This window comes from Streptomyces sp. NPDC046335, assembly GCF_055587985.1.
This window is the reverse complement of the sequence record NZ_JBVJFF010000008.1, coordinates 113,014-228,356: the sequence shown is the minus strand read 5'-3', so window position 1 is coordinate 228,356 and position 115,343 is coordinate 113,014. Positions and strand designations below refer to the sequence as shown.

The window sequence follows — 115,343 nt, the reverse complement described above, 5'->3', positions numbered from 1 at the left end:
TCGGCGAGCGGCGCGACCGCCGCGGACTGCACCGCGTACAGCGCGGGCGCCTTCGCGATGAGACCGGCCGCGTGCAGCTCGCGCACGGCGAGCGCGGCGCCGAGCAGCAGCGTCCCGTTGCCGACGGGCACGACGAGGACGTCGGGCAGCCGCCCGCCCAGGTCTTCCCAGAGCTCGTGGACGTAGGTCTTGGTGCCCTGGAGGAAGTAGGGGTTGTGGACGTGCGAGGCGTAGAAGACGCCGGGCTCGTCGGCGGCGGCGCGTGCCGCCTTCGCCGTCGACTCCCGGTCCCCGTCGACGACTTCGAGCCGCGCGCCGTGCGCGGTGATCTGCTCCAGCTTCTTCGGCGAGGTACCGGCGGGCACGTACACCGTGCAGGGCAGCCCGGCCCGCGCGCTGTACGCGGCGACCGACGTCCCCGCGTTGCCGCTGCTGTCGGCGATGACCCGCTCGGGGCCGAGCCGCTGCGCGAGGGCGGCGAGCATGACCGCGCCCCGGTCCTTGAAGGAGAGCGTCGGCATCAGGAAGTCCAGCTTGGCCGAGACGGAACCCGCGAGCTCCACGAGGGGTGTGCGCCCCTCGCCGAGGGAGATCGCGGGAGCGGACAGCGGGAGGCACTCCGCGTACCGCCACAGCGAGTTGACGCGTCCGACCAGCGAGGCCAGGCGCGCGGGCGTGGGGGAGAAGTCGAGGTCGAGCGGGCCCCGGCAGACCGGGCAGGACCAGGCGAGCGTGCCCGCGGGGACGCGGGTTCCGTCGATGGGGCAGAAGGAGTCGGGCAGGGCGGTCGTGTCAGTCATGCGCGCAGGCTATTGCGGCGCCCGCCGGTGGAGCGGGAGGGCGGCCGTGAGGGGCCTGGGGTGGTTGGTGCCGGTGAGGCGTGAAGAGTGCGTGGCGGGCGCGTTACGTCCGTCCCTAACCCTTGTGGGATTCCTATGGATCAGCCAATCTTTCGTCCCGGTGGAGTCAGGAATCCCTGGGCAAGACATGTCGGATCGCACCGTCGAATTGACATGGTCATGGCCGAGGGGTGGCTTCCCATGTGTGGGCACCACAGCACGGCATCCCCCACCAGCGCAGCACCTATTGAGGAGGACCCCTCAGATGGCAGTGATGCGTCATTCCCGCCGAAGACTGGCAGGGATCAGCGCGACAGCGGTCGCGGCCCTCGCCCTCGGCGTCGTCTCCGCCCTCCCGGCGAACGCGCAGCCGGACCGGGCGGAAGGCATGATCGAGAACGCCGGCGCCCCTGGCGTGATCAAGAACAGCTACATCGTGAGCCTCGACAAGAACGCCCCGAAGGCCCGCTCCGCCGAGGGCAAGGCCCTCGCCAAGGAGTACGGCGCCAAGATCGAGCGGACCTACGACAAGGCCCTCAACGGGTACGCGGTCGAGCTCACGGAGTCCGAGGCCAAGAAGTTCGCCGCCGACCCGGCGGTCGACGTGGTCGTGCAGAACCGGACGTTCACCGCCTCCGCGACCCAGAACAACCCGCCCTCCTGGGGCCTGGACCGCATCGACCAGAAGTCGCTGCCGCTGGACCAGAAGTACACCTACCCGGACTCCGCGGGCGAGGGCGTGACGGCGTACGTCATCGACACCGGCGTCCGCATCACCCACAGCGACTTCGGCGGACGCGCCTCCTACGGCTACGACGCCATCGACAACGACAATACCGCGCAGGACGGCCACGGCCACGGCACCCACGTCGCGGGCACCGTCGGCGGAACCCTGCACGGCGTCGCCAAGAAGGCGAAGATCGTCGGCGTCCGCGTCCTGAACAACCAGGGCTCGGGCACCACCGCGCAGGTCGTCGCGGGCATCGACTGGGTGACCAAGAACGCGGTCAAGCCGGCCGTCGCCAACATGTCGCTCGGCGGCGGCGCCGACACCGCCCTGGACACCGCCGTGCGCAACTCCATAGCCGCAGGCATCACCTACGCCGTCGCGGCGGGCAACGAGTCGACCAACGCGTCGACCAAGTCACCCGCCCGCGTGGCGGAGGCCATCACCGTCGGCGCCACGACCAGCACCGACGCGAGGGCCAGCTACTCCAACTACGGCAGCGTCCTGGACATCTTCGCCCCGGGCTCGTCGATCACCTCGTCGTGGAACACCGGCGACTCGGCGACCAACACCATCTCCGGTACGTCGATGGCGTCCCCGCACGTCGCGGGCGCGGCGGCGATCTACCTGGGCGCCAACCCGTCCTCCACCCCGGCGCAGGTCTCCGCCGCCCTGGTCGACGCGTCCTCGCCGGGCGTCGTCACCAACCCCGGCTCGGGCTCGCCGAACCGCCTGCTCAACGTGGTCGGCGGCACGACGGAACCGCCGGGCAAGAAGTTCACCAACGACACCGACTACGCGATCCAGGACAACGCCACGGCCGAGTCCCCGGTGACCGTGACCGGCGTCGGGGGCAACGCGCCCGCCGCGCTGAGCGTGCCGGTGACCATCCAGCACACCTACATCGGTGACCTCCGCGTCCAGTTGGTCGCCCCGGACGGCACGGCCTACACCCTCAAGAACTACGGGACCGGCGGCAGTGCCGACAACATCAACACCACGTACACGGTGAACGCCTCGTCCGAGACGGCCGACGGCACGTGGAAGCTGCGGGTCAGTGACAACGCTGCGCAGGACACCGGGAAGATCGACTCCTGGAGCCTGCAGTTCTGACGGTCAGGGGGCCGGGCCGTCCGCTGTGACGCCGTCGGCTCCCTGACGTGCTCGTCCTCGTCCTCGCGGGACGGCTCCGGGTCGCTGATCCGGGCCGCCGCGAGGACGAGCCGTGTGGGTCGGCAACGACCCCGGGGAAGTGGTGCGTGGCTCCCCATATCCGGGGAACAGCCCTGCGTAAAGGCCTGCACGGGCAGAAGCATCACTTCGAGTGATTCCTTGGCCTTGGGTTGCAGTCAACAACCCACGGTTGCCAGGCTGTAGCTGTCTGTCAACCTGTTGGGAGTGGCCAGTGACTTTCGGTGAGCAGCCTGCGTATCTGCGCGTCGCGGGTGATCTCCGCAAGAAGATCACCGACGGATCACTGCCACCGCACACCCGTCTCCCGTCGCAGGCCAGAATCCGCGAGGAGTACGGCGTCTCGGACACGGTCGCGCTGGAGGCGCGCAAGGTCCTGATGGCCGAAGGCCTGGTCGAGGGCCGCTCCGGATCGGGGACCTATGTCCGGGAGCGCCCCGTCCCCCGCAAGATCGCCCGCACCGGCTATCGCGCGGCGGACGGCGGCTCCACCCCCTTCCGCCAGGAGCAGGCCGCCGACGGAGCGCGCGGCACCTGGGAGTCCCGCAGCGAGCAGGTGGAGGTGGGCGCCGCGATCGCGGAGCGGCTCGACATCCGGGCGGGCGAGCGCGTGATGTGCACCAAGTACGTCTTCAGGGACGCGGGCGAGGTCATGATGCTCTCCACCTCCTGGGAACCCCTGGCCGTGACGGGTCGCACCCCGGTGATGCTCCCCGAGGAGGGCCCCCTCGGCGGCTGCGGAGTGGTCGAGCGCATGGCGGCCATCGACGTCGTCGTGGACAACGTCGCGGAGGAGGTCGGCGCCCGCCCCGGCCTCGCCGAGGAACTGACGGCACTCGGCGGCGTCCCCGGCCACGTGGTCATCGTCGTCCAGCGGACGTACTACGCCTCGGGCCGCCCGGTGGAGACGGCGGACGTCGTGGTCCCCGCCGACCGCTACCGCGTGGCGTACCACCTGCCGGTGAAGTAGCCGCGGCCCCTCCAAAGCGACTGCCCGCGACCGGAGCCGGGCGCCGCCGCCCCCCTCCATGGCCGATTGCGCACCTTGCGCGTATCTCCTTGTGCCATTCCGTATCCGCTGAGTAAAGGTCGGGCGTAGGCTCGGGCATATGCGGACTGCGGTTTCCTTAGAGATCGAGGCGCTCCGCGCGCCGGAGGCGCCGAGCGGAGGGGCGCGATGAACGACGGGACGGTTGTGCTGCCCTGGCTCGTGATACGGCAGGACGGCAACGGCAATCGCTATCGCGTGGGCAGGTTCGCGACGAAGGCCGAGGCCCAGAAGATCGCGGACAGCCTCGACGAGCGCGGCCACGAGCAGCTCTACTGGATCGAGAAGCTCAACACGAACGGCACCGGGCACTGAGAAGCCCGCGCGGAGGCAGGGCTCCGGCCCGCTGACCGGGAGCGGACCCTAAGCTCTGGCGCATGAACGAACGCATCGTGGTGGGCGCCGCTCTGTACGACGACGGCGGACGCCTGCTCGCCGCGCGGCGCAGCGCGCCCCCGGAGCTGGCGGGCGGCTGGGAGCTGCCCGGCGGCAAGGTGGAGCCGGGTGAGCGGTGCGAGGACGCGCTCGTGCGCGAGCTCCGCGAGGAGCTGGGCGTCGAGGCGGCGGCGGTGGAGCGGGTGCCCGGCGAGTGGCCGCTCGCCAAGGGGTACGTCCTGCGGGTCTGGACGGCCCGCCTCGTCTCCGGTGAACCGGAGCCCCTGGAGGACCATGACGCGCTGCGCTGGCTCGCCCCCGGCGAGGTCTGGTCGGTGGACTGGCTGGCGGCGGACGTCCCCGCCGTCAAGGCACTGAGGGCCATGCAGGACCACTCGTAGCGCCCTACCGGACCCCCCGAAGTGTGGCCACCTATACCCCAAATGCCCCAATTCGTGGTACTTCATCCCGTGGTGCGGGTATGGGCCCCTTGACTCCAAGAAACGGACAGGTCCTGCTTCTGGTCTGGAAGTGATCGGCGTGATCGACACCAAAGGCGACTGCGCCGAATGGGACTTCCCCGCGGATCCCGGCGCCGTCGGCACCGCCCGCGCCGTCGTCCGCGAACAGCTCGGCGACTGGAACCTCACGCCCCTCGGCGACATCACCGTACTGCTCGTCAGCGAGCTGGTGACCAACGCCCTGTGCCACGCCTCGGGGCCGATCGGCGTACGCCTCGTACGCCCCACTGGCCCCATGGGCACCCTGCTCGTCGAGGTCTCCGACCCGCTCCCCGACCCGCCCCTCGCACGCAGCGCGGACCCCGAGGACGAGAGCGGCCGGGGCCTTCAGCTGGTGGCCCGCTCGGCGCGGAGCTGGGGTACGCGGCCGGGCCGGACGGGCAGAGCGGGAAAGACGGTGTGGTTCGAGCTGGCCTTGCCGGGTTAGAAGACTGGCAGTGTGCGACGGGCGTCGGGCACAAGAGCGGCACGGGCCAAAAAGCGTCGAGTCCGTGCTGTGATCGTGAACGCCGTGTGGTGCTGTGCCGTAGTGCTGGATACTGCGGTCAGCCGTAGGCGGTGACCGGTGCCGGACGCGGTGAGCTGGAGGGGACGGTTCGCGTGAGCGAGATACCAGCGAAGGCGACGGAGCCCGATGGGCCGTCGGGCGACGCGAGGGCCGAAGGATCGTCGGGCGGTACGACGGCCGGCGGACCGCCCGGGGCAGCCGCGGGCGACGGGGCCGCCTACGCGCCGGCGCACGAGACCTGGCAGAGCAGCCCGCCCGGCTCGATCTACGACTACATCAAGGTCGCCTCGTTCTCCATCGGCCCCGACGGACTCGTCGACCAGTGGAGCGAGCGCGCCGAGCGGCTGTTCGGCGTGGCCGCGCGGGACGCCGTCGGCAAGGACCCCATCGAGGCCTTCGTGGCGCCCGAGCTGCGCTCCAACGGCCACCGCAAGATGGCGGAGATCCTCGACGGCCGGGAGTGGACGGGCATCGTCCCCTTCCGCATGCCCGACGAGCGGCGGCCCGACGGAACGGGCATGGAGGGCGTCGCCGAGGTCTACGTCATGCCGACCGGGACGGAGGACGGCGAGAGAGCCGCCGTCTGCATCGTCGTCGACGTCCGGGCGCTCCGGCAGATCGAGACGGACCTCGCCGCCTCGCAGGCCATTTTCGGACAATCTCCGTTCGGGTTCCTGTTGTTCGGCACCGACCTGAAGGTGCAGCGCGCCAACCGCCGCTTCGCCGACGTCTTCGGCGGCGGCACCGAGGACCACCGCGGTCTCACCGTCCACGACTACCTGCCGCGCCACGAGGCCGACCGCATGGCCGCCGCCCTGAAGCGGGTCCTCGCCACCGGCGAGTCCGTCACCGACATGCAGGTCGTCGGCCCCACGCCCAACAGCGACGAGCGCAGGCACTGGTCCGTCAACCTCTACCGCGTGCACAGCGGCTCCGGCCGCCCCGTCGGCGTCGCGGGACTGGGCACCGACGTCACCCTGCGGCACGCCGCCGCCCGCGAGGCCGCCCACGCCCGCCGCAACCTGGCCCTCCTGAACGAGGCGGGCGCCCGCATTGGCAACTCCCTCGACCTGGAGACCACCGCGCGGGAACTCCTCGACGTCACGGTCCCCGGCTTCTGCGACCTTGCCTCCGTCGACCTGTACCAAGGCCTGCTCGACGGCGACGAGGCACCGCCCGGCCTCGTCGACGGCAGCGCGGAGCTGCGCCGCGTGGCGTTCGCGAGCGCCGTCGCCGACGCCCCGTTCCCGGACGGCACCGCGCCGCTCGACGTCGGCGTCATGCACCGCTTCGCCTTCACCTCCCCCTGCGCCGACGCCCTGCGCGCGGCCCGGCCCCGGCTCATCACCGCCAAGGACGACGAGTCGGCGAGCCGCCTCACCGGCGGGCTCGTCCAGTCCACGCTCGCCGTGCCGATGGTCGCCCACGACACCGTGGTCGGCCTCGCCCAGTTCTCCCGCACGAAGGGCAGCGAGCCGTTCGGCGAGCGCGACCGCGCGCTCGCCGTCGAACTGGCCGCGCGCGCCGCCGTCTGCATCGACAACGCCCGCCTCTACCGCCGCGAGCACGAGCGCGCGCTGATCCTCCAGCGCTCCCTGCTGCCGCCCGGCGACCCCGAGGCGTCCGGCCTGGACATCGCCTGCCGCTATCTGCCGGGCAACGCCGCGACGGAGGTCGGCGGCGACTGGTTCGACGTCATCGAACTGCCGGGCCACCGCACCGCCCTCGTCATCGGCGACGTCATGGGGCGCGGCCTGCGGGCCGCCGTCGCCATGGGGGAGCTGCGCACCGCCGTGCGCACCCTCGCGCTCCTCGACACCGAGCCCGCCGAGGTCCTCTCGGCCCTGGACGAGATCGCCCGCGGCCTCGGCAACCCCGCGGGGCCCCAGCGGTCCACCCGCGCGGCGCGCAAGGCGGCGGACGCGGACCTCGGCGAGGTGTACCTCGCCACCTGCGTCTACGCGGTCTACGACGCCGTCACCCGGCGCTGCACCTTCGCCAACGCCGGGCACCTGCCGCCGGTCCTCGTCGAACCCGGCGAACCGGGCGACCCCGGCCAGCACGTGCTCATGCTCGACGTCCCCCCGGGCATGCCGCTCGGCGTCGGCGGCGAACCCTTCGAGGACGTCGAGGTGGAACTCCCCGAGGGCGCGCTGCTCGCCCTCTACACCGACGGCCTCGTCGAGTCCCGCGACCACCCGCTCGACGAGGGCCTCAACGCCCTCGTACGTTCCCTCAGCGACGCCCCGCCCGCCCTTGAGGACGTCTGCGACCACGTCCTCAACACCCTCGACACCCACCACGGCGAGGACGACATCGCGCTCCTCATGGCGCGCGTCGAGGGCCTGCCCGCCGAGCACGTCGGCGACTGGACCCTGCCACGCGTCCCCAAGTCGGTCGGCCGCGCGCGCGAACTCGCCTGCGAACAACTGCGGGCCTGGGGCCTCGAACGGCTCTGCGACACGGCGGAACTCCTCGTCAGCGAACTCGTCACCAACGCCCTGCGCTACGGCGAGGGCGAGATCCGGCTCCGCCTCCTCCTCGACCGCACGCTGGTCTGCGAGGTGTGGGACGGCGGCTTCGTCCAGCCGCGCCGCCGCAGGGCCCGCGACACGGACGAGGGCGGGCGCGGGCTGCAACTGGTGGGCCTGCTCAGCGCGGGCTGGGGCTCACGCAGGACGCCCCACGGCAAGACGGTCTGGTTCGAACTGGCCCTGCCCGACGGCGAGACCGAGCCGATGGACGCGGCAGAGGCCCTCCTGAGCCTCTTCTAGCCCTTCTCCCCTCCAGCCATCTCCGGGTGGGGCAGCCCCGGGTCCAACCCTCTTCGGGTGGTCAGCCCCGGGTCAGCAAGTTCGGCAGTTCTCCCGTTCTGTCGTTGTCCGCTGGGCGCAGGCCCGATTTCGGGCGGTTCTGCCAGACCATGGTGACCAGGTCGCCCTCGGTCACCCTCACCTTCGAGCCGGCATAGCGGGCGCCCGGCTCCGTCTTCGCTCGCAGGGCCTCGGCGATCGTGTCCGCGGCCTTGGCCGAAGCGGCGCGTACGCACAGCTTCTCCGAGGACGTCCTGCCGTCCTTCGCGAGCCGGCCGCCGATCGCGAAGAGCTCCGCGTCCGCGTCGTCCCGCTTGGCGTAGTACGTCGCTTCGTACACGTCGCCCAGGCAGTCGGCCACCGCCGTATACGCCTCGTCGTCCCGCAGGGACGTCCCCGGCGCGGAGATCCCGACCCTGCCGTGCGAACGGTTGACGACGCGGACGGAGCCGGAGACCTCGTAGGTGACGTCCTCGCCGCGCTTCGTGAAGCGGGCGCCCCCGTCGATCCCGGCCGCCGCATAGCCCTGCTTCTTCATCGCCCGCCCCACCGCGGAAGCGTCGAAGTCGCCGGTGAGCAGCGAGCTGTCGCCGACCTGTACGGACGCAGTCACGTCCTTCTCGTCGAACCCCCAGCCCGCGCTGACGTCCTCGCCCGTGTAGCCGCTCTGGACGACCTCCAGGATTCCGAAGCCGTCCAGGCCGCGGTAGAGCGCGGGGTCCTTGGCGACGAGCCGCCGCACCTTCCGCACGTCCCGGTACGTGACCGCCTGGTCGGCCGCCGAGCCCGGCACCGCGTCGAGCGCGCGCTCCAGACCCGTACCGTCCTCTTCGTCGTCGCCCCCGGGCAGCGAGCACCCGGCCGCGCCCGCGCTCAGCGCCCCGGTGAGCAGTACGGCCAGCAGAGGCCGGGATATTCGCATGCGCGGCAGTGTGGCACAGCGCGGCACGGCGTCCCTTGCCGAAAGGCGTTCGAGCGAGCCGGTTGTCACCCCGCGAGCTCCACCTCCGGATAGCGCCCCGACGGCGCGTCCAGGAGACCGTCGTCCGTGCCCTTCAGCCAGCGGTCGAAAAAGGAACTGACGCAGGCCCGCTGGGCGGCGACCGCACGCGCCGGGTCGACCTTGCCTATCTGGTTCTCCACCGTCCGCCCGTCCACGCCTGCCTGTGGCAGCAGCGCGGCCAGGTCGGTGTACGTCTGGTGCAGCGAGTCCCGCAGCGTGAGGTTCCGCTTCCAGCCGGTGCTGTGGGCCCAGAACGACCGCCAGGACGGCTCGGTCCCGCGGTCGCTCCCGTCCCTGCCCATCAGGAGGAACGGCCGGTCGAGGCCGTGCCGCGCGACCGGCATCAGATGCGTCCCGTCCGGCTCTGGGTTGTACTCCAGCGTGCCGTCCAGGTCGACGCCCGCCCGCACTCTTCGGTCCTCGTACATCGTCTGCGCGGCGGCTGTCCCGCCCGCCGACTGGCCGAACATGCCCACGCGCCGCTGGTCCACCAGCCGGGACAGACCGTGCGGCAGCGAGCCGAGGCTGTCCAGGACGAACCGGGAGTCGGCGACCCGGACGCCGAGGGTCTTCTTGAGGAGGTCGGACATCGTGCCGTCCTTCGCGGCCTCGGCCACCGCCGCCATCAGCGGTTCGTTGCCCCTCACCGTGCCGTCGGGGAACTCGACCCCCGGGCTTTCGTAGGTGTGGTCCACCGTCACCACGACATAGCCGCGGCTCGCCATCTCCTCGACCAGCGCCGTGCCCCACGTCCGCGGATCGCCCGCGCCCGCGGCGTACACCAGCACGGGCAGGCGGCCGCCCCGGAAGTCGGCAGGGGCTCCCTGCCGGGCGTGCGTCCGCACCGCGGTGAAGTCGAGCGCGCCCCGCGGGATGCCGTGCGGCGCGGTGGCGTCCCAGAGCGCGGCGGCGCCCGGAGCCATGTACCGCGCCCGGGGGTGGCCGCCGCCGGGCGCGGCCGGATACCAGACGCTGATCATCAGCTCCCGGTACCGCAGTGAGGGCACCCAGGGATCGTGCCGTGACCGGTCGACGAGCCGTGCGGTCACCGTCCCGATCGCGTGCGGACCGGTGGGCGCGGGCAGCCGGGCGTGCGGCTTCCCGGCGGCGGGCCGGCCGCCGTCCCGGCCCCGCGCCGCCGCGCGGGCGGTACCCGGCAGCATCCCCACCGCGACCCCGGCCGCGGCGAGCCCCATCACCGCACGCCGCGTCACGACACCGCGCGAGGCCCCCGAAGGACCGGCTGGACCCGCTGAAGCCGCTGAACCCGTGAAACCCGCAAAGCCCGGAGAAGAAGTCATGCCCCCATGCTGATCGCCACGACCACCTCAACACCATCGGGGAAGCCACGGATTTCCCTCTGGGGGAGAACCCCCAGAGCCTCCCAGGGGCGCGAAGCCACAAGCCCCGCGCCTCGGCCGCAAAGCCGAAAGCCCCGCGCCCGCGCCCGCCCCTGCCCCCCGGAGCCCCTACTTGCCCCGCCGCCGAATCCGGTTCCCCAGCCAGACCACCGGATCGTACTTCCGGTCGACCGCCCGCTCCTTCAGCGGTATCAGCGCGTTGTCCGTGATCTTGATGCCCTCGGGGCAGACCTCCGTACAGCACTTGGTGATGTTGCAGTAGCCGAGCCCGTGTTCGTCCTGTGCCGCACGCTTGCGGTCGAGGCCGGAGTCGGCCGCCGCGTCCAGCGGGTGCATGTCCAGCTCGGCGACGCGCATCAGGAACCGCGGCCCCGCGAACACGCTCTTGTTCTCCTCGTGGTCCCGCACCACATGGCACGTGTCCTGGCACAGGAAGCACTCGATGCACTTGCGGAACTCCTGGGAGCGGTCCACGTCCGCCTGCTGCATGCGGTACTCGCCCGCCCCGAGACCCTCGGGCGGCACGAACGCCGGGATCTCGCGCGCCTTGGTGTAGTTGAAGCCGACGTCCGTCACCAGGTCCCGCACCACGGGGAAGGCCCGCAGTGGGGTGACCGTGATGACGTCCTCGGGCGCGAAGACCGACATGCGGGTCATGCACATCAGCCGGGGCCGCCCGTTGATCTCCGCGGAGCACGAACCGCACTTGCCCGCCTTGCAGTTCCAGCGGACCGCCAGGTCGGGTGCCTGGGTGGCCTGGAGGCGATGGATGATGTCGAGGACGACCTCGCCCTCGTTGACCTCGACCTCGAAGTCCTCGAGGCCGCCGCCGGCGGAATCCCCGCGCCAGACCTTGAATCGCGCGTCGTACGAACTCACTCGTACAGCTCCTCTTCAGCCAGGTACTTGACCAGCTCCTCCTTCTCGAAGAGAGCGAGCAGGTCCGGGCGGATGGGCTCGGTCGTCTCATGGACGAGGTCGATCTGGCCGTGCACCGGATCGGTGGCCGCGAGGCCGCCGGTCGGATCGGTGAGGCGGCAGAGCAGATTGGCGCGGCGCCACTCGCGGCTCATCGCCGGATGGTCCTCACGGGTGTGCCCGCCGCGGCTCTCCGTGCGCTCCAGGGCTGCGCGCGCCACGCACTCGCTGACCAGGAGCATGTTCCGCAGGTCGAGTGCGAGGTGCCACCCCGGGTTGAACTGCCGGTGCCCCTCGACGCCGGCCCGCCGCGCCCGTACTCGCAGCTCGGCGAGTTTCTCCAGGGCCTGCGCCATCTCGGCCTCACGGCGGATGATGCCGACCAGGTCGTTCATGGTCTGCTGGAGCTCCTGGTGGAGCGTGTACGGGTTCTCCGGCGTCGCCCCGTCCTCCGGGCCCTCGGCGCTGAACGGTCGCAGCGCCTCGGCCGCCGCGGTGTCCACCTGTACCTCGTCCACCTGAGGGCGGTCGTCGGCGGCAGGACCCGCCGCGTACCGGGCCGCGTGCAGGCCCGCGCGCCGCCCGAAGACCAGCAGGTCGGAGAGGGAGTTGCCGCCGAGCCGGTTGGAGCCGTGCATGCCGCCCGCGACCTCACCCGCGGCGTAGAGCCCGGTCACCTCACGCGCGGCGGCGGTGTCGGAGTCCACCGCGATGCCGCCCATCACGTAGTGGCAGGTCGGCCCGACCTCCATCGCCTCCGCGGTGATGTCGACGTCCGCGAGTTCCTTGAACTGGTGGTACATCGACGGCAGCCGCCGCTTGATGACCTCGGCGGGCATCCGCGTCGACACGTCGAGGAAGACGCCGCCGTGAGGCGAGCCGCGGCCCGCCTTGACCTCGGAGTTGATGGCGCGCGCGACCTCGTCGCGGGGGAGCAGCTCGGGGGGCCTGCGGTTGTGGTCCGGGTCGTCGTACCAGCGGTCGCCCTCGTCCTCCGACTGCGCGTACTTCTCCTTGAAGACGTCGGGGACGTAGTCGAACATGAAGCGCTTGCCCTCGGAGTTGCGCAGGACCCCGCCGTCGCCGCGCACGGACTCCGTGACGAGGATGCCCTTGACCGACGGGGGCCAGACCATGCCCGTGGGGTGGAACTGCACGAACTCCATGTTCAGCAGCGGTGCTCCGGCGAGCAGCGCGAGCGCGTGGCCGTCGCCGGTGTACTCCCAGGAGTTCGACGTGACCTTGAAGGACTTGCCGATGCCGCCGGTCGCGAGGACCACGGCGGGCGCCTCGAGGACGAAGAAGCGGCCCGACTCGCGGTCGTAGCAGAAGGTCCCGCTGACCCGGTCGCCGTCCTTCAGGACGCGCGTGACCGTGCACTCCTGGAAGACCTTCAGGCGCGCCTCGTAGTCACCGTACTCGCGGAAGTCCTCCTGCTGGAGCGAGACGATCTTCTGCTGGAGCGTGCGGATCAGTTCGAGTCCCGTGCGGTCGCCGACGTGGGCGAGGCGGGGGTACTCGTGCCCGCCGAAGTTGCGCTGGGATATTCGTCCGTCAGGCGTACGGTCGAACAGGGCACCCCAGGTCTCCAGCTCCCAGACCCTGTCGGGCGCCTCGCGCGCGTGCAGCTCGGCCATCCGCCACTGGTTGAGGAACTTGCCGCCGCGCAGGGTGTCGCGGAAGTGCACCTGCCAGTTGTCGCCGGAGTTCACGTTGCCCATGGAGGCGGCGATGCCGCCCTCGGCCATCACGGTGTGGGCCTTGCCGAACAGCGACTTGCAGATCACGGCCGTACGGGCGCCCTGTTCACGCGCCTCGATCGCGGCCCGCAGACCCGCGCCCCCTGCGCCCACCACGACGACGTCCCACTGCTGTCGCTCCACCTGTGGCATCAGAACAACCTCGGATCGTCGAAGGCACCGGACGCGATCAGGTACACGTAGAAGTCGGCGAGCGCGACGCTCACCAGCGACGCCCACGCGAGCAGCATGTGGCGGTCGTTCAGCCGCCCCACCCACTGCCACATGCGGTACCGCACCGGATGCTTGGAGAAGTGCTTGAGCTTGCCGCCGACGATGTGCCGGCAGGAGTGGCAGGAGAGGGTGTACGCCCAGATCAGGCCGATGTTGACGAGGAAGACGAGAGTGCCGAGGCCCATGTGGCCCCACTCGTAGTGCTCGTCACGGAAGGCGAGCACGGTGTCATACGTGAGGATGCCCGCGACCGGCACCGCCGCGTAGAAGAAGTACCGGTGGATGTTCTGGAGGATCAGCGGGAAGCGGGTCTCGCCGGAGTACTTCTTGTGCGGCTCGGCGACCGCGCAGGCCGGTGGTGAGGCCCAGAAGCCGCGGTAGTAAGCCTTGCGGTAGTAGTAGCAGGTCAGCCGGAAGCCGAGGGGGAAGATCAGGATCAGCAGGGCGGGGGAGAGGCCCCACCAGCCGCCGAATATCTCCCAGTTCGGGCCCGACCGCATGGGTTCGCAGTTGTCGGCCAGGCACGGCGAGTAGAACGGCGACACGTAGGGCGCCTGGTAGTAGTCCGCGTTCGCGAACGCCCGCCAGGTCGAGTAGACGACGAAGGCGAGCAGCCCGGCGGCGGTCGCCGCGGGCGCCAGCCACCATCGGTCGGTCCGCAGATGGGCAGCGGCGATCGCGGCCCGCGGGGCGTCGCGCACTCCGCCGCCGGGGGCCGTTCCGCTCTTCGGTTGGGGTTCCGTGCCGGTGGCCAACGAGGCTCCACTCCTTCGTCCTGGCGTACCTCTGGTTGAGGCGGAGAAGCTTCAGCGGGGCGGTGGGACGGCGGCTCAGGGCGCGTGGCGGTCGCGCGCGCCCAGGCCCTCGTCGTCGACGTCCCCGGCGTTCGTCCACAGCGCCCTGTCGTACGGCGTGTCGGAGATGGTCAGGAGGTCGGGCCTGCGCGTCGGCACGGGCGGGACGGGCGGGACGGCCGAGGAGCGCAGCAGGGCGACGCTCTCGCGCAGCCGGTCGGTGTCGGTGCGTACGCGGCGTACGTCGACGCCCGCCAGTTGGTCGCCGGCCTGCTGCTCCAGCCGGGCGACGGTGCGGAGCAAGTCGTCGACGCAGTGCTGGACGGCGGACAGTTCATCGTGCAGAGCCATGACTTGCCCTCACTTCAGGTGTGCGGTGGCAACGCTCATGCGGCTGCGAGTGTCGCGCGTCACATCCCGGCTTGTGAAGAGATCTGCACCGATTGCCGGACCGAGGGCGGTGAATGCGCCGGATCACGCTCCGATCGCGTCGAAGATGACCATTCGCGACCGCCGCCGGGCCCCTGGTGCCCAGAGGTTCCGGCGTCCAGAGGCTCCGGCGTCCAAGGCCCCGGCCTCCAGAGGCCCCGGCGGCCATTGGGCCGCACGGGTGACATCCGCGCCCCGCACGCCGTGCCTCCGCCGCGCCGCCCCTCCGGTCCCCTTCAGTGTGGCGATAGATGTGATCAGCTCCATATAGCGCCAAACGTGATCAAATCCGGCCCGGTCCTGGTAGCGGCCGGACGAGCCTGGACCCCGGAGGTACCAGCCATGTCCCACGCCCGCGTCAGAGTCAGATCTGTCGTGTTCCTCGCGACGGGGGTGCTGGCCCTGCCCGCCCTCGCCGGATGCAGCTCGGCCGACCACGGGAGCCGGCCGGCCGCGGGCCAGGACATCGCACCCGCGGCCAGGGACAAGGTCGCCGACGGGGGCACCATGAACTGGGCGATGGAGGAGCTGCCGGAGACCCTCAACAGCTTCCAGTCCGACGCCGACGCGGGCACCTCGCGCATCGCGGGAGCCGTCCTGCCGAACCTGTTCCGCCTCGACGCACAGGGCAGGGCGCAGCGCGACGCCGACTTCCTGGAGTCGGCGGACGTCATCGAGCGCGAGCCCAAGCAGGTTGTCCTGTACAAGCTGAACCAGCAGGCGGTCTGGAGCGACGGCCGGGAGATCGGCGCCGACGACTTCGCCGCGCAGTGGCGGGCCCTGTCCGGCAAGGACTCCGCGTACTGGACGGCACGGAACGCCGGCTACGACCGCATCGAGAAGATCGAGCGCGGCGCGAACAACCTGGAGGTGCGCGTCACGTTCGCCAAGCCGTACGCGGACTGGCGCTCGCTCTTCTCCCCGCTGTACCCCAAGCAGGTCATGGGCAGCCCCGACTCCTTCAACGACGGAGCCCGCCGCAAGCTCAAGGCGACCGCGGGGCCCTTCACCCTCGCGGGCATCGACCGCAAGGCGGGCACGGCGACCCTGGAGCGCAATCCGCGCTGGTGGGGGCGGCCGGCCAAGCTCAGCAAGCTCGTGCTGCGCGAGGTGCCGCGCGACGAGCGGGCCGAGGCGCTCGTCAAGGGCACGGTCGACCTCGCCGAGATCGACCCGTCGGAGGCGGAGAGGATCTCGCTCGCCGCCCGCGACAAGGGCGCCCAGGGCCCGCCGGCCCACGGCCCCGGCTCGGAGCTCACCCCGGCCGGGGCGCTGCGCTCCTGGGCGATCGCCAACGGCTCCGACGAGGACGCCGCTGAGGCCGAGATCCAGGCGCGCCTGAAGACCGGCAAGGCGGTCAAGAAGTACGCGCAGGAGCAGGCGGGCCTGCGTGGCTACGAGGTCCGCAAGTCCCTCGAACCCGCCTACACCCAGCTCGCCCTCAACGGCTCCGAGGGCCCGCTCGCCGACGACAGGGTGCGCCGCGCGGTGGCCCGCGCCCTGGACCGCGAGGAGCTCGCCAGGACGGTCCTGAAGCCGCTCGGCCTGCCCGCGGAGCCGGTCGGCAGCCATCTCGCCCTCGCCGGGCAGCAGGCGTACGCGGACAACAGCGGAGCCCTCGGCGAGCAGGACACCGCGGAGGCGCGGGCCCTCCTCGCCGACGCGGGCTGGACGCCGGGCGCCGCCCTGAAGGACACGGTCAAGGAGAAGGGGGAGGAGAAAGAGAAGGCGAAGGAGGAGAAGACCAAGACGTCGGACGGCGAGGCCGGCGCGGAGAAGGCGGAGTCCGGCGCGGGGGATGCGGAGTCAGGGTCGGGCCCGGAGGCGGACGACGGTACGTACATCGTCGGCGAGGACGACGGGAAGCCCGGCGCCCACGGTGTCTCCGTGCTGACCCCGGCGCCCGCGGCGGCCTACCAGAAGGCCGCCCTGACCCGCCAGGCCGACGTCCTCGCCCGGCCGGGCGAGACCGACAAGGAGAAGAAGAAGGAACCGGGCGAGCACACCGAACGCCAGGCGAAAGCGAAGGACCAGGCCAAGGACAAGGCGAAGGACCAGGCCAAGGACCACGCCAAGGACAAGGCGGGGAAGAAGGCCGAGGCCGCGCCGCGTGACCACGCCAAGGGCGGCGTCCCGGGCGCGTACGCCCCCAAGGGCACCGCCGCCCCCGCCGCGGGCGGACCCCTCGCCAAGGACGGCAAGCCCCTGACGCTGCGCTTCGTGCTGCCCTCCGGCAACGGCTCGGAGCAGCTGCGCGCGGTGGCCGACCGGATCTCCCGGATGCTGGAGAAGATCGGCGTGCGCACCGAGATGTCGAAGGTCGCCGACGAAAGCTACTTCAAGGACCACGTCGCGGCCGGCCAGTACGACCTCGCCCTCTACTCGTGGCCCGCCTCCGCCTTCCCCGCCACCGACGCCCGCCCGATCTTCGCCAAGCCGGTCCCGGCCGCGGACGGCTCCCTGAACGTCGAACAGAACTACACGCGCGTGGGCACCGACCACATCGACCAGCTCTTCGACCAGGCGATGGGCGAGCTCGACGAGGACGTGTCCCGTTCCCTGGTCAGGAAGGCGGACGCCCGCATCTGGGCCGAGGCCGGATCGATCCCCCTCTACCAGCGCCCCCAGCTCATGGCGGCCCGGCCGAACCTGGCCAACGCCGGTGCCTTCGGCTTCCAGGCCCCCGACTACGAGGACATCGGCTTCCTGAAGCCGGGCGTGCGGCGGCCGGCCATGCCGTCGACGAAGTCATGACCAGGTGACGAGCGGGGCGGCCCACGCGCCGTCCAAGTGACGTACACCATCTCTTCACCGAACTGGTGCTCAGATTCAGCTCAACTCCCTTGCCCGTCGGCCACCCCGGCGGGCAAGGTCGTAACCACCCATTGACCTGGTATTTCACCCCTGAAGGCCGCGCGCCGGGCGCCCGCATGGAGCTGCCCGGAAACCCCCCGCGGAGGCCGCCTCCGTCCGGGCCCCGTAGAATGGGGTGAGGCCGTGGCGTGTTGTCTGCCCGGCAGGGCACGCGTACCGGACCGTACGCGCCGCCAATCCACTCTTCCTGGGAGAAGCGCAGCTCGTATGCCCACGCGCCATGACATTCGTAACGTCGCCATCGTCGCCCACGTCGACCACGGCAAGACGACCATCGTCGATGCCATGCTCAAGCAGGCCGGTGCCTTCGCCGCCCACGCAGCAGAGTCCCTCGACGACCGCATGATGGACTCGAACGACCTGGAGCGTGAGAAGGGCATCACGATCCTGGCCAAGAACACGGCCGTCAAGTACCACCCGAAGGATGGTGGTGACCCGATCACGATCAACATCATCGACACCCCGGGCCACGCCGACTTCGGTGGCGAGGTCGAGCGCGGTCTGTCGATGGTGGACGCGGTCGTCCTCCTCGTCGACGCCTCCGAGGGTCCGCTTCCGCAGACCCGCTTCGTGCTCCGCAAGGCCCTCCAGGCCCGGATGCCGGTCATCCTGTGCATCAACAAGACCGACCGTCCGGACTCCCGGATCGACGAGGTCGTCAACGAGACGTACGACCTCTTCCTCGACCTGGACGCCGACGAGGACCAGATCGAGTTCCCGATCGTCTACGCCTGCGGCCGTGACGGCATCGCCTCGCTGACCAAGCCGGAGGACGGCACCGTCCCCGCGGACAGCGACAGCCTGGAGCCGTTCTTCACCACGATCCTGGAGCACGTCCCCGCCCCGGAGTACGACGAGGCGGCCCCCCTTCAGGCCCACGTCACCAACCTGGACGCCGACAACTTCCTCGGCCGCATCGCGCTCTGCCGCGTCGAGCAGGGCGAGCTGCGCAAGGGCCAGACGGTCACGTGGATCAAGCGTGACGGCACCCAGCAGAGCGTCCGCATCACCGAGCTGATGATGACCGAGGCGCTCACCCGCAAGCCGGCCGAGAAGGCGGGCCCCGGTGACATCTGCGCCATCGCCGGTATCGCGGACATCATGATCGGCGAGACCCTGGCCGACCCCGAGAACCCGATCGCGCTGCCGCTGATCACGGTCGACGAGCCGGCGATCTCCATGACCATCGGTACGAACACCTCGCCGCTGGTCGGCAAGGGCGGCAAGGGCCACAAGGTCACCGCCCGCCAGGTGAAGGACCGCCTGGACAAGGAGCTCGTCGGCAACGTCTCGCTCCGCGTCCTGGACACCGAGCGCCCCGACGCCTGGGAGGTGCAGGGCCGCGGTGAGCTGGCGCTGGCCATCCTCGTCGAGACCATGCGCCGGGAAGGCTTCGAGCTGACCGTCGGCAAGCCCGAGGTGGTCACCAAGGAGGTCAACGGCAAGGTCCACGAGCCGATCGAGCGCATGACGATCGACTCGCCCGAGGAGCACCTCGGCGCCATCACGCAGCTGATGGCGACCCGCAAGGGCCGCATGGAGACCATGACGAACCACGGTTCGGGCTGGATCCGCATGGAGTGGATCGTGCCGTCCCGCGGCCTCATCGGCTTCCGTACGGAGTTCCTGACCCAGACCCGCGGCACGGGCATCGCGCACTCCATCTTCGAGGGCCACGAGCCGTGGTTCGGCGAGCTGAAGACGCGTAACAACGGCTCGCTGGTCGCCGACCGCTCCGGCACGGTCACGCCGTTCGCGATGATCAACCTCCAGGAGCGCGGTGTCATCTTCACCGAGGCCGGCACCGAGGTGTACGAGGGCATGATCATCGGTGAGAACTCGCGCGCCGACGACATGGACGTGAACATCACCAAGGAGAAGAAGCTCACCAACATGCGCGCGGCCTCCGCGGACTCCACGGAGAACGTGGTCCCGCCGCGCAAGCTGTCGCTCGAGCAGTCCCTGGAGTTCTGCCGCGACGACGAGTGCATCGAGGTGACCCCGGAGACCGTGCGCATTCGCAAGGTCGTCCTGGACCAGAAGCAGCGCGGCCGCACCGCGTCGCGCGCCAAGCACAGCTGACGCCCGCGAGCGCCCTTGCCGGGGCGCTCGCACCCTCGGATGCCCCGGCAAACCTTCCGGGGTGTCCCAGAGGCGTATGAGGCCGGTTTCCGCCGCTCCTGCCCGGAGCATGGCGGAAGCCGGCCTTTCGCGTTTCCCCTGGAGATACGGTGTGACCACTGTCGCGTGAAGCTGCCCGCGGCAACTCCTTTTTGACACCGGAACGTCCGTTATCCGGACGTCACTGACCGTTAGATGTGTAACACGTCCGTTTCGCAACCATCTATCTCGGATCGGTTTGTCCGGATTTTGGAAGTTGTACGTGCCAGGTGTGATTGAACCGAGACCAAAAGGGTGTGGTCGACCGGTACCGCATGGCTAATAGTTGACCGCGTATAGCTCGGGTCAATGGGTCACGCGCTGTGGGGAGCGCCGACTCACGAGCACACTGGGGTACTCGATCTTCGCCGTCAGGGGTGTCGGCGCGATCACTCGTACCCCCTCTTGTAGTGACCAAGTGGACTCATGAGGAGGAACCCCATGCGCGGTGCCAAGAGCGCCAAGTGGGTCGCGATAGCCGGTGTTGTGGCCCTGGGTGCCACCGCCTGTGGTGGCGGCGGCAACGACAACGGCAACAGCGGGAAGGTCGACCCCAAGGGGATCGTCAGCTACGCCAACGGTGAGCCGCAGAACGCCCTGCAGCCGTCCAACACCATGGAGGCGTACGGCAGCGTCGTCATCGACGCTCTCTTCACCGGGCTTGTCCACTACGACAAGCAGGGCAACATCACCTACGAGAACGCCGAGTCGGTCACCCCCGACAAGAACTCGAAGGTGTGGACCGTCAAGCTCAAGCAGGGCTGGAAGTTCCACAACGGCGAGGCCGTCACCGCCAAGTCGTACGTCGACGCCTGGAACTGGGCGGCCGACCCGGCCAACGGCCAGCAGAACAGCTCCTGGTACCGCGACATCGTCGGCTACGACGACGTGCACCCGGCCAAGGGCAAGGCCAAGAAGAAGGCCATGTCCGGCCTGAAGGTCGTCGACGACAACACCTTCACCATCACGCTGAAGAACGGCATTCCGTACTACGCGTACAAGCTGGTCTACAAGCCCTTCTTCCCGCTGCCCTCGGCCGCGCTGAAGGACCCGAAGAAGTACGGCGAGTCGCCGGTCGGCAACGGTCCCTACAAGTTCAAGAGCTGGGACCACAAGAAGTCGATCCAGGTCACCGCCTGGTCCGGCTACAAGGGCGAGGACAAGCCCAAGAACGGCGGCATCAACTTCAAGGCCTACTCCAAGGACACGGCCGCCTACGCCGACCTGAAGTCGGACAACGTCGACACCATGCCGCTGGTGCCGAACAGCGAGATCGCCAACTTCAAGCAGGACTTCGGCGACCGCGCCATCGAGCAGGACTTCTCGGCGATCAACACGATCAACCCCGCCTTCTACACCAAGCAGTGGAAGGACATCGACGTCAAGGTCCTCCAGGGCCTGTCGATGGCGATCGACCGCGAGACCATCGCCAAGACCGTGTTCCACGGCACGCGTGAGTCCGCCACCGGCTGGGTCGCCAAGGGCGTCAAGGGCTGGACGAAGGACGCCTGCGGCGAGTACTGCAAGTTCGACCCGAAGAAGGCCAAGCAGGCCATCAAGGACGGCGGCGGCGTCCCGGGCAACAAGATCTCCATCCAGTACAACGCCGACCAGCCGCACAAGGACTGGGTCGTCGCGGTCTGCAACAGCATCACCAAGTCGACCGGCGTCCAGTGCGTCGGCGACCCGGTGACCGACTTCGCGGCCGACACGGAGATCCGTGACCAGAAGAAGGTCAAGTCGATCTACCGCTCCGGCTGGGTGCTCGACTACCCGTTCAACGGCAACTTCCTGGCCGACCTGTACGGCACGGGCGTCGACGGCAACAAGGGCGGCTTCTCGGACAAGAAGTTCGACGCGCTGACCAAGAAGGCCGACGAGGCGAAGACGATCGACGAGTCCGCGAAGCTGTACCAGGAGGCCGAGAAGGAGCTGCAGAACAGCTTCCCGGGCATCCCGCTCTGGTACAACAAGACGCTCTCCGCGCACTCGAACAACGTCAAGAACGTCGTGTTCGACCAGGCCGGTGACCCGATCCTCTCCGAGGTCCAGGTCTTCGAGAAGTAGTAGTCGTCGGAGTTCCGTCCGATGTGAAGCGACGCCCGGCGACCCCGGGCGTCGCTTCACGGACGGCTCCGCAATGGACGGAGGCACCACATGGGGCGCTACGTCGCGAGGCGACTGCTCCAGATGATCCCGGTGTTCATCGGGACCACCCTGTTGATCTTTTTGATGGTCAACGTGCTCCCCGGCGACCCCGTAAGGGCGCTGTGGGGCGACAAGCCGCCGGACCCGGCGCAGGTCGCGCAGATCAGGCACGACCGAGGTCTCGACCTTCCGCTCTGGGAGCAGTATCTGCACTACATGGGCGGACTGCTGCAGGGCGACTTCGGCAAGACCATCGCAGGCAACAGGCCCATTCTTGACGAGATCAAGCAGGCCTTCCCGGTCTCGATGCGCCTCGCCGTCATGGCGTGGTCGTTCGAGCTCGTGGTCGGCATCGCGCTCGGCGTCCTCGCGGGCGTGAAGCGCAGCCGTCTCGTCGACAACACCGTGACGCTCTTCACGCTCCTCGTGATCTCCGTCCCGATCTTCGTGTTCGGCCTGTTCCTCCAGCTGATCTTCGGAAACGAACTCGGCTGGGTGACACCGACGGTGCAGGACTCGGAGAACTTCCAGCAGCTCCTGCTGCCGGCGCTCGTCCTCGGCCTCGTCGGCCTCGCGTACGTGGCACGGCTGAGCCGGACCGCGATCGCGGAGAACCGGCAGGCCGACTACATGCGCACCGCCGTCGCCAAGGGGCTGCCGCGCCACCGGATCATCACCCGGCACCTGCTGCGCAACTCCCTGATCCCCGTGGTCACGTACCTGGGCACCGACATCGGCACCCTCATGGGTGGCGCGGTGATCACCGAGGGCATCTTCAACGTGACCGGTGTCGGCAACCTGCTGTTCGACGCGCTGGGCAACCGTGAGGGCGCCGTCATCGTCGGCATCGTGACGGTCCTGGTGCTCGTGTACCTCCTCGCGAGCCTCGTCGTCGACCTGCTCTACGCCGTTCTTGACCCGAGGATCCGTTATGCCTGACCTCACCAAGACCCCGGCCACGGACGAGGCACACGCCGTGGCGATCGCCGACGCCGACGCCAAGGCCGTGGACGCCGTCGAGGCGGCGGGCAAGCCGCGCAGCCTGTGGGGCGACGCCTGGCGCGACCTGCGCCGCCGGCCGCTCTTCGTCGTCTCCGCGCTGCTGATCCTCGTGGTCCTGCTGGTCGCTGCCTTCCCCGGCATGTTCACCAGCGCCGACCCCCGGACCGGCGACCTGACCAACCACTTCCTTCAGAAGCCGAACTTCAGCCACGTCTTCCAGGCGGACTGGTTCGGCTACGACCGCCAGGGCCGCAGCATCTACGCCCGCGTCGTCTACGGCGCCCGCAACTCGATCGTGGTCGGCTTCGGCGTGACCATCCTGGTCACCGTCTTCGGCGGCCTGGTCGGCATGCTGGCCGGATACTTCGGCGGCTTCATCGACAGCCTGCTCTCCCGCCTGACCGACGTGTTCTTCGGCATCCCCTTCCTGCTCGGCGCGATGGTCGTCCTGAACGCCTTCACCGAGCGGAACGTCTGGGTCATCACCGGCGCCCTCGCCTTCCTGGGCTGGACGCAGATCGCCCGCGTGATGCGCGGCGCGGTGATCACCACTCGGCACGCGGACTACGTCATGGCGGCGAAGGCACTCGGCGCGGGGACCAAGCGGATCCTGTTCCGGCACATCCTGCCGAACGCGATCGCACCGGTCATCGTCATCGCCACCATCGCCCTGGGCACGTACATCGTCGCGGAGTCGACGCTGTCCTTCCTGGGCCTCGGCTTCGGCGGCGACGCGCTCTCCTGGGGCGGCGACATCTCCGACGCCCTGAGCGACATCCGCAACAACCCGCACACGCTGTTCTTCCCGGCAGGAATGCTGAGCATCACGGTGTTGGCGTTCATCATGATGGGTGACGCCGTACGCGAAGCCCTCGACCCGAAGCTGCGCTGAGGGAGGCGTAAACGTGACCAGCATCGACATCAAGGAAGACTCGATCCCCGCCCCCCGCTCGGGCGAGGAGAAGAGTGGCCGCCTCCTGGACGTGAAGGACCTGCACGTCGAGTTCCACACCCGGGACGGTGTGGTCAAGGCCGTCAACGGCGTCAACTACAGCGTGGACGCGGGCGAGACGCTCGCCGTCCTCGGCGAGTCGGGCTCCGGCAAGTCCGTGACCGCCCAGGCCATCATGGGCATCCTCGACATGCCGCCCGGAAAGATCCCGCAGGGCGAGATCCTCTTCCGCGGCCAGGACATGCTGAAGATGTCCGGCGAGGAGCGCAGGAAGATCCGCGGTCGCAAGATCGCCATGATCTTCCAGGACGCCCTGTCCTCGTTGAACCCCGTCCTCTCGGTGGGCTACCAGCTCGGCGAGATGTTCCGGGTGCACGAGGGCCTGAGCCGCAAGGAAGCCAAGGCCAAGGCCATCGGGCTGATGGACAAGGTCAAGATCCCGGCCGCCAAGGATCGGGTGAACGACTACCCGCACCAGTTCTCCGGCGGTATGCGCCAGCGCATCATGATCGCGATGGCGCTCGCCCTGGAGCCCGACCTGATCATCGCGGACGAGCCCACCACGGCGCTCGACGTGACGGTCCAGGCCCAGGTCATGGACCTGCTCGCGGAGCTCCAGCGCGAGTACAACATGGGCCTGATCCTCATCACCCACGACCTCGGCGTCGTCGCCGACGTCGCGGACAAGATCGCGGTCATGTATGCGGGCCGCATCGTCGAGACGGCACCCGTCCACGAGCTGTACAAGCGCCCCGCGCACCCGTACACCCGTGGCCTCCTCGACTCGATCCCGCGCCTGGACCAGAAGGGCCAGGAGCTCTACGCGATCAAGGGCCTGCCGCCCAACCTGCTCAAGATCCCCAGCGGTTGTGCGTTCAACCCGCGCTGCCCCAAGGCGCAGGACGTCTGCCGCACGGAGATCCCGGCCCTGGTGTCGGTCACCGAGCAGGACGGCACGGAGCTGCCGGGCCGCGGCAGCGCGTGCCACTTCTGGAAGGAGACGATCCATGGCTGAGCCGAAGAAGTCCTCGAAGCTCTCGAAGACGGACGAGCCCGCCGAAGCCACCCCGAACGTCTCCGAGGTCGAGACGGTGGACGCCGCCACGGCGGACGACGCCGTCGCGGCCATCGAGGCCCCGGTCGAGCGCGGCGAGCCGATCCTCCAGGTCCGCAACCTGGTGAAGCACTTCCCGCTCACGCAGGGAATCCTTCTCAAGAAGCAGATCGGCGCGGTCAAGGCGGTCGACGGCATCTCCTTCGACCTCTTCCAGGGCGAGACGCTGGGCATCGTGGGCGAGTCCGGCTGCGGCAAGTCCACGGTCGCCAAGCTCCTGATGACCCTGGAGCGGGCCACGGCCGGCGAGGTCTTCTACAAGGGCCAGGACATCACCAAGCTGACGGGCCGCGCCCTGAAGGCGGTCCGCCGCAACATCCAGATGGTGTTCCAGGACCCGTACACGTCGCTCAACCCCCGTATGACGGTGGGCGACATCATCGGGGAACCCTTCGAGATCCACCCCGAGGTGGCCCCGAAGGGTTCGCGCCGGCAGAAGGTCCAGGACCTCCTGGACGTCGTCGGCCTGAACCCCGAGTACATCAACCGCTACCCGCACCAGTTCTCGGGCGGCCAGCGCCAGCGCATCGGTATCGCGCGCGGTCTGGCCCTCAACCCCGAGATCATCATCTGCGACGAGCCGGTCTCGGCCCTGGACGTCTCCGTCCAGGCCCAGGTCATCAACCTGATGGAGAAGCTCCAGGACGAGTTCAACCTGTCCTACCTCTTCATCGCGCACGACCTGTCGATCGTCCGGCACATCTCGGACCGCGTGGGCGTGATGTACCTCGGCAAGATGGCGGAGATCGGCTCGGACGAGCAGATCTACGAGCACCCGACGCACCCCTACACGCAGGCGCTGCTCTCCGCGGTCCCCGTCCCGGACCCGGAGGCCCGCGAGGGCCGCGAACGCATCATCCTCACCGGCGACGTCCCGTCCCCGGCGAACCCGCCCTCCGGCTGCCGCTTCCGTACGCGCTGCTGGAAGGCGGAGGACAAGTGCGCCAAGGAGGTCCCGCTGCTGGCGGTGCCCGAGCGCTTCAAGGGCCAGGACACGCCTGCGGCGCATGAGTCGGCGTGCCACTTCGCGGAGGAGAAGAACGTGGTGACGGCGGCGTAGTCCGTATTCCGCTTGCCACGGGCCTTTGGCCGTACGTGAATGGGGGCGCCCCCGGCTGTTTTCTCGGCCGGGGGCGCCTTCACGCATGCCGCCGTCCATCCCCCCGGAGGTTTCCCGTGCCAGAGCTGAGGCTCCGTCCCTGGCGGCCCCAGGACGCCGCCGCGGTCCTCGCGGCCTTCGCGGCCCCCGGGATGGACCGCCAGGCGGACCGCCCCGTGGACTCCCTAGCGGCGGCGGCCGGTTGGATCGAACGCCGGGCGACGGACCGCGAGGCCGGCTCCGCGTACGCCTTCGCGGTGGTGGACGAGGCGGACGCGCCCCTGGGCAACGTGGCGGTGGGTGCGGTGAACCTGCTCCACGGCACGGGCTGGGTCTCGTACTGGACGTCCCCGGAAGCCCGGGGCCGGGGCGCCGCCACGTCCGGCCTCCGTGCCCTCACGGCCTGGGCCTTCGCCGACTTGGGCCTCCACCGCCTGGAACTGGGCCACCGGACCAACAACCCGGCGTCCTGCGCGGTGGCCCGGGCGGCGGGGTACGCGGTGGAGGGCGTACAGCGGGAGAAGCTGGCGTACGGGGGCGCGCGGTTCGATGTGGAGCTGCATGCGCGGTTGGTGGGGGACGGGGGGTGAGCGTGGGCCGGTGGCGTTGCTTGCTTGCCGGGGCCGCCCGGTTCTCCGGAAGTGTGGCGGTTCCGCCCCGCCAGTAAAGGGCGCTCCTGCGTCGCGTCGGCTCCGCCGATTCCGCTCCGCTCCACCCTTGACTGCCGGGCCTCCACCGCAGGGGATTTGCTGACCGGGCGGCCACGGGGTGGGGCGACGGGGACGGTTGGGTGGGCGGTGCGGGTTGGCTGCCGGGTGCGGACTAGTTCTTCTGACGTGAACGCCAAGGGGCAAGGCGGGCGGGGGCGGGCCGGCTTCTCCGCTCGGGTCATCGGGTTTGGCGGCCGGGTGCGGGCCGGTCCATACGGGGAGTGGGTCAGCTCGTACGGACTCGGCCCGGCGGGACCGGCTGCACTCCGGTGGCGGTGTCGGGCGTCGCCGCCGGGCGTGGACCGGTCCATCGGGCGCGGGCGTCAGGGGGCGGGCTCGGCTTGGCGGCTCGGCTTCTCCGGTCGGGGCATCGGGTGGGGCCGCCCGCCGGATGTGGACTGGTTCTTCTGCCGCAGGCGCCGAGGGACGAGGGCAGGTGCCAGGGTGGGCGTCGGCCAAGCTGAGTTCGGCTTCCCGGCTCCGCCGTCGCAAGTACGCGGTACACGGGCGCGCAGTCGGTTCGCGGTTCGCCGGTCGCCGTTCGGGAGGGGGCCAGCCAGCGGGGCGCAGGAAAGTCCCGCTGCCCGGCCTAGACGCCTGCTTCTGACCTGCCGTTCCTCTGGCACGGGTGGAGACTTCTCTGCAATCCCTGCGTGTCGCATCCCAGGCGGCCGGGATGCGCTCGTGAAGCCGCAGGGCAGGGCGGGGCGGGAGTTCGGGGCGTACACCGTCCGGCTGACGGGCTGACGGGCTGACGGGCTGACGGGCTGACGGGCTGGCGGGGACCAACTTTGCGGACAGCGCACTCGCCGCCGCGTGCGCCCCCCCCGTTGGTCGAAACGCAACCTGCGCAAAGTTGGTGCCCGTCCCCCTCCCGGAGGGGTCGACCGCCAGCTCGTCAGCACAACCTCCCGGACCCGCGCTCCGTATAGGCCCGCCCGCACCCAGCCGCCACGCTGCTCCAACCACCCGGCCGAGCGACGCCCCTGCCCTGCGCCCCGTATGGGCCGGTCGCACCCGGCCGCGATGCCCGATGCCGCCGCCGGAGCGCAGCCGGTCCCGCCCGGTCGAGTCCGTACGAGCTGACCCACTCCCCGCGTGGACCGGTCCGCACCCGGCCACGACACCCGAATCCCGACACCCCCACCGGACCAGAGCCGCCCGCCCGGCCGAGGCGGTACAAGCTGCCCGCGCCCCGTATGGGCCGGTCCGCACCCGGCAGCGATACCCGACACCCTCACCGGAGCGGAACCGCCCCGCCCGGCCGAGCATCCCTGGCCTCGGCGAGGCTGCGACGAACTAGTCCGCACCCGGCAGTGAAACCCGATGACCCGAGCGGAGAAGCCGGCCCCCGCCCGCCTTGCCCCTTGGCGTTCGCGTCAGAAGGACTAGTCCGCACCCGGCAGGCAACTCGCACCGCCCACCCAACCGTCCCCGTCGCCCCACCTCGTGGCCGCCCGGTCAGCAAATCCCCTGCGGTGGAGGCTCGGCAGTCAAGGGTGGAGCGGAGCGGAATCGGCGGAGCCGACGCGACCGTAGGGAGCGCCCTTTACTGGTGGGGCGGAACCGCCACACTTCCGGAGAACCGGGCGGCCCCGGTAAGCAAGCAACGCCCCCGGCCCACCGAAGCCCCGTCGGGAGCGCCTCGCGAGGAAAGGGCCGAACCTCGAACCCCGCCCCCGGAACCGGTCCCGCCCCGCTCGGGTCAAGGGGGAGGGCAGGGCGGTTCCAGGTGGCGGGCGCGGGGGCGGCCCCGGAGGGCGGTCAGAGGGTTTTGCGGGCCGCCGGGACCGTCAGACGGGCCGAGTCCTCCGGGTAGTGGCATGCCGTCAGATGCCCCTCCCCGTTGCCGTCGGCACGGACCAGCGGCGGCTCCTCCGAGGCACACTTCTCCGTGGCCTTCCAGCAGCGCGTGCGGAAGCGGCAGCCGGAGGGCGGGTTCACCGGGGACGGGACGTCGCCCGTCAGGAGGATGCGCTCGCGGCGCGGGACGTCGTCCGCCGTGGCCTCGGGGACCGCCGAAAGGAGGGCCTTGGTGTACGGGTGGCGCGGGTTGCCGTAGAGGTCCTCGCGGTCCGCGATCTCCACGATCCGGCCCAGGTACATGACGGCGACCCGCTGCGAGAAGTGCCGGACCACCGCCAGGTCGTGGGCGATGAAGAGGAACGCGATGTCCAGGTCCTTCTGGAGCTTCTGGAGCAGGTTCACCACCTGCGCCTGGATCGAGACGTCGAGGGCCGACACCGGCTCGTCCGCGACGATCAGCTTCGGCTCGAGCGCCAGCGCCCGCGCCACGCCGATGCGCTGACGCTGACCGCCCGAGAACTCGTGCGGGAAGCGGTTGTAGTGCTCCGGGTTGAGGCCGACCGTCTCCAGGAGCTCCCGGACGCGAGCCTCGCGGCCACCCGCGGGGTTGATGCCGTTGACCTCCATCGGGCCGGAGATGATCTTTCCGACCGTCTGCCGCGGGTTCAGCGACGCGTACGGGTCCTGGAAGATCATCTGGATCTCCGAGCGGACCGGCGCGAGCTGCTTGCGCGAGGCGTGCGTGATGTCCTGGCCGCGGTAGGAGATCTTGCCGCCGGTCGGCTCCAGAAGGCGCGTGATCAGGCGGCCCGTCGTCGACTTGCCGCAGCCGGACTCACCGACCAGGCCCAGGCTCTCGCCCTCGGCCACGGTGAAGTCCAGGCCGTCGACCGCCTGCACGGCACCGATCCTCCGCTTGAACGGGAAGCCGCCCATGACGGGGAAGTGCTTGGTCAGCCCGCTGACGTCCAGGAGAGGAGGGGGTGTGGTGCTGCTCATCGTCGTGAATCCCGTCACTTGTACGTCAGTCGTCAGTCGTCAGTCGGTCCGCGAGGCCGCGAAGTCCGTGAAGAATTCCGCCCGCTGCTCATGGGTGAGGTGGCAGGCGGCGCCACGGCCCCCGCTGATCTCCAGGAGCGGCAGCTCGCCCGAGCAGCGCTCGCCCCCGACCTGCTCCGTGAACGAGCACCGCGGGTGGAAGCGGCACCCGGTGGGCGGGTTCAGGAGGCTCGGCGGGGTGCCGGGGATGGGGGACAGGGGGACGTCCACCGGGCCTTCGAGGCTCGGCATCGAGCCCAGGAGACCCCAGGTGTACGGGTGCTGCGGCGCCCGCAGCACCTCCTTCTTGGTGCCGCGCTCCACGCACCGGCCGCCGTACATCACCAGGACGTCGTCCGCGATGTCGGCGATCACGCCGAGGTCGTGGGTGATGAAGATGATCGCCGTGCCGAACTCCTGCTGGAGGTCCTTGAGGAGGTCCATGATCTGGGCCTGGACCGTCACGTCGAGGGCGGTCGTCGGCTCGTCGGCGACCAGCAGCGCCGGGTTGCAGACCAGCGACATCGCGATCATCGCGCGCTGGCGCATACCGCCGGAGAACTGGTGCGGGTAGTCGTCCACGCGCAGGTCGGGCTGCGGGATGCCGACCTTCGTCAGCATCTCGATCGACCGCGCCCGCGCCTCCTTCTTGGAGGCGCCGGTGTGCTTGCGGTACGTCTCACCGATCTGCCGGCCGATGGTGTGGTACGGCGAGAGCGAGGCCAGGGCGTCCTGGAAGATCATCGCCATCTTGTTGCCGCGCAGCCGCTCAAGCTCCCGCTCGGTGGCGGTGAGGAGCTCCTGCCCGTCGAGCAGGATCTCGCCGTCGATCGCGGTGCTGTCCTTGTGGTGCAGGCCCAGGATGGCGAGGTTGGTCACCGACTTGCCGGAACCGGACTCGCCCACGATGCCGAGGGTCTTGCCCTTCTCCAGCTCGAAGTCGAGGCCGTCCACGGCCTTGACCATGCCGTCCTCGGTGGAGAAGTGGACGCGCAGATCGCGTACGGAGAGGAAGGGGGTGCTCATGGGTCCGGCTCCTAGGCGAGGCGCACGCGCGGGTCGATGAGGGCGTACACCGCGTCGACGATGATGTTGAACAGGACGATCGCCGTGGCCGCCACCAGGACGACGCCCAGCAGCATCGGCAGGTCGCTGGTGTTGACCGCGCGGACCGACAGGTCGCCGATGCCGTGCAGGGCGAAGGTCTTCTCGGTGATGATCGCGCCGCCCAGGAGCACGCCCAGGTCGAGGCCGAAGATGGTGACGATCGGCCCCATCGCGCCACGCCAGGCGAAGCGGAAGAAGACGGCGCGGCCGGAGAGACCCTTGGCGCGCGCTGTGCGCACGTAGTCCTCGCTGAGCGTCTCGACCATCTGGGAGCGCGTCATACGGGTGTAGTTCGCGGTGAAGATGAGGGAGAGGACCAGCCAGGGGATCATCAGACCGGAGAACCAGGCGCCCGCGTCCTCACTGATCGAGGTGTACTGGGGCCGGTCCAGCCACTTGAGCTGGTACGTGAAGAGGTACACGGCGAAGACGCCGACGACGTAGATCTGAAGCGACGACGCGACCAGCGAGGCGGACGACGCGATCTTGTCGAGGGTCTTGCCCTGCTTGCGGGCGGCCAGCATGCCGGTGCCCACACCGAAGATGACGAAGACGACGGCCGCGCCCAGCGAGAGCGACACGGTGGTCGGGAAGCGGTCCAGGATGGTGCTGAGGACCGGCTCGCGGTTGCGGAACGAGTAGCCGAGGCAGGGCGCGGGGCAGTTGCCGAAGCTGGCGTAGTCACGGCCCACGAACAGGCCCTCGAACCAGTGCCAGTACTGCACCGGCAGCGAATCGGCGATCCCCAGGTTGTGCCGCACCAGGTCCAGGGTCTCCGGGGAGCAGACCTTGCCGCAGGCCAGCCGGGCGGGGTCGCGCGGGGCGGCGTAGAAGAGGACGAAGACGAGAACGCTGATGATCAGCAGGATCACCGCGCCACCGACGATGCGGCGAAGGAGAAAGCGGAGCATGGCAGTTGGTTTTCCTGACGGATGCCGTGGGAGAGGAGGGGGCGAGACGGCCCTCGGCGTGGAGGGCCGTCTCGCCACTGGGGCCGGTCGTCAGGCCTTGACGTAGGTCTTGTAGATCAGCGTCGCGGCGAACTGCGGGTCGTGCTGCGCGCCACCGACCTTCGAGCCGTGCAGGTAGAAGCGGCGCTGGTAGGTCTCCGGGATGATCGGCACGACCTCGGTCATGATCTTCTTGTCGAGCTCGGCCCAGGCCTTGCCGGCTTCCTTCTGGTCCGAGATGACCGCGTTCTTCTTGATCGCCTCGTTGATCCAGTCGACGTCCGTCTGGGAGATGTTGTTCTGGCCGTCACCGATGGCGTCGCCGTCGAAGAGCGGCTGGATCAGCGTGTAGGCCGTCGGCCAGTCCGGGGACCAGCCGAACCACATCACGTCGAACTTGTTGTCGATGCGCTGGGCCTGGTCGTAGTAGTCCGTCGAGTTGAGCGGCTTGATGACCGGGTCGAAGCCGGCGGCTTTCAGCGCGTTCTCGATGACGACCTTGGTCTTGTCGTACGTGGGGCGCTGCGGGAAGGCGTAGACGATCTTCTGTCCGAGCTTGCCGGCCTTCTTCAGGATGGCCTTGGCGCGCTCCGGGTCGCCCTGCGGCTTCTTCAGCTTGCCGAAGACGTCGAACTTCTCGCGGCCGATGATGTCGGGGCTCAGGATGGTCGTCGCCAGGTCACCCGCGGACTCGCCGCCGTAGATACGGCGGATCTGCTCAAGCGGCCAGGCGATGTTGAGCGCCTTGCGCACCTCGACGTCGGTGATGCGCTTGGTGTTGATCGCGTAGTAGTACGTGCCGGAGGACAGGCCGTTGAAGGACCGCTTCTTGACGTCCGGGTCGGTGAGCACCTTCTGCATGCGCTCGGCCGGGATCGGCTCGTAGATGGCGATCATCTGCTGGTCCTTGCCCTGGTCCGCGATGAAGCGGTCGCAGGAGTTGAGGCCAGTCGGTCCGAACTCGAACTCGAAGCTGTCCGGGTAGGCGGTGCGGATCGGGTCCGTCTTCGCGTCCCAGTGCTTGTTGCGCGTCAGCGTCAGCGACTTGTCGATGGAGCGGTTCTTGACGATGTACGGGCCGCAGGAGAAGGGCGCCTTGTCGTACTTCTCCTTGGTGTCGTGCTTCACGGGCACCGCGGAGTACGAGGTCATCGCCAGCGTGAAGTTGAAGTCCGGGCGGGCTTCCTTCAGCTTGAAGGTGATCGTCTTCTTCGCCTTGTCGATGACGATCGAGTCCAGGTGGTCACCGCCGTACGGGCCCTTGTAGCCCTCGCGCCACTTGGCGCCCTTGCCGGTCAGCGCCATCTGGACGTACGAGGCGCCCTCGGTGATGAAGGAGGCCCAGGAGCGCTCGAAGCCGTGGCGGACGTCCTCGACGGTGAGCTCGCTGCCGTCCTGCCACTTCAGGCCGTCCTTCAGCGTGAAGGTCCAGGTCTTGTTGTCGTCGGACGCCTTGCCCGTGTCGGTGGCGAGGTCGCCGACGAGGGTCAGGCCGCCCTTGGGGTCGACGTAGTAGCCGGTGAGGGCGCGGGCGAACAGCATGGCGACCGAGGAGTTGTACGCGAAGTAGATGCGCTGCGGGTCCATGTGCGACACGTCGTCCTCGGCGACGCCGTAGATCGTGCCGCCCTTCTGCGCGCCCGCGACCGCGGGGGCCGGGCCCTTAGAGTCCTCCGCGGTGCCGATCTTGACGTCGGAGCCCGTGTACTCCGTGGCTCCGCCGTGCTTGCCGCCGTTGCCACCGCCGCCCGAGCCACCGCTGCTGCACGCGGAAAGGACCATCGATCCGCCCGCCGCGACCGAGGTCGCGACGACGAAGTTTCTGCGGGAGAGAGACATGTGGCTACCAACCCTGATTGTCGAAGAAGGAGAGCGGAGGTGCGGCCCGGCACTGCCCCGTCGCGGCGCCGGAGGTGGGGAATGTCAGCGTTTGGTCTTCGGGTCGAGCGCGTCGCGCACCGAGTCGCCGAGGAGGTTGAAGGCGACCACGAAGATCACCATCGCGATGCCGGGGAAGGCCATGTACGTGATGTCCTGCTCGTACACCTCGGAGGCGCGCTGGATCATCACGCCCCAGTCAGGAGTGGGCTCCTGGAGGCCCACGCCCAGGAAGGCGAGACCGGCCTCGGCGGTGACGAACATCGGCAGGGCGAGGGTGGCCTGGATGAGGATCGGCGTCCACAGGTTGGGGAGCAGTTCCTTGAAGATGATCCGGGCCGGTGAGGCGCCGGTGACCTTCGCGGCCTCGACGAACTCACGTTCGCGCAGGGCGAGCACCTCGCCGCGCAGGAGCCGGGCGATGGAGGCCCAGCCGAAGGCCGTCATGACCGCGATGAGGCTGGTCACCGTCAGCCAGGTCGGTGTCTTGTCCTCGGGAGCGACGACCACCGAGATCATCACGGGCCAGAAGGCGATGAAGAAGAGCGTCGAGGGGAAGGCCAGGAGGATGTCGATGACGCGGCCGACGAAGTAGTCGGTCTTGCCGCCGACGTATCCGGCGGTGATGCCGACGGCGATGCCGATCAGCGTCACCAGGATGGTCGTCGCCGCCGCGATCAGCAGCGAGTTGCGCATCCCGTACAGCAGGAAGGTCAGGACGTCCCGGCCGAGCTGGGGCTCGATGCCGAACCAGAACTCGCCGTCGATGCCGCCGTTGGGCTTGATCGGGTAGCTGAATTCGTTGAACAGGCTCGGGTCGTTCACCCCGTACGTCGTGTAGGGGTCCTTGCCGTAGAGCTTCGAAATCAGCGGCGCACACAGCGAGATGACGAAGAAGAAGAGCACGACACAGGCGGCGGTCATGCCTGACTTGTCCCGCTTGAACCGGGTCCAGGCGAGCCGCCCAGGCGAACGCCCCTTGCTCCCCCGGTCGTTGGGCGTAGCAGGGGTGCCGGTCTTGTCCACCACTTCAAGAGCGGCGGATGCGGCGGGAGTTGGCGAGGTCATGGCGCTCCAGGCCCGGAGGGGTCATCAGGATTCCGCAGGACGAGCAGGCACCCACGGGCTAGGCGCGACTTTCGCAAGGCGTTTACTGCGCGGTCAATGAATCGTGAGCCGCCTTGGAGTGCTCTTGGGATCCTTGACCAGAGCTTTACCGGATAAAGCCCTTACCTTTGCCTTGGCGTAATCAAGCGTGATGGACGAGTCATGACCAATACGAGTGATCCGGGCAATGAGTCCGATATACGGGCGTGCGTGTCTCGGAATTCGTACATCCGGAGGAGCTCCGACTCGTACGGGCGGGGTAAATATGCGGTTCATCCGGGCTGCGGCGATATTTGGCGATACGTAACGCCAAGGCTGAGTCAGGACAGGAGGACTCCATGCGTGGAGCCACGCACGCCAAGTGGGCCGCATGCGCGGTGACCGTCGCCCTCGCCGCGACGGCCTGCGGTGGCGGGGGGAGCGGCGGCGGTGGCGGTGACGGCTCCGGGATCGTCAGCTCCTCCTGGGGCGATCCGCAGAACCCGCTGGAGCCCGCGAACACCAACGAGGTCCAGGGCGGCAAGATCCTCGACATGATCTTCCGGGGTCTCAAGCGGTACGACCCGAAGACCGGCAAGGCCGAGAACATGATCGCCGAGTCGATCGAGACCAAGGACGCACAGAACTTCACGGTCAGGCTCAAGGACGGCTGGACGTTCAGCAACGGCGAGAAGATCACGGCCAAGTCCTTCGTGGACGCCTGGAACTACGGGGCGAACATCGAGAACAACCAGAAGAACGCGTACTTCTTCGGCTACATCGAGGGATACGACAAGGTCCACCCGGACGAGGGCGACCCGAGCGCCAAGACCCTGTCGGGGCTGAAGGCCGTCGATGACAGGACGTTCACCGTCAAGCTCACCCAGAAGTTCTCCACCTGGCCCGACACGCTCGGCTACCCGGCCTTCGCGCCGCTGCCCAAGGCGTTCTACGACGACCACGACGCCTGGCTCGCCAAGCCCGTGGGCAACGGCCCGTACACCGTGGACTCGTACACCAAGGGCTCGCAGATGTCCCTGCGCAAGTGGGACGCGTACCCGGGGGACGACAAGGCGCGCAACGGCGGTGTGGACATGAAGGTCTACACCGACAACAACACCGCCTACACGGACCTGATGGCCGGCAACCTCGACCTCGTCGACGACGTCCCCGCCTCGCAGCTCAAGAACGCCGAGAACGACCTCGGCGACCGCTACATCAACACCCCCGCCGGCATCATCCAGACCCTCGCGTTCCCCTTCTACGACAGCGAGTGGACGAAGCCGGGCATGGAGAAGGTCCGCCGGGGGCTTTCCATGGCGATCAACCGGGAGCAGATCACCGAGACCATCTTCCAGAAGACGCGGACGCCGGCCTCGGACTGGACCTCGCCGGTCCTCGGTGACGACGGCGGCTTCAAGAAGGGGCTCTGCGGCGACGCGTGCGACTACGACGCCGCGAGGGCCAAGAAGCTCGTCGAGGAGGGCGGCGGCATCCCCGGCGGGCAGCTCAAGGTCACGTACAACGCGGACACCGGCTCGCACAAGGAGTGGGTCGACGCCCTCTGCAACTCCGTCAACAAGGCGCTCGGCAAGGACAAGGCCTGCGTCGGCAACCCCGTCGGCACCTTCGCCGACTTCCGCAGCAAGGCCTCCAAGCAGGAGCTGGACGGTGCCTGGCGGGCGGGCTGGCAGATGGACTACCCGCTGATCCAGAACTTCCTGGAGCCGAACTACTACACCGACGCCTCGTCCAACGACGGCAAGTACAGCGACGAGGAGTTCGACAGGCTCGTCAACGAGGCCAACGGCGAGACGGACACCGCCAAGGCCGTCGGCGCGTTCCAGGACGCCGAGAAGATCCTCGCCAAGGACATGCCGGCCATCCCGCTCTGGTACCAGAACGGCAGCGCGGGCCACTCGGACCGGGTCTCCGACGTCTCGCTGAACCAGTTCAGCGTGCCGGTGTACGACCAGATCACGGTCAACTGAGACGCGGGGACGGCCCATGGGACGTTATGTGATCCGGCGTCTGCTCCAGATGATCCCGGTCTTCATCGGCGCCACGCTGCTGATCTTCCTGATGGTGAACGTGATGGGCGACCCCGTCGCGGGACTGTGCGGGGACCGCAAGTGCGACCCCGCGACGGCCGTGCGGCTCAAGAAGGAGTTCGGCCTCGATAAGCCGGTGTGGCAGCAGTACCTGACGTACATGGGCAACGTCTTCACCGGCGACTTCGGCACCGCCTTCAACGGCCAGAAGGTCACCGAGCTGATGGCGGCCGCCTTCCCGGTCACCATCCGCCTCACCATCGTCGCCATCGTCTTCGAGATCGTCATCGGGATCACGCTCGGCGTGCTCACCGGACTGCGGCGCGGGCGGCCCATCGACACCGTGGTGCTGCTGCTCACGCTCGTCGTCATCTCCGTCCCCACCTTCGTCACCGGACTCGTCCTGCAACTGCTGCTCGGCGTCCAGTGGGGCGCCATCAAACCCTCCGTGTCGAGCGAAGCGCCGTACGACGAACTGATCGTCCCCGGCCTGGTGCTCGCCTCGGTCTCCCTCGCGTACGTGACCCGGCTGACCCGCACCTCCATCGCGGAGAACCGGCGCGCCGACTACGTCCGCACCGCCATCGCCAAGGGCCTGCCCCGGCACCGCGTCATCACCCGGCACCTGCTGCGGAACTCCCTGATCCCCGTCGTCACCTTCATCGGTACGGACGTGGGCGCGCTGATGGGCGGCGCGATCGTCACCGAGCGGATCTTCAACATCCACGGCGTCGGCTTCCAGCTCTACCAGGGGATCCTGCGCCAGAGCACCCAGACCGTCGTCGGCTTCGTGACCGTACTCGTCCTGGTCTTCCTGGTGGCCAACCTGATCGTCGACCTCCTGTACGCCGTGCTCGACCCGAGGATCCGCTATGCCTGAACCCCAGGAGCCAGAGGGAGCCATGGCCGCCACCGGCATGGGCGGCGCGATGGACCTGGCCGCGAGCGAGGCGACCTCCCTGGAGAAGACACCGGGCGGACCCGACGGCATCGGACCCGACGGCACCGGGCGCGACGGCACAGGGCCCTACGCCCCGGCACGCAGCCTGTGGTCCGACGCCTGGCGTGACCTGCGGCGCAACCCGGTCTTCATCATCTCCGGTCTGATCATCGTCTTCCTCGTCGTCATCTCCCTGTGGCCCTCGCTCATCGCCACCCGCAACCCGCTGGACTGCGACCTCGGCAACGCGCAGAAGGGCTCTTCGCCGGGGCACCCCTTCGGCTTCAACGAACAGGGCTGCGACGTCTACACGCGCGTCGTGTACGGGACGCGGGTCTCGGTCACCGTCGGCGTCTGCGCCACGCTCGGCGTCGCCGTCCTCGGCAGCGTCCTCGGCGGCCTCGCCGGGTTCTTCGGCGGCGGCTGGGACGCCGTCCTCTCCCGTATCACCGACATCTTCTTCGCCATCCCCGTCGTGCTCGGCGGGCTCGTGCTCCTGTCCGTGGTCACCAGCTCCACGGTCTGGCCCGTCGTCGGCTTCATGGTGCTGCTCGGCTGGCCGCAGATCTCCCGCATCGCGCGCGGCTCCGTCATCACCGCCAAGCAGAACGACTACGTCCAGGCGGCACGCGCGCTCGGCGCCTCCAACTCCCGGATGCTGCTCCGCCACATCACGCCGAACGCCGTGGCGCCGGTCATCGTCGTGGCCACCATCGCCCTCGGTACGTACATCGCCCTGGAGGCCACGCTCTCCTACCTCGGCGTCGGTCTGAAGCCGCCGACCGTGAGCTGGGGCATCGACATCTCGGCCGCCTCCCAGTACATCCGCAACGCCCCGCACATGCTGCTCTGGCCGGCCGGTGCGCTGGCGGTCACGGTGCTGGCGTTCATCATGCTCGGCGACGCGGTCCGCGACGCCCTCGACCCGAAGCTGAGGTAGGCGCCCATGGCAACCGTGGCATCCGAGGCGTCCGCGTCCGCAGCACCGGGGAGCTCCAAGCTGCTCGAAGTGCGCGACCTCCACGTGGAGTTCCGGACCAGGGACGGGGTCGCCCACGCCGTCAACGGCGTCGACTACAGCGTGGCGGCGGGCGAGACCCTGGCCGTCCTCGGCGAGTCGGGCTCGGGCAAGTCCGTGACCGCCCAGGCCGTCATGGGCATCCTCGACACCCCGCCCGGGAGGATCACCTCGGGCGAGATCCTCTTCCGCGGCAGGGACCTCCTGAAGCTCAAGGAGGACGAGCGGCGCAAGGTGCGCGGCGCCGGAATGGCGATGATCTTCCAGGACGCGCTGTCCTCGCTGAACCCCGTGCTCAGCGTGGGCGCGCAGCTCGGCGAGATGTTCATCGTGCACAAGGGCATGTCGCGCAAGGACGCCAGGGCCAGGGCCGTCGAGCTGATGGACCGGGTGCGCATCCCGGCCGCCAGGGAGCGCGTCGGACAGTACCCGCACCAGTTCAGCGGCGGCATGCGCCAGCGCATCATGATCGCCATGGCGATGGCGCTCGAACCGGCGCTCATCATCGCCGACGAGCCGACCACCGCCCTCGACGTCACGGTCCAGGCGCAGGTCATGGAGCTGCTCGCGGAGCTCCAGCGCGAGATGAACATGGGCCTGATCCTCATCACGCACGACCTCGGCGTGGTCGCGGACGTCGCCGACAACATCGCGGTGATGTACGCGGGCCGCATCGTCGAGCGGGCCCCCGTCCACGAGATCTACCGGGCGCCGGCCCACCCGTACACCCTCGGCCTGCTCGAATCGATCCCGCGTCTCGACCAGAAGGGCCAGGACCTCTACGCGATCAAGGGCCTGCCGCCGAACCTCATGAACATCCCGCCCGGCTGCCCCTTCCACCCCCGCTGCCCCATGGCCCAGGACGTGTGCCGCACCGACGATCCGCCGCTCGCCCGGGTGACGTACGAGGGCCTCACCGCCGAGCGCAGAAGCGCCTGCCACTTCTGGAAGGAGACGCTCGATGCAGCACCCGAACGCCGGGCGTGAACCGATCCTCCAGGTCCGCGGCCTGGTCAAGCACTACCCGCTCACCCGGGGCGTCGTGATCCGCAAGCAGGTGGGCGCGGTCAGGGCCGTGGACGGCGTCGACTTCGAGCTCGGGCAGGGCGAGACGCTCGGCATCGTGGGGGAGTCGGGCTGCGGCAAGTCGACGGTCGCCAGGATGCTGGTCAACCTGGAGCGGCCGACCGCGGGCGAGATCCGCTACAAGGGCGAGGACATCACCAGGCTGTCGGGACGCGCCCTCAAGGCCGTGCGCCGCAACATCCAGATGGTGTTCCAGGACCCCTACACCTCGCTGAACCCGCGGATGACCGTCGGCGACATCATCGGGGAGCCGTACGAGATCCATCCCGAGGTCGCGCCGAAGGGCTCGCGGCGGCAGCGGGTGCAGGAGCTCCTCGACGTCGTCGGGCTCAACCCCGAGTACATCAACCGCTATCCGCACCAGTTCTCCGGCGGCCAGCGCCAGCGCATCGGCATCGCGCGCGGGCTCGCCCTCAGGCCCGAGATCATCGTCGCCGACGAACCGGTCTCCGCCCTCGACGTCTCCGTCCAGGCGCAGGTCATCAACCTCCTGGAGAAGCTCCAGGACGAGTTCGACCTGAGTTACGTCTTCATCGCCCACGACCTGTCGATCGTGCGGCACATCTCCGACCGGGTCGGCGTGATGTACCTCGGGCGGATCGTCGAGATCGGCACGGACGAGGAGATCTACGACCACCCCACGCACCCCTACACGCAGGCCCTGCTCTCCGCCGTGCCGGTCCCCGACCCCGAGGCCCGTGAGCACCGGGAGCGGATCATCCTCAGCGGCGACGTGCCCTCGCCCGCCCATCCGCCCTCGGGCTGCCGGTTCCGCACGCGCTGCTGGAAGGCGCGCGAGCGGTGCGCCCTCGAAGTGCCCCCGCTCGCGGTGCCCGCGGAGTTCCGGTACGAGGAGGGGCCCGCGGCGCACGACTCGGCCTGCCACTTCGCCGAGGAGAAGCAGGTCGTGCCGTAGCGCCGCGGACCGTACGGACCCCGGGGGCCGCTACAGGCCCAGGGAGCGCTTCAGGAAGTCCACCTGGAAGTGGAGCAGGTTCTCCGCGACCCGCTCCTGGGACATCATGTGCGTCACGCCCGACAGCGGCAGGACCTCGTGCGGACGGCCCTCGGCGAGCAGGGCGGACGAGAGGCGCAGGGAGTGCGCCACCACCACGTTGTCGTCGGCGAGGCCGTGGATGACGAGCATCGGGCGGTGCGGCTCGGCCGCCTCGATCAGCCCGTCGTCGCCGACCAGGGAGTTGTGGCGGTACGTCTCCGGGGTCTTCGTCGGGTCGCCGAGGTACCGCTCCTCGTAGTGCGTGTCGTACATCCGCAGGTCGGTCACCGGGGCGCCGACCACCGCCGCGTGGAAGACGTCGGGGCGGCGCAGCGCGGCCATCCCCGCGAGGTAGCCGCCGTAGGACCAGCCGCGGATCGCGACCCGGCCGAGGTCCAGGGGGTGGGTCTCGGCGAGGGCGTGCAGGGCGTGGACCTGGTCGTCGAGCGTCAGCGTCAGGTCGTTCTTGATCGACTTCTCCCAGGCGGGGGAGCGGCCGGGCGTGCCGCGGCCGTCCGCCACGATCACCGCGAAGCCCTGGTCGGCGAACCACTGCGAGGTGAGGAAGGCGTTGTGCGCATGCAGCACACGTTGTCCGTGGGGTCCGCCGTACGGATCGAGCAGTACCGGGAGCGGCCCGTCCGCCGCCTTGTATTCCGTGGGTAGCAGGACGGCGCACGGAATCCGGCGCGTGCCCCCCTCGGTGAGCGTCACGCGCGGCGTGAGCCCCGGACGCTCGGCACAGGAGGCCACCGTCGCCACGCGCTTGCCGTCCCGCAGCACCTGCACCCGCGAGCCGGGGCGGTCGAGGGAGGCCGACACGAGCACGGTGAGGCCGCCCGCGCGGACCGCCGAGTGCACGCCGGGCTCCCGCGAGAGGCGCTCCACGCCCAGTTCGTTGACCCGGTAGACGTGCACCTCACCGGTCTCCGGGTCGGCGGCGGCCTGCCCCGCCGACGCCGAGAGCAGAATGTCCTCCTCGGTCACGTCCAGGACCGCGCGGACGTGCAACTGGGCTCCCGTCAGCGGCCTCTCGCCCCACGCGAGGACGCGCGCGCCGCCCTCGTCGACGATCCGCACCAGCTTGCCGCTGGGCGACCAGCAGGGCACACCGGCGAACAGTTCAAGCCAATCTGCGTCCTCCTCCGCGTGCACCATCCGCGTCGAGCCGTTGTCCGGGTTCACCGCGAGATAGAGCTGCCCGCGCTGGTCGCGGGACTGCACGAGCAGCAGCGGAGCGCCGTCCGCCGACCAGTGCACCCGGGCGAGGTAGGGGAAGCGGCCCCGGTCCCACACCACCTCGGTACGCGACCCGTCCAGGCCGAGGACGAACAGGCGTACGTCGGCGTTGGCGGTGCCCGCGGCCGGGTACGCGATCCGCGCAGGCTCCCGCTCCGGCTGCGAGGGATCGGCGATCCACCAGCGCCGCACGGGCGCGTCGTCGACCCGCGCCACGAGCAGCCGGCCGGAGTCGGGGGACCACCAGAACCCGCGGTGCCGCGCCATCGACTCGGCCGCGACATGCTCCGCGAGGCCGTACGTCACCGTCTCCTTCTCGCCGGGCTCCGGCGCGGCGAGCACCCGGTCGCCCCCGCCGTCGGCGCCCGTCACCCGCAGGGCGCCCCCGGACACGTACGCGACGTGCCGCCCGTCGGGCGAGGGCCTCGGGTCGATCACGGGGCCCTCGGCGGGCAGTTCGCGGGTCGTCCCCGCGCGCAGCTCCGCCGCGAAGAGCCGGCCCGACAGGGCGAACGCGGCCAACTCCACGGCGGCGTCCGTGGCGTAGCCCACGATGCCCGTACCGCTCTCCCTGCTGCGCTCGCGCCGTGCGCGCTCGGCCGGGGAGAGCCGCTCCGCCGCGCCGCCGAGCAGCGCCTCGGGGTCGGCGGCGGTCCGCTCGCGGCCGTCCTCCACGTCCAGGACCCAGAGCCGGCCCACCCGGTCGGTGCCGGACGAGGAGCGCAGGAAGACGACGCGGGAGCCGTCGGGCGCCACCGTGAACGCACGGGGCGCGCCGAGGGTGAAGCGCTGCGTACGGGCTTGCTGACGCGGGAAGGAGAGCGGCTGCGCCGGGCTCTCGCCGGGCCTGGGAACTCCGGGGTCTTCGGTGGTCATCCCCCGAGCCTATGGCGCATGCGCCCCCTTGTGCTGCCGTGCTCCGAGTCATGCGTCCGCACGGATAGTTATGATCCGTAGCGCTTGGTGGGTATGTACCTGCTGGCGTCCGCACTGGGTTACGGCAACGACTTGGAGGTGACCGCCGTGGCACTCTCGATTTCGGCGGTGGTGCTGCTGGCGATCATCGTCTTCTTGCTGGTCAAGAAGTCAGGTCTGAAAACCGGGCACGCGGTGGTCTGCACGCTGCTCGGTTTCTACCTGGCGAGCTCGTCCATCGCTCCGACGATCAACGAGCTGACGACCAACGTGGCGGGGATGATCGGCGACATCAAGTTCTGAGGCGCCCTCGTCGTCCTCGTAGGGTGGTCCCATGACGGAACTGCCCGCCCGGCGCCTGCTGCTCGTGCACGCGCACCCGGACGACGAGTCGATCAACAATGGCGCGACCATGGCCAAGTATGTGGCCGAGGGCGCCCATGTCACGTTGGTCACCTGCACGCTGGGCGAGGAGGGCGAGGTCATTCCGGCCGAGCTCGCCCATCTCGCCGCCGACCGCGAGGACCGTCTGGGGCCCCATCGCGTCGGGGAGCTGGCCGCCGCCATGAAGGAGCTGGGGGTCACCGACCACCGCTTCCTCGGCGGCGCGGGACGCTACCGCGACTCCGGGATGATGGACACCGAGCAGAACCGCCGCCCCGGCGCCTTCTGGTCGGCCGGACTCGACGAGGCCGCGGCCCATCTGGTCGAGGTGATCCGCGAGGTCAGGCCGCAGGTCCTCGTCACCTACGACCCCGACGGGGGCTACGGCCACCCCGACCACATCCAGGCGCACCGCGTCGCCATGCGCGCCGCGGAGCTCGCGGCCGACCCCGCCTTCCGCGCCGGCCCCGGGGAGCCGCACACCATCGCCAAGATCTACTGGAACCGTGCCCCGCGCTCCGTGGTCGAGGAGCGCTTCCGGTGGCTCCTCGATGTGCTCCCGCAGTCGTCGTTCAGCACTCCCGGCGTCCCCGGGGACGTGCCGGGCGTCACGGACGACGAGCTGATCACCACGGAGATCGACGGCGCGCTCTTCAGGACGGCCAAGGCGGCGGCCATGGCCGCGCACGCCACCCAGGTCACCGTGGAAGGACCGCTCTTCGTCCTCTCCAACGACCTCGCGCAGCCCCTCTTCGAGGTGGAGTACTACGAACTCGTGCGGGGAGACGTGTCCACGGAGGGCGGGGCCCGGGAGACGGATCTCTTCGCGGGCCTCGAAAGAGTGACGGACGTGACTGAGGTGACGGAGCTGTGAGTACGCGATCCAGGGCCTCGTCAGGGGCCGGTGCGGGCTCCTCCAGGCCCGCGCCGAGCCCCGCTCCCGCGCCCGCGGGCAGCTTCCTCGCGCAGCCGCTGCGGGTGGGCCGCATCGCGGTGTACGCCGGTCTCTTCGTCTTCGGCGCCGTCATCGGCGTGGCGGGAGCGCTCGTCCAAGGCGGCTTCTTCCCCGCCGGGTTGCTGCTCTCGCTCGTCGGTGCCGCGGGGGCCTTCTACGGAGGGGCGCGGGCGGTCGGCACCAAGGCGGGGGCGGTGGCGCCCGCCGCGGGCTGGCTGGTGGCGGTCATGCTGCTCACCGCGACCAGACCCGAGGGGGACTTCCTCTTCGGCGCGGGCCTCGGCAGCTACGCCTACCTGCTCGGCGGGATGGTGGTGGCTGTGATGTGCGCCACGCTCGGCGGACGACCGCAACCGGTCGGGTCCACCGCCCGACTTGGCAAGTGACGTACCACTTCGGACCGTGTTCCGCACGGGTTTGACGCCGGGCACAGAATGAGCGCCGACGGCGGACAGTATGGTGGTGCGGCCGCCGAGCCTCCCCCACCTCCGGCCTGGGGGACCCCGGATGAGGTCGAGACGGGCGGCGGAGTCAACCAGGAGAACCTGCCTTGAGTCGTGAAAATGACAGTTCGTCCGCCGGGCCCCAGGGGCGCGGTGGAGCCGCATACCCCTCGGGGACGCCGCCGTACGGCTCCCCGGCGCAGGGCGCTGCCGACGGCGGCGCGGACAGAGGGCGGCGGCAGGCCGCCGACGAGCGGCCCGAGGAGCCCGAGACCCAGACCACGCTGACCACCCGCATCCGGATCAACATCCCCGGTTCGCGGCCGATCCCGCCGGTCGTCATGCGTACGCCCGTCGCCGACGACGGCTCGCGCGGCGACGCGCCGGACGACGGCGGCCGCCGTGACGGCGCGGCACCCGGCGCGCCCGGCGCGCCCGGTGCGGGACAGGCTTCCTCCACCGGCGCCGGATCGCAGGGCTCCGGTTCCGCTTCGGGTTCCGGCAGCGGCGCCGGGTCCGCCGCGGGCGAGGGCGGCCCCGGCTCCTCCGGTACGGGCCCCGCCGGCTCGGCCGAGGAGAAGACCAGCGACTGGTTCGCGCCCCGCAAGTCCGCGCCCGCCCCCAGCGGCGGCCAGGCCAACACTGGCCCCGCCGCCCCCGCTTCGGGCGCCCCCGGCGGCCCCGGAGCCTCCCGCGGCCCACAGAGCGGCCCCGGCGGCCCCCAGGGCGGCCCCAGTGCCCCACAGGGCGGTCCCAGCGGCCCCTCGGGCCCCGCCAGCCCCGGCAGGAACGGTTCCGGTACGGGCTCCTTCGACGTGTCGGGCGCCGTGGCGTCGGGCCCGCTCGGCGCGGGCGCCCCGCAGGGCGGCGACTCCACCCGCGGCGACCTGCCCTACTTCTCCGGCGGCCCCGCGGGACCGACCGGCGGCCCTGTCACGGGCGACGGCCCGATGGCGCCGCCCCCCGGCGCAGGCCGTCCCGCGCCGCCCGGCGGCCCCGGCAACCCGGCGGGCACCGCGCCGCGTTCGCCCGCCATGGGCGACGACACCGCGATCCTCACCCCGCAGAAGTCCGGTCCCGCCGCACCGCCGCCCGGCGGCAACGTCTCCGGCGAGACGCTGACCAGCGGCATCCCCATCGTGCCGCCGGCGCAGGGCGACTCCCCGTTCCCGCCGGGCCCCGGCGCCGACGGTGCGATGGCGCACACCCCGCCGAAGCTGCCCGAGCCGGTGCGCTCCGACGTACCGGCCGCCCCGGTGTCCGCGGCCAAGAAGAAGAAGGGCCGCAGCAAGCTGGTCCTCCTCGCGGTCGCCGTGGTCGTCGTGGCCTGCGGGGCGTACGGCGCGGGCCTGTTGATGAACCACGCCGACGTGCCGAAGGGCACCACGGTGCTCGGCGTCGACATCGGCGGCGGCACCCGTGACGAGGCCGTCAACAAGCTCGACCAGGCCATCGGCGAGCGCGTGGCCAAGCCCCTGAAGCTGTCGGTGGACGGCACGGAGGTCACGCTCAAGCCGGACCAGGCGGGGCTGACCCTGGACAGCCAGGCCACCGTCAGGGAGGCCGCGGGCAGCGACTACAACCCCGTCTCGGTGGTCGGCTCACTGATCGGCGGCGAGCGCGTCGTCGAGCCCGTCATGCCCGTCGACGAGGAGAAGCTGGCGGCCGCCCTGGAGCGCGCCGCGGGCGGCTCGGGATCGGCGAAGGAGGGCTCGGTCAAGTTCCTGCCCGGCAAGGCCGTCCCCGTCTACGGCAAGGTCGGCAAGGGCATCGACGCCCAGGCGTCCACCAAGGCCGTCGCGGACGCCTACAAGAAGCAGGTCGAGACGGGCAGCGCGGGCACGGTCCAGGTGCCGGTGACCACACGCAAGCCGACGGTCTCCAAGGCCGAGGTCGACAAGTTCATGACCCGGTTCGCCCAGCCCGCGATGTCCGCCAACGTCACCGTCAAGGCGGGCGCCAAGTCGATCCCCTTCGGCCCGGAGAAGTCCCTGCCGAAGATCCTGGAGACCAAGGTCCTCAAGGGCGGCACCCTGGAGGTGCACTACAACCTGGAGGAGCTGGAGAAGCTCTACGGCAACGTCTTCGACGGGGTCCTGATCCAGCGCGGCAACGGCGACAAGACGCCGGTCCAGCCGACCGATGTCGCCCAGGCGATGGGCAAGGCACTCATCGGCAAGACGCCCACCGAGCGGATCGGCGTGATCGAGACGAACGCGAGCTGACCCTCGTACGCACCCGGAGGCCGGGCACCCCACCCACGTGGGGCGCCCGGCCTCCGGCATGACATCTGTCATCCCGTACTCGGCACAGGCGACACTGCCGCCGCCACCCCGCCCCCGGCGACGATGGACCGCATGACGACGACCACAGCACCGCCCGCCACCTGCGCGGTCGGCTTCGAGCGGGTGACCAAGGCCTATGGCGACGTGCGCGCCGTGGACGGGCTCACGCTCGACCTGCGCCCCGGCGAGACGGTGGCGCTCCTCGGCCCCAACGGCGCGGGCAAGTCCACCACCCTCGACCTGCTGCTCGGCCTGCGGCGCCCGGACAGCGGCACGGTACGGATCTTCGGCGGCGAACCGCGCGAGGCGATCACCGCGGGCCGGGTCGGCGCCATGCTGCAGAGCGGCGGCCTGATGGGCGAGGTGACCGTGCGCGAACTGGTCGGCCTGGCCTGCGGGCTGCACCCGAGGCCCCACCGGGTGGGTGACGTGCTCGCCCACGCGGGCATCACGCAGATCGCCGGCCGCAAGGTCGACAAGCTCTCCGGCGGCCAGGAGCAGCGCGTCCGCTTCGCGCTCGCCACGGCGGGCAAGGGCGACCTGCTCGTCCTCGACGAGCCCACCACCGGCATGGACGTCACCTCCCGCCGGGCCTTCTGGGCCACCATGCGGGAGCAGGCGGGCCAGGGCCGCGCGGTCCTGTTCGCCACGCACTACCTGGAGGAGGCCGACGCGATCGCCGACCGTGTCCTGGTCCTGCACCGGGGCCGGCTCATCGCCGACGGCACCGCCGCCGAGATCAAGGCGAGGGCGGGGGCCCGCAAGGTCTCCTTCGACCTGGCGGAGGCCGACGGGGCGCTCACGGAGAAGCTCCGGTCGCTGCCCTTCCTCACCGCGCTGGACGTCTCGGGCCGCACGGTCCGCCTCCGGTCCAGGGACGCCGACGCCACCGTGCACGCGCTGTACGGGCTGGGCGTGTACCCCCGCAACCTCGAAGTGGCCGGGCTCGGCCTCGAACAGGCCTTCGTGGCCATCACCGAGGCCGAGGAGGCCGGAACCGCATGACGAACTCCCTCGCCCCGCGCGGCCTGATCAAGCTGGAGATCACCCGCGCCCTGCGCAACCGCAAGTTCCTCTTCTTCTCGGTGATCTACCCTTCCCTGCTCTTCGTCATCGTCGCGGGCACCCAGGGCGGCGCGGACCAGGTGCCGGACACCGGCCTGTCCGTACCCGCGTATCTGATGGTCTCGATGGCCTCCTTCGGCGCCCTGACCGCCGTCCTGATGGGCAACAGCGAGCGCATCGCCAAGGAGCGGGAGAGCGGCTGGGTGCGGCAGTTGCGCCTGACCGCCCTGCCGGGGCGCGGCTACGTCCTGGCAAAGACGGCGAGCGCCGCCGTGGCAGGCCTGCCGTCCATCGTCGTGGTGTTCGCCGTGGCCGCCGTCTTCAAGGACGTCCGCTTCGAGGCCTGGCAGTGGCTGGCGCTGACCGGCGCGATCTGGGCGGGCAGCCTCTGCTTCGCCGCGCTCGGCGTGGCCATCGGCTACCTCGCGACCGGCGACGCCGTCCGCCCGATCACGATGATCATCTACTTCGGTCTCTCCCTGCTCGGCGGCCTGTGGATGCCGGCGACGACCTTCCCGCAGTGGCTGCGGGACATCTCCTCCTGGCTGCCGACGCACGCGTACGCCGCCCTCGGGCAGGCCATCGAACTGGGCGACGCCCCGCATGCCAAGGACGTCACCCTGCTGGTCGCCTACTTCGTCCTCTTCGCGGGCGGCGCGGCGTGGCTGTACCGGAAGGACACGATGGAGGCGTGAACGAGATGCCCCGCGCCGTGGACGCGCGCGAAGACCGCCTCCCGGACGAAAGCCACCCTGTCTACACCTTCGGCAGGCCCGTCAAGGACCGCCGCCAGTTCCTCACCAAGGCGCTCTGGATCGGCATCTGGCTGGTGTTCCTCGCCGCCCCGGTGAACGACCTGGTGCGCACCGAGCGCGCGACCGCGGCCACCGTCCTCGGTTCGCTGGGGCTCGCGGTCTTCGTGGCCTGCTACCTCACCCTGGTCTTCCGGTACACGGCCAAGGTGCTCGACCGGCGCGCGGTGTACGTGTCGTTCGCGCTCCAGCTCACCCTGGCCGTCGTCCTCGCGCTCAGCTTCGGCGCGCACTGGCTCGGGCTCTTCGTGTACGTCTCCGTGTCCGTGGGGGCCGTGGCGCCACTGAGGCACGCGGCCTGGGCCATCCCCGGCGTCACCGCCGTGATGGTCCTGGCCGGTCTGCGCACGGACAGCCTCCAGGACCTCATCGGCAACCTCGCCGTCCTCAACATCCTGGTCGGCTTCGCCATGACCGGCGTACGCCAGCTGGTGCGTACGACGATCCAGCTCCGCCGGGCCCGCGCCACCGTCGCCCAACTGGCCGCCAACGAGGAGCGGCTGCGCCTCGCCAGGGACCTGCACGACCTGCTCGGCCACTCGCTCTCCCTGATCACGCTCAAGAGCGAGCTCGCAGGGCGGATGCTGCCCGACCACCCCGACACGGCCGCCCAGCAGGTCGCCGACATCGAGCAGGTCAGCCGCCAGGCCCTGGTGGACGTGCGAGAAGCCGTCTCCGGCTACCGCAGGCGCACCCTGGCCGGCGAGCTCGCGGGCGCCCGTACGGCGCTGACCGCGGCCGGCATCGAGGCGGACGTACCGCTGGAGGCGCCGAAGACGCTGCCGGACGAGGAGGGCGAGGCGGCGCTCGCCTGGGCGCTGCGGGAGGCCGTGACCAACGTCGTGCGGCACAGCGGCGCCCGGCGCTGCACGGTGGCGTTCACGGTCCGCCAGACCCTCGCGGGGCCCCGCGTCGAGCTCTCCGTGGAGGACGACGGGGTGGGCGGCGCGGGGGCCGCGGGCAACGGTCTGACGGGCCTGGCCGAGCGGGTGGCGGCGGTCGGCGGTGAGCTGGACACGGGCCCTTCGGGCCGCCGCGGCTTCCGCCTCGCGGCCCGCGTACCGCTGACCGGCACCGCCGTAGGATCCCCCTCATGACCAGCGAGGACGGCCGCGGCGGCGACAAGGTGATCAGGGTTCTGCTCGCGGAGGACCAGGCGATGGTCCGCGAGGCCCTCGCGGCGCTGCTCGGCCTCGAACCGGACATCGAGGTCGTCGCCCAGGTGGCCCGCGGCGACGAGGTGGTGGCGGCGGCGGGCGAGGCGGCCGTGGACGTCGCGCTGCTCGACATCGAGATGCCGGGACGCACCGGCATCGAGGCGGCGGCCGAACTGCGGGCCGCGCTCCCGGCCGTGAAGGTGGTGGTCCTGACCACCTTCGGCCGCCCCGGCCATCTCCGCAGCGCCATGGAGTCCGGCGCCGCCGCGTTCCTGGTCAAGGACGCCCCGGCCGCCCAGCTCGCCGCGGCCGTGCGCAAGGTCCTCGCGGGGGAGCGGGTCATCGACCCCACGCTCGCCGCGGCGGCCCTCGCCGAGGGCGCGAACCCCCTGACGGACCGCGAGCGCGAGGTCCTGCGCGCGGCGGCGGGCGGCGCCACCAACGCCGAGCTGGCCACCGCCCTGCACCTCTCCCGTGGCACCGTCCGCAACTACCTCTCCACAGCCATCCAGAAGCTGGCCGTCCGCAACCGCGCCGAGGCGGTGAGCATCGCCCGCGACAAGGGCTGGCTGTGAGGGCTCAGTTCAGCCGGGCGCGGGCCAGCCGCGCCTGTCGCCGGGCCCGGTCCGCCGTCGGCGTGTCCGTGCCGGCCACCTCGTCGGCGTAGGCGTCGAGCTCGCGCGCGCCGATGGCGAAGTCGCCCTTCTGTACGAGGAGCTGGGCGCGCTCGAAGCGCAGCCGGGGCGGCGGCGACGGCAGGAGCAGGCAGAGGTCGAGCGCCCACAGGGAGACGTCGCAGCGCTCGGGGCGGGGCGCCGCCCAGGCGCGGATGTTGTCCAGGACACGCCGCACGATGTCCAGCGTGTCCGCGGGGACCAGCATGGACGGCGCGAGAGGCGCCCCGGTGGCCGCCGCCACGAGCAGCTCGGCGTCCGTGCCCGTCAGGACCCGGCCGCCCGCGAAGGGGTCGGCGAGCACCTGGCCGTCCGGCGGACCGAAGCCGACCACGAAGTGGCCGGGCAGGGCGACCCCGTGGACCGCGGCGCCCGCGCGCCGCGCCACCTCCAGCCACAGCACCGAGAGCAGGATCGGCAGGCCCCTGCGGCGCCGCAGGACCCGGTGCAGCAGGGAGGACTCCAGGCGCTGGTAGTCACCGGGTCTGCCCCGGAACCCACAGCGCCCGCCGAGGAGTTCACCGACGGCCGCGGCCCACGCCCGCGGGGTGCCGGGGCGGTCGCCGCCGCTGCCGAGCGCGGCCTGCTCGGCCAGCCGGTCGAGCAGCCGCCGCGCCGTGTCGATCCCCTCCTGGTCGAGGGAGGGGTCCGCCTCCGTGCCGATCAGCAGGCACAGCAGCGCGAGATCGGGGTGCGGGGCCCCGGCCTCGGCCGCGAACAGCCGTCGCCAGTCGGTGGTTCCGGGGGTTCGGGAACGCATACTTCCGTGGTGCCCGCCCGGCCCGATCGCTTACCGCCCCGGAGGGCTCAGTTCAGCATGGCCCTGGCCGCCCGTGCCTGCTGGCGCACCCGCTCGGCGGTGGTCGGCTCCACCGCCGTCACCACATCGGCGTACTCGTCCAGCTCGGCCGCGCCGCCCAGGAAGTCGCCCCGCTGCACGAGGAGTTGGGCCCGCTCGTAGCGCAGGCGGGCCGGATGCGCCGGCAGCAGCAGGGACAGGTCGAGCGCCCACAGCGCGACCTCCGAGCGCTCGGGGCGTGCGGCCGTCCAGGCGCGGATGTTGTTCAGGATGCGCTGCACGATGTTCAGCGGGTCGGCGGGTGCCAGCATCGAGGGCTGCACCCCGGTCCCCGTGGTCCCCGCCACGAGCAGCTCCGCGTCCTGCCGGGTCAGGATGCGCCCGCCGTCGAACGGATCGACGAGCACCTGCTCGTCGCGCGGCCCGAAGCCGACCACGAAGTGACCGGGCAGCGCCACTCCGTACACGGGGGCGCCGGCGCGCCGCGCCACCTCCATCCACACCACGGACAGCAGGATCGGCAGCCCCTTGCGGCGCCGCAGGACCCGGTGCAGCAGGGAGGAGTCCAGGCGCTGGTAGTCACCCGGCGTCCCCTGGAAGCCGCACTGCTCACCCAGGAGTTCGGCGAGCGCGGACGCCCAGGCGCGGGGCCCGCCGGGGCGGAAGGGCAGCAGGCCCGCCAGCCGGTCGAGTTCGATCTCGGCGGCGTCGATCCCCTCCTGGCCGAGCGAGGGGTCCGCCTCCGCGCCGATCAGCAGACACAGCAGGGCGAGATCTGGCCGTTCGGACCGTACTTCCTCGGCGAACCGCCGCCGCCATTCGCCGGACTCCGCGTGCATACGTGCCTCGTGTCTCATGCCCTGGTCGGGCGCTGTTGCCGTGTGCCGTGCCGTGCTGCCGGGCCACGCGCCTACCGTTCAGGCCCGTCCGTGCCGGTAGTGGTGGTACGTGTGATGCGCCGCGAAGCCCATCCCGCCGTACAGCGCCCGCGCGCCGTCGTTGCCGTTCTCGACCTGCAACCAGGCCGCCGACGCGCCGTCGGACAGGGCCTGCCGGGCCAGTGCGGCCATCACCGAGGTGGCGAGCCCCTGTCTGCGGCACCCGGGATCCACCTCGACCGCCATGAATCCCGCCCAGCGCCCGTCGACCACGCACCGGCCGATGGCGGCCGGGGCGTCACCGCTCCCGGGCACGGAAGCGAACCACACCGAGGGCCCGCTTGCCAGCACCTTGCGCACATGCGGCCCGGTGACCGCGGCCCTTCCGTACCGCCGCAGCCATCCCTCGTCGCAGGAACGCGAGAGTTCCACGCGCGCCACATCCGCGTCCAGGTCCCCGACCGGGGCGAGCGCGCCGATGTGCAGCTCCGCGCTGACCTCGCGCTCCCAGCCCCGCTCCGCCAGTTCCGCGCAGAGCACTTCCTGGGTGCCCTCGGCGCCGGTCGCGGTCTGGATGTACGCGGGCAGGCCGCGCGCCCCGTACCACTCCCGCACCACGCGCAACGCCTCGTCGAGGGGCCGCCCGGGGTCGCCGAGCGGCAGCGCCGAGTTGGCCCGCCGCGTGAACCCGGCGGCGGCCCGCAGCTCCCAGTCGCCCAGCGGCTCGCTCTCCACCGGCTGCCAGGCGCGCGCGGACACCCGCGCCAGCTCCTCGTACGAGGCGGCGGGGCCGCGCCTGCGGGCCGGCGCCGCCGGCACGACCTTGCCCGCGACCAGCGTGTCCTGCGCGATCCGGACGATCTCACCGGTCCTTCGTGTGATGAGCAGCACACCGTTGTTCCACGATGTGAGAACACCCACCGTGTCGGTGAATCCGCCGCCGCGCTCACCGGCATCGCTCCGACGCCGGACTGATACACGTTTGCCCACGTCAGCGGGGGTTACGCGGACCTCAAGTCGTCCGCCCGCAGTGAATTCCACGGCTTCTCGAGCCCCTCCTGTTCGGATCATGCCCAGGAACGGAGATACTAGGTGCGGGCATCGACGACGCCGCGCTCCCGCGCGCCAGGCGAGCGGAGCCTGAGGACGGCCCGCCAACGCCCGTATCGAGGAGGAACGACAGCGTGACCTACGTCATCGCGCAGCCTTGTGTCGACGTCAAGGACAAGGCGTGCATCGAGGAGTGCCCGGTCGACTGCATTTACGAGGGCTCCCGGTCCTTGTACATCCACCCGGACGAATGCGTCGACTGCGGAGCCTGCGAACCGGTCTGCCCGGTCGAGGCGATCTTCTACGAGGACGACACTCCTGAGGAGTGGAAGGACTACTACAAGGCGAACGTCGAGTTCTTCGACGAGCTGGGTTCTCCCGGCGGCGCGAGCAAGCTCGGCCTGATCGAGCGCGACCACGCCTTCATCGCCGCACTGCCGCCGCAGAACCAGTAACGGCGGGCTTCAAGCGCCGCCCCGGTCCCGTACGGCAGGTCCTGCGTACGGGACCGGGGCGTTTGTCCATCCACGCAAGCCGGGAGTCAGCACGTGTCCGCAGTTTCCGACCGCCTTCCCACCTTCCCCTGGGACAAGCTCGAGCCCTACAAGGCCACGGCGGCCGCCCACCCCGGCGGCATCGTCGACCTGTCGGTGGGCACGCCGGTCGACCCGGTGCCCGAGCTGATCCAGAAAGCGCTGATCGCGGCGGCGGACTCGCCGGGCTATCCCACGGTGTGGGGCACGCCCGAGCTGCGTGACGCGCTCACCGGCTGGTGCGAGCGGCGCCTGGGAGCGGTGGGCTTCACGCACCGCAACGTACTGCCGGTCGTCGGCTCCAAGGAGCTCGTGGCCTGGCTGCCGACCCAGCTCGGCCTCGGCCCGGGCGACATCGTCGCTCACCCGCGGCTCGCCTACCCGACGTACGAGGTCGGCGCGCGCCTGGCCAGGGCCGGTCACGTCTCGTACGACCCGGACGTGTTCGCGTCCGACGCCGCGGTGGCGGACCTCGACCCGGCCGGGATGAAGCTTCTCTGGCTCAACTCGCCCTCGAACCCGACCGGCCGCGTCCTGACCGCGCAGGAGCTGACCCGGGCCGTGGCCTGGGCGCGCGAGCACGGCGTGCTGCTCGTCAGCGACGAGTGCTACCTGGAGCTCGGCTGGGAGGCCGACCCGGTCTCCGTCCTGCACCCGGACGTCTGCGGCGGCTCGTACGAGGGCCTCGTCGCCGTCCACTCGCTCTCCAAGCGCTCGAACCTCGCCGGCTACCGCGCCGCGTTCATCGCCGGTGACGCGGCCGTCCTCGGCGATCTGCTCCAGATCCGCAAGCACGGCGGCATGATGACGTCCGCGCCCACCCAGGCGGCCGTCGTGGCGGCGCTCGGCGACGACCAGCACGTGCGCGAGCAGCGCGAGCGGTACGCGGCCCGGCGCACCGCCCTGCGCGAGGCCCTGGTGAAGCATGGCTTCCGCATCGAGCACAGCGAGGCGAGCCTGTACCTGTGGGCCACGCGCGGAGAGTCCTGCTGGGACACCGTCGGCCATCTCGCGGCCCTGGGCGTCCTGGTGGCGCCCGGCGACTTCTACGGACCCGCGGGCGAGCAGTTCGTACGGGTGGCGCTGACGGCGACGGACGAGCGGGTGGCGGCCGCGGTCGAACGCCTGGCGTAACGCCCGGACCTGCGGCGACGGCATGACGGAAGGGCCCGGAGCCACTGGCTCCGGGCCCTTCCGTCATGAGGTCGAGCGATCAGCCGAGCAGGCCCTGGGTCGGCAGCCCGCTCTTGGTCAGCGAGCTGATGGGCAGCCCGTCCTTGGCGGCCGTGCCGGCGGTGTCGCCGACGACCTCGCCCGCGGCGCCCGCGATGGTCCCGACGGCCTGCTGGGCGGCCGGGGTCGTCGTCTTGGCGCTCTTGCCGACGATCTTCGTGGCGGCGGGCACGGACTTCTTCACGGCCTTGCTGCCGGCCTCACCGGCGAGGTTGCCGGTGTTCTGGGCGGCGCCGTCGACGGTGTTGCCGAGGTTCGCGGTGTCCAGCGCGGTGAGCCCACCCAGGTCGGGCGCGGCGGGGAGGGCGCTTGCGGAGCCGGCCGCACCGACCACGGAAGCTGCTCCCGCAGCGCTGAGCAGCGCCGCGCGGGCGATCCGGCGGGTCAGGGGGAGGGACATGATGCTCCTTCAGACGGGAGAAGACGATGAGGTGTCCGGCCGGATCGGCTCCGGCGTCCCACCGGATGGGTTCCGGCGCTCGGACGCTGTGAATACCGCTCCAGCCCCGGATTGGTTACGGCGGGCCAACGTAAAGAGTTGGCAATGCGTCGCATAATCGGCTCTGGACGAAGGAGGGCAAAGAGACCACCCGTCGCGCCGCCCGCGGAACCCTTCATGCCCTGCGCCCCCAAGGGATACGCGGGGAGAGAGGGCAGGTCGGGGGCGCATTGGCGGCGCTGCCGCGAGGGGACGATCTCCATGCCCCCATCGGGGGACGAGTCGCACTACTGCGCGGTAATAATCCGTACCCGGTCGGCCGCACCGGGGCCCGCGGCCTCGCCCGCCGGCGCCTTGTGCCACGTACCCGAACCGTCGGCGCGCCACTCCCGCCCCGCGTACGACACGCGCTCCACGCGCAGCGCCGACGACTGCGCCACCGCCCAGTGCGCCAGCTCCCAGCCGCGCCGCGGGGCCTCGCCGTCGGCCGCCGCGGCGGGCACGGGGACCGTCACCGTGCGGCCCCCAGCGGCCTCGGGGCGCACGTCACGGCCGAAGTCACGCTCCAGCGCGGCCCGCACCTCCGCGGGGCCGCCGGGGTCCGTGCCGGGGCGGCCCTCGCAGCCGAACGTGCCCGGCGCGCGGCCGGTGAGCGCGGCGGCGAGCAGCACGGCGTCCGGCTCGTGCTTGGCGTAGGCCTGCGGGAAGCCGCTGCGCTGCACGCGCTGCGCGGCGACCGTGAGGGGCAGCCGCGAATAGCCGGGGACCTCGGCCAGATGCTCGTAGAAACGCGCCGCCGAATACGCAGGGTCCATGATCTGGCGCGCGTTGCCCCAGCCCTGCGTGGGGCGCTGCTGGAAGAGGCCGAGCGAATCGCGGTCGCCGTGCCGGATGTTGCGCAGGCCCGACTCCTGGAGGGCGGTCGCGAGGGCGATGGTCACGGCACGCTCGGGCATGCCGCGCGAGGTGCCGACGGCGGCGACCGTCGCGGCGTTCTCCGCCTGCTCCGCCGTGAACTCGTACGACGCGCCGTCGCCGTTGGCCGACACCACCGTGCACCGGGGGGCGGGCTTGCCGCCGTAGACGTACTGCCCCGCGACATAGCCGGCGACGGCGAGCAGCACCGCGACCGCGGTCCCGAGACGGGTGAGGCGGCCGCGCCGGGGGAGGGTGGGTGGCTCAGGCACGCGTCCAAGGTACTGGAGACCACCGACAGGCCGGTGCGCCCTCGGACGTTAGGGTCGTCCGCATGCCTCACACCCCGCTTGACCTCACGCTGGACGCCGCCGAGCTGACCGCCCGCCTTGTCGACTTCCCGTCGCCGAGCGGTTCCGAGACGGCCCTCGCCGACGCCATCGAGACGGCCCTGCGCGGCCTGCCGCACCTCACGGTCGACCGGCACGGCAACAACGTGGTGGCCCGCACGGACCTCGGCCGCGCGGAGCGGGTCGTCCTCGCCGGGCACATCGACACCGTGCCGATCGCGGACAACGTGCCATCGCGACTCGACGAGGACGGCGTCCTGTGGGGCTGCGGCACCTGTGACATGAAGTCGGGCGTCGCCGTGCAGCTGCGCATCGCCCAGACGGTCACCGAGCCCAACCGCGACCTCACCTTCGTCTTCTACGACAACGAAGAGGTGGCCGCCCACCTGAACGGCCTCGGGCACATCGCAGCGGCGCACCCCGACTGGCTGGCGGGCGACTTCGCGGTCCTCCTGGAGCCGACCGACGGCCAGGTCGAGGGCGGCTGCCAGGGCACGCTGCGGGTCTTCCTGAAGACCAAGGGGGTGCGGGCGCACTCAGCGCGCGCGTGGATGGGCTCCAACGCCATCCACGCGGCCACCCCGATCCTCGTGAAGCTCGCCGCGTACGAGCCGCGCAAGCCGGTGGTGGACGGCCTGGAGTACCACGAGGGTCTCAACGCCGTCCGCATCGAGGGCGGCGTCGCCACCAACGTCATCCCCGACGAGTGCACCGTCGTCGTCAATTTCCGCTACGCGCCCGACCGCAGCGAGGAGGACGCCCTCGCCTTCGTGCGCGACTACTTCGCGGACTGCGGCGTCGACGAGTTCATCGTCGACGACCACACGGGCGCGGCCCGCCCCGGCCTTGACCACCCGGCCGCCGCCGCCTTCATGGCGGCCGTCGGCGGCGAGGCCCGCCCCAAGTTCGGCTGGACGGACGTCTCCCGCTTCAGCGCGCTCGGCGTCCCCGCGGTCAACTTCAGCCCGGGGAACCCGCTCCTCGCCCACAAGGTCGACGAGCGCGTGCGGGCCTCGCTGATCCCCGAGGCGGAGGAGCGGCTGCGGAAGTGGCTCACGTCGTAGCCGGACATCCCGAGGTCCCTCGGCGGTAACCCGCGTAGACCTAGGCTGTGGTTCCGTACGCGTTCCGTACGCATGGAGGGAGCAGACGATGACCAACCAGGACGGCCCCGCTGCCGGAAAGCGCCCCGACGAGCAGCGGCTCGGCCCGGTCCTTCGCCGGCGGGACAAGGTGCAGGCCGGCACCACCGATCAGCGTCTCCTCGACTCCGAAGGCCCCTCCGAGTGGGTGCACACCGATCCCTGGCGGGTCCTGCGCATCCAGTCGGAGTTCATCGAGGGCTTCGGCGCACTCGCCGAACTGCCGCCCGCGATCAGTGTCTTCGGCTCGGCGCGCACTCCGGTGGACTCACCGGAGTACGCGGCAGGGGTGGAGATCGGCAGAGCCCTCGTGGAGGCCGGTTTCGCGGTCATCACGGGTGGCGGGCCGGGCGCGATGCAGGCCGCCAACCAAGGGGCCGTCGACGCCAAGGGCACCTCGGTCGGCCTCGGCATCGAGCTGCCCTTCGAGCAGGGGCTCAACCCGTATGTCGACATCGGCGTAAATTTCCGGTACTTCTTCGTCCGCAAGACGATGTTCGTGAAGTACGCGCAGGGCTTCGTGGTCCTGCCCGGCGGCCTCGGCACCATGGACGAGCTCTTCGAGGCACTCACGCTCGTCCAGACCCGCAAGGTCACGCGCTTCCCGATCGTCCTCTTCGGTACGCAGTACTGGGGCGGCCTGATCGACTGGCTGAAGAACACCGTCATCGCCCAGGGCAAGGCCTCCGAGGCCGACCTGCTCCTCTTCCACGTCACGGACGACGTGGAAGAGGCCATCTCCCTGGTGACGAAGGAAGTCGGAAAGTAGGCCTCACGCGCGCGGGCGCCCGTCCGGGTCCCCGCGCGCGTGCCGAGGCCCGCTCAGGCCAGTCCGCGCCGGGTCACGGCGGGGGCGCGGTGGCCGGCGATCGTTGCCACCATGTCCAGTACCTGGCGTGTTTCCGCGACCTCGTGGACGCGGTAGACCTGTGCGCCCAGCCAGGCGGAGACCGCCGTCGTCGCCAAGGTGCCGATGACGCGCTCCTTGACCGGCTTGTCCAGGGTCTCGCCCACGAAGTCCTTGTTGGAGAGCGAGACCAGGACCGGCCAGCCCGTCTCCACCATCTCGCCCAGCCGACGGGTGGCCTCCAGGCTGTGCCGGGTGTTCTTGCCGAAGTCGTGCCCGGGGTCGATGAGGACCGACTCGCGGGGCACCCCGAGGGCGACCGCGCGCTCGGCAAGGCCGACCGTCACGTGCAGGATGTCGGCCACCACGTCCTCGTACGCGACGCGGTGCGGCCTCGTACGCGGCTCGGCACCGCCCGCGTGCGTGCACACCAGACCGGCCCCGTACCGCGCGGCGACCTCCGCGAGCTTGGCGTCGACACCGCCCCACGCGTCGTTGAGCAGATCGGCGCCCGCCTCGCAGACCGCCTCGCCGACGTCGTGCCGCCACGTGTCGACGCTGATCACCACCTCGGGAAAGCGTCTGCGCACCTCGGCGACGAAACCGACCGTACGGCGCGCCTCCTCCTCGGCGGACACCTCGTCCCCGGGACCCGCCTTGACGCCGCCGATGTCGATGATCGCGGCGCCCTCGGCCACCGCCTGCTCCACGCGGGCCAGGGCGGGCTCGTCCCGGAACGTCGCCCCCTGGTCGTAGAACGAGTCCGGTGTCCGGTTCACGATCGCCATGATCACCGGCTCGTGCGCGTCGAACTCGCGCCGTCCAAGCCTGAGCATCCCCTGTGGCCCTCCTGGGTCCTCGTCGCGGTACGGCCGCCTGCGACCTTAACTGTCACAGCCGCATGGCACGATCGGACTCTGACACTTTCAGCATGGGCAGTCGAGCGTAGGGGCCTGAAGCCATGGTCTTGTTCTTGTTCCTGGTCATCGCCCTCGTCGTGGTGGTCGGAGCGGTGACCCTCGCCGTCGTGGGCGGCGGCGAGAGCGGCGCCCTGCCCGACGCCGCGCCCGAGCGCCTCACCGACCCGCTGCCCCCCGACCGGCCGCTGCGCCGCGCCGACGTCGACGCGATGCGCTTCCCCCTGACCCTGCGGGGGTACGAGATGGCGGACGTGGACGACGCCCTCAGCCGCCTCGGCGCGGAGCTGGCCGAGCGGGACGCCCGCATCGCCGAGCTGGAGGCGGCCCTGGCGGGCGCCCAGGCCACGGCGGTCGCGGGCCCGGCACTCTTCGACGGGTACACACCACGCCGCTCCGACGCCGGATACGACTCCCATGGCACATCCGGCGGAAGGTCCGGCCAAGGCGCGACGCCCGTACGCGAAGAGAACCCCCCGCACCCCCACGACAGCCCCGTGTACGACGGGAACCCCGTGTACGACGAGAACCCCATGTACGACGAGAACCCTGTCTATGAGTCGGCGTGGGACGACAAGTCCCCGCGGTCCGAGAAGCGGGACGAGAGGGACGACGACCAGTGAGCACCGATGCTGTCGCGGGGCCGGACGGCGGCCTGCGCTGCCCCTGGGGCCTCTCCACCGAGGACTACGTGCTGTACCACGACGCCGAGTGGGGCCGGCCCGTCCGCGGCGACGACGCGCTGTACGAGAGGCTCAGCCTGGAGGCCTTCCAGTCGGGCCTGTCCTGGATCACGATCCTGCGCCGCCGCGAGGGCTTCCGCACGGCCTTCGCGGGCTTCGACATCGCCTCGGTCGCGAAGTTCACCGACGAGGACCGGGAGCGGCTCCTCGCCGACGCGGGGATCATCCGCAACCGCGCCAAGATCGACGCGACGCTCGCCAACGCGCGCGTGCTCGCCGGCTGGTCCGAGGGCGAACTGGACGAGTTGATCTGGTCGTTCGCCCCCGACCCGGTCTCCCGGCCGGCCCCGAAGTCGCTCTCCGACGTCCCGGCGATCACTCCGGAGTCCACGGCCCTGTCCAAGGCCCTGAAGAAGCGCGGCATACGCTTCGTCGGCCCCACCACGGCGTACGCCCTGATGCAGGCCTGCGGCCTCGTCAACGACCATCTCGCGGACTGCGTGGCCCGAGAGACGCCGAGACCATAGCGCCCAGCTACGCCAGCGGCCCAGACAAATGTCAGCGGCCCAGACAACTCTCAGCGGCCCAGATACTTCGGCTTCTCCTTGGCGATGAAGGCCTGGACGGCGATCGTGTGGTCCTCCGACGCGCCCGCCCTCGACTGGAGTTCGTCCTCCTTGTCCAGCGCCTCGTCCAGGGAGTGGTCCGCCGCGTAGGCGAGGGACTCCTTGAGCGCCGCGTAGGCGAGGGTCGGGCCCTCGGCCAGCGCGCGGGCCACCTTCTCGGCCTCGGCGGCGAGCTCGGCGGCGGGCACGACCTTGCTCGCGATGCCCAGGTCGTACGCCTCCTGCGCGGTGATGTTGCGCGGGAAGAGCAGCAGGTCGGCGGCGCGGCCGGGGCCGACCACGCGCTGGAGCGTCCAGGAGATGCCCGAGTCGGCGGTGAGGGCGACCCCGGCGAAGGAGGTGTTGAACTTGGCGGTGTCGGCGACCACGCGGTAGTCGGCGGCGAGCGCGAAGCCGAGGCCGGCTCCGGCGGCGACGCCGTTGACCCCGGCCACGACGGGCTTCGGCATGTCCGCCAGCGCGCGGACTATGGGGTTGTAGTGCTCCTTGACGGTGCTCATCGTCTGGCCCGTACCGGCCTCGCGGTCCGCCATGAGCAGGCCGATGTGCTCCTTGAGGTCCTGGCCGACGCAGAAGGCGCGCCCGGTCGCGGTCAGCAGCACGGCGCGCACGGCGGGGTCGTCGGCGGCGGACCTGAGGGCGTCCCGCAGGGCGGCCTTGGCCTCCGTGTTCATGGCGTTCATGGCCTCGGGCCGGTTGATCGTGATCGTCGCGAGTCCGTCGCTGACTTCGTAGAGCACGCTGTCGGCCATGGTGAACCTTCCGCTCGTCCGGTACGTGGGTCTCAGCATGACGGAGATCATCGGGGTCCGGCATGAGGGCGGATATGTGACCTGCGTCTAACAATTATGAGTCGCTGGGGCATGGGGGGCGGCGAAGTATCGCAGGCACATCGCCGAATTGGGTGGTTTTGCGGGCGCGCGTTGCGCAAGCGATGCCGACCGATGTTGGTCATCGGGTCCCGCCATGCGGGATAATGGCCTGGAAGCAATATGTTCGATGCCGGTGACACCTGGGTTGTCGGCTGCGATGAGCTGGTTTCAGGAAGGGGAACGAGCATGGCGGCCATGAAGCCGCGGACGGGCGACGGCCCGCTCGAGGTGACCAAGGAGGGGCGGGGCATCGTCATGCGCGTTCCGCTCGAAGGCGGCGGACGACTTGTCGTCGAACTGACTCCGGACGAGGCCGACGCGCTCGGCGACGCCCTGAAGAAGGTCGTCGGCTGACGCGGAAGCGCGCCCAAACTTTTCACTGCCCCGGATCCCATCGGATCCGGGGCAGTGCTGTTTCCGGGCCGGGGGCCGAGGCGAGCACTTTTAAGCGGCAGCACGGAACCACGAGGCGGGGGTTTTTGGGGGCGCGGGGAACTGCGCGACAGAGCTATGAGGTGCGGCACGGAACTTCACGGGGCGGGGTCTCTTCAGGGGCGCGGGGAACTGCGCACCGAGCGCGGACGGGGCAGCGCGGAACCACGAGGTGGGAATTTTTGGGGGCGCGGGGAACTGCGCGACAGAGCTACGAGGTGCGGCACGGAACCACGGGGCGGGGTCTTTTCGGGGGCGCGGGGAACTGCGCGACAGAGCTACGAGGAGCAGCGCGGAACCACGGGGCGGGGGTTTTGGGGGCGCGGGGAACTGCGCGACAGAGCTACGAGGAGCAGCGCGGAACCACGGGGCGGGGTCTTTCAGCGGCGCGAGGAACTGCGCACCGAGCGCCAACCGGGCAGCGCGGAGCCACCAGGAACGCCCCGCCCAGGCAAACGCAGAGCTACCGTTTGACCGCGCACAGCAGCCCATCCCCCACCGGCAACAGCGACGGCACGAGCTCCACACTCTCCCGCACGGTCCGCAGCAGATCACGAAGGCAGAGGACCTCGACGGGCTGCGGCCCGGAGTCCACGGTCCTGCCGTCCGCGAAAGCACCCTCGAAGCAGACGAGCCCGCCCGGCCGCAGCAGGCGCAACGATTCAGCGAGGTACTCCAGGGACTCCGTGCGGTCCCCGTCGCAGAACACGAGGTCGTAGCCGCCGTCGGCGAGCCGCGGCAGCACATCCAGGGCCCGCCCCGGAATGAACCGCGCCCGGTTGCCCGCGAAGCCCGCGGCACGGAAGGCCTCGCGGGCGAACTGCTGCCGCTCCGGCTCGGGATCGACCGTGGTGAGCACCCCGTCGGGCCGCATGCCGTGCAGCAGATGGATGCCCGACACCCCGGTCCCGGTCCCGATTTCGGCCACTGCTTTCGCGTCAACCGTGGCGGCGAGCATCCGCAGCGCGGCGCCGGTGCCGGGCGACACCGAGGGCAGCCCTGTCTCCTGGGCCCGGTCACGGGCCCAGTGCAGCGCCTCGTCCTCGGCGACAAAGGCGTCGGCGAACGCCCAGCTCGTCTGCCGGTTGCCGGTAATGGCCCTCTCCTGTCCCCGTGGTTGCCTGGCCGTGACTGTATCCGTTGGTGCCGGGAACCCGCAGATGAGGCCAGGCGTTATGAGGGGGTGTGAGGACAGCGGGGGTCACGGATGGATCAAGACTTGAAGCGGGCGCGTCGAAGCGGCAGGACAACCGCTGAGAAGCCCGTACCAAATTCACGTAAAAACGCTTATCCGGAGCTAACGGGCGAGGTGGTTATGGTAGGGGCTCCACTGGACACCACCAGAGCCGACAGGGGAGGTGCGGCTGCGTCCGCAGATCGGGGAGGAGTGCTTCGGCGCTTTCTCGGATTGGCGGGTGAGCCGAAATCCGTGACCGACACCGCTGACCGCATCCGTGCCAACGACTCCGCTCAGACCGCGACCTTTGCCGCTGACGCGGAATCGCAGGCGTGGACTCCGCCCACCTGGGAGGAGATCGTCAGCACACACAGCGGCCGCGTGTACCGCCTGGCGTATCGCCTGACCGGCAACCAGCACGATGCCGAGGACCTCACCCAAGAGGTCTTCGTCCGTGTCTTCCGGTCGCTTTCCACCTACACCCCCGGCACGTTCGAGGGCTGGCTGCACCGCATCACCACGAACCTCTTCCTGGACATGGTGCGCCGAAAGCAGCGCATCCGCTTCGACGCCCTCGGGGACGACGCCGCGGAGCGCCTCCCCAGCCGCGAGCCGTCGCCGCAGCAGGTGTTCAACGACACGCACTTCGACGCCGACGTCCAGCAGGCGCTCGACACCCTCGCGCCCGAGTTCCGCGCCGCCGTGGTCCTCTGCGACATCGAGGGATTGTCGTACGAGGAGATCGCCGCGACCCTCGGCGTCAAGCTCGGCACGGTCCGCAGCCGTATCCACCGGGGCCGTTCCCAGCTCCGCAAGGCCCTCCAGCACCGCTCTCCCGAGGCTCGCGCGGAGCGCCGTGCGCTCGGTGGCGACACCCCTGCCCTGCAAGCAGTGGGAGCTCCCGGAGCCGTGGCGCTGGGAGGAGGGGGCGCGACCGCGTGAGTGGATCACGGGCGAATCCCGCCGAGCGGCCCCTGGCCGGCGCGGAGCAGCATCTGGGAGACCGACTCGCCGCCCTGGTGGACGGTGAGTTGGGCCATGACGCGCGCGAGCGCGTCCTCGCGCATCTGGCGACGTGTCCGATGTGCAAGACCGAGGCCGACGCACAGCGTCGCCTGAAGAACGTCTTCGCGCAGGCGGCGCCGCCGCCGCCCAGCGAGAGCTTCCTGGCCCGCCTCCAGGGTCTGCCCGCCGGTGGTGCCGAGGCGCCGCCCGACGGTCCCAGACCCCCGGGTGACGGAGAGGGCTTCGCCACCGGATCCAGCTCCGCCGGGCTGCCGAGGACCGGGCTCTTCGGCGTGACCACGGAGTCCTTCGTGGGGTATGCCCCCTCGGGCGCCCACGCGACGGTGCTGCCCGGCGAGGGGCGCGGTTTCCGCATCCATGACGTCACCCGGCACGAGGGCGACCGCTCGCTCTGGCGCGGACGCCGCTTCGCGTTCGCCGCGGCCGGTGCGGTGTCGCTGGCCGCCATCGCGCTCGGCGGTGTCACGGCGGGTGCCCCCATCGACACGAGCGACACCAGGGCCGGCGGCTCCAAGGCCAACAGCAACGTCACCCCGCAGCGTCCCCAGGGCGCCGGGTCCTCCGTGGCGCCCGACTCCGTGCGGCGCCGCGGGGCCGGCAATCCGCTGTCGGCGCAGGGCCAGCGCCCCGGTGCCCTGGCGGCGCCGGTCGCGCCCACCGAGGTGACGGGTCCGCTGCTGCCGGGGGCTGCCGCACAGCCCCCGCGCTCACGGGCGTCGGCGTATGCCGTGACGGCACCGCTTCTGGCGGGCGCCGCCGCGGTCTCCCCGTTGATAAGTCCGCCGCAGCCCGGCCACCGCGGTGCGACGCCGCCCGGCATCGAGGTGCCACCGGCGCTCAGGTCGGTGCAGGCGGAGGGTGCCGACCCGTCGAACACCACCTCGGCGATACCGGGTCCGGGCCCCTCGCGAGGCGTGGCCACGCTCCGCTGACGCGACGTGCCCTGCGCTCACGCGCCAGAACCTGGTTGAATCTCGGTGGGCCGTGCCTGCCGGGGGGACTTGGCGGGCGCGGAGTTGGATACGTATCGGCGTGCGCCGCGGGCCAGTTGTGGGGAGAGCATGGACGAGGGCAAGCCCACGAAGGCGAAATGGTGGAGCCGCCCCCGGACGGAGACGCCGGGGGTCGCCCACCAGCCGCCGCAGCCGAGCGCTCCGGAGCAGGGCCTCGCCATGGGCGCCCCGGAGCAGCCTCCCGGCCAGGCCCCGCCCATCCCGCCGCAGGGCACACAAGCGCCCCAGGCCCAGACTCCGGTGGCGCCCACGGCCGAACAGCCGTACGCGCAGCCACGGAGCGGCCAGGCCCCAGCAGGGCAGCCGCAGCCGCAGCCGCCGACCAGCCAGGCCGCCTCCGGGCAGCCGCAGCCGCTGAGCGGCGGTCAGGGCCCTTCCGGACAGCCGCAGCCGCAGCCGTACTCACAGCCCCTGCACGACCCGGACCCGTACAGCACGCCGCCCTACGGCGAGCCCGGCCCGTGGGCGCCCGCACCCCCCGTACAACACCCGATGGCAACGCCGGGCCACGGCACCCCGCTTCCGGCGGCCACGCATGGCGGTGCGCCGCAGCAAGCAACGCCCGGCCATGGCACCCCGCTCCCCGCGGTCACGCATGGCGGCACGCCGGGCCACGGCACCCCGCTCCCCGCGGCCGTGCACGGTGGTACGCCGCCGCACGGCACGCCCAGCCCCGTGCCCACGCAGGGTGCCGCCCCGCCGCCCTACCAAGGCGCCCCGCAGGCCGTGCCTCCGCAGGCCGCGGCCCCGCAAACCCCGCAGCGCCAGCCGTACGACCCCTGGAACGCGCCGCTTCAGCAGACCGGGGCGCCGACCCCGGAGGCCGAGGAGAAGAAGCGCAAGCGGGTGCGGCGGGTGCTGCTGGCCGGGGTCATGGTGGTCACCCTCGTGTCCGGCGGCATCGGCGGCGCGATCGGCGCCTACGTGGAGCGCAACGGCGGCGTCGGCGACATCCAGCTCGACCAGGCCGACAAGGAGTCCAAGGACCGCCCCAAGGGCAGCGTGGCCGGGATCGCCGCCGCGGCCCTGCCCGGCGTCGTCACCCTGCACGTCCGCGGCGACTCGGCGCAGGGCACGGGCACCGGCTTCGTCCTCGACGGCAAGGGCCACATCCTCACCAACAACCACGTCGTCGAGCCCGCGGGCACGGACGGCGAGATATCGGTGACCTTCAGCGGCGGCGAGACCGCCAAGGCGAAGCTCATCGGCCACGACTCCGGGTACGACCTCGCGGTCGTCAAGGTCTCCGGCGTCCGGGGCCTGAAGCCGCTGCCCCTCGGCAACTCCGAGAACGTCCAGGTCGGCGACCCGGTCGTGGCGATCGGCGCCCCCTTCGACCTGGCGAACACGGTGACCTCCGGGATCATCAGCGCCAAGGAGCGGCCCATCACCGCGGGCGGCGAGAAGGGCGACGGCAGCGACACCTCGTACGTGGACGCCCTCCAGACCGACGCGCCGATAAACCCGGGCAACTCGGGCGGTCCGCTGGTCGACTCGAAGGCGCGCGTCATCGGTATCAACAGCGCCATCCGCTCGGCCGGCGACGGCTCGGAGAAGGGCGGCGGCCAGGCGGGCTCCATCGGCCTCGGCTTCGCCATACCCATCAACCAGGGCAAGCGCGTGGCGGAGGAGCTGATCAACTTCGGCCGGGCGACCCACCCCGTGATCGGGGTCACGCTCGACACCGAGTTCACCGGCGACGGCGCCCGCATCGCGGACAAGGGCCAGAACGGCGGCCCCTCCGTCAGCGAGAACGGCCCCGGCGAGAAGGCGGGCCTCAAGCCGGGCGACGTCATCACCGAGGTGGACGGCAGCCCCGTGCACTCCAGCGACGAACTGATCGTCAAGGTCCGCGCGCACCGGCCCAAGGACCGCCTCGACCTCACGGTCGAGCGCGACGGCGGCGACCGCGAGGTGACCCTGGTCCTCGGATCGGCGGACGGCGACTGACCCGAAGACGTAAAGGACCGGTCATGTGTGATCCGGGTTGCCGTGCAGCGGCTACCGGACGGACACGGGCGGCGGGTACCGTGGTCACGGTCCAGACCTCGGACGACGACCTGTGGCGGCCTGAGGACAGCGCAAGGAGCTCAAGGTGTTCAATGACATTGGCGCACTCGAGATAGTGGCGCTGGTCGTCCTCGCCGTGCTCATCTTCGGTCCCGACAAGCTGCCGAAGGTCATCCAGGACGTCTCCCGCACGATCCGCAAGATCCGGGAGTTCTCGGACAGCGCGAAGGCGGACATACGGCAGGAGCTGGGCCCGGAGTTCAAGGACTTCGAGTTCGAGGACCTGAACCCGAAGAAGTTCATCCGCAAGCAGCTCGACAACGACGAGCTCGGGCTCAAGGAAATCCGCAACGGCTTCGACCTGAAGAAGGAGATGAACGAGGTCGCGGACGCCGTGCACGGCCGCGACAGCGACTCGTCCGACTCCGACTCCGACGCGGGCTCCGGCTCCGCGTCGTCGGCCTCCTCGGCCTCTGCGGAGGCCGCCGCGCCGTCCGGCACCCGCGTGGACATGCAGAAGAAGCCCGCGAACCCCGCCTCCGCCGACCGTCCGCCGTTCGACGCGGACGCCACCTGAGGCCTCGCCTGAACGATCGCCGCCCACCGGTGTGGCTATCCTGCCTTGTTGTTGTCCGGGGTGAGGACGTCCGAGGGGGGCGGGCCGCTCCGGACCCACGAGAGCGAGGAGGCGGCCGGGTACATGGAGACGACAGGTCGGGTGGGCACAAAGGCGGCGGCCGGGGACGGCGCCGCACAAGCGGTGTCCTCCGCCCGGCGTACGGTCGACGGCTACCTGCTGGCGCCCTTTCCCTGGTACGGCCTCGACGAGGCCTTCACGGGACCGCGCTGGCTGATGCAGGTCGGCGCGACGGCGGACGGCGCGGTGGAGCATGGTTCGATCGGCCACGGCGAGGAGCCGTCGGTCCGCGGTGAGGGAACCATCGGCAACAGCGACAACGAGCGCTTCGCGGTCGTGGTGACCGTCGCGGCCAACCCGGTGCGGCGCACCGCCGACGGCAGCGTCCTGGAGGCCACGTCGGTCTCCTCGGCGGCCTGGCTCGCCGGGGTCGGCCTGCTTTCGTACACCTGGCCGAGCCAGATGGACCACACGCTGCGTGACGACTGGCTCGACCAGCAGACCGAGACGGCGTGGGTCCTCGCGGACGATCTGGAGGGCGCGGACTGGTCGTCGCTCTCCCTGCCGGTGGACGGCGTCCCCACGTCCTTCCACTACCGCGAGTCCGAGTACGGATGGGTTCTCGCGGGCTCCACGGAGGAGGGCGTGCACCTCGGCGCGTACGGGCGCGGCATGAGCCCGTACGGCCTCGGCTTCTCCGTGATCAAGGACATCGGCGCGTACGCCTAGCCGGCGGGGAACCGGCCCTTGGGGGAGGGCGCCCTCGGGCGCCCCCTCTCAGAGTCCCTAGAACTTGTTCCGCGGGGTGATTCCCAGCGACATGCCCGACAGGCCGCGCTGGCGGCCGCTCAGCTTGTCGGCGATGGAGCGCAGGGCGGAGCCCGCGGGGGAGTCCGGGTCGGTCAGGACGACCGGCTTGCCCTCGTCGCCGCCCTCGCGGAGGCGGACGTCGATCGGGATGGAGCCGAGGACCGGCACGTTGGCGCCCGTCGTCCTCGTGAGGCCCTCGGCGACCCGCTGGCCGCCACCCGAGCCGAACACGTCGACCATCTCGTCGCAGTGCGGACAGGGCAGCCCCGACATGTTCTCCACCACGCCCACGATCTTCTGGTGGGTCTGCACGGCGATGGAGCCGGCCCGCTCGGCGACCTCGGCCGCCGCCTGCTGAGGCGTCGTGACGACGAGGATCTCGGCGTTCGGGACGAGCTGCGCCACGGAGATCGCGATGTCGCCCGTGCCCGGCGGCAGGTCGAGGAGCAGGACGTCCAGGTCGCCCCAGTAGACGTCGGCGAGGAACTGCTGGAGGGCGCGGTGCAGCATCGGGCCGCGCCAGACGACCGGGGCGTTGCCGGGGGTGAACATGCCGATGGAGATGACCTTCACGCCGTGCGCCGACGGCGGCATGATCATGTTCTCGACCTGGGTCGGCTTGCCGTCGGCGCCGAGCATGCGCGGCACGGAGTGGCCGTAGATGTCCGCGTCCACGACGCCGACCTTGAGGCCGTCGGCGGCCATCGCGGCCGCGAGGTTCACCGTGACCGAGGACTTGCCGACGCCGCCCTTGCCGGACGCGACGGCGTAGACACGGGTCAGCGAGCCGGGCTTGGCGAAGGGCACCTCCCGCTCGGCGGTGCCGCCGCGCAGCGCGGACGCCAGTTCCTTGCGCTGCTCGTCGCTCATCACGTCGAGCGTGACGTCCACCCGCGTGACGCCCTCGACTGCGGCGACTGCGTCCGTCACGTTGTTGGTGATCGTCTCGCGCATCGGGCAGCCGGAGACCGTCAGGTACACGGTGACGGCCACCGCCCCGTCGGCGGAGATGTCCACAGATTTGACCATCCCCAGCTCGGTGATGGGTCGGTGGATCTCGGGGTCGTTCACCGTCGCCAGTGCTTCACGCACCGCGTCTTCCGTAGCCATGCAATTGATAGTACGGCGCGGTAACCCCCGGCAGGAAAGGGCAGTCAGCGGTCGCCTACATCACGTCCGCGTCCGCCCTCCGACGGGAATACCACGCGGCTCTCCGTCCGGCCTTCCAGATGCTGCGCGATCCGCTGCTCCTCCAGCTCCTTGACCAGATCCTGGAGCTCGGAGCGGATCCAGTCGCGGGTCGCCACCTCGCCGAGGCCCATCCGCAGCGAGGCGATCTCCCGGGTGAGGTATTCGGTGTCCGCGATGGACCGCTCGTTCTGTTTGCGGTCCTGTTCGAGGTTGACGCGGTCGCGGTCGTCCTGGCGGTTCTGCGCGAGGAGGATCAGCGGGGCCGCGTACGACGCCTGGAGCGAGAGCATCAGCGTCAGGAAGATGAACGGGTACTGGTCGAAGCGCAGGTGGTCCGGGGCCGCGATGTTCCACACCACCCACAGGATGATGGCGACCGTCATCCAGACGATGAACCTGCCGGTGCCCAGGAAGCGCGCGATCCGCTCCGAGAGCCGCCCGAACGCCTCCGGGTCGTAGTCCGGCAGCAGCTTGGGGCGCGGGGTGCGCGGCTGGTCGAGGCGGAACCGTGGGGTCCGTGCCTCGGCACGGTTCTCGCGCTCCCGGTCAGCCGCCACCATGATCCGCCGCCTCCTCCAGATGGAACTCGGTCTCACGCCAGTCGTTGGGCAGCATGTGGTCCAGTACGTCGTCGACCGTGACCGCCCCGAGCAGCGCGCCGCCCTCGTCGACGACGGGCGCCGCCACCATGTCGTACGCCGCGAAGAACCCGGCGACGGTGGGCAGGGCGGCGCCCGGCGCCAGGGGTTGCAGGTCGTCGTCGATGATCGACCCGACGAGCGTGTACGGGGGATCGCGGAGCAGCCGCTGGAAGTGCACGGTGCCCAGGTACTTGCCGGTCGGCGTCTCGTCGGGCGGACGGCAGACGTAGACCTGGGCGGCGAGCGCGGGCGAGAGGTCCTCCATGCGGACGCGTGCCAGGGCGTCGGCGACCGTCGCGTCCGGGCGGAGCACGATCGGCTCGGTGGTCATCAGACCGCCGGCCGTGCGCTCCTCGTACGCCATGAGGCGGCGCACGTCGGCGGCGTCGGCCGGCTGCATCAGGGCGAGCAGGCGCTCCTTGTCCTCCTCGGGCAGTTCGGCGAGGAGGTCGGCGGCGTCGTCGGGGTCCATGGCCTCCAGGACGTCGGCGGCGCGCTCCTCCTGGAGCTTGCCGAGGATCTCGATCTGGTCGTCCTCGGGCAGCTCTTCCAGGACGTCGGCGAGCCGGTCGTCGTCGAGCGCGGCGGCCACCTCGGCGCGGCGCTTGGGGGACAGGTGGTGCAGGACGTTGGCGAGGTCGGCCGGACGTAGCTGTTCGAAGGTGGCCAGGAGGTTCTCGGCGCCCTGCCCGTGCTCCTCCAGGGAGAAGCCGTCCACGGCGGCCCAGTCGACGGTGAGGGTCTCGCCCTTGCGCCGGAAGGTGCCGCCCTTGCCCTTGCGTACGAAGACCCGGTCGATCTCCCAGTCGCGGCGGGCCGGAAGCTGCTGGACCGACACGTCGAGGACGGTCACCTCCTCGCCGGTCTCGACGAGGCGGACCCGGCGGTCGAGCATCTCGCCGAGGACGAGCCGCTCGGTGGGCCGCTGCTCGAAGCGCCGTACGTTGAGCACGCCGGTGGTGATGACCTGGCCCGACTCGATGCCGGTGACGCGCGTCATGGGCAGGAAGATGTGGCGCCGGGTCGTCAGCTCGACGACGAGGCCCAGCAGCCGCGGGGGCTTGCGGCCCACCCGGAGCATCGCCACGAGGTCGCGGACGCGGCCGACCTGATCGCCGTTGGGGTCGAAGGCGGAGATGCCGGAGAGGTGGGACACGAAGACCCGGGGGGCGCCTGCCGCCATACGTGCGCCCCTTCCTGCTGTGGTTTCACGGTATTTCGTCCGGCAATACGGGCTTCAGGCTAGCCCGTCCCGGTCGGACACGCCCCGGCGGAGGGTCCGTACGGACTGCCGCCGAGTCGCTCGTCCGGCACAGGTACGCTGCCGTACTGCCGAAGCCGTAGGCCGTCCGCACGAGAGGCAGCGCCACCTGTGACCGCACTTCCCCTGGCCAGCCGAGCCCGCAGGGCAGCGTTCGTGGGCGCGGTGTGCGCCGGCGTGGTCGTGGGCGCCACGAGTCTGACCGGGTGCGGCAGCGACGAGGACCCGGACGCGGGCACGAACGGCATCGGCAAGCTCCCGGCCACCAAGATCCAGAGCAAGGCCGGCAAGGTCGCGGAGGCGGCGTCGGGGGTACGGCTCTCCGGCACCGTGGTGAGCAAGGGGCACACCTACTCCCTCGACATGCGCCTGAAGGACGACGGAGGCACCGGTTCCGTCACCTCCAAGGGGCAGACGTTCCAGCTCCTCCGCGTGGACGAGCAGCTCTTCCTGAAGGCCGACACGCGGTTCTGGACGCACCAGGGCGACGGCAAGCAGCCCCAGGGCGCGGACGAGGCCGCGGCGGCCAAGCTGGACGGCAAGTACGTGAAGGTGCCGAAGGGCGATCCGGCCTATCAGCAGCTCAGCGGCTTCACCGACAAGGACGTGCTTCTCGCGGGCATGCTCACGCTCCACGGCGAGCTGGCCAAGGGTGACCGCGGCAAGTCGGGCGGCACACGCACCATCAAGATCACCGGCGACGAGGGCGCGGGCGGCACGCTCAGCGTCGCCCTGGACGGCAAGCCCTACCCTCTGCGCCTTGAGCGCGGCGGCCACGCGGGCACGCTGGAACTCACGGAGTGGAACAAGGAGTTCCCGCTCCAGGAACCGGAGAAGGCCGAGATGGTCGACTACGGCAAGCAGCTGCCGACGTCGTAGAGCCGCTGAGCCGGGGCACCCCGTAGGGGGCGCGGGCGAACGCCGACCGTACCTGCGCGCCCCGTAAGGGGCGCGGGGAACTGCGCGAGCGACCACGACGCACCCGCAGGCGGAAACGGCGAGCCTCAGCCCCGCTTCCGCTTCCGCCGGAAAAGCAGCCGAGGCAGCCCCGCGGGCACCGGCTGCCGCGTAGTCGCCACGCTAGGCAGCGGCGCAGCCGCAAGGGACCCCTCCGGCACCCCGGGGAGCACACCGCTGACCGCCAGTCGCACGACCCTGCACTGCTCCGCCCACCGCTCGGTCATCCGCTCCGCGTCCGGCGCGTTGAGCCGCTTGCCCTTCAGCTCGGCGACAGCCGCCTCCCACTCCTCGGAGCCGGGCGGGAGCTCGCGGACCTCGGCCGTCCAGGCGACGACACGCCCGCCCTTGTCCTTGCTGCGTACGGTCACTTCGGCGGAGCCCCCGTCGACGAGCCCCGGCAGCGGCTGCTCGCCGGGGCCGTCGCCGACGAGGTGCGCGGCGCCCTCGTGCCAGACGTGCCACAGCGCCCGCGCGGGCGATCCCTCCCCCCGCACCCAGATGAGGCCGGACTTCTTGGTGGCCTCCTCGACGAGGGCGCGGCCGAGCAACGGGTCAGCAGTCATGGCGGCAGCCTATCGACTGGCGCTCAGAGCCAGCCGTTGCGCTTCAGGGTCCGGTGGATCGTGTAGCAGGCGGCGCCGATGAGGGCGAGGACCATCGGGTAGCCGAACCGCCAGTGCAGCTCCGGCATGTGATCGAAGTTCATGCCGTACACCCCGCAGACGGCCGTCGGCACGGCGATGATCGCCGCCCACGAGGTGATCTTGCGCATGTCCTCGTTCTGCGCGACGGCGGCCTGCGCGAGGTTGGCCTGGAGGATCGAGTTGAGCAGCTCGTCGAAGCCGACGACCTGCTCCTGGACGCGCGTGAGGTGGTCGGCGACGTCACGGAAGTACTTCTGGATGTCGGGGTCGACGAGCCGCATGGGCCGCTCACTGAGCAGCAGCATCGGCCGCAGGAGCGGCGAGACGGCCCGCTTGAACTCCAGTACCTCGCGCTTGAGCTGGTAGATCCGCCCGGCGTCGACGCCGCGTGCGGAGCCCTTGCCCTTGCTCGGGGCGGAGAACACCTCGGTCTCCACCTCGTCGATGTCGTCCTGCATCGCGTCGGCGACCGCGATGTAGCCGTCGACGACGTGGTCGGCGATGGTGTGCAGGACCGAGGAGGGGCCCTTGGCGAGCAGCTCGGGGTCCTCCTGGAGGCGCCGCCGCAGGGCGCGCAGCGAGCCGTGGCCGCCGTGCCGGACGGTGATGAAGAAGTCCCGTCCGGTGAAGCACATCACCTCGCCGGTCTCCACGATCTCGCTGGTGGCCGTGAGCTCGGCGTGGTCGACGTAGTGGATGGTCTTGAAGACGGTGAAGAGCGTGTCGTCGTACCGCTCCAGCTTGGGCCGCTGGTGGGCGTGCACGGCGTCCTCGACGGCCAGCGGGTGCAGCCCGAACTCGGCGGCGATACCGCCGAATTCGGCCTCGGTCGGCTCGTGCAGGCCGATCCAGGCGAAGCCGCCCTCGCGGCGGACCTGGAGCATCGCCTCGTGCGGCGTGAGGGTGTCGGCGGACTCCACGCGCCGTCCTTCGCGGTAGACGGCGCAGTCGACGACGGCCGACGCGGCGTCGCGGGTCGCGTCGTAGGAGTCGTACGAGGAGGAGTAGTGGCCGCCCTCCTTGCGCAGCGAGGGGCGGACGACGGCACGAAGGTCGCGGATCATCGACATGGGCAGGCTCCTTCGACGGAGGCCGCCTGCAACGGTTGGAACTACCCGGAATGGGGACGTCCTGCGGTGAGAATGTTTGGCACGTCCGCAAAGCGGGGAGCACCGCACCGTCGCGGTGGCAGCTTCGCTACTGACACAGATCAGATAACTCAGACAGATCAGGTGAAACGAAGTGCTCTTCCGGCGCACACGGCATGATCAGTGCATGCGGTGGTGCGTGGTGTGTGTGCTTGCGCAGCTACCGGGCTGCGTGGATCACCGGGCGGAAGAGCGGGTGGTACTGCACGGTCGACTTCGGTCCATTGCAGCCCCACCTCCTCCGGCCGGTCCCCCGTAAGGGAAGTCCCATGCGCCCTCTGCACCCGTGGCGCAAAGTCAGTGTCTGTCTCCAGGGCTTGAAAGCGACGCTTCTGCGTGCTGCCCTGAGCCAGCTGCCAACACTATCAGCCGACTGAAGTGTCAAGCCCCCGCTTTGCCCTTCACTGACGAGTTCTATGCTCGCGTCATGGCAGATGTTCTTGCGCTGGTCGAGGCCCGTCTCCGCACCGGCCTCGGAGAACCCGACGCGCGCGCCGCGGTGACCTTCCTCGGCACCGACCGCGTCGAAGTGCTGCGGTTCACGGACGGGGACGTGGTGCGCTACGCCACACTCGGCATGTCCGCCCAGCCGATGGCCGATCCGACCGCCGCGCTCGCCGACCCCGTCAAGGGTCCGCGCGCCGAGCTGGTGCTCTCCGTACGCGCTGGTCTCGCCGATACGGACAAGGTGCTGCGCCCGCTCGCGGTGCTCGCCGCGTCGCCGCAGGTGGAGGGCCTCGTCGTGGCGCCCGGCGCCTCGCTGGACGTGGGGGAACCGCTGTGGCCCGGCGCGCCGTTCACCTCGGTGCTCGTCGCGGAGCCGGGGGGCCTGGTGGAGGACCTGGACCTCGACGAACCCATGGAGCCCGTACGGTTCCTGCCGCTGCTGCCCATGACGCCGAACGAGGCGGCGTGGAAGCGGGTGCACGGTGCGGCGGCCCTGCGGGAGCGCTGGCTGAACAGCGGAACGGACCTGCGCGATCCGCTGCGCAAGTCCGTGCCGCTGGACTGAAGTCTCCTACGGGACTGATCAGTTGGCGAAGACGCCGACACCGTCCTCGGTGGCGTGCTTGGGTTCCAGCTCCTCGGCGTCGTGTGCGAGCGAGGTGCGGCGCACCCAGACCACGCCCGCGCCGAGCACCGCTGTGACGGCCGCGACCACGAACGGGATGTGGATGTTGCTCCACTCCTCGATCTTCGGCGCGAAGAACGGAGCGGCGGCCGCCGCGAACCAGCGCACGAAGTTGTAGCCGGCGCTGGCCACCGGACGGGGCGCGTCGGAGACGCCGAGGGCGAGCTCGGTGTAGACGGTGTTGTTCACGCCGATGAACGCGCCGGACAGGATCGTGCAGACGATGGCCGTGGTGTGGTTGCCGTAGCCGAGCACGAGGACGTCCACGGCGAGCAGCACCAGCGAACCGCCGAGCACCTTCAGTGACCCGAACCGCTTCTGGAGGCGCGGCGCGACCAGCACGGAGAAGACCGCGAGCAGCAGGCCCCAGGCGAAGAAGACCGCGCCTGACTTGTACGGGGTCATGTTCAGCACGAACGGCGTGAAGGCCAGCACGGTGAAGAACGTGTAGTTGTAGAAGAACGCCGAGGCCGCCGCGGAGGCCAGTCCGCCGTGGCCGAGCGCCTTGATCGGGTCGAGCAGCGAGGTCTTCTTCGCGGGCCGCGGCTGTTCCTTGAGGAACGCCGTGATGCAGAGGAAGCCGATCGCCATCAGCGCGGCGGTGCCGAAGAACGGATAGCGCCAGCTCGCGTCGCCGAGCAGCGCGCCGACCAGCGGCCCGCAGGCCATGCCGAGCCCGAGCGCGGATTCGTACAGCAGGATCGCGGCGGCGCTGCCGCCCGCCGCGGCGCCGACGATGACGGCGAGGGCGGTCGACACGAAGAGCGCGTTGCCGAGCCCCCAGCCGGCCCGGAACCCGACGAGTTCACCCACCGAGCCGGAGGTTCCGGAGAGGGCGGCGAAGACCACGACGAGGGCGAGGCCGAGGAGCAGGGTCTTCTTGCCGCCGATGCGGCTGGAGACGAAGCCGGTCACCAGCATGGCGATGGCGGTGATCAGGAAGTACGAGGTGAACAGGAGGGAGACCTGGCTCGCGCTCGCGTCCAGGCCCTTGGCGATGGAGGGCAGGATCGGGTCGACGAGCCCGATGCCCATGAAGGCGACGACGGACGCGCCGGCCGTGGCCCACACGGCCTTCGGCTGGCGCAGGATGCTGCCCGCCCCGGCGTCGAACGGGTCCCCTTCCGCGGGGCCCCCTGTGCTGCTGTTCATACAGCCGCTCCTTCGCTGCTTCCACAGCGGTCGATAAAGGTCGTTGACGTATACACATATTAAGTTAGCAAGGCTAATGAGTGCAAGCTACACCTAGTTTTCCCTGGTGACAGGGCCACCGGACGGGTGATCGTCCTTGACGGGGCGACGACCGGGGAGGACCGTTGAGCAACATGAGGGGCGAACCCAGTTGCCCGAAGTGTGGTGGCCGGGTCAGGGCTCCCGGTCTCTTTGCCGACTCCTGGCAGTGCGACGCGCACGGCACCGTGCATCCGGTCCAGCCCGTGATCCCACCCAGCGTGGAGGCGGTCCAGGTCGTGGTGCACCGGACCCAGGTCCCGGTGTGGATGCCGTGGCCGTTGCCGGTCGGCTGGCTGTTCACGGGCGTGGCCTGCGCGGGAGACGACAGGAGCGGCGGCCGGGCGACCGCGGTGGCCTGCTCGGGACCCGCCCCGCTCGGCGGCGTCGGCGAGCTGGTGCTTGTCGCCGAGGAGCTGGGCGTCGGCCTCGGCGCGCGGTACGCGGGCGTCGAGGGACCCGACCCGGGGCCCTATATGAACGTCGACAAACCGCCGCAGACCAAGGTGCTCGCCGCCGGGCGCCCCACGGCGCTGTGGCATGTGTCGGGGACACCGGACGACCGCGCCGTCTTCGCGGGCGAGGCGCGCGGCCTGTGGCTGTGGGCCATCGCCTGGCCCGAGCAGTCGGGACTCCTGATGTACGACGAGCTGGTCCTCACGGACCTCCGGGACGCCGGAGCCGAGGTGGACCTCCTGCCTTGCGGGGCACTGTCGCCGCGTCTGCTTATGCCTTGACGGTTTGGGGGGGCGCGGTGGGCGGGGTGCTCGCGGTGGCTCTGGCGCCTGCCGTGGCTGCGGTGCAGATCCGCGCCCGGCGGGCCGTCGTGACGGACGGAATAGGGGTCGGCGTGAGGGACGCCTCTCCGGGGGCGGCCGGGGGAGTGGTCGTGTCCCGTTATCCTTGAGCGTCCCCGCCGTCCGCCCCCGTCAGAGCCTGGAGTCAGCATCGTGCGCATCGATCTGCACACTCACTCCACCGCGTCGGACGGCACGGACACCCCCGCCGAGCTGGTGCGCAACGCCGCCGCCGCGGGTCTCGACGTCGTCGCGCTGACCGACCACGACACCACGCGGGGCTACGCGGAGGCCATCGCCGCCGTGCGCGAGCTGCCGGGTCCTGCGGGGCTGAGCCTCGTCACCGGCGCGGAACTCTCCTGCCGCCTCGACGGCGTGGGCCTGCACATGCTGGCGTACCTCTTCGATCCCGAGGAGCCGGAGCTCGCCCGCGAGCGCGAGCTGGTCCGCGACGACCGTGTGCCGCGCGCCAAGACGATGATCGGCAAGCTCCGCGAGCTGGGCGTGGACGTGACCTGGGAGCAGGTGGCGCGCATCGCGGGGGACGGCTCGGTCGGCCGCCCGCACATAGCCGAGGCCCTCGTCGAACTGGGCGTCGTGCCGACCGTCTCGGACGCCTTCACCCCGCAGTGGCTCGCCGACGGCGGCCGCGCCTACGCCGAGAAGCACGAGCTCGACCCCTTCGACGCCATCCGCCTGGTCAAGGCGGCCGGCGGCGTCACCGTCTTCGCGCACCCCGCCGCCGCCAAGCGCGGCCAGGTCGTGCCCGAGGCCGCCATCGCCGAGCTCGCGGCGGCGGGCCTCGACGGCATCGAGACCGACCACATGGACCACGCCCCCGAGATCCGCGCGGGCCTGCGCGGCCTCGCGGCGGACCTCGGCCTGCTGGCCACCGGCTCCAGCGACTACCACGGCAGCCGCAAGACGTGCGTGCTCGGGGAGTTCACCACCGACCCCGAGGTCTACGGCGAGATCACCCGCCGGGCCACTGGCGCCTTCCCCGTCCCGGGCGCGGGCGGAAGCCCGACCGCGTAAACCCGCAAGGCCCGTAAGGCCCGTAAGACCTTCTCTCCTTCTTCGCGTCCCACCGTTCCCGCGGCGGCGGCCACCGTGCCCCGCGCCCGGCGCCGGTCGGCGCGGCCCCTCCGTACGACCTGCTACGACTCTCTGCAAGGCATCACTGTGTTCGACGTCGCCGTATTCGGCTCCCTCTTCCTCACCCTGTTCGTGATCATGGACCCGCCGGGAATCACCCCGATCTTCCTCGGCCTCACCGCGGGACGGCCCGCCAAGGTGCAGCAGCGGATGGCCTTCCAGGCCGTCTGCGTCGCCTTCGGCGTGATCTCGGTGTTCGGCCTCGTGGGCCACCAGATCCTCGACTACCTGCACGTCTCCGTACCCGCGCTGATGATCGCGGGCGGTCTGCTGCTGCTGCTCATCGCGCTCGACCTGCTCACCGGCAAGACGGACGAGCCGAAGCAGACCAAGGACGTCAACGTCGCCCTCGTCCCGCTCGGCATGCCGCTGCTCGCCGGTCCCGGCGCCATCGTGTCGGTCATCCTGGCCGTCCAGGACGCCGACAGCATCGGTACGCAGGTCTCCGTCTGGTCGGCGATCGTGGCCATGCACGTGGTGCTCTGGCTGGTGATGCGGTACTCGCTGCTGATCATCAGGGTCATCAAGGACGGCGGCGTCGTCCTCGTGACGCGGCTCGCGGGCATGATGCTCTCCGCCATCGCGGTGCAGCAGATCATCAACGGGATCACGCAGGTGATCAACGGCGGCTGAGGCGGCTGCCCGACTGAGACGGCTGCCCGGCTGAGGCGACTGCCTGACCTGAGGCGGTGCCTGGGTGCGGACGCCGTAGACGCACGAGGGGCCCCGTACGGAACCGTACGGGGCCCTTCGTCGTCTGCTGCGTCGTCTGCGTTACGAGGCCGAGGATTCGGCCGGGCGGATGTATATGCGCTGGCCCACTGCTGCGGCCTGCTGCACGATCCGGTTGACGGAGGCGGCGTCTACGACGGTGCTGTCCACGGCGTTACCGTCGACGTCGTCGAGTCGCATGATTTCGAAGCGCAAGGGCTTCTCCCTTCGTCTGGTCATCCTCCTGAAGGAGAACTACTAGAGATGGCCAGGCCATTGCCTGTCCGTTAAGTGTGGGTTGCGGAGCTACTGTGCCCCGCGTTCCTGATGGGTAAAACGAGTTGTCCCCTGCAAACATTCCCTACGCTAAGGAAATTTTTCGAATACCTAATTACCTACGAGTAGCGGCACCGGTTGTGTTCGCTGTGTGACCAGCGGGAGACTGGGCCTTCTATGAACGACGCCGACCACAACGCAGCCGACTACCGCCACAGCGCCGCTGACATCAGCGCTCAGCTGGAGCGCACCAACGGGCTGCTCGAGCGCATGCTCGCCGAGGTGGCGAAGACCCCGTCCACGCACGCGATCTTCGTCGACGCCGGGTATCTGTACGCGGCCGCGGGCCGGCTCGCCACCGGCACCGAGGACCGGCGCGCCTTCGACCTCGACGCCGAGGGGCTCATCGAGGCACTCATCGACAAGGCCCGCACGATCTTCGCCGACAGCAGGCTGCTGCGGGTCTACTGGTACGACGGGGCCAGGCGCCGCATCCACACCACCGAACAGCAGTCGATCGCGGAGCTTCCCGACGTCAAGGTCAGGCTGGGCAACCTCAACGCCAACAACCAGCAGAAGGGCGTCGACTCCCTCATCCGCAGTGACCTGGAGTCACTGGCCAGGCACCGTGCCATCAGTGACGCCGCGCTCATCGGCGGCGACGAGGACCTGGTCTCGGCGGTCGAGGCCGCGCAGGGGTACGGCGCGCGCGTCCACCTCTGGGGCATCGAGGCCCCCGAGGGGCGCAACCAGGCCGAGCCGCTGCTGTGGGAGGTCGACAGCCAGCGGACGTTCGACCTCGACTTCTTCAAGCCGTACGTGAGCCGGCGCGTCGTCACGTCGTACGAGACCGGGCCCACCGCGCAGCGGCCCTCCCGCGAGGACGTCCGTTTCGTCGGCGCGCAGATCGCCGCGAAGTGGCTTGCCGCGCGGGGGCGCGACGCGCTGGTCGGGCTGCTGCCGGGCCACCCGTACCTGCCCGGCTCCGTGGACCAGGAGCTGCTCGTGGAGGCGGAGCGGCTGCTCCAGTACTCGCTGCGGGGGCAGTCCGATCTGCGCAGGGCGTTGCGGGACGGGTTCTGGGAGCACTTGCAGACGCTGTACTGAGGCTCCCGTGGCACCCGTGGCACCCGTGGCTTCCCTGGCCCTCTACGGCAAGCCGTTCCAGAAGGCTGTCAGTGCAGCGGCCGTTTCCTGCGGGCGGTCCGTGTTGGGGGAGTGCTCGGCGCCCCTGATCACCGTGCGGTGGGCGCTCAGGCGGGTCGCCATGTCGTCCAGGAGCGGTACGGGCCAGGTGTCGTCGCGTTCGCCCGAGACCACGTGCTTGGGCAGCGGCGCGGCGGCGAGTTCCGCCACGCGGTCCGGCTCCCTGGTGAGCTGCCCGCCGGTGGCGATGAGCTGGGCAGGGTTGTGCCGCAGCCACCGTGCGCGCAGGGCCTCGCTGTCGTCCGTGCCCTCGGCGGTGGTGCCGCCGGTGTCGGCGTCCTGCGGGGGCGGCGGTTCCATGGCCCGCATCGCCTGCCAGACCTCCTCCATCGACAGCACGGCGAGGGCGTCCGCCAGCATCTTGGCGCGGGCCTGCTGGGCCGGTACGACTGCCGCGGGGCCCGAGGACATCAGCGTGAGCGAGGCGAAGGTCTCCGGGGCCAGGAGCACGGCCGCGCGGGCGATCTGACCGCCGAGGGAGTGGCCAAGGAGGTGCAGCGGGGCGGGGGCGTCCAGGGCCGCCGCCTGGGCGAGGACGTCGCGGGCCAGCTCCTGCTGCGCGTACGCCGCTTCGTCGGCGGGGCCCGCGGTCTCGTACTGGCCGCGGCCGTCCACGGTGACGGCGCGGTAGCCCGCGGCGGTCAGGGGCTCCAGGAGGGCGATGAAGTCCTCCTTGCTGCCGGTGAAGCCGGGGAGCAGCAGAACGGTCCCGCGCACCTCGGAGCCGTCCGCGGGCACGGCGTCCAGCGTGGCGAAGGCGCCGCGGGCGGTGTGGAGCGTGCGGGCTGCTGCGCAGGGCGGCGGGGTGAAGGTGGGGGGACGGCTCATGGCACCGAGGCTAATGCTGGCCCCTGGGCCTTGGGCGGACGGGGCTCTGCTTCTCCGGCGGTGCCCGGGGGTGGGCTTGCCGTGGTTCGCCGCTTCGCGGCGGGTCTCCCACCCACCCGTCCGGCACTCCGGGGTGATGACGTGGTCGTGGAGAGGATCCGGTGCGAAGCGGCGGGCTTGGGCGGCAGCCGCCGGGCACGCGGAAGGCCCGCATCCAGGTGGATGCGGGCCTTCACGGTGCGGAGGGGGGAGATCAGCTCTCCGGGGTCTCCACGGGCTCTGCCTTCTTGCGCGTACGGCGACGCGGCGCCGCGACAGTAGCCTCGGCCTCGGTCGTCGACTCCGGAGCGGCAGCCGCCTTCCGCGTACGGCGACGCGGCTTCGGCTCCTCCGACGACTGCGCCGGAATCTCCGCCTCGGCGACGGGCTCGGCAGCCTTGCGGGTGCGTCGCTTGGGCTTCTCCTCGACCGGGGCTTCGGTCACCGGCTCGGCAGCCTTGCGGGTCCTCCGCTTCGGCTTCTCCTCGGCGGGAGCCTCAACCTCCGCGACGGGCTCGGCAGCCTTACGCGTGCGCCGCTTGGGCTTGTCCTCGACCGGAGCTTCGGTCACCGGCTCGGCAGCCTTGCGGGTGCGTCGCTTGGGCTTGTCCTCGGCGGGAGCTTCGACCTCGGCGACGGGCTCCGCAGCCTTGCGGGTGCGCCGCTTGGGCTTCTCCTCGGCGGGAGCTTCGACCTCCGCGACGGGCTCCGCAGCCTTGCGGGTCCTCCGCTTCGGCTTCTCCTCGACCGGGGCTTCGGCCGGAGTCTCGACCGGGGCCTCGGCCACCGCCGTGGCCGCCGCCGTTTCGACGACCGCCTCGGTGGCTACCGCCTCCGCGCCGGCGACCCCACGCGTCCGGCGACGTCGGCGCGGGGTACGCGGCTCCGACGGCTCCGTGGCGGTGGGTGCCGCGGGTGCCGCCGCTTCGGGGGCCTCCGTGGTCACCGGCACCGCCGGGGTGTCCAGCGGGCTGCCGGCCCGGGTGCGGCGGCGGCGCCGCGGCGTACGCGCGGGACGCTCCTGCTCCGGGGCCGGGGCGGCTGCCGCGGCCGGACGGCCGCGGTCCTTGCTCCGGCCGCTGCTCCGGCCACGTCCACCCGTCTCGCCGAGGTCTTCGATCTCCTCGGCACGCAGACCCGCGCGGGTCCGCTCGACGCGCGGCAGGACACCCTTGGTGCCCGCCGGGATGTTCAGCTCCTCGTAGAGGTGAGGGGAGCTGGAGTAGGTCTCGACCGGGTCGCCGAGGCCCAGGTCGAGCGCCTTGTTGATCAGCTGCCAGCGCGGGATGTCGTCCCAGTCGACCAGCGTGATCGCGATGCCCTTGGCGCCCGCGCGGCCGGTGCGGCCGATGCGGTGCAGATAGGTCTTCTCGTCCTCGGGGGACTGGTAGTTGATGACGTGCGTGACGCCACCGACGTCGATGCCGCGCGCGGCGACGTCCGTGCAGACCAGCACGTCCACCTTGCCGTTGCGGAACGCCCGCAGCGCCTGCTCACGCGCGCCCTGGCCGAGGTCGCCGTGGACGGCGCCCGACGCGAAGCCACGCTTCTCGAGCTGCTCCGCGATGTCCGCGGCGGTCCGCTTCGTACGGCAGAAGATCATCGCGAGTCCGCGGCCGTCGGCCTGGAGGATGCGCGAGACCATCTCGGGCTTGTCCATGTTGTGCGCGCGGTACACGTGCTGCTTCGTGTTCGCGACGGTCTGGCCCTCGTCGTCCGGCGCGGTGGCGCGGATGTGCGTGGGCTGCGACATGTAGCGACGGGCGAGGCCGATGACGGCGCCCGGCATGGTCGCCGAGAACAGCATCGTCTGGCGCTTCGCCGGAAGCATGTTGATGATCTTCTCGACGTCGGGCAGGAAGCCCAGGTCGAGCATCTCGTCGGCCTCGTCGAGGACCAGGCACTTGATCTGCTTGAGGTCGAGCTTGCGCTGGCCGGCGAGGTCGAGGAGACGACCCGGCGTGCCGACGACGATGTCGATGCCCTTCTTGAGGGCCTCGACCTGCGGCTCGTACGCACGGCCGCCGTATATGGCGAGGACGCGGACGTTGCGCGCCTTGCCCGCGGTCAGCAGGTCGTTCGTCACCTGCTGGCAGAGCTCGCGGGTGGGGACGACGATGAGGGCCTGCGGCGCCTCGGTGAGCTGCTCGGGAGTGGCGCGGCCGGCCTCGACGTCGGCGGGGACGATCACGCGCTCCAGGAGCGGGAGCCCGAAGCCCAGCGTCTTGCCGGTGCCGGTCTTGGCCTGGCCGATGACGTCAGAGCCGGAGAGGGCGACGGGGAGCGTCATCTCCTGGATGGGAAAGGGACTGATGATGCCGACGGCTTCTAGCGCCTCGGCCGTCTCGGGAAGAATCCCGAGCTCTCGGAAAGTCGTAGTCAGGGCTATGCCTCTTCTGTGAGACGCGGCGTGAGGCGAACGCAGGGGGTCGTGACCGTGCCACTACCGCCGGGGCCGCTTGTCGGGCGGGCCGGGGGCGCGGGACCACTGCCGGCGCTCGAGCGCTCTTACCGCTGAGGTTCCCTCCTCGTGCCGTCCACATCTGCGCGGACCGCCCGGAGGGCTGTCGGGTCGGAGCCGATCGGGCCACCGACCGGGCATCCTCATTCGTAGGCCCGCCGAGTCTCCAGCGGGCGCATTACCACTGTACCCCGGAATCTCGCATGCGTGTCCGGCGAATTCGTCACATGGTCACGGTCACACTGGACGCGTGGTCGCGGTCGCCGTCGACGCGTGGTCGCGGTCCCGGTCGGCGCATGGTCGCGCGGTCGCAGTCGCTGGCCAGGTCCTTACGAGGTACCGCAAGCGGGCTATTGTGCGCATCATGGAGACGCCTGACACTGCCGCTGAATCCGCCGCCGAACCCACCGGGGTCGCCGCCCAGGACTGGACGAAAGCCTCCGCCGAGCCGCACTACCGCGCCGCGGTCGTGGACCTGCTCGGCGCGCTCGCCTACGGAGAGCTCGCGGCGTTCGAGCGGCTCGCCGAGGACGCGAAGCTCGCGCCGACGCTCGGCGACAAGGCGGAGCTGGCGAAGATGGCGTCGGCGGAGTTCCACCACTTCGAGCAGTTGCGGAACCGGCTCTCGGAGATCGGCGCGGAGCCGACGGAGGCCATGGAGCCCTTCGTCGCCGCGCTCGACGGCTTCCACCGCCAGACGGCGCCTTCGGACTGGCTGGAGGGCCTGGTCAAGGCGTACGTGGGCGACTCGATCGCCAGTGACTTCTACCGCGAGGTGGCGGCCCGGCTCGACGCCGATACGCGCGAGCTCGTCCTCGCCGTCCTCGACGACACCGGTCACGCGAGCTTCGCCGTGGAGAAGGTGCGGGCCGCGATCGAGGCGGACCCGCGCCTCGGCGGACGGCTGGCGCTCTGGGCGCGCCGTCTGATGGGCGAGGCGCTCTCGCAGTCGCAGCGGGTCGTCGCCGACCGGGACGCCCTCTCGACGATGCTGGTCGGCGGCGTGGCCGACGGCTTCGACCTCGCCGAGGTCGGCCGCATGTTCTCGCGCATCACCGAGGCGCACACGAAGCGAATGGCGGCGCTGGGCCTGGCGGCCTAACCGAAGCCGGACGCGCCGCCGCGGACGTGCGGCGGCGCACCGCCCGGTCTGGCGGCGGTCAGGCCGTCGCCGAGCGGCGCAGTCTGCCGTGGGTGGGGCGGAGCAGCAGCGACAGCAGGGCCACCGATACGGCGACCGCTCCCAGGAGCGTCGCGACGGCGTGGCCGGGGCCGAGTGCCATGTGCGTGATGAAGGCGCCGACGAGAGCGCCCGCCGGGCCCGTCGACAGGACGAGGCTGCGCGCGGGCAGCCGGTGGCCCAGTCGGTGTGCCGTGGCCAGAGCCAGGGCGAGGCCCAGCAAGGTGGAGCCAAGTGCTTCCAGGATCACGGAGGTGCCCTCCCTCGCGGCCAGGTGCAAATCGGTCCTAGCCGGTCTACCCCGGGCGGCCGGAAAGCAACCCTCCATGATCGGGCGTCCACCACTTCATCCCGTACGCCTGTCACCTCGTAGGGCTGTCACGTCGTAGGGCTGTCATCTCGTACGGGCTGTCGCCTCGTAAGGCCGTCATCACGTACGGCCGTCATCTCGTACCGCAACGCACAAGTACGGCCCGGTGGTTGTCGCCACCGGGCCGTACTTGTGCGTTGCGTCCTTGAGGGCGCGGTACTACAGGGCGCTGAAGCCCACCTTGCGTGCGGTCGGCTCGCCGAGCTCGACGTACGCGAGGCGGTCGGCCGGAACCAGGACCTTGCGGCCGTGGTCGTCCACGAGGCTCAGCAGCGGCGACTTGCCGGTCAGCGCCTCGGACACCGCGTGCTCGATTTCCTCGGCGCTCTGGCCGCTCTCCAGCACGATCTCGCGGGGCGCGTACTGCACGCCGATCTTGACCTCCACGGCTTTGTCCCTCCGACGGTCAAACTGTGCGCGGCCGTCCGCGCCGTACCCAGCACACATTAGCCCGGTGCGGGGACGGGTACGGACGCGGTCGTGAACGCCGGTAGCGAACACGGAACGGGAACAAAACGGCGAGAGGTCAGTGGCCCTCGGTGCCGTGCAGCGGGAAGCCCGCGATGCCGCGCCAGGCGAGCGAGGTGAGCAGTTCCACCGCCTTGCCGCGGGGGACCGTGCTGCGGCTTGCCAGCCAGTACCGCGCGACCACCTGGGAGTAACCGCCGAGGCCCACGGCGAGGAGCATCGCCTCGTCCCGGGGCAGGCCGGTGTCCTCGGCGATGACCTCGCAGATCGCCTCGGCGCACTGGAGGGTCACGCGGTCGACGCGCTGGCGCACCGCGGCCTCGTTCGTCAGGTCCGACTCGAAGACCAGACGGAAGGCGCCGCCCTCGTCCTCCACGTACGCGAAGTAGGCGTCCATGGTGGCGGCGACGCGCAGCTTGTTGTCCGTGGTGGACGCCAGGGCCGTGCGCACCGACTGGAGAAGTGACTCGCAGTGCTGGTCGAGCAGGGCGAGGTAGAGGTCGAGCTTGCCCGGGAAGTGCTGGTAGAGCACCGGCTTGCTGACTCCGGCACGCTCGGCGATGTCGTCCATAGCGGCCGCGTGGTAACCCTGTGCGACGAAAACTTCCTGCGCCGCCCCGAGAAGCTGGTTGCGCCGGGCCCGTCGCGGCAGGCGGGTGCCCCGTGGACGGGCCGCCTCTGTCTGCTCGATGGCTGTCACGCCGCCTCCCAAATCGTCCATGTTGCGGTGAGCGCCGCGTCGCCATCGTACTTTTCGGTAACTGTGATGTGTGCGGTGCGGGCGCAGAATTTCACGGACCGGATGGCCGCTGAATCCATATACAGCGGGGCAAATGCGGTCAGGTCTGCCTCAGCGGTAGTCGTCCTCGTCGATGGTGACGACGCGGGCCTGTTCGGCGATATCGGCCTCGTTGGCCGCGCTCGGGTCCACGTCCGTCAGGGAGTCGTCCGAGGTCGGCGCCAGGTCGGTGTGCTGTTCGGCGGTGTCCGCCTCGGGCGCCTCCACGGCGGCCTCGGCGGGGGTGCTCTCTTCCGTCTCGGAGGTCTCGGGATCGGTCGGGTCGACACTCATCAGTGGCTCTCTTCCCTTGCGGTGCTCGCTGGCCCTTTCGTGGTGCGAGTGCCCTCCTCGCCCGCTTCGCATGAGCCTTTCGCCCGCTTTCTCTGAGCGTAGGAGCAACCCGGGTGGGGCGCTACGCGGTCCATGCGCAAGCGGGGCGCTACGCGGTCCATGCGCAATCTGTGACGGCGAACACGTGAACTACCGCGTGATCGTCTCGTAACATTGCCGCATGTCTTCGACCGATCTGCCGAATCTGCTGGCCACCACGGCGTCGCCCAAGCCGGGCACCGTGGCGGTCGCGGACGGTGAGCGGCTCGACTCCGTCGGTCTTCCCGGGCTCTCGCTGACGGTGCGTTCCCGGCCCTCGGTCCGTCCCGGTCTCGAACCCGCGCTGTACGTGCACGGACTCGGCGGCTCCTCGCAGAACTGGTCGGCCCTGATGCCGCTCCTCGAGGACGTGGTCGACTGCGAGGCGATCGACCTGCCGGGATTCGGGGACTCGCCGCCACCGGACGACGGCGACTACTCCGTCACCGGGCACGCGCGCGCGGTCATCCGCTATCTCGACGCCCGCTCGCGCGGTCCCGTCCACCTCGTCGGGAACTCCCTGGGCGGCTCCATCACCACCCGCGTCGCCGCGGTCCGCCCCGACCTCGTCCGTACGCTGACGCTCGTCTCGCCCGCGCTTCCGGAGCTGCGCGTGCAGCGCGCGGCGGTGCCCACCGGGCTGCTCGCGCTGCCGGGCGTCGCGGCGCTCTTCACGCGGCTCACCCGGGAGTGGACGGCCGAGCAGCGGGTGCGCGGCGTGATGGGGCTCTGTTACGGCGATCCGGGCAAGGTGACGCAGGAAGGTTTCGACGCGGCGGTGCGGGAGATGGAGCGCAGGCTTCAGCTCCCCTATTTTTGGGACGCGATGACCCGCTCGGCGCGCGGCATCGTCAACGCGTACACGCTGGGCGGCCAGCACGGACTGTGGCGGCAGGCCGAGCGGGTGCTCGCACCGACCCTGCTCGTCTACGGAGGGCGCGACCTGCTTGTCTCGTACCGCATGGCACGCAGGGCGGCGGCCGCATTCCGCGACTCGCGGCTGCTCACGCTGCCGGACGCGGGCCACGTGGCGATGATGGAGGACCCGCAGACGGTGGCCACGGCCTTCCGCGAACTGCTGGCCGACACCAACGGCACCAGCTACACCAGCGACACCGACGACACCAGCGACACCAAGGACACCGACGACACCGCCGGGCCGAGCGGCTCGCGCACGGAATCAACCTCGCGCACGGAATCAAGGAGCTGAGGCGGCACGTGGGACGGCACAGCCGCCGGGGTCCGGCAGACACGACTGACAACACGAGCACCTCTGGTGCGCCCCCGCCGCAGCGCGTGGGCCCGCAGGCGGGCCCCGGCCCGGGCCGCCGCAGGCGCGCGCAGGCGGCAGAGGAGACGCCCGCGCACGGCACCCCCGCCTCTTCGTACGGCACCCCTCCGCACGGCGTGCCGCAGGCCCGCGGCGGGCACCCGGAGCAGCGGGAGACCGGTGGCGGCTGGGGCGAGGTCGGCGGTATCGGGGCCCAGCCGCGCGGGGGGCCCGCTCAGGCGCCGCCGCCCGCAGGGCCGGGGCGCCGCGGCCAGGGCCCCCGCCAGGACTACGTGGCCGCCTTCCCCGAGGGAGACACGGGGACGCGGGGGCCGCTCGGGCCGCCGCCGCCCCGCGACCCGTACGCCTCCGTCACGGCGTGGGACGACGTCGAGCCGCGGGATGAGCCCGACGCGCTCTTCGCCGGTGACGGCGATCTCGGTGACGGCAGCGACGAGAACGGCGGGAAGGGCGGGAAGGGCAGGCGGAGCCGCCGCGCCTACGCGGGCTTCGCGGCCGCCGCGGTGACCGCCGTGATCGCGGTCGTCGTGGCCGGCCAGGTCGTCGGCGGCGGCGACAGGGCCGACAGCCGGCCCCGGGCCGCCAAGGGCGGCGGTGACCGTGACACCGAGGACCCCGCGTCCCGTTCGGACGAGCGGAAGAAGCCGGCCAAGGCGCCGGACGCGCCCCCGGTCACGTACAAGCAGAAAATGGACGAGAAGTACCCGCTGGAAGCGAAGCTGAAGGCGTCCGGCGACTTCGAGGTCGCGCCCGGATTCCAGAAGGCCCCCGGAAAGGGGCAGCGGTACCGGTACCGCGTCGACGTGGAGAAGGGGCTCGGCCTCGACGGTTCGCTCTTCGCCGACGCCGTGCAGAAAACCCTGAACGACGAGCGGAGCTGGGCCCACGGGGGCGCCCGTACCTTCGAGCGGATCTCGTCGGGGAAACCCGATTTCGTCATCACCCTGGCGAGCCCGGGAACGACCGCGACCTGGTGCGCGAAATCGGGACTCGACACCACTCAGGACAATGTCTCCTGCGATTCCGCGGCGACGGAACGCGTGATGATCAACGCCTATCGCTGGGCGCGGGGCGCGAAGACGTATGGCGACGACATCTTTCCGTACCGCCAGATGCTGATCAATCACGAGGTCGGCCACCGGCTGGGTTTCAATCACACGGACTGCACCAAGAGCGGCGATCTCGCGCCCGTCATGCAGCAGCAGACCAAGTTCCTCGACCACGACGGCATCAAGTGCAAGGCCAACCCCTGGGCTTTTCCCAACAGTTGAGCCCCGCCGGGGCGGCCGCTCCGGCGTCCGCTTTGACAACCGCCGCGAAGTCGTTCATATTTTCCCGCATGTCGAACCGTCACGCCCCTGCGAGCGCCGCCATCGAGCTGGCGCTGCTCGGCGTGACCGCGCTCTGCGTGGCCGACATTCACTGTTGCTGACGCCCGCCCCGGCGAGTGCGTCGCTCTTTCCAGTACCAAGTCCTTTCTGGAACCAGGCCCGACCCAGGTCGTGTGGCCGCGTTCAACGCTGCCTCTTTCCGCCTCTCCCGGGGTGAGCTCCGCTCATTTCCCCTTTTTCACGCCGCCTTAGCGCGGCGTTCCTTTTCCGAGAGGCCTTTTTCCGATGCGTCGATCGTCCGTCACAGCCCGCCGCGTGGCAGCGGCATCCGTCAGCCTGGTCCTGGCCGCGGGCGCCGCGGCCTGCGCGGGCCCGCAGGGCAACGACACCGGGAGCGGCGGCGACGGCAAGCCCGCCGAGGGCGGCACGCTCACCGTCCTCAACAGGGACCCGCAGACCGACTTCGACCCGGCGCGGCTGTACACCTCCGGCGGCGGCAACGTGCCGAGCCTCGTCTTCCGCACGCTGACCACCCGTAACCGCGAGGACGGCGCGAAGGGCGCGGAGGTCGTGCCGGACCTCGCCACCGACCTGGGCAGGCCGAGCAAGAACGCCACCGTGTGGACGTACACCCTGAAGAAGGGCCTCAAATACGAGGACGGGACGCCGATCACCTCCGCGGACGTCAAGTACGGCATCGAGCGGTCCTTCGCGGCCGAACTCAGCGGCGGCGCGCCCTACTTGAGGGACTGGCTCATCGGCGGCGACCGGTACGAGGGCCCGTACGAGGACAAGAGCGGTAAGGGGCTCGCCTCGATCGAGACGCCGGACGAGCGGACCATCGTCTTCCATCTGAACAAGCCCGAGGGCGAGTTCCCCTACCTGGCGACCCAGACGCAGTTCACGCCCGTCCCGAAGGCCAAGGACAAGGGCACCAAGTACGAGGAGCACCCGCTCTCCTCCGGGCCCTACAAGGTCGTCGAGAACCAGAACGACGGGGAGCGGCTCCGCCTGGAGCGCAATCCGCACTGGTCGGCCGGGACCGATGCCGAGCGCAAGGCCTACCCGGACCGGATCGACGTGCGCTCCGGGCTCGACTCGTCCGTCATCAACCAGCGGCTCTCCGCGGGCCGGGGCGCGGACGCCGCCGCCGTCACCACCGACACCAACCTCGGCCCCGCCGAACTCGCCAAGGTCACCGGCGACAAGGAGCTGGCCTCGCACGTCGGCACCGGACACTTCGGCTACACGAACTACCTCGCCTTCAACCCGAAGGTGAAGCCCTTCGACGACCCCAGGGTGCGCCAGGCCATCGCGTACGCGGTCGACCGCTCCTCGGTGGTCAACGCCGCGGGCGGCTCCTCGCTCGCCGAGCCCGCGACCACCTACCTGCCGAACCAGAAGTCCTTCGGATACACGAAGTACGACCACTTCCCGGCGGGCGCCTCGGGCAACCCGAAGAAGGCCAGGGAACTGCTGAGGAAGGCCGGTCACAAGGACGGCCTGACGATCACGCTCACCCACTCCAACGCCAAGGACTTCGAGACCAGCCCCGAGATCGCGACCGCGATCCAGGACGCGCTCAAGAAGGCGGGCATCACCGTCGAGCTGCGGGGCCTGGAGGAGAACGACTACAGCGACAAGATCCACAGCGCCGAGGACGAGCCCGGCCTCTTCCTCGCCCACTGGGGCGCCGACTGGCCCTCCGGCGGCCCCTTCCTCGCCCCGATCTTCGACGGCCGGCAGATCGTGCGGGACGGCGCCAACTTCAACACCGGCTTCCTCGACGACAAGGCGGTCAACAAGGAGATCGACGCGATCAACGAGCTGACCGACCTGGACGCGGCCGCCGAGCGCTGGGGCGCCCTGGACAAGAAGATCGGCGAACGCGCCCTGACCGTGCCGCTCTTCCACCCGGTCTACAAGCGTCTGTACGGCAAGGACGTCAAGAACATCGTGATCAGCGACTGGACCGGCGTCCTCGACGTCTCCCAGGTCGCAGTGGAGAGCAAGTGACGACCGGGCCCGGCACCGGCTTCTGGCGGCGACTGCGCGGGCAGCGCGCCGCCCTCGGCGCGGCGGCCGTCGTCGCGCTGCTCGTCCTCGTGGCGCTCGCCGCGCCGCTGCTCACGGCCCTGGAGGGGCAGGACCCGACCACGTACCACCCGGACCTCATCGACTCGGCGCGGGGCGGTGTGCCGGTCGGGCCGCTCGGCGGGATGAGCGGCGAGCACTGGCTCGGCGTGGAGCCGCAGACCGGGCGTGACCTCTTCGCGCGCCTGGTCCACGGGGCGCGCGTCTCGCTCGGCGTCGCGCTCGCCGCGACCGTCGTGCAGGTGTTCATCGGCGTCGCGGTCGGCATCGCCGCCGGGTTCGGCGGCCGCCGGCTCGACCAGGTGCTCAGCCGGGCCACCGACGTCATCGTGGCCCTGCCGCTGATGGTCCTCGCGCTCGCGCTGCTCGCCATCGTGCCGAGCGGCTTCCCGCGGCCCGTGCTCGTCGCCCTCGTCATCGGCCTCGTCGCCTGGGGCAACGTGGCCAGGATCGTGCGCGCCCGGACGGTGACGCTCAAGGAGCTCGACCATGTGGCCGCGGCGCGGCTCAGCGGCTGGAGCTCCGCACAGATCGCCCGGCGCGAGCTGCTGCCCGCCCTCGCCGCGCCCGTCATCACCTACGCCGCGCTGCTCATCCCCGTGAACATAACGGTCGAGGCCGCGCTGTCGTTCCTGGGTGTCGGCGTGAAGCCGCCGACCGCCTCGTGGGGACAGATGCTCACGGCCGCCGACGTCTGGTACCAGGCGGCGCCGCAGTACCTGCTGTACCCGGCAGGCGCGCTGTTCGTGACCGTGCTGGCCCTCACCGTCCTCGGGGACGGCATTCGCACGGCGCTCGACCCGCGGGCCGCGTCCCGGCTGCGGATCGGGACGGGCCGCAGGCGGGAGGCGCGGGCATGAGGAGACTCGCCGTACGCTCCCTCTCCGGGTTCGGCGGATTCGGCGGATTCGGTGGCTTCGTGCTGCGACGCCTGATCGGTGCCGTCGTCACCCTGCTCGCCATATCCGTCGTCATCTACGTGGTGTTCTACGCCGCCCCCGGCAACGTCGCCCAGATCACCTGCGGCCCGCGCTGCTCTCCCGGCCAGGTCCAGCAGGTCGCCGAACAGCTCCGGCTGAACGACCCGCTGTACCTGCGCTACCTGGAGTTCCTCAAGGGCCTCCTCGTCGGCCACGACTACTCCACCGGCACCGGCGTGGAGCACTGCGGCGCCCCCTGCCTCGGCGTCTCCTACCAGAGCGACCAGCAGGTCACCGCGCTGATCATCGCGAAGCTGCCGGTCACCGCGTCCCTCGCGCTCGGCGCCATGGTGATGTGGCTGCTCCTCGGCGTGGGCACCGGCGTGCTCTCCGCCTGGCGGCGCGGCAGGCTCAGCGAGCGGGTCCTCACCGCCGTCACGCTTGCGGGCACCGCCACGCCCGTCTTCGTGATCGGACTGCTGCTCATGATCGTGGTCTGCGGACAGCTCCAGTGGCTGCCCTTCCCGAGTTACGTCGACTTCGGCGACGACCCGACGCAGTGGGCCTGGAACCTGCTCCTGCCCTGGCTCTCGCTCGCCCTGATCGAGGCCGCCAAGTACGCGCGGCTGACCCGCTCCTCGATGCTGGAGACCCTCGCCGACGACCATGTGCGGACCTTTCGCGCATACGGCGTCGGGGAGCGCTCCATCATCGGCAGGCACGCGCTGCGCGGCGCGGTCGCGCCCGTCATCGCCCTGACCGCCAACGACTTCGGATCGATGTTCGGGGGCGCCGTGCTGAGCGAGACACTGTTCGGCCTGCCGGGCATCGGGCGTGAACTCGTGCACGCGGTCAAGGTCGTCGACCTGCCGGTGGTCGTCGGGATGGTCATGGTCACCGGCTTCTTCGTGGTGCTCGCCAATGCCGTCGCGGACGTCCTGTACGCGGTGGCCGACCGAAGGGTGGCCCTGTCATGAGCCTCGTCGAAGTCGATGACCTCAGCGTGGGGTTCGGGCGGGCCGGGTCGGAGATACGCGCCGTCGACGGCCTCTCCTTCTCCCTGGAGGCGGGCGCCGCGCTCGCCCTCGTCGGCGAGTCGGGGTCCGGCAAGTCCTCCGTGGCCTCGGCGCTGCTCGGGCTCCACCGGGGCACCGGCGCGCGCGTCGGCGGATCGGTGCTCGTCGACGGCGTCGATGTGCACGAGGCGTCGGAGGCGGAGCTGCGGCGGCTGCGCGGCGGCCGGGCCGCGATGGTCTTCCAGGACCCGCTCTCCTCCCTCGACCCTTACTACGCGGTGGGCGACCAGATCGCCGAGGTGTACCGGGTGCACACCGGGGCGTCCCGGCGTGCGGCACGCGCGCGTGCCGTGGAGGTGCTCGACCGGGTCGGCATCCCCGACGCCGGTCGCCGCTCGCGCTCGCGCCCGCACGAGTTCAGCGGCGGCATGCGCCAGCGCACCCTGATCGCCATGGCCCTTGCCTGCGAACCCGCCCTCCTTGTCGCCGACGAGCCGACCACGGCGCTCGACGTCACCGTGCAGGCCCAGATCCTCGACCTGCTGCACGCGCTGCGGCGGGAGACCGGCATGGGGCTGCTCCTGGTCACGCACGACGTGGGCGTCGCGGCGGAGAGCGCCGACGAGGTCCTGGTCATGCGGGACGGGCGAGCGGTGGAGCGCGGGACGGTACGGGACGTCCTCGCCGGGCCCCGCGAGGCGTACACCAAGGAGCTGCTCGGGGCCGTGCCGCGGGTGGACGCGCCGCGCGCGGCCTCCACGCGCGAGGCCGGTGACGTGGTGCTCGAAGCCACGGGTCTGCGCCGGGAGTTCGGGCGCGGCAAGCGGCTGGTCACCGCGGTCGACGGGGTCTCGCTCACCGTCCGCGGCGGGGAGACCCTCGGCATCGTCGGCGAGAGCGGCAGCGGCAAGACCACGCTGGGCCGCATGCTCGTCGGGCTCCTGGAGCCGAGCGCCGGGCGGCTGCGCCACGGGGGCGCGCGGGAGCCCGGCGGCCGGGTGCGGCCCGATGCGCAGATGGTGTTCCAGGACCCGGTGTCCTCGCTCAACCCGCGGCGCTCCATCGGCGAGTCCATCGCCGACCCGCTGCGGGCGCGCGGCGAGGACGACTCCTTCGTACGGGGGAGAGTGCGTGAACTACTTGAGCGCGTCGGGCTCCGACCGGAGTATTACGGCCGCTACCCGCACGAGTTCAGCGGCGGGCAGCGGCAGCGCGTCGGCATCGCGCGGGCGCTGGCCGCCGAGCCGCGGCTCATCGTGTGCGACGAGCCGGTGTCGGCGCTCGACGTGACGACACAGGCGCAGGTGACCGCGCTCCTGGCCGAGCTCCAGGCCGAACTGGGGCTCGCACTGGTCTTCGTGGCGCACGACCTCGCCGTCGTACGGCAGGTCAGCGACCGGGTCGCGGTGATGCGGGGCGGCCGGATCGTCGAGCAGGGGACCGTGGACGAGGTCTACGGCTCGCCCCAGGACCCGTACACGAAACGGCTGCTCGCGGCCGTGCCCGCGCTCGATCCCGATGCGGCGGCCCGGCGGCGCAAGGCCCGCGAGGAGCTGGCCGCAGCCTGACTCTCCGTAGCGAAAACGGGCTCTGAAGGGGTTATAGCGCGACGGAACGCTACCGGCCCGAGAAAGTTACGACCGTTCACCCCTTTTGGTGGCGCGATGGACAACCGTCCGTCGCGCCACCGCCATGACCGCATACGTTCGTCCCGCTGCGAGCCGCCGGACCAACGGCGGCTCCCCAAACGGGAGATCGGGGGTGCACTCGTGCGCGTCGCGCTGCTTACGGAGGGTGGCTATCCGTATCTGAGTGGTGAGGCAAGGCTCTGGTCCGACCGGCTCGTACGCGGTCTCGAACAGCACGAGTTCGACGTTTACGCGCTCAGCCGCAGCGAGCGCCAGGAGGCGCGGGGGCGCGTCGAACTGCCGCCCAACGTCGCCCGGGTGCGGACGGCACCGCTCTGGACCGCCGACGACCGGGCGCTCCATGGGGCCGGTCCGCGGGGCGGGCGGGGGCGCAGGGCGCGGCGGCGCTTCCTGGAGTGCTTCTCGGAGCTGGCGGACGTGGTGTGCCGCGGCGACGACCCGGGCTCCGGCTCCCGTTCGGGCTCGGGCTCCGCTTCCGGCTCGGGCTCCGCTTCCGGGGCGGGCTCCGCTTCGGGCACGGGCCCCGGCGCAGGCTCCGGCTCCGGTGGCTCCGACGACATGGCGGACCGTTTCAGCAACGCGCTGTACGGGCTCGCCGAGCTGGCCCGTACGCAGGGCGGCCTGGTAGACGCCCTGCGCTCCGAGGTGGCCGTGCGCGCGCTGGAGCGCGCCTGCCGTGCGCCCGGCGCACTGCGGACCGCCCGCGCCGCCCGCGTGCCCGACCTGCTCGCCGCCGCCGGGCACATGGAGCGGGCGCTCCGGCCGCTTTCCCTCGACTGGTACGAGGACGAAGCGCTCGGCTCGGCCGACCTCTGCCACGCCACGGCGGGCGGCCCGGCGGCGCTGCCCGGCCTCCTCGCCAAGCACTTCGCGGGAGTGCCGCTCCTCGTGACCGAGTACGGCGTGCAACTGCGCGCGCACTACCTCGCCGCGGGCGGGACGGACCTGGGCGCACCGGCGCGGGCCCTGCTCGCCTCCTTCCACGGCCGCCTCGCCGCCGAGGTGTACCGCGAGGCCGCGCTCATCACCCCGGGCAACACGCACGTCCGGCGCTGGCAGGAGCGGTGCGGCGCCGACCGGGCCAAGCTGCGCACGGTCCACCCCGGCATGGCGGCCGACCGCTTCGCCGAGATCGGCGAGCGGGGCTACGACGACCTTGCCGCCGGCCCCGGCCCGCTGCTCTGGGTCGGCCGCGTCGAGCCCGCCAAGGACCTGATCTCGCTGCTCCACGCCTTCGCCGAGGTCCGCGCGGCGGAGCCCGGGGCGCGCCTGCGGATCGTCGGGGCGCCGGCCGAGGGCCGCGAGGCCGAGGAGTACCTCGCGCAGTGCCGGGCGCTTGCCGCACAGCTCTTCCCCGACGAGGCGGACGGCGCGCATGCCGTCGGCGACAACCCCGTCTCCTTCGAGGAGATCGGCGGACCCGAGGTGCCCGACCTCGCCGACGCGTACGCCGCGGGCGGTGTGGTGGTGCTCTCCAGCGTCGTCGAGGGCTTCCCGATCAGCCTGGTCGAGGCCATGTTCTGCGGGCGCGCGACTGTCTCCACGGACGTCGGCGCGGTCGTGGAGGTCATCGGAGGTACGGGACTCGTCGTGCCCCCGCGCAACCCGCGGGCGCTCGCGGAGGCGTGCGTGGCGCTCCTGCGCGACCCCGCGCGGCGCGAACGCCTGGGCGCGGCTGCGCGGGCGCGCGCCCTCGAACTCTTCACCGTCGAGCAGAACGTCGCGGCATTTCGCGGCATTTACCTGGAGATCGTCTCGCACTGCCCGGTGCGCCGTGACGCCGTGGACGAGACGGGCGAGCCGGTGCCCTTCGCCAACCCGGCGGAGGCCCACGTGCCGGGCCGCTGGGCGAGCTCGGCGTCCGCCCCGGAACCGGCCGGGGTGCCCAGCTGGGCCGAGCGGGAGGACGACGAGCGCGAGCAGTTGAAGGGGGCGACCGTATGACGGGCCCGGAGGGTACGGGCGGCGCGGTCGACGCACGGCGGCCCCCGGCGGGGGTCTCGCAGGCGCCGGGTTCCCCGGACGCCGGGCGGCGCGCCGGGAGTCCCGGCAAGGCCCCGCGCCGCGGTGCCGCCGACCCCGTGAAGGCGCTCATGCACCAGCACCACGAGCTGTGCGCACGCGCCGTCGACCCGCTGGAGATCGCGGCCGGCCTGGAGGCGCGCGGCCTGAGTGACCGGGCTGCCGCGCGCTACCGCCACCGGGACGTGTTCTCGCTGGCCGAGGAGATGTACGCGCGCGTGCCCCGCGACGACGACACAGAAGCCGCCCCTTCCGGCGCCGGAGCCGACGTACGCCATGGGCCGGAAGCGGCGCGCGGATGGGCCCTTCTCGCACTGCTGCCCGGCGGCGCGGCATGCGCGGCGACGGTGGCCGCGCCGCGGGTGGGCGAGGGCGCCGCCCGGCTCGCGGTGGTGCTCGGCGGCGCGCTCGCCGTGACCCTGGCGCTGCGGTGCGCCCTGCGGCGCGGACCGCTGCGCGTCACCACCCGCCGGGCGTCGGCCACGCGCGCGTGGCCGCGTCGGTTCGTCACGCCCACACGCGTGTGGGCGTGCTGGCTCATCGCGTACGGACTGCTCGGCGACGCACTGCTCCGTGGCGCCCTCTCAGGCGGTCCCGACGGGCTCCGTGACCTCTGGGAGCCGCCCGCCGTCGCGCCGGTCCTCGCCCTGACATGCGCCGTCGCGCCCGCGGCCTGGTGCGCCCGGCTCTTCGCCGTACGGGCCGGACGGCGGCTCCGCGCCAGCCGCGGCCTCGACGAGTTCACCGCCTCCGTACGCCCGTTGCTGTTCGGCGTGGTCACGCTGTTCCTCGGCGCGCTCGCGGGGCTGCTCGCGGCGGCCTGGGCGGTGCTCGGCGAATCCCGCCCGGGGCTCGCCGGGGCCGGGGCGCTCGGCGCGCTGCTGTTCCTCGCGCGCCTGCTCGCCGTGCACGGCTTCCACCGCGCCCCGGCCCTGCTCCTCGCGGCGGCGGGCGCCTGCGAAGTCACCGCGCTCGCCCTGGTGTTCGCGGGCCGGCTGCCCGGCTGCGACGTCCTGGCCGAGCCCGTCACCGCCGCCGTCGACTCCTGGGGACCCGGCGTCGTACCGGCCGCCGCGTGCGGTGCCGCCGCCCTCGTCCTGCTGGCCCACGCGGCGAGAACCCTGACCCTGGCCTCGGCCCACGCACGCTCCGGCATCGCGCCGTGAGCCGGCCCACCGGCCACGACAACTCCCGCGGGGCCGACACCGCGGGCCCCTTACCCCGTGATCCACGGCACCATCCCGAAGGAGAAAGCCAGATGACCACCCGCAGTCGCCTCCGCCCGCGAGCGGCCACCCCGGGAGGCGCCCGATGAGAGTGCTGCTGATCGGAGCCAATGGATACCTCGGCCGCTTCGTCGCCGACCGGCTGCTCGCCGACCCGGCGGTGCAGCTCACGGCGCTCGGCCGCGGCGACGACTCGGACGTACGGTTCGACCTCGCCAGCGGCAGCCCAGGTGCGCTCACCCGGTTCCTGAACGCCGTCCACCCGGGCGTAGTGATCAACTGCGCCGGCGCGACCCGGGGCGGTGCCCGCGAGCTGACCAGGCACAACACCGTCGCCGTCGCCACCATCTGCGAGGCCCTGCGGCGCAGCGGCTGCGGGGCACGGCTGGTGCAGCTGGGCTGCGGCGCCGAGTACGGCCCGAGCCAGCCGGGGTCGTCGACCGCGGAGGACGCGGTGCCGAGGCCCGGCGGGCCGTACGGCGTCAGCAAGCTGGCCGCCACCGAGCTGGTGCTCGGCTCCGGGCTCGACGCCGTCGTCCTGCGGGTGTTCTCGCCCGCGGGGCCCGGCACGCCCGCGGGCTCGCCGCTCGGGCGGCTCGCCGAGGCCATGCGCCGGGCGATGCAGTCCGGGGACGGCGAGCTCAAGCTGGGCGGCCTCGGTGTGCAGCGGGACTTCGTCGACGTACGCGACGTGGCGAGGGCCGTGCACGCGGCCTCGCTCTCCGCCGCGCAGGGCGTCGTGAACATCGGCGCGGGCCGTGCCGTACGGCTGCGCGAGGCGGCCGCCGTGCTCGCCCGCGTCGCGGGGTACGGCGGAGCCCTGCACGAACTCGACCAGGTGCCCGTACGGGCCGTCATCGGCCACCCCCGAAGCGAGCCGGACCACGGCGGCCCCGCCGTGTACCCGTACCCGGACGGCTGCGGAAGCTGGCAGCAGGCCGATGTGCGCACCGCCCGCGACCGGCTCGGCTGGCGGCCCCGCATCAACCTGGAGGAGTCACTCGCCGACATCTGGATGGAGGCCGCATGCCGCATCTGACCAGGACCGCCACGAGCGCCGCCCGCACCGACATCCGCGTGGGATTCGGCATCCCGGGCTTCGCGCACCCCCTCGTCGCCCCCGTCGAATGGTCGGAGCTGACCCGGCCGGGCACCCCGGTGAAGTGGGTTGTCCTGAATGTCGCCAACGGCCCGGGTGAGCGGCCCGATCCGCACTGCCTGGAAGCGGCGGGCCGCCTGCGGAACGCGGGCATCCGGGTGCTCGGCCACCTCGACCTGAGGTACGGCGCCCGCGGCTTCGGGGAGCTCGTCTCCGACGCCCACCGCTACCTCGACTGGTACCGGGTGGACGGTTACTCGCTCGACCGCTGCCCCACCGAGCGCGCCGGGCTTCCGGAGGTGCGGCGGACCGTCGCCACGCTGCGGACGCTGGTCGACGACGCGCACATCGTGCTCGGCCACGGGACGCATCCGTATCCCGGATACGCCGAGACGGGCGACCAGTTGGTGACCTTCACCGGGCCCTGGAGCGATTACCGCTGGTCGCAGGTGGCCGAGTGGACGGCCGAGTATCCGCCCGAGCGGTTCTGCCACTTCGTGCACGGCATGCCGCGCGGACACCTGGAGGAGGCACTGCGCATCGCGCGCTGGCAGGGTGCCTCGACGATCTACTTCACCGACCGTGTCGACGGGGACGGCCGGAACGACCCCTGGCAGTCCCTGCCCGGCTACTGGGACGAGATCGTCTCGCGTATCGGAACAGGTATCTCGGAATGAAGAAGGGCGTGGCAGTGTTACGTGCAGAACAACCGTTCCGCACAACCGACCAACGGAGTCCCCGTGTCGCTGCCACCCCTGGTCGAGCCAGCCTCTGAGCTCACCGTCGACGAGGTCCGCAGGTACTCCCGCCACCTGATCATCCCCGACGTCGGGATGGACGGGCAGAAGCGGCTGAAGAACGCCAAGGTGCTGTGTGTCGGCGCCGGTGGCCTCGGGTCGCCGGCGCTGATGTACCTGGCCGCGGCCGGTGTGGGCACGCTCGGCATCGTCGAGTTCGACGAGGTCGACGAGTCCAATCTGCAGCGCCAGATCATCCACAGCCAGGCGGACATCGGCCGCTCCAAGGCGGCGTCCGCCAAGGACTCGGTCCTCGGCATCAACCCGTACGTGAACGTGATCCTCCACGAAGAGCGGCTCGAGGCCGAGAACGTGATGGACATCTTCAGCCAGTACGACCTGATCGTCGACGGCACGGACAACTTCGCCACGCGCTACCTGGTCAACGACGCGTGCGTGCTGCTCAACAAGCCGTACGTCTGGGGCTCGATCTACCGCTTCGACGGCCAGGCCTCCGTCTTCTGGAGCGAGCACGGGCCGTGCTACCGCTGCCTGTACCCGGAGCCCCCGCCGCCCGGCATGGTCCCGTCCTGCGCCGAGGGCGGCGTCCTCGGCGTGCTCTGCGCGTCGGTCGGCTCCATCCAGGTCAACGAGGCCATCAAGCTCCTCGCGGGCATCGGCGAGCCGCTCGTCGGCCGCCTGATGATCTACGACGCCCTGGAGATGCAGTACCGCCAGGTCAAGGTCCGCAAGGACCCCGACTGCGCGGTCTGCGGCGAGAACCCCACCGTCACCGAACTCATCGACTACGAGGCCTTCTGCGGCGTCGTCTCCGAGGAGGCCCAGGAGGCGGCGGCCGGTTCGACGATCACTCCCAAGCAGCTCAAGGAGTGGATCGACGACGGCGAGAACATCGAGATCATCGATGTCCGGGAGATCAACGAGTACGAGATCGTCTCCATCCCCGGTGCCAAGCTGATCCCGAAGGACGAGTTCCTCATGGGGTCCGCGCTCGGCAGCCTTCCGCAGGACAAGAAGATCGTCTTGCATTGCAAGACGGGTGTCCGCAGTGCGGAAGTCCTCGCCGTGCTGAAGTCCGCGGGCTTCGCGGACGCGGTCCACGTGGGCGGCGGCGTGATCGGCTGGGTCAACCAGATCGAGCCCGAGAAGCCGATCTACTGACTGGACGCGGCACAGGTAACTGAACGTGGCACAGGAGGGGCCCCGCACCTGACGGTGCGGGGCCCCTCCTCGCGTTCACGACTCGCAGACCTTGCCGTCCTTCGGGGCCTTGCCGTTGAGGAGGTAGTCGTCGACCGTGTCGTCCACGCAGTCGCTGCCGTTGCCGTACGCCCCGTGGCCCTCGCCCTTCCAGGTCACATGGATGCCGACGCCCTTGCCCAGCTCGTCCGCCATCTTGCGGGCGCCCTCGTAGGGGGTGGCGGGGTCACCGGTGTTGCCGACGACCAGGATCGGGGCGGCGCCCGGGGCGCTCACCTCGGGGGAGTCGTGCAGCCCCGCCACCGGCCATTCGTAGCACCAGCCGGCCGTGTCCCAGCCCAGGAACTCCCCGAAGACCGGTGAGATGTCCCGGAACTCGCCGAGGCGCTTCTTCGCCTGGGCGGGAGTCGTCCGCGCCTTGGCGTCGCGGCAGGAGATGGCCCGCTGCGAGTGGCTCTGCGTGCTGTACCGCCCGGAGGGGTCGCGTTCGTTGTACGCGTCGGCGAGCTGGAGCAGCGACGAACCGTCGCCCTTGTCGGCGTCATCGAGGGCGCGGGTCAGCGTGGGCCAGGTCTGCTTGCTGTAGAGCGTGACCAGGATGCCGGTGCCGGCCAGCGACTCCGTCAGCTTCCTGCTGCCGGAGGCACGCATCGGCTCGGCGTCGAGCTTCTCGAAGAGCTTCGCGATCTTCGCCGTGCCCTTCTCGGGGTCCTGGCCGCGGGACCTGAAGTAGTTGTCGAGGGCGCGCTGGAAGCCCCTCGCCTGGTTCTTGGCGTGGCCCACGGAGTCCGCGCTCGGGTCCACCACCGCGTCGAACGCGAGGCGGCCGACGCGCTTGGGGAACAGGTGCGCGTACGTACCACCGAGCTCGGTTCCGTACGACACGCCCATGTAGTGCAGCTTCTCGTCGCCGAGGACCTGACGCATGAGGTCCATGTCGCGGGCGGCCTCGACCGTCGACACATGCCCGATGACCTTCTTCGCACCGCGCGCACAGCCGGCGCCGAAGTCCGCGGCGTCCTCGAAGTACGTCTTCTCCTCGGCCGCGGTGTCCGGCGTGAGGTCGACCTTCTGCTCCGCGGCCTGCGTCGCCCTGTCGTCGCGGCACCGCACGCCCTCACTGGCCGCCACCCCGCGCGGGTCGAAGCTCACCAGGTCATACCGCTCGCGCAGCGAGCCGTACATGTCGGCGAAGGAGGGCAGACCGGAGACGCCCGAGCCGCCGGGGCCGCCGAAGTTGAACAGCAGGGAGCCGATGCGCTTGCCCTCGCCGGTGGTACGCCCGCGGATCAGGGCGACGCCCATCGTGTCGCCGTCCGGCTCGGCATAGTCCACCGGGACCTTCAGCGTCGCGCACTGCCATCCCGAGCCCGGCGCCGTCCCGCCTTCGGGCGCCTCGCAGCGGTCCCAGTCCAGCTTCTGCGAGGTGAGCGAGGCGGGCAGGGTGGAGGAGGGGTCGGGCTTCGGCCCCGGGTCCGGGGCGGACGCCGACGGGTTCTTCGCGTCGTCCTCCCCGTCGTCGGACGAGCCGCCGCAGCCGACGGCGAGCCCCGCCGTCAGCACGCCGACGGCGGCCAGGGCCACGGACCGTACGAAACGCTGCATAGCGCGCTTCCCCCCCTTGTAAGACAGTCAAGCCATAGTAGGCGGGGCCACTGACAGTGACCCAATCTCAGGAGCAGACCGTTCCGCTCTTCGGGACCGTCCCGTCCAGCAGGTAGCCGTCCACGTTCTTCCGTACGCACGGGTCCTTGCTGTCGTACGCCCCGTGCCCCTGCCCCTTGTACGTCAGCTCGACGCCGACGTCCTCGCCGAGGGCCCGCGCCATCTCGCGTGCGCCCGCGTACGGCGTGGCGGGGTCGCCGGTGTTGCCGATGACGATGATGGGCGGCGCGCCGTCGGCGCCCACGTCCGGGTGGTCGGCCTGGCCGTCGACAGGCCAGTCGGTGCAGCTGGTCATGCCCCACGCAAGGTAGTCGCCGAACAGCGGGGAGGCCTCGCGGAACTCGGGGAGCTTCTTCTCGACGTCCTCGGTGGAGTAACGCTGTTTGTCGTCCGCGCAGTTGATGGCGACGTTCGCGGCCTGGAGGTTGCTGTACCTGCCGTCCTCGTTGCGCCCGTTCATCGAGTCGGCGAGCGCCATCAGGACCCTGCCGTCGCCGGCGTAGGCCTCTTCGAGCCCTTGGGTGAGGTACGGCCAGAAGTCCTTGGAGTACAGGGCCTGCGCGATGCCGCTGGTGGCGGCGGTCTGGGTCAGCTCGCGCGGCGGGATGCCGCTGATCGGCCTGTCGTCCAGGTCCTTGAGGAGCTTCGCGATCCGGTCCTTGACGTCCTTCGCCGAGTCGCCGACCGGGCACTCGTCCTGGGAGGCGCAGTCCTCGGCGAAGTTGTCGAGCGCGAGCTGGAACCCCTTGGCCTGGCCCAGCGAGCTCTGCTCGGCATCCTGGGTGGGGTCGACGACGGCGTCGAAGACCGCGCGGCCCACCTTGTCGGGGAACAGGTGCGCGTAGACGCCGCCGAGTTCGGTGCCGTACGAGATGCCGAAGTAGTGCAGCTCGTCGTCGCCGAGCACCTGCCGCATCAGGTCCATGTCGCGGGCGGCGTCGGTGGTGCGGACGTGGGGGAGCGTACGGCCGGAGTTCTCCTCGCACGCGTCGTTGAAGGCCTTGACGTTGGCCATGAGCTTCTTGCGCTCGTTCTCGTCGTCGGGTGTGGCGTCCTGCTGGAAGTACTCGTCGAGCTGCTCGTCGTTCTCGCATTTGACGCCGGCGCTGCGGCCGACGCCGCGCGGGTCGAAGCTCACCAGGTCGTAGCGGGTGCGCAGCTTGGCGTACTCCTCGCCGAAGGCGGGCAGTGTGGTGACGCCCGAGCCGCCGGGCCCGCCGAAGTTGAAGATCAGCGAGCCGATGCGCTTGTCCTTCGCACCGCTGGCGGCGGCTCTGATCAGCGCGATGTCGAGCGTGTCGCCCTCGGGCTCCGACCAGTCCAGGGGCGCCTTCATGGTGGCGCACTGCCACTCGGCCCCGCCCGGCAGCGGGGACGGGGCGTCACCTCCGCCCTCTGAGGCGCTGGGCGACGGGCAGTCCTTCCAGCTCAGCTTCTGCTTCGACAGGTCCTGGTCCTTGGCCTCCGAGTCGCCGCCACAGGCCGCGAGCGTCGAGGACAGGAGCAGGGCTGTGGCCAGAGCGGTGGCGCGTGGCTGGGTCCGTGTGAGCATGTGCCCATCCTGCGGCGGCTCCTTACGGGGCGCTCGGGGCGCGGGCCGTGCGGGTGAGGAACCGTGCCTCTACGAAGGGGCCGCTTCGGACGCGGTGCGTCTACGAGGGGGCCGTTTCGGGCGCGGTGCCTCCGTAGGAGGGGTGTGTCACAGCAGCCCCTTCCTTGTGAGGTGGTTGAAGAACAGCCATCCGGGGAGCACCGGGAGCCACAGGGTCAGGAGCCGGAAGAGCAGCACCGCGGGGGCCGCCACGTCCTTGGGCACGCCGACCGCGATCAGGCCGAAGGTCAGCGTGGCCTCGACCGCGCCCACGCCTCCGGGGGTGGGGGCCGCCGAGCCCAGCGCGTTGCCCGCGAGGAAGACCACGGCGACACTCGCGAGGCTCAGCGTCGTCATCTCCTCGCTGCCGAACGCCCGCACCGACGCGTCCAGGCAGAGCACGAACATGAGGGTGAGCAGCAGCATGCCGCCGATGCCGGTGAGCAGCTTCTGGGGGCGCTGGAGGACGTCCAGCATGCGCGGCACGACACCCGCGAAAAGCGACCGCACGCGCGTGACGACGAATTTCCGCAGGAACGGGATGGCCGTCACCACGAGCACGAGCACCGCGACGGAGAGGAGACCGGCGATGACGGTCCGGGACGGCGTGAACGACGGTGTCTTCTCCGTCCCGGTCAGATAGCCGAAGATCAGCAGCAGCAGGATGTGCGAGCCGAGGCCGAAGAGCTGCGAGGCGCCGACGCTCGCCACCGCGAGCCCGGACCGGACGCCCGAGCGCTGAAGGAAGCGTGTGTTGAGCGCGACACCGCCGACGGCCGCCGGTGCCACGATCTTCACGAACGACCCGGCGACCTGCGCCGCCACCGCCCGCAGGAACGGCACCCGTTCCGGCACGAAGCCGAGCAGGCTCATCGCCGCGGCGAAGTAGCTCAGCGCGGAGAAGCCGACGGCCGCGGCCACCCAGCCCCACTGGGCCTCCTGGAACAGCGTGCCGAACTCGACGTGGGTGAGCTGCGACAGCAGGAAGTACGCGCCGATGGCTCCGGCGATGAAACTGATCAGCGTGCGGGGCCTGATCCGCTCCAGCTGTGCCGGCTCTACGGGCGCCGTCGGGCGGATGAGCAGCACCTGGTGGCGGATCTGGGTGAGCAGGTCTTCCTCGCGGGCCTGTTCCAGGGCTTCGTCTATGGCCTGCTTCTCGGCCTGCCGCTCCTGCTTGGCGGCCTGCTTCACCTGCTTCTGGGCCTGCTTGTCCGTGCGTACGTCCGTGTCTTCCGCGACGTCCGCGCGGACGCTCTGGCGGGACTTGCGGGAGGCTTCGAGGACCGCCTCGCGCTCGCGCTGGGAGCGTTCGCGGGCCAGCTTGCGCAGCGTGCCGCGGGTGGAGCGGGTGAGAGCGATCGGCTGGAGCAGCGGCAGACAGTCGGCCACCGCGTCGGGGCCGAGGACCTCGACGGCGGTCGCGACCGAGCGCTCGGCGCCCACGCGCAGGCCGAGGGCGGTGAGGAGCTGGGCGGTGTCCATGCGCAGGACCAGGTCGCCCGCGGCGATCTCGCCGCCGCGCAGGTCCGTGAGGATCACCGTGCCGGAACGATCCACCAGGATCGCGTCGCCCGCCAGCCTGCGGTGCGCGATCCGCCGGGACTGCAGCGCCTGCACCTGCCGCCAGGTCTCCAGCAGCAGGTCGTCGGTGATCGCCGCGTCGTCCAGCATGTCGAGCGAACGGCCGCCCGTGTGCTCGTAGACGAGCATCACCGCGTCGGGGCCGAGCTCGGAGGTGGCGATCAGCTTGGGCGCGTGGGCGCCGGCCGCGATCGCCGCGTAGGCGAGGAGGGCCTCCTGCTCCAGGGCCTGGCGCAGCGACTGAAGGCTGCGCCGCTGGGTGATGCCGCGCAGGGTGAGCCTGCGCCAGACGCGGTAGAAGAAGCCCTGCGCCTGCTGCTCGCGGTCGATGACCGTGACGTCGAGGGGCGGGCCGTCCTCCAGGGTGACGAAGTAGCGGCGGCCCCGGTCGCCGTGCTCGCTGTCCGGGGACTCCTCACGGGCGGCGCTGACGGGGTGGAAGCCGACGTGCCGCAGGCCCGCGAGGAGCGTCTGCCCGGTGGGCCGTACGTTCGGCGAGCCGACCGCGTAGAGCGTGCCGTAGGCCACGGTCCAGCCGATGAGCACCGTAAGGAGGATCGAGAACGGCGTGGTGTAGCCGGTGACGAGCATGGTGAACGCGTCGAGCAGCAGCACCACGAAGAGCACGAGGCGCCAGCGCGGTCTGCGCGACATCCCGACGGCGGTCATGTACGCGATGACGGGCGCGAGGTAGCCGTGCACCGGGTCGGTGAACGCGTGGAGGTCGGCGGGGGACGGCTTGGTGAGGGCGTCCTGGATGGAGCCGGGGGCGGCCTTCGCGACCCAGAGGTCGGTGGCCAGGGTGACGCCGTGCGCGAGGACGGCGGCGAGGACACCGTCGGCGATGCGGAGGCCGTCGCGTTTGACCAGCCGTTCGATCGCGAAGGCGACGGGGACGAGCAGGACGCCGATGCTGGCGACCAGACCCGCCACCTTGATCAGCAGGTCGGGCGCTTGCTCCGTCCCCTTGTCGATGTCCTGTTCGAGGCCGGACGTCGTGCCGTGCGCGAACGCGGCGATCGCGAGGAGCACGACGACGGCGAGGACGCCGACGAGCAGCCGCATGAGGTCGGAAGGGCGGTGCACGCGCGCGGAGAGGAGCGGTTCGTCGCGCTCCACGCGGTCGGTGTGGGCTCCTTCGCCGTCCATGCCGGGGTCGAAGCCGGCGTCGATCCCGATGTCGCCGTCGGTCTTCGGGCTGGGGTCACCGGTGTCCGGGTGTGACTCGGACGCAGAGGTGCCCGCCTTCTCATCGGGATGCACGCCCTGCCGCTCCGTCGTCTCTTCTTGATCTCGTATCACCAGTCATCGCCCGCACGATGGTGGCATGCCGGATCACTACAGGGGGGCATCAGGGGGCAACGCAAGGACGCGAAGTGGTCACGAAACGACACTTGTCGCTCCCTCGGACGCGCTGCCGCACGCTCCCTCGCGGGCCGTCCCCGGTGTCGGTGGGGTGCGGCAGGATGGGCCGGATGAGCGAGGAGAGCAGAACGGGACGGGTGCCGTCCGACCATGCCGCACCCGAGCTTCCGGAGTACGCGGAGCGGGTCCTCGAGGTCGCGGAGCTGATCCCTCCGGGCCGCGTGATGACGTACGGGGACATCGCCGAGTGGCTCCAGGAAGGGGGCCCGCGCCAGGTCGGGCGCGTGATGGCGCTCTACGGAGGAAGCGTGCCGTGGTGGCGTGTCGTGCGCTCGGACGGCGTGCTGCTGCCGGGCAGCGAGCTGCGGGCCCTGGACCGGTACCGCGCGGAGGGCACGCCCCTGCGCGAGGCTTCGCGCGCCGCCCAGGGGCATGTGCCGAAGCTCGACATGCGGCGGGCGCGGTGGGACGGGGGCGAGGTGACGGGCGTGGTGGATGTGATGAATATGACGGATGTGGTGCATGTGACACATGTCGCGCCGGTCGGTGACGCCGAGGCGTCCGGTCGACGTCGTACGGGCGGCCTCGCGGGCGGCGGCGCGGAGGGCGACGCTGCGGAAAGCGACGCCGAAGGCGGCGATGCCGCGGAGGGCCACGCCGCAGGGATCGCTCGTCCGCAGGCTCCGGAGGCTCACATCTGACAGCTTCCGGCATCGGGAGGCCCGGCGGAGGACCGGTGACCCGTACGGGGGAAGCCACGCGTCCCCCGCACGCACTGGCGTAGCGTCGACAGCACACATCCCCGTCACCCCGCGGCCACCGTGAAGCCGCTCTTCGACCAGCACACCCACCAGGACCGGCGACCCACGTGAGCTCCCCTTCTTCCGCTCGGCACCTTCAGCACCCGTCGCACCACCAGGTACGACAGGGGCCCCCGGGTGCCTACCGGCTGGTGCGTACGCCGCCGGCTCCGACGGAGCCCCCTCGCTTGGACGCAGGTCAGCGCGCGGTGGTTGACCACAGGGCGGGACCGCTCCTCGTCCTCGCGGGTCCCGGCACGGGCAAGACCACCACTCTCGTGGAGGCCGTCGCCGCGCGCATCGCCCGCGGGGCCGACCCCGCGCGGATCCTGGTCCTCACCTTCAGCCGCAAGGCCGCGGTCGAACTGCGCGACCGCATGGCGCTGCGCATAGGTCAGGCGCGTGCCCCGCAGGCCACGACATTCCACTCCTTCTGTTACGCCCTCGTGAGGGCCCACCAGGACGCCGATCTCTTCGTGGAGCCGCTGCGGCTCCTCTCGGGTCCCGAGCAGGACGTGGCGGTACGTGAGCTGCTCGCGGGCCAGATCGACCTGGCGAAGGAGGGCCGTGGCCACGTCCGCTGGCCCGACGAGCTGCGGGCCTGCCTCACCACCCGCGGCTTCGCCGACGAGGTGCGTGCCGTGCTCGCCCGCAGCCGTGAGCTGGGCCTCGGGCCGGCCGCCCTCGACGACTTCGCCCGCCGCAGCGGCCGCCCCGACTGGGGGGCCGCCGCGGCCTTCCTCGCCGAGTACCTGGACGTGCTCGACCTCCAGGGGACGCTCGACTACGCGGAACTGGTCCACCGCGCGGTGCTGCTCGCACACCGCCCCGAGGTGGAGCGGGCACTCGGCGCGCAGTACGACGCGGTCTTCGTGGACGAGTACCAGGACACCGACCCGGCGCAGGTGCGGCTGCTGCACGCGCTCGCCGGGAACCAGGGGCCGCGGCGTTCCCCGCGCGCGCGGAGCGAGGACGGTGACGGCGCGGGCCGGACGCTCGTCGCCTTCGGTGACCCCGACCAGTCGATCTACACCTTCCGGGGCGCCGACGTGAACGGCATCCTGGAGTTCCCGTACGACTTCCCGCGCGCGGACGGCGATCCGGCACCGGTCGAGGTCCTGACGACGTCGCGCAGGTCGGGCGCGGAGCTGCTCGCCGCCACCCGGCTGCTCACCCGCCGGATGCCGCTGACCAGGCTGCCCGCGGAGAAGGTGCGGGCCCACCGGGAGCTGACGCCGGTCAGGGACGGCGGCCGGGCCGAGGTGTACACGTACCCGACGGCCGGTGCGGAACTGGACAACATCGCGGACATCCTGCGGCGCGCGCACCTGGAGGACGGCGTCGCCTGGGGCGACATGGCGGTCCTGGTCCGCGCCGGCGCCCGCACGATCCCCGCGGTCCGCCGCAGCCTCAGCGCGGCGGGCGTCCCCCTGGAGATCGACGGCGACGACATAGCCCTGCGCCACGAGCCCGCGGTGACACCACTCCTGACGGCGCTGCGGGTGGTGGCCACGGCAGTGCTGTCGGAGACAGAGCCGGAGGCGGCAGCGGGGGCTGGAGCGGGGCCTGGGGCGGACGTCGCGTCAGAGCCGGAGGCCGGGCCGGAGCCTGAAGCCAGGCCGGAGCCTGAAGCCGCATCAGGGCCCGAGGGCGGGCGGGAGCCCGAAGCCGCCCCTGACGTGGCTGGTGCCTCCGGGGCCGTCGCCGCCGCCGAAGCCGGGCCTGCGCCCGAGGCCGCGTCGGAGCCCGAAGCCGGGCCTGGGCTGGTAGGCGCCTCGGGGCCCGAAGCCGGGCCTGATGGCGCAGCCGCCGAGGCCGAGCCTGGTGCCGCTCCCGGGATGGAAGGTGCTGCGGAGCTTGAAGCTGGGGGGAAGTCCGAAGCCGGGCCGGAGGGCGTCGCCGAAGCTGCGGGCACCCCCCGCACCACCCCCACCTGGCTCGACACCGAGACCGCGCTGGCTCTGCTCAGCTCGCCGCTCGCCGGGATGGACGCCGCCGATCTGCGTCGGCTCGGCCGTGCCCTGCGCGAGGAGGAGCGGGCGGCCGGCAACCACGTGCCGCCGCCCTCCGACGAGCTCCTTGCCCGCGCCCTCGCCGAGCCGGAGCGGCTCGTCGCGCACGACCCCACGTACGCCCGTGGCGCCCAGCGCCTCGGCGCGCTGCTCCGCAAGGCCCGTGAGCATCTCGCGGGCGGCGGTACGGCCGAGGAGGCCCTGTGGGAGCTTTGGGACGGCACACCGTGGCCCAGGCGCCTCGAACGCGCCGCCCGGCGCGGCGGCGCGGCGGGACGCAACGCCGACCGCGACCTTGACGCGATCTGCGCCCTGTTCGCCGCCGCGGCCCGCGCCGAGGAACGCACCGGTGGCCGCGGCGCCCTCAACTTCCTGGAGGAGACCGAGGCGCAGGACATCGCCGCGGACACCCTCACCCGCCGGGCGGCGCGCCCTGACGCCGTACGCCTGATGACGGCCCACCGCTCCAAGGGCCTCGAGTGGCGGCTCGTCGTGGTCGCGGGCGTCCAGGAGGGCCTCTGGCCCGACCTGCGACGCCGCGGCTCCCTCCTGGAGGCCGACCGCATCGGGCGCGACGGCCTCGCCGAGCCGCTCACCCCCGGAGCCCTCCTCTCCGAAGAACGCCGGCTCTTCTACGTGGCCGCCACGCGCGCGAGAGAACGCCTCGTCGTGACCGCGGTCAAGGCACCCGCCGCCGACGGTGACCAGCCGTCCCGCTTCCTCACCGAACTCGGCGTCGAGCCGAAGGACGTGACGGGACGGCCGCGCCGCCCCCTGTCGGTCGCCGCCCTGGTGGCGGAGCTGCGGGCCACCACCGTCGACCCGCGCGTCTCCGAGCCCCTGCGCGAGGCGGCGGCCCAGCGCCTGGCCCGGCTCGCGGCGCTGAGCGACGCGGACGGCAGGCCCCTCGTGCCGTCCGCACACCCCTACCGCTGGTGGGGCATGTACGAGCCGACGGCGAGCGAGGTCCCCCTGAGGGACCGCGACAAGCCCGTCGTGCTCTCCGGCAGCGCGCTCGACCAGCTCGCCAACACCTGCTCCCTGCAGTGGTTCCTTGGCCGCGAGGTGAAGGCGGACGCGCCCTCGACCGCCGCCCAGGGCTTCGGCAACGTGGTGCACGTCCTCGCCGACGAGGTGGCCTCCGGACGCACCCCCGCCGACCTCGCGGTCCTCATGGAGCGCCTCGACTCCGTGTGGGACGCGCTCGCCTTCGACGCGCCGTGGAAGTCGGCGCAGGAGAAGGAGCACGCGCGCGTGGCGCTCGAACGCTTCCTCCAGTGGCACGTCATGGACCGCGCGAGCCGCACCCCCGTGGCCAGCGAGCACGGCTTCGACGTGACCCTCGAAGCGGGTCCCTACGAAGTGCGCGTACGGGGCTCGATGGACCGCGTCGAACAGGACGCGGAAGGCCGTGCCTACGTAGTGGACTTCAAGACAGGCAAGCAGGCGCCGACCGCCGCCGAGGTCGCCCGCCACCCGCAGCTCGCGGTCTACCAGCTCGCGCTCCGCGAGGGCGCCGCCGACGACGTCCTCGAAGGCGTACGACCGGAACCGGGCGGCGCGGAACTGGTGCAGCTCCGCCAGGGCGCCGCCAAGAAGAACGGCGGCGACTCCCTCCCCAAGGTGCAGGCCCAGCAGGCCCTTTCGGGGGAGTGGATAGGCGACCTGCTCGCGACGGCCGCGGGCAAGGTCCTCGACGAGCGCTTCACACCGACCGCGGGCCAGCACTGCACACACTGCTCGTTCCGCGCCTCGTGCAGCGCACGGCCGGAGGGCCGTCACGTCGTGGAGTAGCCCCGGGGGACACAGCACCCACATGGCCGAATTAAAGTCACGGTAAGAACTTGCTGTGTGCCGACCCTGGCGCACCTTTTTGAGGAGTACGCGTATATGGCAGCCAACCGGAAGCTCCTGGCAGTGGCCGTCGTCTGTGCCGCCGCCGTCATCGGCGTATCGGGCTGCGGCAGCGACAGCGGCGACTCGGACCCCTTCGACGGCATGAGCGCCGACAAGATCGCCGAGAAGGCGTCCAAGGCCTCCAAGGACGCCGGGTCCTACCGGATGAAGGGCCAGATGAAGCAGAAGGGCGAGGTGAGCGACATCGAGTTCGCGGTCGCCGAGTCCGGCGACTGCAAGGGCACGATGGGCTCGGCCAAGACGGGGAAGGCCGAGTTCCTGTCCGCGGGCGACGCCTCGTACACCAAGGCCGACGACAAGTTCTGGGAGAGCAGCGGCGGCGGTTCCACCGCCGAACTCCTCAAGGGCCGCTGGGTGAAGCAGCCCAACAAGGGCGGCAAGGCCATCTGCAACCCCGACGACATGTTCAGCAACAAGAATCTCAAGAAGCTGAAGCGCGGGGACGACTCCGAGGTCGGCGGCGCGAAGGCGGCCGTCCTGACCCGCAAGAAGGGCGACGAGACCACCACCTTCTACGTCGCGATGGAGGGCAAGCCGTACTTCCTGAAGGTCGTGAACAAGGGCGCCGACGGCCCCGGCACCGTGACCTTCAGCGACTACGGCAAGACCGTCGACGTCAAGGCTCCGCCGGCCGGCGAGGTCGTCGACCCGGAGAAGCTGGCCTCGGGTTCCTGACCCCACGCCTCGCATGAGCGGGCGGTGGCCGTCCGCAGCCGGGTCCGCCCCGGTTGTCAGTGGCCACCGCTAGCCTCTCTGACGTGCCACCTCGTATCACCGACCCCGAGCAGCTCAAAGAGCTCCTCGGCATCCCGTTCACCCCGGAGCAGACGGCCTGCATCATCGCGCCGCCCGCCCCGCAGGTGATCGTGGCCGGAGCCGGTTCGGGCAAGACGACGGTGATGGCGGCGCGCGTGGTGTGGCTGGTCGGCACCGGCCAGGTCGCCCCCGAGCAGGTCCTCGGCCTGACGTTCACGAACAAGGCGGCGGGCGAGCTCACCGAGCGCGTCCGGCAGGCGCTGATCAGGGCCGGGGTCACCGACCCCGAGGGCCTGGCCCCGGCAGGACCCCCGCCCGGCCACCACCCCTCGACGACGCCGCGCGCCGACCCCGACCACTCCCCGGGCGAGCCGGTCATCTCCACGTACCACGCCTTCGCGGGCCGGCTGCTGACCGACCACGGCCTGCGCATCGGCCTGGAGCCGACCTCCCGCCTGCTGGCCGACGCCACCCGTTTCCAGCTCGCCGCGCGCGTGCTGCGCGAGGCCCCCGGTCCCTATCCCGCGCTGACCCGTTCCTTCCCCGACCTCGTCAGCGACCTCCTCGCCCTCGACAGCGAGCTCGCCGAGCACCTCACGAGCCCGGAACGCCTCCGGGCGTACGACACGGAGCTGCTCCGCGCCCTGGACGGCGCCAAGCTCACCAACCCCGACCTGCGCAAGGTCCCCGAGACGGCCGCCGCCCGCCTTGAGCTCGCCGAGCTCGTCGGGCACTACCGCGCGGCCAAGCGCTCCAGGGACCTCCTCGACTTCGGCGACCAGATCGCCCTCTCCGCGACGCTCGCCCGCACCCGTGCGGAGGTCGGCGAGATCCTGCGGGACGAGTTCCGCGTCGTCCTCCTCGACGAGTACCAGGACACGTCGGTCGCCCAGCGCGTCCTCCTGTCCGGTCTCTTCGGCGGCGGGACGGGCCACCCCGTGACCGCCGTCGGCGACCCCTGCCAGGCGATCTACGGCTGGCGCGGCGCCTCGGTGGCCAACCTCGACGACTTCCCCGAGCACTTCTCGTACGCCGACGGGCGCCCCGCGGCCCGCCACGCGCTCAGCGAGAACCGCCGCAGCGGCGGCCGGCTCCTGGAGCTGGCCAACGGCCTCGCGGAGCCCCTGCGCGCGATGCACGCGGGCGTGGAGGCCCTGCGGCCCGCGCCCGGCGCCGAGCGCGACGGCGTGGTGCGCTGCGCCCTGCTGCGCACCCACGCCGAGGAGATCGACTGGCTCGGCGACTCGATCGCCCACCTCGTGCGCACCGGCAAGGCCCCGGGCGAGATCGCCGTCCTGTGCCGCACGGCGACCGACTTCGCCGAGATCCAGGGCGCGCTGGTGGCCCGCGACATCCCCGTGGAGG

98 protein-coding genes and 1 pseudogene (2 of these 99 only partly in view) are annotated in these 115,343 nt (G+C 71.2%); 62 read left to right on the top strand and 37 right to left on the bottom strand.

Annotated features, from left to right (window positions below):
- Positions 1–800: the 5' portion of a threonine synthase gene (locus tag ACZ6JY_RS21190; protein ID WP_469197579.1), read on the bottom strand. The gene continues 316 nt to the left of window position 1, outside the view; the window shows 800 of its 1,116 coding nt (coding positions 1–800); the start codon lies at positions 798–800; its stop codon lies beyond the left edge, outside the window.
- Positions 801–1,104: 304 nt separating this feature from the next.
- Between ACZ6JY_RS21190 and ACZ6JY_RS21185 the strand changes: the two genes are divergently transcribed.
- The 6 genes from ACZ6JY_RS21185 to ACZ6JY_RS21160 all read left to right on the top strand — a co-directional run bounded on the left by ACZ6JY_RS21185 (position 1,105) and on the right by ACZ6JY_RS21160 (position 7,983).
- Positions 1,105–2,679 (top strand): S8 family peptidase, encoded by a 1,575-nt coding sequence (locus ACZ6JY_RS21185; protein WP_469197577.1) that lies wholly within the window; start codon positions 1,105–1,107, stop codon positions 2,677–2,679.
- A gap of 292 nt (positions 2,680–2,971) precedes the next feature.
- The gene (locus tag ACZ6JY_RS21180) at positions 2,972–3,727 is read left to right on the top strand and encodes a GntR family transcriptional regulator (RefSeq protein WP_469197575.1); all 756 of its coding nucleotides are present in this window, start codon (positions 2,972–2,974) and stop codon (positions 3,725–3,727) included.
- 207 nt (positions 3,728–3,934) lie between these two features.
- Complete coding sequence (locus tag ACZ6JY_RS21175; protein ID WP_469197574.1) at positions 3,935–4,120, top strand: SPOR domain-containing protein; 186 nt, start codon at positions 3,935–3,937, stop codon at positions 4,118–4,120.
- A 62-nt stretch (positions 4,121–4,182) separates the two neighbouring features.
- Positions 4,183–4,581: a (deoxy)nucleoside triphosphate pyrophosphohydrolase gene (locus ACZ6JY_RS21170; protein ID WP_469197572.1), complete on the top strand. Its 399-nt coding sequence runs from the start codon at positions 4,183–4,185 to the stop codon at positions 4,579–4,581.
- Positions 4,582–4,711: 130 nt separating this feature from the next.
- The gene (locus ACZ6JY_RS21165) at positions 4,712–5,128 is read left to right on the top strand and encodes an ATP-binding protein (protein ID WP_469197570.1); all 417 of its coding nucleotides are present in this window, start codon (positions 4,712–4,714) and stop codon (positions 5,126–5,128) included.
- Between the two features lie 173 nt (positions 5,129–5,301).
- The gene (locus tag ACZ6JY_RS21160) at positions 5,302–7,983 is read left to right on the top strand and encodes a SpoIIE family protein phosphatase (protein ID WP_469197567.1); all 2,682 of its coding nucleotides are present in this window, start codon (positions 5,302–5,304) and stop codon (positions 7,981–7,983) included.
- 61 nt (positions 7,984–8,044) lie between these two features.
- Here ACZ6JY_RS21160 and ACZ6JY_RS21155 read toward each other — a convergent pair whose 3' ends face one another.
- The 6 genes from ACZ6JY_RS21155 to ACZ6JY_RS21130 all read right to left on the bottom strand — a co-directional run bounded on the left by ACZ6JY_RS21155 (position 8,045) and on the right by ACZ6JY_RS21130 (position 14,422).
- Positions 8,045–8,944, bottom strand: coding sequence for a hypothetical protein (locus ACZ6JY_RS21155; RefSeq protein WP_469197565.1), 900 nt, complete (start codon positions 8,942–8,944; stop codon positions 8,045–8,047).
- A gap of 65 nt (positions 8,945–9,009) precedes the next feature.
- Positions 9,010–10,239 carry an alpha/beta hydrolase gene (locus ACZ6JY_RS21150; RefSeq protein ID WP_469197563.1) on the bottom strand — a complete coding sequence of 410 codons (1,230 nt, stop codon included), beginning with the start codon at positions 10,237–10,239 and terminating at the stop codon, positions 9,010–9,012.
- Between the two features lie 255 nt (positions 10,240–10,494).
- Positions 10,495–11,265: a succinate dehydrogenase/fumarate reductase iron-sulfur subunit gene (locus ACZ6JY_RS21145; protein ID WP_469197561.1), complete on the bottom strand. Its 771-nt coding sequence runs from the start codon at positions 11,263–11,265 to the stop codon at positions 10,495–10,497.
- Entirely contained in the window at positions 11,262–13,196 is a 1,935-nt protein-coding gene (locus ACZ6JY_RS21140; protein WP_469197559.1) for a fumarate reductase/succinate dehydrogenase flavoprotein subunit, read from the bottom strand. The genes ACZ6JY_RS21145 and ACZ6JY_RS21140 overlap by 4 nt, the downstream gene beginning before the upstream one ends.
- Positions 13,196–14,032, bottom strand: a complete 837-nt coding sequence (locus tag ACZ6JY_RS21135) for a hypothetical protein (RefSeq protein WP_469197558.1) — start codon at positions 14,030–14,032, stop codon at positions 13,196–13,198. The genes ACZ6JY_RS21140 and ACZ6JY_RS21135 overlap by 1 nt, the downstream gene beginning before the upstream one ends.
- A 75-nt stretch (positions 14,033–14,107) precedes the next feature.
- Positions 14,108–14,422: a hypothetical protein gene (locus ACZ6JY_RS21130; protein WP_469197556.1), complete on the bottom strand. Its 315-nt coding sequence runs from the start codon at positions 14,420–14,422 to the stop codon at positions 14,108–14,110.
- 420 nt (positions 14,423–14,842) lie between these two features.
- On the opposite strand from ACZ6JY_RS21130, the gene ACZ6JY_RS21125 reads away from it, so the two are divergent.
- The 8 genes from ACZ6JY_RS21125 to ACZ6JY_RS21090 all read left to right on the top strand — a co-directional run bounded on the left by ACZ6JY_RS21125 (position 14,843) and on the right by ACZ6JY_RS21090 (position 26,439).
- The gene (locus tag ACZ6JY_RS21125) at positions 14,843–17,254 is read left to right on the top strand and encodes an ABC transporter family substrate-binding protein (RefSeq protein WP_469197554.1); all 2,412 of its coding nucleotides are present in this window, start codon (positions 14,843–14,845) and stop codon (positions 17,252–17,254) included.
- A gap of 327 nt (positions 17,255–17,581) precedes the next feature.
- On the top strand, positions 17,582–19,456 hold the full coding sequence (typA, locus tag ACZ6JY_RS21120; protein ID WP_469197552.1) for a translational GTPase TypA: 1,875 nt from the start codon (positions 17,582–17,584) through the stop codon (positions 19,454–19,456).
- A 519-nt stretch (positions 19,457–19,975) separates the two neighbouring features.
- On the top strand, positions 19,976–21,601 hold the full coding sequence (locus ACZ6JY_RS21115; RefSeq protein WP_469197550.1) for a peptide ABC transporter substrate-binding protein: 1,626 nt from the start codon (positions 19,976–19,978) through the stop codon (positions 21,599–21,601).
- A gap of 90 nt (positions 21,602–21,691) precedes the next feature.
- Positions 21,692–22,621 (top strand): ABC transporter permease, encoded by a 930-nt coding sequence (locus ACZ6JY_RS21110; protein WP_469197548.1) that lies wholly within the window; start codon positions 21,692–21,694, stop codon positions 22,619–22,621.
- Entirely contained in the window at positions 22,614–23,576 is a 963-nt protein-coding gene (locus tag ACZ6JY_RS21105) for an ABC transporter permease (RefSeq protein WP_469197546.1), read from the top strand. The genes ACZ6JY_RS21110 and ACZ6JY_RS21105 overlap by 8 nt, the downstream gene beginning before the upstream one ends.
- 13 nt (positions 23,577–23,589) lie before the next feature.
- Positions 23,590–24,651 (top strand): ABC transporter ATP-binding protein, encoded by a 1,062-nt coding sequence (locus tag ACZ6JY_RS21100; RefSeq protein ID WP_469197543.1) that lies wholly within the window; start codon positions 23,590–23,592, stop codon positions 24,649–24,651.
- The gene (locus tag ACZ6JY_RS21095; protein WP_469197542.1) at positions 24,644–25,810 is read left to right on the top strand and encodes an ABC transporter ATP-binding protein; all 1,167 of its coding nucleotides are present in this window, start codon (positions 24,644–24,646) and stop codon (positions 25,808–25,810) included. Before ACZ6JY_RS21100 ends, ACZ6JY_RS21095 begins: the two co-directional genes overlap by 8 nt.
- 116 nt (positions 25,811–25,926) lie before the next feature.
- Entirely contained in the window at positions 25,927–26,439 is a 513-nt protein-coding gene (locus ACZ6JY_RS21090) for a GNAT family N-acetyltransferase (RefSeq protein WP_469197540.1), read from the top strand.
- A 1,884-nt stretch (positions 26,440–28,323) separates the two neighbouring features.
- Here the strand turns inward: ACZ6JY_RS21090 and ACZ6JY_RS21085 are convergent.
- The 5 genes from ACZ6JY_RS21085 to ACZ6JY_RS21065 all read right to left on the bottom strand — a co-directional run bounded on the left by ACZ6JY_RS21085 (position 28,324) and on the right by ACZ6JY_RS21065 (position 34,406).
- Positions 28,324–29,364, bottom strand: coding sequence for an ABC transporter ATP-binding protein (locus tag ACZ6JY_RS21085; RefSeq protein WP_469197538.1), 1,041 nt, complete (start codon positions 29,362–29,364; stop codon positions 28,324–28,326).
- A 39-nt stretch (positions 29,365–29,403) separates the two neighbouring features.
- Positions 29,404–30,429, bottom strand: coding sequence for an ABC transporter ATP-binding protein (locus ACZ6JY_RS21080; protein ID WP_469197536.1), 1,026 nt, complete (start codon positions 30,427–30,429; stop codon positions 29,404–29,406).
- An 11-nt stretch (positions 30,430–30,440) separates the two neighbouring features.
- Complete coding sequence (locus ACZ6JY_RS21075) at positions 30,441–31,421, bottom strand: ABC transporter permease (RefSeq protein WP_469197534.1); 981 nt, start codon at positions 31,419–31,421, stop codon at positions 30,441–30,443.
- Positions 31,422–31,511: 90 nt separating this feature from the next.
- Entirely contained in the window at positions 31,512–33,299 is a 1,788-nt protein-coding gene (locus ACZ6JY_RS21070) for an ABC transporter substrate-binding protein (protein WP_469197532.1), read from the bottom strand.
- Positions 33,300–33,383: 84 nt separating this feature from the next.
- Positions 33,384–34,406 carry an ABC transporter permease gene (locus ACZ6JY_RS21065; protein WP_469197530.1) on the bottom strand — a complete coding sequence of 341 codons (1,023 nt, stop codon included), beginning with the start codon at positions 34,404–34,406 and terminating at the stop codon, positions 33,384–33,386.
- 377 nt (positions 34,407–34,783) lie between these two features.
- On the opposite strand from ACZ6JY_RS21065, the gene ACZ6JY_RS21060 reads away from it, so the two are divergent.
- From ACZ6JY_RS21060 to ACZ6JY_RS21040, 5 genes are read left to right on the top strand one after another with little or no spacing between them, the layout of a single operon-like run.
- Positions 34,784–36,415 (top strand): peptide ABC transporter substrate-binding protein, encoded by a 1,632-nt coding sequence (locus ACZ6JY_RS21060; protein ID WP_469197528.1) that lies wholly within the window; start codon positions 34,784–34,786, stop codon positions 36,413–36,415.
- Positions 36,416–36,431: 16 nt separating this feature from the next.
- Entirely contained in the window at positions 36,432–37,355 is a 924-nt protein-coding gene (locus tag ACZ6JY_RS21055; RefSeq protein ID WP_469197526.1) for an ABC transporter permease, read from the top strand.
- Complete coding sequence (locus tag ACZ6JY_RS21050) at positions 37,348–38,355, top strand: ABC transporter permease (RefSeq protein ID WP_469197524.1); 1,008 nt, start codon at positions 37,348–37,350, stop codon at positions 38,353–38,355. The genes ACZ6JY_RS21055 and ACZ6JY_RS21050 overlap by 8 nt, the downstream gene beginning before the upstream one ends.
- A 6-nt stretch (positions 38,356–38,361) precedes the next feature.
- Positions 38,362–39,420: an ABC transporter ATP-binding protein gene (locus ACZ6JY_RS21045; protein WP_469197522.1), complete on the top strand. Its 1,059-nt coding sequence runs from the start codon at positions 38,362–38,364 to the stop codon at positions 39,418–39,420.
- Complete coding sequence (locus ACZ6JY_RS21040; protein WP_469197520.1) at positions 39,395–40,435, top strand: ABC transporter ATP-binding protein; 1,041 nt, start codon at positions 39,395–39,397, stop codon at positions 40,433–40,435. The genes ACZ6JY_RS21045 and ACZ6JY_RS21040 overlap by 26 nt, the downstream gene beginning before the upstream one ends.
- 30 nt (positions 40,436–40,465) lie before the next feature.
- On the opposite strand, the gene ACZ6JY_RS21035 is transcribed toward ACZ6JY_RS21040, so the two are convergent.
- Entirely contained in the window at positions 40,466–42,631 is a 2,166-nt protein-coding gene (locus ACZ6JY_RS21035; protein WP_469197518.1) for a S9 family peptidase, read from the bottom strand.
- 147 nt (positions 42,632–42,778) lie between these two features.
- On the opposite strand from ACZ6JY_RS21035, the gene ACZ6JY_RS21030 reads away from it, so the two are divergent.
- The 8 genes from ACZ6JY_RS21030 to ACZ6JY_RS20995 all read left to right on the top strand — a co-directional run bounded on the left by ACZ6JY_RS21030 (position 42,779) and on the right by ACZ6JY_RS20995 (position 50,346).
- Positions 42,779–42,973 (top strand): hypothetical protein, encoded by a 195-nt coding sequence (locus tag ACZ6JY_RS21030; protein ID WP_062779883.1) that lies wholly within the window; start codon positions 42,779–42,781, stop codon positions 42,971–42,973.
- 31 nt (positions 42,974–43,004) lie between these two features.
- Positions 43,005–43,928, top strand: a complete 924-nt coding sequence (gene mshB / locus ACZ6JY_RS21025; protein ID WP_469197516.1) for an N-acetyl-1-D-myo-inositol-2-amino-2-deoxy-alpha-D-glucopyranoside deacetylase — start codon at positions 43,005–43,007, stop codon at positions 43,926–43,928.
- Between the two features lie 98 nt (positions 43,929–44,026).
- On the top strand, positions 44,027–44,395 hold the full coding sequence (locus tag ACZ6JY_RS21020) for a DUF6113 family protein (protein WP_469198021.1): 369 nt from the start codon (positions 44,027–44,029) through the stop codon (positions 44,393–44,395).
- Positions 44,396–44,559: 164 nt separating this feature from the next.
- Positions 44,560–46,677: a hypothetical protein gene (locus ACZ6JY_RS21015; RefSeq protein WP_469197514.1), complete on the top strand. Its 2,118-nt coding sequence runs from the start codon at positions 44,560–44,562 to the stop codon at positions 46,675–46,677.
- A gap of 123 nt (positions 46,678–46,800) precedes the next feature.
- Entirely contained in the window at positions 46,801–47,742 is a 942-nt protein-coding gene (locus ACZ6JY_RS21010; protein WP_469197512.1) for an ABC transporter ATP-binding protein, read from the top strand.
- Positions 47,739–48,497 (top strand): ABC transporter permease, encoded by a 759-nt coding sequence (locus tag ACZ6JY_RS21005; RefSeq protein ID WP_469197510.1) that lies wholly within the window; start codon positions 47,739–47,741, stop codon positions 48,495–48,497. The genes ACZ6JY_RS21010 and ACZ6JY_RS21005 overlap by 4 nt, the downstream gene beginning before the upstream one ends.
- A 5-nt stretch (positions 48,498–48,502) precedes the next feature.
- Positions 48,503–49,711, top strand: coding sequence for a sensor histidine kinase (locus ACZ6JY_RS21000; RefSeq protein ID WP_469198019.1), 1,209 nt, complete (start codon positions 48,503–48,505; stop codon positions 49,709–49,711).
- Entirely contained in the window at positions 49,708–50,346 is a 639-nt protein-coding gene (locus ACZ6JY_RS20995) for a response regulator transcription factor (protein WP_469197508.1), read from the top strand. The genes ACZ6JY_RS21000 and ACZ6JY_RS20995 overlap by 4 nt, the downstream gene beginning before the upstream one ends.
- Before the next feature lie 4 nt (positions 50,347–50,350).
- Here the strand turns inward: ACZ6JY_RS20995 and ACZ6JY_RS20990 are convergent, their stop codons facing one another.
- The 3 genes from ACZ6JY_RS20990 to ACZ6JY_RS20980 form a co-directional block, all read right to left on the bottom strand.
- Positions 50,351–51,205 carry a transglutaminase family protein gene (locus ACZ6JY_RS20990; protein ID WP_469197506.1) on the bottom strand — a complete coding sequence of 285 codons (855 nt, stop codon included), beginning with the start codon at positions 51,203–51,205 and terminating at the stop codon, positions 50,351–50,353.
- A 47-nt stretch (positions 51,206–51,252) separates the two neighbouring features.
- Positions 51,253–52,083, bottom strand: a complete 831-nt coding sequence (locus ACZ6JY_RS20985; protein WP_469197504.1) for a transglutaminase family protein — start codon at positions 52,081–52,083, stop codon at positions 51,253–51,255.
- 78 nt (positions 52,084–52,161) lie between these two features.
- On the bottom strand, positions 52,162–53,163 hold the full coding sequence (locus tag ACZ6JY_RS20980) for a GNAT family N-acetyltransferase (RefSeq protein WP_469197502.1): 1,002 nt from the start codon (positions 53,161–53,163) through the stop codon (positions 52,162–52,164).
- Between the two features lie 143 nt (positions 53,164–53,306).
- On the opposite strand from ACZ6JY_RS20980, the gene fdxA reads away from it, so the two are divergent.
- Positions 53,307–53,627 (top strand): ferredoxin, encoded by a 321-nt coding sequence (gene fdxA / locus ACZ6JY_RS20975; RefSeq protein ID WP_030573070.1) that lies wholly within the window; start codon positions 53,307–53,309, stop codon positions 53,625–53,627.
- A 93-nt stretch (positions 53,628–53,720) separates the two neighbouring features.
- Positions 53,721–54,839 carry a bifunctional succinyldiaminopimelate transaminase/glutamate-prephenate aminotransferase gene (locus ACZ6JY_RS20970; protein WP_469197499.1) on the top strand — a complete coding sequence of 373 codons (1,119 nt, stop codon included), beginning with the start codon at positions 53,721–53,723 and terminating at the stop codon, positions 54,837–54,839.
- A gap of 79 nt (positions 54,840–54,918) precedes the next feature.
- Here ACZ6JY_RS20970 and ACZ6JY_RS20965 read toward each other — a convergent pair whose 3' ends face one another.
- Both ACZ6JY_RS20965 and ACZ6JY_RS20960 read right to left on the bottom strand, forming a co-directional pair.
- Positions 54,919–55,338, bottom strand: coding sequence for an ATP-binding protein (locus ACZ6JY_RS20965; protein ID WP_469197498.1), 420 nt, complete (start codon positions 55,336–55,338; stop codon positions 54,919–54,921).
- Between the two features lie 326 nt (positions 55,339–55,664).
- Positions 55,665–56,564 (bottom strand): heavy metal transporter, encoded by a 900-nt coding sequence (locus ACZ6JY_RS20960; RefSeq protein WP_469197495.1) that lies wholly within the window; start codon positions 56,562–56,564, stop codon positions 55,665–55,667.
- Positions 56,565–56,626: 62 nt separating this feature from the next.
- Between ACZ6JY_RS20960 and dapE the strand changes: the two genes are divergently transcribed.
- Together dapE and ACZ6JY_RS20950 are read left to right on the top strand one after the other, a co-directional pair.
- Complete coding sequence (dapE, locus tag ACZ6JY_RS20955) at positions 56,627–57,706, top strand: succinyl-diaminopimelate desuccinylase (RefSeq protein WP_469197493.1); 1,080 nt, start codon at positions 56,627–56,629, stop codon at positions 57,704–57,706.
- A gap of 88 nt (positions 57,707–57,794) precedes the next feature.
- Positions 57,795–58,553, top strand: coding sequence for an LOG family protein (locus ACZ6JY_RS20950; RefSeq protein ID WP_469197491.1), 759 nt, complete (start codon positions 57,795–57,797; stop codon positions 58,551–58,553).
- 53 nt (positions 58,554–58,606) lie between these two features.
- Here ACZ6JY_RS20950 and folP read toward each other — a convergent pair whose 3' ends face one another.
- The gene (folP, locus tag ACZ6JY_RS20945; protein WP_469197489.1) at positions 58,607–59,467 is read right to left on the bottom strand and encodes a dihydropteroate synthase; all 861 of its coding nucleotides are present in this window, start codon (positions 59,465–59,467) and stop codon (positions 58,607–58,609) included.
- A gap of 125 nt (positions 59,468–59,592) precedes the next feature.
- Here folP and ACZ6JY_RS20940 point away from each other — a divergent pair.
- Together ACZ6JY_RS20940 and ACZ6JY_RS20935 are read left to right on the top strand one after the other, a co-directional pair.
- Positions 59,593–59,925 (top strand): annotated as a pseudogene (locus ACZ6JY_RS20940) (DivIVA domain-containing protein); the annotation flags it as partial.
- Positions 59,926–60,167: 242 nt separating this feature from the next.
- Positions 60,168–60,758, top strand: coding sequence for a DNA-3-methyladenine glycosylase I (locus tag ACZ6JY_RS20935; RefSeq protein ID WP_469197488.1), 591 nt, complete (start codon positions 60,168–60,170; stop codon positions 60,756–60,758).
- Between the two features lie 50 nt (positions 60,759–60,808).
- On the opposite strand, the gene chcB is transcribed toward ACZ6JY_RS20935, so the two are convergent.
- Complete coding sequence (gene chcB, locus ACZ6JY_RS20930) at positions 60,809–61,609, bottom strand: 2-cyclohexenylcarbonyl CoA isomerase (RefSeq protein ID WP_469198017.1); 801 nt, start codon at positions 61,607–61,609, stop codon at positions 60,809–60,811.
- A gap of 306 nt (positions 61,610–61,915) precedes the next feature.
- Between chcB and ACZ6JY_RS20925 the strand changes: the two genes are divergently transcribed.
- On the top strand, positions 61,916–62,083 hold the full coding sequence (locus ACZ6JY_RS20925) for a DUF3117 domain-containing protein (protein ID WP_003966491.1): 168 nt from the start codon (positions 61,916–61,918) through the stop codon (positions 62,081–62,083).
- 541 nt (positions 62,084–62,624) lie between these two features.
- Here the strand turns inward: ACZ6JY_RS20925 and ACZ6JY_RS20920 are convergent.
- Positions 62,625–63,323: an O-methyltransferase gene (locus ACZ6JY_RS20920; RefSeq protein ID WP_469198015.1), complete on the bottom strand. Its 699-nt coding sequence runs from the start codon at positions 63,321–63,323 to the stop codon at positions 62,625–62,627.
- Positions 63,324–63,476: 153 nt separating this feature from the next.
- Here ACZ6JY_RS20920 and sigE point away from each other — a divergent pair, with 153 nt between their 5' ends.
- The 5 genes from sigE (at position 63,477) to ACZ6JY_RS20895 (ending at position 68,753) form a co-directional block, all read left to right on the top strand.
- On the top strand, positions 63,477–64,280 hold the full coding sequence (gene sigE, locus ACZ6JY_RS20915; protein WP_469197486.1) for an RNA polymerase sigma factor SigE: 804 nt from the start codon (positions 63,477–63,479) through the stop codon (positions 64,278–64,280).
- On the top strand, positions 64,277–65,296 hold the full coding sequence (locus tag ACZ6JY_RS20910) for an anti-sigma factor family protein (protein ID WP_469197484.1): 1,020 nt from the start codon (positions 64,277–64,279) through the stop codon (positions 65,294–65,296). The genes sigE and ACZ6JY_RS20910 overlap by 4 nt, the downstream gene beginning before the upstream one ends.
- 129 nt (positions 65,297–65,425) lie before the next feature.
- Complete coding sequence (locus tag ACZ6JY_RS20905) at positions 65,426–67,327, top strand: S1C family serine protease (protein ID WP_469197482.1); 1,902 nt, start codon at positions 65,426–65,428, stop codon at positions 67,325–67,327.
- 145 nt (positions 67,328–67,472) lie between these two features.
- On the top strand, positions 67,473–67,964 hold the full coding sequence (locus ACZ6JY_RS20900) for a sec-independent translocase (RefSeq protein ID WP_469197481.1): 492 nt from the start codon (positions 67,473–67,475) through the stop codon (positions 67,962–67,964).
- Between the two features lie 123 nt (positions 67,965–68,087).
- Positions 68,088–68,753, top strand: coding sequence for a hypothetical protein (locus ACZ6JY_RS20895; protein ID WP_469197480.1), 666 nt, complete (start codon positions 68,088–68,090; stop codon positions 68,751–68,753).
- A 57-nt stretch (positions 68,754–68,810) separates the two neighbouring features.
- Here ACZ6JY_RS20895 and ACZ6JY_RS20890 read toward each other — a convergent pair whose 3' ends face one another.
- From ACZ6JY_RS20890 to ACZ6JY_RS20880, 3 genes are read right to left on the bottom strand one after another with little or no spacing between them, the layout of a single operon-like run.
- A complete protein-coding gene (locus ACZ6JY_RS20890; protein WP_469197479.1) occupies positions 68,811–69,944 on the bottom strand; it encodes an Mrp/NBP35 family ATP-binding protein in 1,134 nt (377 codons plus the stop codon).
- 44 nt (positions 69,945–69,988) lie between these two features.
- Positions 69,989–70,585 (bottom strand): DUF1003 domain-containing protein, encoded by a 597-nt coding sequence (locus tag ACZ6JY_RS20885; RefSeq protein WP_469197478.1) that lies wholly within the window; start codon positions 70,583–70,585, stop codon positions 69,989–69,991.
- Complete coding sequence (locus ACZ6JY_RS20880; RefSeq protein ID WP_469197477.1) at positions 70,572–71,849, bottom strand: magnesium transporter MgtE N-terminal domain-containing protein; 1,278 nt, start codon at positions 71,847–71,849, stop codon at positions 70,572–70,574. Before ACZ6JY_RS20880 ends, ACZ6JY_RS20885 begins: the two co-directional genes overlap by 14 nt.
- 189 nt (positions 71,850–72,038) lie before the next feature.
- Between ACZ6JY_RS20880 and ACZ6JY_RS20875 the strand changes: the two genes are divergently transcribed.
- The gene (locus ACZ6JY_RS20875; protein ID WP_469197476.1) at positions 72,039–72,806 is read left to right on the top strand and encodes a hypothetical protein; all 768 of its coding nucleotides are present in this window, start codon (positions 72,039–72,041) and stop codon (positions 72,804–72,806) included.
- Positions 72,807–72,931: 125 nt separating this feature from the next.
- On the opposite strand, the gene ACZ6JY_RS20870 is transcribed toward ACZ6JY_RS20875, so the two are convergent.
- Both ACZ6JY_RS20870 and ACZ6JY_RS20865 read right to left on the bottom strand, forming a co-directional pair.
- A complete protein-coding gene (locus ACZ6JY_RS20870; RefSeq protein ID WP_469197475.1) occupies positions 72,932–73,450 on the bottom strand; it encodes a hypothetical protein in 519 nt (172 codons plus the stop codon).
- A 23-nt stretch (positions 73,451–73,473) separates the two neighbouring features.
- Positions 73,474–74,601 (bottom strand): magnesium and cobalt transport protein CorA, encoded by a 1,128-nt coding sequence (locus ACZ6JY_RS20865; protein ID WP_469197474.1) that lies wholly within the window; start codon positions 74,599–74,601, stop codon positions 73,474–73,476.
- A 505-nt stretch (positions 74,602–75,106) separates the two neighbouring features.
- Here ACZ6JY_RS20865 and ACZ6JY_RS20860 point away from each other — a divergent pair.
- On the top strand, positions 75,107–75,691 hold the full coding sequence (locus ACZ6JY_RS20860; protein ID WP_469197473.1) for a suppressor of fused domain protein: 585 nt from the start codon (positions 75,107–75,109) through the stop codon (positions 75,689–75,691).
- Between the two features lie 18 nt (positions 75,692–75,709).
- Here ACZ6JY_RS20860 and ACZ6JY_RS20855 read toward each other — a convergent pair whose 3' ends face one another.
- Entirely contained in the window at positions 75,710–76,963 is a 1,254-nt protein-coding gene (locus ACZ6JY_RS20855) for an MFS transporter (protein WP_469197472.1), read from the bottom strand.
- Between the two features lie 173 nt (positions 76,964–77,136).
- Here ACZ6JY_RS20855 and ACZ6JY_RS20850 point away from each other — a divergent pair, with 173 nt between their 5' ends.
- The 3 genes from ACZ6JY_RS20850 (at position 77,137) to ACZ6JY_RS20840 (ending at position 79,626) form a co-directional block, all read left to right on the top strand.
- Positions 77,137–77,778 carry a DUF6758 family protein gene (locus ACZ6JY_RS20850; protein ID WP_469198013.1) on the top strand — a complete coding sequence of 214 codons (642 nt, stop codon included), beginning with the start codon at positions 77,137–77,139 and terminating at the stop codon, positions 77,776–77,778.
- 213 nt (positions 77,779–77,991) lie between these two features.
- A complete protein-coding gene (locus tag ACZ6JY_RS20845) occupies positions 77,992–78,873 on the top strand; it encodes a PHP domain-containing protein (protein ID WP_469197471.1) in 882 nt (293 codons plus the stop codon).
- 147 nt (positions 78,874–79,020) lie between these two features.
- The gene (locus ACZ6JY_RS20840) at positions 79,021–79,626 is read left to right on the top strand and encodes a MarC family protein (protein WP_469197470.1); all 606 of its coding nucleotides are present in this window, start codon (positions 79,021–79,023) and stop codon (positions 79,624–79,626) included.
- A 141-nt stretch (positions 79,627–79,767) separates the two neighbouring features.
- Here ACZ6JY_RS20840 and ACZ6JY_RS20835 read toward each other — a convergent pair whose 3' ends face one another.
- Positions 79,768–79,920 (bottom strand): hypothetical protein, encoded by a 153-nt coding sequence (locus ACZ6JY_RS20835; protein WP_447039807.1) that lies wholly within the window; start codon positions 79,918–79,920, stop codon positions 79,768–79,770.
- 237 nt (positions 79,921–80,157) lie between these two features.
- On the opposite strand from ACZ6JY_RS20835, the gene ACZ6JY_RS20830 reads away from it, so the two are divergent.
- Positions 80,158–81,087, top strand: coding sequence for an NYN domain-containing protein (locus ACZ6JY_RS20830; protein ID WP_469197469.1), 930 nt, complete (start codon positions 80,158–80,160; stop codon positions 81,085–81,087).
- Between the two features lie 42 nt (positions 81,088–81,129).
- On the opposite strand, the gene ACZ6JY_RS20825 is transcribed toward ACZ6JY_RS20830, so the two are convergent.
- Both ACZ6JY_RS20825 and ACZ6JY_RS20820 read right to left on the bottom strand, forming a co-directional pair.
- Positions 81,130–82,014: an alpha/beta fold hydrolase gene (locus ACZ6JY_RS20825; protein ID WP_469197468.1), complete on the bottom strand. Its 885-nt coding sequence runs from the start codon at positions 82,012–82,014 to the stop codon at positions 81,130–81,132.
- Between the two features lie 253 nt (positions 82,015–82,267).
- On the bottom strand, positions 82,268–84,343 hold the full coding sequence (locus ACZ6JY_RS20820; RefSeq protein WP_469197467.1) for a DEAD/DEAH box helicase: 2,076 nt from the start codon (positions 84,341–84,343) through the stop codon (positions 82,268–82,270).
- Positions 84,344–84,878: 535 nt separating this feature from the next.
- Between ACZ6JY_RS20820 and ACZ6JY_RS20815 the strand changes: the two genes are divergently transcribed.
- Positions 84,879–85,616 (top strand): ferritin-like fold-containing protein, encoded by a 738-nt coding sequence (locus ACZ6JY_RS20815; protein WP_469197466.1) that lies wholly within the window; start codon positions 84,879–84,881, stop codon positions 85,614–85,616.
- A gap of 58 nt (positions 85,617–85,674) precedes the next feature.
- Here the strand turns inward: ACZ6JY_RS20815 and ACZ6JY_RS20810 are convergent, their stop codons facing one another.
- From ACZ6JY_RS20810 to ACZ6JY_RS20795, 4 genes are all read right to left on the bottom strand, one after another.
- Complete coding sequence (locus tag ACZ6JY_RS20810; protein WP_469197465.1) at positions 85,675–85,944, bottom strand: hypothetical protein; 270 nt, start codon at positions 85,942–85,944, stop codon at positions 85,675–85,677.
- A gap of 279 nt (positions 85,945–86,223) precedes the next feature.
- Complete coding sequence (locus ACZ6JY_RS20805; protein ID WP_194138286.1) at positions 86,224–86,451, bottom strand: DUF3107 domain-containing protein; 228 nt, start codon at positions 86,449–86,451, stop codon at positions 86,224–86,226.
- 139 nt (positions 86,452–86,590) lie between these two features.
- A complete protein-coding gene (locus ACZ6JY_RS20800) occupies positions 86,591–87,232 on the bottom strand; it encodes a TetR/AcrR family transcriptional regulator (protein WP_469197464.1) in 642 nt (213 codons plus the stop codon).
- Positions 87,233–87,382: 150 nt separating this feature from the next.
- Positions 87,383–87,604, bottom strand: a complete 222-nt coding sequence (locus tag ACZ6JY_RS20795; RefSeq protein ID WP_469197463.1) for a hypothetical protein — start codon at positions 87,602–87,604, stop codon at positions 87,383–87,385.
- Between the two features lie 220 nt (positions 87,605–87,824).
- Between ACZ6JY_RS20795 and ACZ6JY_RS20790 the strand changes: the two genes are divergently transcribed.
- From ACZ6JY_RS20790 to moeZ, 12 genes are all read left to right on the top strand, one after another.
- Complete coding sequence (locus ACZ6JY_RS20790; protein WP_469197462.1) at positions 87,825–88,892, top strand: alpha/beta fold hydrolase; 1,068 nt, start codon at positions 87,825–87,827, stop codon at positions 88,890–88,892.
- 8 nt (positions 88,893–88,900) lie between these two features.
- On the top strand, positions 88,901–90,244 hold the full coding sequence (locus ACZ6JY_RS20785) for a DUF3152 domain-containing protein (protein ID WP_469197461.1): 1,344 nt from the start codon (positions 88,901–88,903) through the stop codon (positions 90,242–90,244).
- A gap of 68 nt (positions 90,245–90,312) precedes the next feature.
- Positions 90,313–90,405, top strand: coding sequence for an Ms4533A family Cys-rich leader peptide (locus ACZ6JY_RS20780; RefSeq protein ID WP_469197460.1), 93 nt, complete (start codon positions 90,313–90,315; stop codon positions 90,403–90,405).
- A 184-nt stretch (positions 90,406–90,589) separates the two neighbouring features.
- Complete coding sequence (locus ACZ6JY_RS20775) at positions 90,590–92,320, top strand: ABC transporter substrate-binding protein (protein WP_469197459.1); 1,731 nt, start codon at positions 90,590–90,592, stop codon at positions 92,318–92,320.
- Complete coding sequence (locus ACZ6JY_RS20770; protein WP_469197458.1) at positions 92,317–93,258, top strand: ABC transporter permease; 942 nt, start codon at positions 92,317–92,319, stop codon at positions 93,256–93,258. The genes ACZ6JY_RS20775 and ACZ6JY_RS20770 overlap by 4 nt, the downstream gene beginning before the upstream one ends.
- Positions 93,255–94,295: an ABC transporter permease gene (locus ACZ6JY_RS20765; RefSeq protein ID WP_469197457.1), complete on the top strand. Its 1,041-nt coding sequence runs from the start codon at positions 93,255–93,257 to the stop codon at positions 94,293–94,295. Before ACZ6JY_RS20770 ends, ACZ6JY_RS20765 begins: the two co-directional genes overlap by 4 nt.
- Positions 94,292–95,902, top strand: coding sequence for a dipeptide ABC transporter ATP-binding protein (locus ACZ6JY_RS20760; RefSeq protein WP_469197456.1), 1,611 nt, complete (start codon positions 94,292–94,294; stop codon positions 95,900–95,902). The genes ACZ6JY_RS20765 and ACZ6JY_RS20760 overlap by 4 nt, the downstream gene beginning before the upstream one ends.
- Before the next feature lie 96 nt (positions 95,903–95,998).
- Positions 95,999–97,927, top strand: coding sequence for a DUF3492 domain-containing protein (locus ACZ6JY_RS20755; protein WP_469197455.1), 1,929 nt, complete (start codon positions 95,999–96,001; stop codon positions 97,925–97,927).
- Positions 97,924–99,171: a hypothetical protein gene (locus tag ACZ6JY_RS20750; protein ID WP_469197454.1), complete on the top strand. Its 1,248-nt coding sequence runs from the start codon at positions 97,924–97,926 to the stop codon at positions 99,169–99,171. Before ACZ6JY_RS20755 ends, ACZ6JY_RS20750 begins: the two co-directional genes overlap by 4 nt.
- A 145-nt stretch (positions 99,172–99,316) precedes the next feature.
- A complete protein-coding gene (locus tag ACZ6JY_RS20745; RefSeq protein WP_469197453.1) occupies positions 99,317–100,270 on the top strand; it encodes an NAD-dependent epimerase/dehydratase family protein in 954 nt (317 codons plus the stop codon).
- Entirely contained in the window at positions 100,258–101,007 is a 750-nt protein-coding gene (locus ACZ6JY_RS20740; protein WP_469197452.1) for a spherulation-specific family 4 protein, read from the top strand. Before ACZ6JY_RS20745 ends, ACZ6JY_RS20740 begins: the two co-directional genes overlap by 13 nt.
- A 63-nt stretch (positions 101,008–101,070) precedes the next feature.
- Entirely contained in the window at positions 101,071–102,249 is a 1,179-nt protein-coding gene (gene moeZ / locus ACZ6JY_RS20735) for an adenylyltransferase/sulfurtransferase MoeZ (RefSeq protein ID WP_469197451.1), read from the top strand.
- Positions 102,250–102,324: 75 nt separating this feature from the next.
- On the opposite strand, the gene ACZ6JY_RS20730 is transcribed toward moeZ, so the two are convergent.
- The 3 genes from ACZ6JY_RS20730 to ACZ6JY_RS20720 all read right to left on the bottom strand — a co-directional run bounded on the left by ACZ6JY_RS20730 (position 102,325) and on the right by ACZ6JY_RS20720 (position 108,430).
- Positions 102,325–103,893 (bottom strand): alpha/beta hydrolase, encoded by a 1,569-nt coding sequence (locus ACZ6JY_RS20730; RefSeq protein ID WP_469197450.1) that lies wholly within the window; start codon positions 103,891–103,893, stop codon positions 102,325–102,327.
- 67 nt (positions 103,894–103,960) lie between these two features.
- Positions 103,961–105,505 (bottom strand): alpha/beta hydrolase, encoded by a 1,545-nt coding sequence (locus ACZ6JY_RS20725; protein ID WP_469197449.1) that lies wholly within the window; start codon positions 105,503–105,505, stop codon positions 103,961–103,963.
- A gap of 147 nt (positions 105,506–105,652) precedes the next feature.
- Positions 105,653–108,430 (bottom strand): lysylphosphatidylglycerol synthase domain-containing protein, encoded by a 2,778-nt coding sequence (locus ACZ6JY_RS20720; RefSeq protein ID WP_469197448.1) that lies wholly within the window; start codon positions 108,428–108,430, stop codon positions 105,653–105,655.
- 173 nt (positions 108,431–108,603) lie between these two features.
- On the opposite strand from ACZ6JY_RS20720, the gene ACZ6JY_RS20715 reads away from it, so the two are divergent.
- The 4 genes from ACZ6JY_RS20715 to ACZ6JY_RS20700 form a co-directional block, all read left to right on the top strand.
- Positions 108,604–109,194: an MGMT family protein gene (locus ACZ6JY_RS20715; RefSeq protein ID WP_469197447.1), complete on the top strand. Its 591-nt coding sequence runs from the start codon at positions 108,604–108,606 to the stop codon at positions 109,192–109,194.
- Positions 109,195–109,361: 167 nt separating this feature from the next.
- Positions 109,362–113,099, top strand: coding sequence for an ATP-dependent helicase (locus ACZ6JY_RS20710; RefSeq protein ID WP_469197446.1), 3,738 nt, complete (start codon positions 109,362–109,364; stop codon positions 113,097–113,099).
- 96 nt (positions 113,100–113,195) lie between these two features.
- Positions 113,196–113,897, top strand: coding sequence for a hypothetical protein (locus ACZ6JY_RS20705; RefSeq protein ID WP_469197445.1), 702 nt, complete (start codon positions 113,196–113,198; stop codon positions 113,895–113,897).
- 83 nt (positions 113,898–113,980) lie between these two features.
- Positions 113,981–115,343, top strand: the start of a protein-coding gene (locus ACZ6JY_RS20700) for an ATP-dependent helicase (protein WP_469197444.1). Its footprint extends 2,405 nt past the window's final position; only the first 1,363 of its 3,768 coding nucleotides appear in the window; the start codon lies at positions 113,981–113,983; the stop codon falls past the right edge of the window.

Coding starts and splice junctions, on each gene's coding strand:
- dapE (WP_469197493.1), top strand. CDS start 56,627: ATGCCTCACACCCCGCTTGACCTCACGCTGGACGCCGCCGAGCTGACC.
- ACZ6JY_RS21155 (WP_469197565.1), bottom strand. CDS start 8,944: ATGCGAATATCCCGGCCTCTGCTGGCCGTACTGCTCACCGGGGCGCTG.
- ACZ6JY_RS20850 (WP_469198013.1), top strand. CDS start 77,137: ATGAGGGGCGAACCCAGTTGCCCGAAGTGTGGTGGCCGGGTCAGGGCT.
- ACZ6JY_RS20855 (WP_469197472.1), bottom strand. CDS start 76,963: ATGAACAGCAGCACAGGGGGCCCCGCGGAAGGGGACCCGTTCGACGCC.
- ACZ6JY_RS21140 (WP_469197559.1), bottom strand. CDS start 13,196: ATGCCACAGGTGGAGCGACAGCAGTGGGACGTCGTCGTGGTGGGCGCA.
- ACZ6JY_RS21075 (WP_469197534.1), bottom strand. CDS start 31,421: ATGCTCCGCTTTCTCCTTCGCCGCATCGTCGGTGGCGCGGTGATCCTG.
- ACZ6JY_RS20725 (WP_469197449.1), bottom strand. CDS start 105,505: ATGCTCACACGGACCCAGCCACGCGCCACCGCTCTGGCCACAGCCCTG.
- ACZ6JY_RS21080 (WP_469197536.1), bottom strand. CDS start 30,429: ATGAGCACCCCCTTCCTCTCCGTACGCGATCTGCGCGTCCACTTCTCC.
- ACZ6JY_RS20825 (WP_469197468.1), bottom strand. CDS start 82,014: ATGAGCCGTCCCCCCACCTTCACCCCGCCGCCCTGCGCAGCAGCCCGC.
- ACZ6JY_RS20925 (WP_003966491.1), top strand. CDS start 61,916: ATGGCGGCCATGAAGCCGCGGACGGGCGACGGCCCGCTCGAGGTGACC.
- ACZ6JY_RS20730 (WP_469197450.1), bottom strand. CDS start 103,893: ATGCAGCGTTTCGTACGGTCCGTGGCCCTGGCCGCCGTCGGCGTGCTG.
- ACZ6JY_RS20820 (WP_469197467.1), bottom strand. CDS start 84,343: ATGACGCTCCCCGTCGCCCTCTCCGGCTCTGACGTCATCGGCCAGGCC.
- ACZ6JY_RS21175 (WP_469197574.1), top strand. CDS start 3,935: ATGAACGACGGGACGGTTGTGCTGCCCTGGCTCGTGATACGGCAGGAC.
- ACZ6JY_RS20965 (WP_469197498.1), bottom strand. CDS start 55,338: ATGTCCCTCCCCCTGACCCGCCGGATCGCCCGCGCGGCGCTGCTCAGC.
- ACZ6JY_RS20905 (WP_469197482.1), top strand. CDS start 65,426: ATGGACGAGGGCAAGCCCACGAAGGCGAAATGGTGGAGCCGCCCCCGG.
- ACZ6JY_RS20780 (WP_469197460.1), top strand. CDS start 90,313: ATGTCGAACCGTCACGCCCCTGCGAGCGCCGCCATCGAGCTGGCGCTG.
- typA (WP_469197552.1), top strand. CDS start 17,582: ATGCCCACGCGCCATGACATTCGTAACGTCGCCATCGTCGCCCACGTC.
- ACZ6JY_RS20880 (WP_469197477.1), bottom strand. CDS start 71,849: ATGGCGGCAGGCGCCCCCCGGGTCTTCGTGTCCCACCTCTCCGGCATC.
- ACZ6JY_RS20865 (WP_469197474.1), bottom strand. CDS start 74,601: ATGTCGATGATCCGCGACCTTCGTGCCGTCGTCCGCCCCTCGCTGCGC.
- ACZ6JY_RS20895 (WP_469197480.1), top strand. CDS start 68,088: ATGGAGACGACAGGTCGGGTGGGCACAAAGGCGGCGGCCGGGGACGGC.
- ACZ6JY_RS20745 (WP_469197453.1), top strand. CDS start 99,317: ATGAGAGTGCTGCTGATCGGAGCCAATGGATACCTCGGCCGCTTCGTC.
- ACZ6JY_RS20755 (WP_469197455.1), top strand. CDS start 95,999: ATGGACAACCGTCCGTCGCGCCACCGCCATGACCGCATACGTTCGTCC.
- ACZ6JY_RS20790 (WP_469197462.1), top strand. CDS start 87,825: ATGTCTTCGACCGATCTGCCGAATCTGCTGGCCACCACGGCGTCGCCC.
- ACZ6JY_RS20775 (WP_469197459.1), top strand. CDS start 90,590: ATGCGTCGATCGTCCGTCACAGCCCGCCGCGTGGCAGCGGCATCCGTC.
- chcB (WP_469198017.1), bottom strand. CDS start 61,609: ATGGCCGACAGCGTGCTCTACGAAGTCAGCGACGGACTCGCGACGATC.
- ACZ6JY_RS21110 (WP_469197548.1), top strand. CDS start 21,692: ATGGGGCGCTACGTCGCGAGGCGACTGCTCCAGATGATCCCGGTGTTC.
- ACZ6JY_RS21130 (WP_469197556.1), bottom strand. CDS start 14,422: ATGGCTCTGCACGATGAACTGTCCGCCGTCCAGCACTGCGTCGACGAC.
- ACZ6JY_RS21170 (WP_469197572.1), top strand. CDS start 4,183: ATGAACGAACGCATCGTGGTGGGCGCCGCTCTGTACGACGACGGCGGA.
- ACZ6JY_RS20765 (WP_469197457.1), top strand. CDS start 93,255: ATGAGGAGACTCGCCGTACGCTCCCTCTCCGGGTTCGGCGGATTCGGC.
- ACZ6JY_RS20705 (WP_469197445.1), top strand. CDS start 113,196: ATGGCAGCCAACCGGAAGCTCCTGGCAGTGGCCGTCGTCTGTGCCGCC.
- mshB (WP_469197516.1), top strand. CDS start 43,005: ATGACGGAACTGCCCGCCCGGCGCCTGCTGCTCGTGCACGCGCACCCG.
- ACZ6JY_RS20815 (WP_469197466.1), top strand. CDS start 84,879: ATGGAGACGCCTGACACTGCCGCTGAATCCGCCGCCGAACCCACCGGG.
- ACZ6JY_RS21065 (WP_469197530.1), bottom strand. CDS start 34,406: ATGACCTCGCCAACTCCCGCCGCATCCGCCGCTCTTGAAGTGGTGGAC.
- ACZ6JY_RS21185 (WP_469197577.1), top strand. CDS start 1,105: ATGGCAGTGATGCGTCATTCCCGCCGAAGACTGGCAGGGATCAGCGCG.
- ACZ6JY_RS20760 (WP_469197456.1), top strand. CDS start 94,292: ATGAGCCTCGTCGAAGTCGATGACCTCAGCGTGGGGTTCGGGCGGGCC.
- ACZ6JY_RS20750 (WP_469197454.1), top strand. CDS start 97,924: ATGACGGGCCCGGAGGGTACGGGCGGCGCGGTCGACGCACGGCGGCCC.
- ACZ6JY_RS21000 (WP_469198019.1), top strand. CDS start 48,503: ATGCCCCGCGCCGTGGACGCGCGCGAAGACCGCCTCCCGGACGAAAGC.
- ACZ6JY_RS20890 (WP_469197479.1), bottom strand. CDS start 69,944: ATGGCTACGGAAGACGCGGTGCGTGAAGCACTGGCGACGGTGAACGAC.
- folP (WP_469197489.1), bottom strand. CDS start 59,467: ATGCTCAGGCTTGGACGGCGCGAGTTCGACGCGCACGAGCCGGTGATC.
- ACZ6JY_RS20990 (WP_469197506.1), bottom strand. CDS start 51,205: ATGCGTTCCCGAACCCCCGGAACCACCGACTGGCGACGGCTGTTCGCG.
- ACZ6JY_RS21035 (WP_469197518.1), bottom strand. CDS start 42,631: ATGACCACCGAAGACCCCGGAGTTCCCAGGCCCGGCGAGAGCCCGGCG.
- ACZ6JY_RS20715 (WP_469197447.1), top strand. CDS start 108,604: ATGAGCGAGGAGAGCAGAACGGGACGGGTGCCGTCCGACCATGCCGCA.
- sigE (WP_469197486.1), top strand. CDS start 63,477: ATGGTAGGGGCTCCACTGGACACCACCAGAGCCGACAGGGGAGGTGCG.
- ACZ6JY_RS20995 (WP_469197508.1), top strand. CDS start 49,708: ATGACCAGCGAGGACGGCCGCGGCGGCGACAAGGTGATCAGGGTTCTG.
- ACZ6JY_RS21045 (WP_469197522.1), top strand. CDS start 38,362: ATGGCAACCGTGGCATCCGAGGCGTCCGCGTCCGCAGCACCGGGGAGC.
- ACZ6JY_RS20830 (WP_469197469.1), top strand. CDS start 80,158: ATGAACGACGCCGACCACAACGCAGCCGACTACCGCCACAGCGCCGCT.
- ACZ6JY_RS20870 (WP_469197475.1), bottom strand. CDS start 73,450: ATGACTGCTGACCCGTTGCTCGGCCGCGCCCTCGTCGAGGAGGCCACC.
- ACZ6JY_RS21105 (WP_469197546.1), top strand. CDS start 22,614: ATGCCTGACCTCACCAAGACCCCGGCCACGGACGAGGCACACGCCGTG.
- ACZ6JY_RS20885 (WP_469197478.1), bottom strand. CDS start 70,585: ATGGTGGCGGCTGACCGGGAGCGCGAGAACCGTGCCGAGGCACGGACC.
- ACZ6JY_RS20985 (WP_469197504.1), bottom strand. CDS start 52,083: ATGCACGCGGAGTCCGGCGAATGGCGGCGGCGGTTCGCCGAGGAAGTA.
- ACZ6JY_RS21010 (WP_469197512.1), top strand. CDS start 46,801: ATGGACCGCATGACGACGACCACAGCACCGCCCGCCACCTGCGCGGTC.
- ACZ6JY_RS21055 (WP_469197526.1), top strand. CDS start 36,432: ATGGGACGTTATGTGATCCGGCGTCTGCTCCAGATGATCCCGGTCTTC.
- ACZ6JY_RS21005 (WP_469197510.1), top strand. CDS start 47,739: ATGACGAACTCCCTCGCCCCGCGCGGCCTGATCAAGCTGGAGATCACC.
- ACZ6JY_RS21085 (WP_469197538.1), bottom strand. CDS start 29,364: ATGAGCAGCACCACACCCCCTCCTCTCCTGGACGTCAGCGGGCTGACC.
- ACZ6JY_RS20740 (WP_469197452.1), top strand. CDS start 100,258: ATGCCGCATCTGACCAGGACCGCCACGAGCGCCGCCCGCACCGACATC.
- ACZ6JY_RS21060 (WP_469197528.1), top strand. CDS start 34,784: ATGCGTGGAGCCACGCACGCCAAGTGGGCCGCATGCGCGGTGACCGTC.
- ACZ6JY_RS20950 (WP_469197491.1), top strand. CDS start 57,795: ATGACCAACCAGGACGGCCCCGCTGCCGGAAAGCGCCCCGACGAGCAG.
- ACZ6JY_RS21070 (WP_469197532.1), bottom strand. CDS start 33,299: ATGTCTCTCTCCCGCAGAAACTTCGTCGTCGCGACCTCGGTCGCGGCG.
- ACZ6JY_RS20795 (WP_469197463.1), bottom strand. CDS start 87,604: ATGAGTGTCGACCCGACCGATCCCGAGACCTCCGAGACGGAAGAGAGC.
- ACZ6JY_RS20860 (WP_469197473.1), top strand. CDS start 75,107: ATGGCAGATGTTCTTGCGCTGGTCGAGGCCCGTCTCCGCACCGGCCTC.
- ACZ6JY_RS21040 (WP_469197520.1), top strand. CDS start 39,395: ATGCAGCACCCGAACGCCGGGCGTGAACCGATCCTCCAGGTCCGCGGC.
- ACZ6JY_RS21125 (WP_469197554.1), top strand. CDS start 14,843: ATGTCCCACGCCCGCGTCAGAGTCAGATCTGTCGTGTTCCTCGCGACG.
- ACZ6JY_RS21095 (WP_469197542.1), top strand. CDS start 24,644: ATGGCTGAGCCGAAGAAGTCCTCGAAGCTCTCGAAGACGGACGAGCCC.
- ACZ6JY_RS21115 (WP_469197550.1), top strand. CDS start 19,976: ATGCGCGGTGCCAAGAGCGCCAAGTGGGTCGCGATAGCCGGTGTTGTG.
- ACZ6JY_RS21050 (WP_469197524.1), top strand. CDS start 37,348: ATGCCTGAACCCCAGGAGCCAGAGGGAGCCATGGCCGCCACCGGCATG.